Source organism: Candidatus Merdisoma sp. JLR.KK011, from assembly GCF_036941125.1.
Lineage (GTDB): Bacteria > Bacillota > Clostridia > Lachnospirales > Lachnospiraceae > Laedolimicola.
In genome coordinates this window covers 692,059-790,000 of record NZ_JAYWSZ010000003.1, presented here as the reverse complement: position 1 = coordinate 790,000, position 97,942 = coordinate 692,059, and the positions used below count along the sequence as shown (strand labels likewise).

92 protein-coding genes and 1 other annotated feature (2 of these 93 running past the window's edge) are annotated in these 97,942 nt (G+C 49.5%); of the genes, 18 read left to right on the top strand and 74 right to left on the bottom strand.

The features are described 5' to 3' along the window. From VV089_RS04650 to VV089_RS04615, 8 genes are all read right to left on the bottom strand, one after another. Positions 1-362 carry the beginning of a PTS system mannose/fructose/sorbose family transporter subunit IID gene (locus tag VV089_RS04650; protein ID WP_172540358.1) on the bottom strand. The gene continues 505 nt to the left of window position 1, outside the view, so only the first 362 of its 867 coding nucleotides appear in the window; the start codon lies at positions 360-362; its stop codon lies beyond the left edge, outside the window. Positions 363-364: 2 nt separating this feature from the next. Next, positions 365-1,147: a PTS sugar transporter subunit IIC gene (locus VV089_RS04645; protein ID WP_172540357.1), complete on the bottom strand. Its 783-nt coding sequence runs from the start codon at positions 1,145-1,147 to the stop codon at positions 365-367. A 188-nt stretch (positions 1,148-1,335) separates the two neighbouring features. Beyond that, positions 1,336-1,824, bottom strand: coding sequence for a PTS system mannose/fructose/N-acetylgalactosamine-transporter subunit IIB (locus VV089_RS04640; protein ID WP_172540353.1), 489 nt, complete (start codon positions 1,822-1,824; stop codon positions 1,336-1,338). Positions 1,825-1,899: 75 nt separating this feature from the next. Beyond that, positions 1,900-2,808 (bottom strand): N-acetylmuramic acid 6-phosphate etherase, encoded by a 909-nt coding sequence (gene murQ, locus VV089_RS04635; RefSeq protein WP_334335110.1) that lies wholly within the window; start codon positions 2,806-2,808, stop codon positions 1,900-1,902. Positions 2,809-2,813: 5 nt separating this feature from the next. Next, complete coding sequence (locus VV089_RS04630) at positions 2,814-3,494, bottom strand: PIG-L deacetylase family protein (RefSeq protein ID WP_172543710.1); 681 nt, start codon at positions 3,492-3,494, stop codon at positions 2,814-2,816. Positions 3,495-3,514: 20 nt separating this feature from the next. Beyond that, positions 3,515-4,453 (bottom strand): GNAT family N-acetyltransferase, encoded by a 939-nt coding sequence (locus VV089_RS04625; RefSeq protein WP_334335109.1) that lies wholly within the window; start codon positions 4,451-4,453, stop codon positions 3,515-3,517. A 391-nt stretch (positions 4,454-4,844) separates the two neighbouring features. Further along, positions 4,845-5,558 carry a GntR family transcriptional regulator gene (locus VV089_RS04620; protein ID WP_172542768.1) on the bottom strand — a complete coding sequence of 238 codons (714 nt, stop codon included), beginning with the start codon at positions 5,556-5,558 and terminating at the stop codon, positions 4,845-4,847. Positions 5,559-5,633: 75 nt separating this feature from the next. Next, positions 5,634-6,536, bottom strand: a complete 903-nt coding sequence (locus VV089_RS04615; protein WP_334335108.1) for a class B sortase — start codon at positions 6,534-6,536, stop codon at positions 5,634-5,636. 254 nt (positions 6,537-6,790) lie between these two features. Here VV089_RS04615 and VV089_RS04610 point away from each other — a divergent pair, with 254 nt between their 5' ends. The 5 genes from VV089_RS04610 to VV089_RS04590 all read left to right on the top strand — a co-directional run bounded on the left by VV089_RS04610 (position 6,791) and on the right by VV089_RS04590 (position 10,681). Beyond that, complete coding sequence (locus tag VV089_RS04610; RefSeq protein ID WP_172542766.1) at positions 6,791-7,153, top strand: helix-turn-helix domain-containing protein; 363 nt, start codon at positions 6,791-6,793, stop codon at positions 7,151-7,153. A gap of 84 nt (positions 7,154-7,237) precedes the next feature. Continuing rightward, positions 7,238-7,636, top strand: coding sequence for a bacteriohemerythrin (locus tag VV089_RS04605; RefSeq protein WP_172542772.1), 399 nt, complete (start codon positions 7,238-7,240; stop codon positions 7,634-7,636). A gap of 286 nt (positions 7,637-7,922) precedes the next feature. Beyond that, entirely contained in the window at positions 7,923-8,615 is a 693-nt protein-coding gene (locus tag VV089_RS04600) for an iron-sulfur cluster assembly scaffold protein (protein WP_172542765.1), read from the top strand. An 18-nt stretch (positions 8,616-8,633) separates the two neighbouring features. After that, positions 8,634-9,644, top strand: a complete 1,011-nt coding sequence (locus VV089_RS04595) for a GGGtGRT protein (RefSeq protein WP_172542764.1) — start codon at positions 8,634-8,636, stop codon at positions 9,642-9,644. Positions 9,645-9,997: 353 nt separating this feature from the next. Next, positions 9,998-10,681 (top strand): DUF3800 domain-containing protein, encoded by a 684-nt coding sequence (locus VV089_RS04590; protein WP_334335107.1) that lies wholly within the window; start codon positions 9,998-10,000, stop codon positions 10,679-10,681. Between the two features lie 178 nt (positions 10,682-10,859). On the opposite strand, the gene VV089_RS04585 is transcribed toward VV089_RS04590, so the two are convergent. The 5 genes from VV089_RS04585 to VV089_RS04565 form a co-directional block, all read right to left on the bottom strand. Next, on the bottom strand, positions 10,860-12,260 hold the full coding sequence (locus tag VV089_RS04585) for an NAD(P)/FAD-dependent oxidoreductase (RefSeq protein WP_334336207.1): 1,401 nt from the start codon (positions 12,258-12,260) through the stop codon (positions 10,860-10,862). A gap of 329 nt (positions 12,261-12,589) precedes the next feature. Beyond that, complete coding sequence (locus VV089_RS04580; RefSeq protein ID WP_172542762.1) at positions 12,590-13,339, bottom strand: TraX family protein; 750 nt, start codon at positions 13,337-13,339, stop codon at positions 12,590-12,592. After that, complete coding sequence (locus VV089_RS04575; RefSeq protein WP_334335106.1) at positions 13,336-14,001, bottom strand: acyltransferase; 666 nt, start codon at positions 13,999-14,001, stop codon at positions 13,336-13,338. The genes VV089_RS04580 and VV089_RS04575 overlap by 4 nt, the downstream gene beginning before the upstream one ends. 15 nt (positions 14,002-14,016) lie before the next feature. Next, positions 14,017-16,050: a DNA topoisomerase gene (locus VV089_RS04570; protein ID WP_334335105.1), complete on the bottom strand. Its 2,034-nt coding sequence runs from the start codon at positions 16,048-16,050 to the stop codon at positions 14,017-14,019. A gap of 4 nt (positions 16,051-16,054) precedes the next feature. Beyond that, positions 16,055-16,261: a hypothetical protein gene (locus VV089_RS04565; protein ID WP_334335104.1), complete on the bottom strand. Its 207-nt coding sequence runs from the start codon at positions 16,259-16,261 to the stop codon at positions 16,055-16,057. Positions 16,262-16,393: 132 nt separating this feature from the next. Between VV089_RS04565 and VV089_RS04560 the strand changes: the two genes are divergently transcribed. Further along, positions 16,394-18,121, top strand: a complete 1,728-nt coding sequence (locus VV089_RS04560; RefSeq protein WP_334335103.1) for an AAA family ATPase — start codon at positions 16,394-16,396, stop codon at positions 18,119-18,121. Here the strand turns inward: VV089_RS04560 and VV089_RS04555 are convergent. The 22 genes from VV089_RS04555 to VV089_RS04450 form a co-directional block, all read right to left on the bottom strand. Then, a complete protein-coding gene (locus tag VV089_RS04555; RefSeq protein ID WP_334335102.1) occupies positions 18,037-18,975 on the bottom strand; it encodes an RluA family pseudouridine synthase in 939 nt (312 codons plus the stop codon). The two genes, VV089_RS04560 and VV089_RS04555, sit on opposite strands and share 85 nt — an antisense overlap. 101 nt (positions 18,976-19,076) lie before the next feature. Beyond that, entirely contained in the window at positions 19,077-19,454 is a 378-nt protein-coding gene (locus VV089_RS04550; protein WP_334335101.1) for a hypothetical protein, read from the bottom strand. Between the two features lie 31 nt (positions 19,455-19,485). Beyond that, complete coding sequence (gene ftsZ, locus VV089_RS04545; protein WP_172542755.1) at positions 19,486-20,652, bottom strand: cell division protein FtsZ; 1,167 nt, start codon at positions 20,650-20,652, stop codon at positions 19,486-19,488. Positions 20,653-21,124: 472 nt separating this feature from the next. Then, positions 21,125-21,964 (bottom strand): cell division protein FtsQ/DivIB, encoded by an 840-nt coding sequence (locus VV089_RS04540; RefSeq protein ID WP_334335100.1) that lies wholly within the window; start codon positions 21,962-21,964, stop codon positions 21,125-21,127. Positions 21,965-22,077: 113 nt separating this feature from the next. Then, positions 22,078-23,328 carry a UDP-N-acetylglucosamine 1-carboxyvinyltransferase gene (gene murA / locus VV089_RS04535; RefSeq protein WP_334335099.1) on the bottom strand — a complete coding sequence of 417 codons (1,251 nt, stop codon included), beginning with the start codon at positions 23,326-23,328 and terminating at the stop codon, positions 22,078-22,080. A gap of 75 nt (positions 23,329-23,403) precedes the next feature. Then, entirely contained in the window at positions 23,404-24,516 is a 1,113-nt protein-coding gene (locus tag VV089_RS04530) for an FtsW/RodA/SpoVE family cell cycle protein (RefSeq protein WP_172542752.1), read from the bottom strand. A gap of 36 nt (positions 24,517-24,552) precedes the next feature. Then, entirely contained in the window at positions 24,553-25,905 is a 1,353-nt protein-coding gene (gene murD, locus VV089_RS04525) for a UDP-N-acetylmuramoyl-L-alanine--D-glutamate ligase (RefSeq protein ID WP_334335098.1), read from the bottom strand. A 342-nt stretch (positions 25,906-26,247) separates the two neighbouring features. Continuing rightward, on the bottom strand, positions 26,248-27,204 hold the full coding sequence (mraY, locus tag VV089_RS04520; RefSeq protein ID WP_172542750.1) for a phospho-N-acetylmuramoyl-pentapeptide-transferase: 957 nt from the start codon (positions 27,202-27,204) through the stop codon (positions 26,248-26,250). A gap of 89 nt (positions 27,205-27,293) precedes the next feature. Beyond that, complete coding sequence (locus VV089_RS04515; RefSeq protein ID WP_334335097.1) at positions 27,294-29,057, bottom strand: peptidoglycan D,D-transpeptidase FtsI family protein; 1,764 nt, start codon at positions 29,055-29,057, stop codon at positions 27,294-27,296. 111 nt (positions 29,058-29,168) lie between these two features. Next, a complete protein-coding gene (locus VV089_RS04510) occupies positions 29,169-31,406 on the bottom strand; it encodes a peptidoglycan D,D-transpeptidase FtsI family protein (RefSeq protein ID WP_334335096.1) in 2,238 nt (745 codons plus the stop codon). 61 nt (positions 31,407-31,467) lie between these two features. Next, entirely contained in the window at positions 31,468-32,007 is a 540-nt protein-coding gene (locus tag VV089_RS04505; RefSeq protein WP_172542747.1) for a cell division protein FtsL, read from the bottom strand. A 21-nt stretch (positions 32,008-32,028) separates the two neighbouring features. Then, the gene (gene rsmH / locus VV089_RS04500; protein ID WP_334335095.1) at positions 32,029-32,964 is read right to left on the bottom strand and encodes a 16S rRNA (cytosine(1402)-N(4))-methyltransferase RsmH; all 936 of its coding nucleotides are present in this window, start codon (positions 32,962-32,964) and stop codon (positions 32,029-32,031) included. A gap of 9 nt (positions 32,965-32,973) precedes the next feature. Continuing rightward, on the bottom strand, positions 32,974-33,411 hold the full coding sequence (gene mraZ / locus VV089_RS04495; RefSeq protein WP_172542745.1) for a division/cell wall cluster transcriptional repressor MraZ: 438 nt from the start codon (positions 33,409-33,411) through the stop codon (positions 32,974-32,976). A 269-nt stretch (positions 33,412-33,680) separates the two neighbouring features. Further along, the gene (locus tag VV089_RS04490) at positions 33,681-34,310 is read right to left on the bottom strand and encodes a DedA family protein (RefSeq protein ID WP_172542744.1); all 630 of its coding nucleotides are present in this window, start codon (positions 34,308-34,310) and stop codon (positions 33,681-33,683) included. 141 nt (positions 34,311-34,451) lie between these two features. Further along, complete coding sequence (ychF, locus tag VV089_RS04485) at positions 34,452-35,549, bottom strand: redox-regulated ATPase YchF (RefSeq protein WP_172542743.1); 1,098 nt, start codon at positions 35,547-35,549, stop codon at positions 34,452-34,454. 114 nt (positions 35,550-35,663) lie between these two features. Next, positions 35,664-37,496 (bottom strand): alpha-amylase family protein, encoded by a 1,833-nt coding sequence (locus VV089_RS04480; RefSeq protein WP_334335094.1) that lies wholly within the window; start codon positions 37,494-37,496, stop codon positions 35,664-35,666. Positions 37,497-37,584: 88 nt separating this feature from the next. Next, complete coding sequence (locus VV089_RS04475) at positions 37,585-38,694, bottom strand: ABC transporter ATP-binding protein (RefSeq protein WP_172542741.1); 1,110 nt, start codon at positions 38,692-38,694, stop codon at positions 37,585-37,587. A gap of 98 nt (positions 38,695-38,792) precedes the next feature. Then, the gene (locus VV089_RS04470; RefSeq protein WP_334335093.1) at positions 38,793-39,248 is read right to left on the bottom strand and encodes a DUF6106 family protein; all 456 of its coding nucleotides are present in this window, start codon (positions 39,246-39,248) and stop codon (positions 38,793-38,795) included. Between the two features lie 15 nt (positions 39,249-39,263). Further along, complete coding sequence (locus VV089_RS04465; protein ID WP_334335092.1) at positions 39,264-41,459, bottom strand: alpha-galactosidase; 2,196 nt, start codon at positions 41,457-41,459, stop codon at positions 39,264-39,266. A 42-nt stretch (positions 41,460-41,501) separates the two neighbouring features. Beyond that, positions 41,502-42,341, bottom strand: a complete 840-nt coding sequence (locus tag VV089_RS04460; protein ID WP_172542738.1) for a carbohydrate ABC transporter permease — start codon at positions 42,339-42,341, stop codon at positions 41,502-41,504. Positions 42,342-42,354: 13 nt separating this feature from the next. Further along, a complete protein-coding gene (locus tag VV089_RS04455) occupies positions 42,355-43,248 on the bottom strand; it encodes a carbohydrate ABC transporter permease (protein ID WP_334335091.1) in 894 nt (297 codons plus the stop codon). Between the two features lie 15 nt (positions 43,249-43,263). Then, positions 43,264-44,541, bottom strand: a complete 1,278-nt coding sequence (locus VV089_RS04450; RefSeq protein WP_442891536.1) for an ABC transporter substrate-binding protein — start codon at positions 44,539-44,541, stop codon at positions 43,264-43,266. 633 nt (positions 44,542-45,174) lie between these two features. Here VV089_RS04450 and VV089_RS04445 point away from each other — a divergent pair. Further along, complete coding sequence (locus VV089_RS04445) at positions 45,175-46,041, top strand: AraC family transcriptional regulator (RefSeq protein WP_334335089.1); 867 nt, start codon at positions 45,175-45,177, stop codon at positions 46,039-46,041. An 82-nt stretch (positions 46,042-46,123) separates the two neighbouring features. Here the strand turns inward: VV089_RS04445 and pgeF are convergent, their stop codons facing one another. The 7 genes from pgeF to rplS form a co-directional block, all read right to left on the bottom strand. Then, positions 46,124-46,972 carry a peptidoglycan editing factor PgeF gene (gene pgeF / locus VV089_RS04440; protein WP_334335088.1) on the bottom strand — a complete coding sequence of 283 codons (849 nt, stop codon included), beginning with the start codon at positions 46,970-46,972 and terminating at the stop codon, positions 46,124-46,126. Positions 46,973-47,021: 49 nt separating this feature from the next. Further along, on the bottom strand, positions 47,022-47,375 hold the full coding sequence (locus VV089_RS04435; RefSeq protein WP_172542735.1) for a YraN family protein: 354 nt from the start codon (positions 47,373-47,375) through the stop codon (positions 47,022-47,024). 38 nt (positions 47,376-47,413) lie between these two features. Next, entirely contained in the window at positions 47,414-48,103 is a 690-nt protein-coding gene (locus VV089_RS04430) for a ribonuclease HII (protein WP_334335087.1), read from the bottom strand. Between the two features lie 29 nt (positions 48,104-48,132). Then, on the bottom strand, positions 48,133-48,729 hold the full coding sequence (gene lepB, locus VV089_RS04425) for a signal peptidase I (protein WP_172542733.1): 597 nt from the start codon (positions 48,727-48,729) through the stop codon (positions 48,133-48,135). A gap of 32 nt (positions 48,730-48,761) precedes the next feature. Continuing rightward, positions 48,762-49,613: a ribosome biogenesis GTPase YlqF gene (ylqF, locus tag VV089_RS04420; protein WP_334335086.1), complete on the bottom strand. Its 852-nt coding sequence runs from the start codon at positions 49,611-49,613 to the stop codon at positions 48,762-48,764. A 129-nt stretch (positions 49,614-49,742) separates the two neighbouring features. After that, positions 49,743-50,315: a signal peptidase I gene (gene lepB, locus VV089_RS04415; RefSeq protein WP_334335085.1), complete on the bottom strand. Its 573-nt coding sequence runs from the start codon at positions 50,313-50,315 to the stop codon at positions 49,743-49,745. 179 nt (positions 50,316-50,494) lie between these two features. Then, positions 50,495-50,842 (bottom strand): 50S ribosomal protein L19, encoded by a 348-nt coding sequence (gene rplS, locus VV089_RS04410; protein WP_334335084.1) that lies wholly within the window; start codon positions 50,840-50,842, stop codon positions 50,495-50,497. Between the two features lie 371 nt (positions 50,843-51,213). Here rplS and VV089_RS04405 point away from each other — a divergent pair, with 371 nt between their 5' ends. Then, positions 51,214-51,417, top strand: a complete 204-nt coding sequence (locus VV089_RS04405) for a helix-turn-helix transcriptional regulator (RefSeq protein WP_172541285.1) — start codon at positions 51,214-51,216, stop codon at positions 51,415-51,417. Beyond that, a complete protein-coding gene (locus VV089_RS04400) occupies positions 51,414-51,836 on the top strand; it encodes a hypothetical protein (protein WP_172541284.1) in 423 nt (140 codons plus the stop codon). Before VV089_RS04405 ends, VV089_RS04400 begins: the two co-directional genes overlap by 4 nt. 8 nt (positions 51,837-51,844) lie before the next feature. Here the strand turns inward: VV089_RS04400 and VV089_RS04395 are convergent, their stop codons facing one another. From VV089_RS04395 to VV089_RS04355, 9 genes are all read right to left on the bottom strand, one after another. Further along, positions 51,845-52,033 (bottom strand): DUF6472 family protein, encoded by a 189-nt coding sequence (locus VV089_RS04395; RefSeq protein ID WP_334335083.1) that lies wholly within the window; start codon positions 52,031-52,033, stop codon positions 51,845-51,847. Next, positions 52,034-54,172: a DNA mismatch repair endonuclease MutL gene (gene mutL, locus VV089_RS04390; RefSeq protein ID WP_334335082.1), complete on the bottom strand. Its 2,139-nt coding sequence runs from the start codon at positions 54,170-54,172 to the stop codon at positions 52,034-52,036. 53 nt (positions 54,173-54,225) lie between these two features. Beyond that, the gene (gene mutS, locus VV089_RS04385; RefSeq protein ID WP_334335081.1) at positions 54,226-56,832 is read right to left on the bottom strand and encodes a DNA mismatch repair protein MutS; all 2,607 of its coding nucleotides are present in this window, start codon (positions 56,830-56,832) and stop codon (positions 54,226-54,228) included. A 46-nt stretch (positions 56,833-56,878) separates the two neighbouring features. Continuing rightward, positions 56,879-57,109 carry a PF20097 family protein gene (locus tag VV089_RS04380; protein ID WP_172541280.1) on the bottom strand — a complete coding sequence of 77 codons (231 nt, stop codon included), beginning with the start codon at positions 57,107-57,109 and terminating at the stop codon, positions 56,879-56,881. A gap of 41 nt (positions 57,110-57,150) precedes the next feature. Further along, on the bottom strand, positions 57,151-58,899 hold the full coding sequence (gene pyk, locus VV089_RS04375) for a pyruvate kinase (RefSeq protein WP_334335080.1): 1,749 nt from the start codon (positions 58,897-58,899) through the stop codon (positions 57,151-57,153). 64 nt (positions 58,900-58,963) lie between these two features. Then, positions 58,964-59,677, bottom strand: a complete 714-nt coding sequence (locus tag VV089_RS04370) for an RNA ligase family protein (RefSeq protein WP_172541278.1) — start codon at positions 59,675-59,677, stop codon at positions 58,964-58,966. Further along, positions 59,678-60,187: a hypothetical protein gene (locus tag VV089_RS04365; protein WP_172541277.1), complete on the bottom strand. Its 510-nt coding sequence runs from the start codon at positions 60,185-60,187 to the stop codon at positions 59,678-59,680. Positions 60,188-60,195: 8 nt separating this feature from the next. After that, positions 60,196-61,593, bottom strand: coding sequence for a DUF3696 domain-containing protein (locus VV089_RS04360; RefSeq protein ID WP_172541276.1), 1,398 nt, complete (start codon positions 61,591-61,593; stop codon positions 60,196-60,198). A 265-nt stretch (positions 61,594-61,858) separates the two neighbouring features. Further along, complete coding sequence (locus VV089_RS04355) at positions 61,859-62,758, bottom strand: PHP domain-containing protein (protein ID WP_334335079.1); 900 nt, start codon at positions 62,756-62,758, stop codon at positions 61,859-61,861. Between the two features lie 205 nt (positions 62,759-62,963). On the opposite strand from VV089_RS04355, the gene VV089_RS04350 reads away from it, so the two are divergent. Next, positions 62,964-63,149 (top strand): helix-turn-helix transcriptional regulator, encoded by a 186-nt coding sequence (locus VV089_RS04350; protein ID WP_334336205.1) that lies wholly within the window; start codon positions 62,964-62,966, stop codon positions 63,147-63,149. Positions 63,150-63,182: 33 nt separating this feature from the next. Beyond that, entirely contained in the window at positions 63,183-64,319 is a 1,137-nt protein-coding gene (locus VV089_RS04345; RefSeq protein WP_334335078.1) for a hypothetical protein, read from the top strand. 47 nt (positions 64,320-64,366) lie between these two features. Here VV089_RS04345 and VV089_RS04340 read toward each other — a convergent pair whose 3' ends face one another. After that, on the bottom strand, positions 64,367-65,635 hold the full coding sequence (locus tag VV089_RS04340) for a diaminopimelate decarboxylase (protein WP_334335077.1): 1,269 nt from the start codon (positions 65,633-65,635) through the stop codon (positions 64,367-64,369). A gap of 249 nt (positions 65,636-65,884) precedes the next feature. Between VV089_RS04340 and VV089_RS04335 the strand changes: the two genes are divergently transcribed. Together VV089_RS04335 and VV089_RS04330 are read left to right on the top strand one after the other, a co-directional pair. Beyond that, positions 65,885-66,730 (top strand): LysR family transcriptional regulator, encoded by an 846-nt coding sequence (locus tag VV089_RS04335; protein WP_334335076.1) that lies wholly within the window; start codon positions 65,885-65,887, stop codon positions 66,728-66,730. A 159-nt stretch (positions 66,731-66,889) separates the two neighbouring features. Continuing rightward, positions 66,890-67,756, top strand: a complete 867-nt coding sequence (locus VV089_RS04330; protein WP_172471401.1) for a VanW family protein — start codon at positions 66,890-66,892, stop codon at positions 67,754-67,756. A 118-nt stretch (positions 67,757-67,874) separates the two neighbouring features. Here VV089_RS04330 and VV089_RS04325 read toward each other — a convergent pair whose 3' ends face one another. After that, positions 67,875-70,856 carry a hybrid sensor histidine kinase/response regulator gene (locus VV089_RS04325; protein ID WP_334335075.1) on the bottom strand — a complete coding sequence of 994 codons (2,982 nt, stop codon included), beginning with the start codon at positions 70,854-70,856 and terminating at the stop codon, positions 67,875-67,877. 274 nt (positions 70,857-71,130) lie between these two features. On the opposite strand from VV089_RS04325, the gene VV089_RS04320 reads away from it, so the two are divergent. Together VV089_RS04320 and VV089_RS04315 are read left to right on the top strand one after the other, a co-directional pair. Then, positions 71,131-71,340: a DUF378 domain-containing protein gene (locus VV089_RS04320; protein ID WP_172541270.1), complete on the top strand. Its 210-nt coding sequence runs from the start codon at positions 71,131-71,133 to the stop codon at positions 71,338-71,340. A 253-nt stretch (positions 71,341-71,593) separates the two neighbouring features. After that, positions 71,594-73,573: a DUF2142 domain-containing protein gene (locus VV089_RS04315; protein WP_334335074.1), complete on the top strand. Its 1,980-nt coding sequence runs from the start codon at positions 71,594-71,596 to the stop codon at positions 73,571-73,573. 155 nt (positions 73,574-73,728) lie between these two features. Here the strand turns inward: VV089_RS04315 and VV089_RS04310 are convergent, their stop codons facing one another. From VV089_RS04310 to VV089_RS04230, 17 genes are all read right to left on the bottom strand, one after another. Then, complete coding sequence (locus tag VV089_RS04310) at positions 73,729-73,983, bottom strand: spore coat protein (protein WP_172541268.1); 255 nt, start codon at positions 73,981-73,983, stop codon at positions 73,729-73,731. Positions 73,984-73,995: 12 nt separating this feature from the next. Continuing rightward, positions 73,996-74,184 (bottom strand): hypothetical protein, encoded by a 189-nt coding sequence (locus VV089_RS04305; RefSeq protein ID WP_172541267.1) that lies wholly within the window; start codon positions 74,182-74,184, stop codon positions 73,996-73,998. A gap of 267 nt (positions 74,185-74,451) precedes the next feature. Beyond that, entirely contained in the window at positions 74,452-75,894 is a 1,443-nt protein-coding gene (glgA, locus tag VV089_RS04300; protein WP_172541266.1) for a glycogen synthase GlgA, read from the bottom strand. A gap of 112 nt (positions 75,895-76,006) precedes the next feature. Beyond that, positions 76,007-76,813: a sporulation transcription factor Spo0A gene (gene spo0A / locus VV089_RS04295; RefSeq protein WP_172541265.1), complete on the bottom strand. Its 807-nt coding sequence runs from the start codon at positions 76,811-76,813 to the stop codon at positions 76,007-76,009. 171 nt (positions 76,814-76,984) lie between these two features. Then, positions 76,985-78,205 (bottom strand): SpoIVB peptidase, encoded by a 1,221-nt coding sequence (gene spoIVB, locus VV089_RS04290; protein WP_334335073.1) that lies wholly within the window; start codon positions 78,203-78,205, stop codon positions 76,985-76,987. A 163-nt stretch (positions 78,206-78,368) separates the two neighbouring features. Continuing rightward, on the bottom strand, positions 78,369-80,057 hold the full coding sequence (gene recN / locus VV089_RS04285; RefSeq protein WP_334335072.1) for a DNA repair protein RecN: 1,689 nt from the start codon (positions 80,055-80,057) through the stop codon (positions 78,369-78,371). Between the two features lie 31 nt (positions 80,058-80,088). Further along, positions 80,089-80,541 carry an arginine repressor gene (locus tag VV089_RS04280; protein WP_334335071.1) on the bottom strand — a complete coding sequence of 151 codons (453 nt, stop codon included), beginning with the start codon at positions 80,539-80,541 and terminating at the stop codon, positions 80,089-80,091. Between the two features lie 33 nt (positions 80,542-80,574). Beyond that, entirely contained in the window at positions 80,575-81,456 is an 882-nt protein-coding gene (locus VV089_RS04275; protein ID WP_334335070.1) for an NAD(+)/NADH kinase, read from the bottom strand. A 43-nt stretch (positions 81,457-81,499) separates the two neighbouring features. Further along, entirely contained in the window at positions 81,500-82,312 is an 813-nt protein-coding gene (locus VV089_RS04270) for a TlyA family RNA methyltransferase (protein WP_334335069.1), read from the bottom strand. Positions 82,313-82,321: 9 nt separating this feature from the next. Then, positions 82,322-84,190, bottom strand: a complete 1,869-nt coding sequence (dxs, locus tag VV089_RS04265) for a 1-deoxy-D-xylulose-5-phosphate synthase (RefSeq protein WP_172541259.1) — start codon at positions 84,188-84,190, stop codon at positions 82,322-82,324. Between the two features lie 64 nt (positions 84,191-84,254). Continuing rightward, positions 84,255-85,139, bottom strand: coding sequence for a polyprenyl synthetase family protein (locus VV089_RS04260; protein WP_334335068.1), 885 nt, complete (start codon positions 85,137-85,139; stop codon positions 84,255-84,257). Then, positions 85,129-85,347: an exodeoxyribonuclease VII small subunit gene (xseB, locus tag VV089_RS04255; RefSeq protein WP_172541257.1), complete on the bottom strand. Its 219-nt coding sequence runs from the start codon at positions 85,345-85,347 to the stop codon at positions 85,129-85,131. The genes VV089_RS04260 and xseB overlap by 11 nt, the downstream gene beginning before the upstream one ends. Positions 85,348-85,357: 10 nt before the next feature. Next, a complete protein-coding gene (gene xseA, locus VV089_RS04250; protein ID WP_334335067.1) occupies positions 85,358-86,581 on the bottom strand; it encodes an exodeoxyribonuclease VII large subunit in 1,224 nt (407 codons plus the stop codon). Next, positions 86,578-86,982, bottom strand: coding sequence for a transcription antitermination factor NusB (gene nusB, locus VV089_RS04245; RefSeq protein ID WP_172541255.1), 405 nt, complete (start codon positions 86,980-86,982; stop codon positions 86,578-86,580). Before nusB ends, xseA begins: the two co-directional genes overlap by 4 nt. Positions 86,983-87,093: 111 nt before the next feature. Next, complete coding sequence (locus VV089_RS04240; RefSeq protein ID WP_172541254.1) at positions 87,094-87,480, bottom strand: Asp23/Gls24 family envelope stress response protein; 387 nt, start codon at positions 87,478-87,480, stop codon at positions 87,094-87,096. A 215-nt stretch (positions 87,481-87,695) separates the two neighbouring features. Continuing rightward, entirely contained in the window at positions 87,696-89,300 is a 1,605-nt protein-coding gene (pckA, locus tag VV089_RS04235; protein WP_172541253.1) for a phosphoenolpyruvate carboxykinase (ATP), read from the bottom strand. 133 nt (positions 89,301-89,433) lie between these two features. Beyond that, entirely contained in the window at positions 89,434-89,619 is a 186-nt protein-coding gene (locus VV089_RS04230) for a hypothetical protein (RefSeq protein ID WP_334335066.1), read from the bottom strand. 302 nt (positions 89,620-89,921) lie between these two features. On the opposite strand from VV089_RS04230, the gene VV089_RS25185 reads away from it, so the two are divergent. The 3 genes from VV089_RS25185 to VV089_RS04220 all read left to right on the top strand — a co-directional run bounded on the left by VV089_RS25185 (position 89,922) and on the right by VV089_RS04220 (position 92,671). Then, on the top strand, positions 89,922-90,014 hold the full coding sequence (locus tag VV089_RS25185; protein WP_172541252.1) for a LacI family DNA-binding transcriptional regulator: 93 nt from the start codon (positions 89,922-89,924) through the stop codon (positions 90,012-90,014). 213 nt (positions 90,015-90,227) lie between these two features. Continuing rightward, the gene (locus VV089_RS04225; protein WP_334335065.1) at positions 90,228-91,052 is read left to right on the top strand and encodes an HAD family hydrolase; all 825 of its coding nucleotides are present in this window, start codon (positions 90,228-90,230) and stop codon (positions 91,050-91,052) included. A 254-nt stretch (positions 91,053-91,306) separates the two neighbouring features. After that, complete coding sequence (locus tag VV089_RS04220) at positions 91,307-92,671, top strand: citrate/2-methylcitrate synthase (RefSeq protein ID WP_172541250.1); 1,365 nt, start codon at positions 91,307-91,309, stop codon at positions 92,669-92,671. A 132-nt stretch (positions 92,672-92,803) separates the two neighbouring features. On the opposite strand, the gene VV089_RS04215 is transcribed toward VV089_RS04220, so the two are convergent. The 4 genes from VV089_RS04215 to VV089_RS04200 form a co-directional block, all read right to left on the bottom strand. Next, on the bottom strand, positions 92,804-93,151 hold the full coding sequence (locus VV089_RS04215; RefSeq protein ID WP_172541249.1) for a hypothetical protein: 348 nt from the start codon (positions 93,149-93,151) through the stop codon (positions 92,804-92,806). 208 nt (positions 93,152-93,359) lie between these two features. Further along, positions 93,360-94,844 (bottom strand): threonine synthase, encoded by a 1,485-nt coding sequence (thrC, locus tag VV089_RS04210; RefSeq protein WP_334335064.1) that lies wholly within the window; start codon positions 94,842-94,844, stop codon positions 93,360-93,362. 356 nt (positions 94,845-95,200) lie between these two features. Further along, positions 95,201-96,859: a 2-isopropylmalate synthase gene (locus tag VV089_RS04205; protein ID WP_172541247.1), complete on the bottom strand. Its 1,659-nt coding sequence runs from the start codon at positions 96,857-96,859 to the stop codon at positions 95,201-95,203. Positions 96,860-97,067: 208 nt separating this feature from the next. After that, positions 97,068-97,344 (bottom strand) — a binding site (T-box leader). Positions 97,345-97,398: 54 nt separating this feature from the next. Continuing rightward, positions 97,399-97,942, bottom strand: partial view of an ATP-binding protein gene (locus tag VV089_RS04200; protein WP_172541246.1) — the end only. 716 nt of this gene lie beyond the right edge of the window; only the last 544 of its 1,260 coding nucleotides appear in the window; its start codon lies off the right edge, out of view; it ends in the stop codon at positions 97,399-97,401.

Below are 97,942 nucleotides of genomic sequence, written 5' to 3'. Positions count from 1 at the left end.
ATGGGAATGATGGTTGCCACCCACAGAGAATCGCCGATGGCCGAAGTAGGCCCAATCAACGCAGTCTTCACACTTCCGATAATCTCCGGCGTACACTCGCCATTTGCATTGGCCTCCTCCATGCCGCAGACAATGCCGTTGCAGATGGAGCCCACCTGGGCCTCTGTATTAAAGAGGGTCACATGGCGCTTCAGCGCCTCTGCTTTTTCTTCCTTCGTATCATAGAGCTCCTCTACCACCGGAGCCATGGACTGTCCAAAAGCCATGCCGAGCATGCTCTCCGCCTGCTGTGAGCAGCCGTTCCAAAAGAACCAGTTCCAAAAGGATTTCTTTAAGGTCTTTTCACTGATTTTCTTTGCCATTGTTATTCCCTCCCTGACAATTTATCTACAATCACAAAATAGAGGACTGCCGTTATCACAGCCACGACTGCCACTCCCATCATGCTCAGTCCAAAATAGGTTACCAGAATAAATCCAACCAGGAAAACAGCAAAGTGGTACTGCTTTTTCAGAAGGAAGGACAGGATAATTCCCATTCCCAATGCAGCCATCATGCCGCCGAACACTCCCAGGAGCGTAGTCACCCATCCAGGGATCATGCTTGCGAAGTCTCCCTGGCCGGAGGCCGCCGTCATGGAGCTTAGCACAATCACGGCCGGAATAAAGCGGCAGGCAAAGCCGATGAGCTGCCCAAACACTACATTTGGTATGTACATTTTCTTTGTCTCGCCGGCCTCCGCATACTTGTTGGCAATGCGGTTCAAAGGAAGATTGAGGGCATAGGATACGTTCCACATTACGCCGCCCACCAGGCCGCCGATCCCTGCAAACAGCACCGCCAGGCCGATAACCTCCGTAGTTCCCATGCCTTTGCCGAATACCAGCGCTCCGGCTGTGCCGATGTAGGTTGCATAGGATAGATCCCAGGCAACGGCGCCGCCGGGAGTCACATTTCCCATGTACATGATTTGCAAGGGCACGCCTACCAGCATGGCGGTTGGCACGTCGCCCATGATAAGGCCTACTACGAAGGAGGCCACCAGGGGTCTTCCCAATGTGTACCAGCCTATGGTATTGCCTACAATGGAGCCGATGGCTCCCAGATATACAAATAGCGCTATTAAAATGATTTGAACTGTATTCATGCTTTTCTCCTATTCTAAATCGCTGCGCGATAGCACTAAAGTGCAAAGTCCCTTCGGCCCACCTGTAATGAGAGGAACTTTTATTCGAAAGGACTCTCATAAAAGTTCCTCTCGTGCGCCTCCTCGACTTTGCCGTCCAGCAGATAATTTTTTTCGTTCTCAGCTGGACTATTTATAGTTCTGTAATATCAAATAGTCTCTTTGAATGCCTTCCAGGTCACCTTGGAGGCGTTGGGGAGCTGGTGGAACACAATATCCATTCCTCTTTCTGCCAGATTGTCCAGAAGCTTCACGTCTGCCTCGCTCAGATAAAAAATACCTGTGGCACCGCTTATCTTGTGAACTGTATCCGGCCGCTTTGCCATATTTCCCAGAATCAGCTGCTCACAGTCACTGATATTGTCCCCAAGCTCCCCAAGCTTCTCCGGCACTTTTACAATGACCAGACGGTTTTTATCGCTCTTTTCTTCCAGGAGTGCATTCGCCTCTGCTGTGGTGACAACATTTGTCACGTAATTCTTCGGCACTCCCATGGTAAGAATCGATTTCAGCACAGGATTCTGCGCGCTGGCATCGTCCACTGCTATGATTTCCTGGATTTTAAGCGTCGGGCACCAGGCCACGATGGTCTGACCGTGAATCAGCCTGTCATCCACCCGTACATATAACTTTCCCATTTCCAATCTCCTATTCCAGTTCCGTAATATCCTTCACAGTCCACTTGTTATGAAGGATATTACTGTTTCCAGTTCCTATTCTATAGATATACATTTCCGCACAAAGCCTTTGTTCTTCTTCAGCAGCTCCGCCGCCGTTTCCCGGTCTGTTCCGGTGAGAATCATTACAATGGCTTCCTTTGTGGAATATTCCGTTTCCTTAAGAACCTCCTCTGCTCTCTCGTAGCTGCAGCCTGTGCTCTGCATCACAATTCCCTTGGCGCGCTCCACCAGTTTCTGATTGGTTGCCTTCATATCCACCATCAGATTGCCGTACACCTTCCCGATGCCTACCATGGAGGCAGTAGAAATCATATTGCAGATAAGCTTCTGACAGGTTCCGGCCTTCAGCCTGGTGGAACCGGTGAGAATCTCCGGCCCTGCATTTACCTCAATGGCAATCTGGGCAAGCCCGGAAATGACGGCTCCCGGATTGCAGCTGATGCTGATGGTTCCGGCTCCCGCCAAAGCCCCGTACTTCAAAGCTCCTATGCAGTAGGGCGTTCTTCCTGAGGCCGCAATGGCACATACCACATCCTCTTTTTTAAGCCCGAGCTCCTTTAAGTCCTCCGCAGCCAGGCTTTCCGAATCCTCCGCCCCTTCTACGGCCTTGATGAAGGCTTTGCTTCCTCCTGCAATGACTGCCTGAACCTCGTCTGCCGTAGAAAAAGTCGGCGTGCACTCTACCGCGTCCATAATTCCGATTCTTCCGCTGGTTCCGGCTCCCGCATAGATGAGTCTGCCGCCTTCGTTCAACGCCTGCACCACCCGGGTAACAGCCTTTTCAATCTGGGGCAGCGCCTTTTCTACTGCCTTCACGGCCCTCATGTCCTCCTCATTCATAATGCGGATGATTTCCCCGGGCTTCAGAAGATCCAGATCCATAGTCTTAGGATTCCGGGTTTCCGTGTTCAGGTGGCTGATTTTTACCTTTTCTTCACTCATAATCCTTACCACAGCTCATTCTCGATGAGGCTGGCATACATATAATTCACCGTAAAGCCGTTGCTGCCGCACTCGATCTGACGCACCTTTCCATTGGTTGTATAATAAGGAATATATGGAAAATCATTGATTTCCCCATTAAACACCTGGTATTCCTTAAGTCCCAGAAACCACTGCTCCTTCTCCTTCTCACTCAAGACAAAATACGCCTGGGGCAAAAAGCCTACGAGATCCTCAAAGGTCTCCCCGTACAGAAGGCGGATGGGATTTCCCTTTCTCCGCAAAGCCTTCACGGCGGCAGTTACCGCATCATGGGTATTGATATGTCTGGGATGCATGGAACCTCTCCAATGGGTGATTACCAGCTCCACCTGCTCCTCCTCAAAATATTTCTCAAGCCTTGCCGCGAATTCCTCTGTGGACGGCATACTGCTGGAAACATAGCCCAGCCAGATGGTATCGCCCCCTAAGGCTTCTGCCGCCTTCCGGTTCTGATCCAGCAGGGATTGGAGGTATGCTGCCTTCGCCTCTTCTGTGGCATCCGGATCCTCCAGCCTTCCCTGGGTCACATGGATGAAGGTGCAGTGCGCCCCCTCCTTTGCATATTTCAGCATCAGCGGGCCTCCCATAAGCTCTGCGTCCAGGGAATGGGCCCCAATGCTGACAATACGTCTAAGTGCCGCCATAAATCAAACTCCCTCCTTTCCTACAACTCCTTTTTGTAGGATGTAAAGCTCCGGAACACATGGATTCCATGCCGCTCATAGTAGCGCCGTCCCGGTTCATCAGTAGAAACAAAATACATATGGTAAACTCCTCTTTTTGCCATCTCAAGCTGTGCAAAATCAAGAAGAATACTTCCAAGCCCCTCATTTCTCATAGCTTTATCAATGCCAATGGGGCCGAACCGCATAGGGTTGCCGTCAATCATCCGCATACAGAAGCCGCAGATATTTCCTTTAGGGCTTAACACCAGTAGAATCAAGTCCTCTGCTGTGCCGTTCTGCATGGCAATGAGCGCGTTGCGCTTCCAGCCTCCCCCAAACTGGTTCTTGTTAAATTCCAAAAGCTCCAGCGCATACTCATAAGTAAAATTAATAAAACGATAGCCCTTTTTCTCGGCAGCCTCCATCTTTTTCTCTGCCTCCGGGCTCATCTGGTATCCGTGGAGATCCTTACACATGGAGTAATCCTTTTTGCCGGAAACGTATCCCAGTTTTTTAAAAAATGCAGCGGCGTTTGGGTAATTCTCCTCGTCCACCCCTGGGAAAAAGTAGCTGGGACTGTAGGCGCTTAAGGTGATATTCTCTGCGCCGGCGCGCTTCATGTCCTCCTCCGCCCGATTTGCCAGGGCAGTGCCGATTCCCCTTCTTTGAAATTCCTCCGCTACAAACATCACTACAATCCATCCCCGCTCCGGCTCCAGGCCGCGTTCCATATAAGGAAACTTCCTGCGCATCCCCAGGCAGAAGCCCACGGGCTGTTCCTCCTCAAGAGCCACATAACAGAGGGACGGATCAAAGTTTTCGTCAAACAGCGCCTGCCTGCGGAATTTTTCCACGGTAATGGGATCTGCATGGAGCGTCCGGTTCCACAAAGCCGTGACTGCTTTTTCATATTTCTGTTCATAGGTTACGATTTTCATTTCTTCCTCCTATAAAAGTCGCTGCGCGACAGCACTAAAGGGTAAAGCTGCTTCGACACACCGGTAATGAGAGAAACTTTTATTCGAAAGGACACTCATAAAAGTTCCTCTCGTGCGTCTTTGCAGCTTTACTGTCCAGCAAAATTTATTTTTCAAAAACACTTGACATTTCTTAGCCGGACTATAAAAGTCGCTGCGCGACAGCACTAAAGGGTAAAGCTGCTTCGACACACCGTTTCTTAACTTAATATATTAACATACTGTATTTTATGTGTATATAATATATTAAGTTAGAGGAAATTGCAATAGAAAAGTAAAAAAAAGGCAAAACCACCAAATCGGCGGCTCTGCCTTTGTACACTTTGCCCTAAATTTTAAAACTCAGCATCCTTTAAATCTTGATTGTCACATTGACGGAATACCAATCCTTATGGAAGTAGGTCTCCGAATATTCCACCACCTTGTCCTCGTCGTTGTAGGCCGTCCGCTTGATGAAGAAGGCGGAATTGCCTTTCGGTATTCCCATAAGCTCCGAGATATGGGCATCCGTCACATCCCGGACGGAATAGTTCTCCACAGCCCATGTGGGCTTCCTGCCCATGGCATCCAGGGTTTTGTAGAAAGATTTCCGTTCATAAATCTCCTGGGCCTGCTTAAGGCTTAAAATGCGGCTGTCTATATAAGAAATATGGTATGCCACCGGCTCCTCATTTGCCATGCGGACGCGCTTTACCCGGATCACGGACTGCTCCGGCGGAATGTCAAGAGCTCCCGAAATCCGCTTATCGATGATCTCCTCTATGGCATCTACATAGAGATCAATGACATACTTCTGCTCTAACAGCTCCTCGCTGAAGCTTATGGAGGTCAAGGCCCGTATCATCTGCTTTTTGGCCACAAAGGTTCCCACGCCCTGGACCCCGTTTAAATACCCCTGGCTGATCAGATCGGAAAATGCCCTGCGCACGGTAATGGTAGACACGCCGTAACGCTGCTTGAGGACGGATTCGCTGTCAATCCGATCTCCCGGGCGCAGGCGTCCCTCCTTGATGGCTTCTATGATGTCTTCCTCGATCTTACGGTACTTCACATCTTTTGCGCACATATGAACCTCCGGATATTTTCTTTTATTAATATGCTAACATAGGTTCCGGATTTGTCAAGAAGATTTTCCTGTATTTTACTGCTCCTCTGCCGTTTCCTTCTCATATTCACCTGTCAGCACTGCCGTTACCAGAAACCGGTTATTGGGCCTTCCTCCGATGCAGGTGGACAAGGTCAGCAGCTTTTTTCCAAAAGTTACCTCCATGTCCTCCCTTATATTCCCGGGGGACGCTTTTAATTTTGCAAGGAAGCTTTCAAAGGATTCCTCATTTCCAAAATCATATAGTCCCGGAAGATAATCGTCCGAAAACTGCACTGCCGCAAAAATCCGGTACAACAGCGTCCGATCCGGCAGATGAATGTAGATATAGGGCTGTTCCTCAAAAAAGGCCGCATTTCCATAATCATGGAGGCTTCCGAACATGGTGTCATTTCTCATGTTATGGCCGTATAGGATGGTCTGGGGCGCCGAGAAGTCCCTGGGGTGTATGGGTTCGGAGTAGATGCTTCCCGGAAGGCCCGATCTATGATCTATGGTGTGGTTCAGATAATACTCATCTCTTGTGGGATGCTGCAGAACCGGGTAGTCCACCTTGGTTCCCGGTATGTAAATCCAGGCATAGACATCCCGGTTCTGCTTTTTCAGGGATGTAAAATCCACGGTATTTTCTATGCGCAGGGAGGGATCTACCTCCATCGACTGCTCTTCCTCTGCGGCAGCCGCTTCCTCCTCTGCCGCCCGGGCGGCTGCGTCTGCCTTCGCTTTCTGAACCTTGGCTGTCAGCGCCATCTGAGGCCCCGCCCCTCCCTGAAAGCTTCCGCCCTCTTCCCCTAGGAGAATCGCCAGCATTTCCTCCGCCTGGCCGCTTTTTACGCTGTAATAGGCCGCAGCAAACAGCAGAACCATAAGCAAGGTTCCCAAAAGAAGGAAAATCCGTTTCCTGGCCTGTTTTCTTTTCTGTCTGATTCTCTCGTTCATGGCAATTCCACAATTTTATCCGAAATATTGAACAGCTCTTATTTTTATTATATGCGCAGCAGGAAAACTTTTCAATAGAATCAATGGCAAAACAGCCCGGAAGCTTTGATTTATAATAGGAAAGCAACTCATAATTGCGCAATAGCTGGTGGATGTAAGCCGTGATATCTGGTAATATAAGTCCAGAGAAATAAAAAAACGCGGCGTTTGTATTCTTTAAAGTCTCAAAAATATAACAGCGAAGGAGGAATCGCATGTATATTGCAACTTTTCATATCATTACGGCACTTATTATCCAGCTTATTATCACCGGAGCAATCATTTATCTTTTCTTTCTGCTTGTGAAGGCGTTAAAAAAATATCTCAATTCCAAAGAAGTACGGGAAGAAAAAAGAGAGGTGCAGAAAACCCTGGGCGAAGCACTGAAGGAACATCGGCTTCGCTGTGGTATGACCCAGGAATTCGTTTCCGAAGCCCTTGGCGTCAGCAGACAGGCCGTCTCCAAATGGGAAAACGGAACATCGGATCCAAGCACCTCAAATTTACTGGCTCTCACAAGGCTTTATGGAGTCTCTGCAGAGGAATTGTTAAAAAATATTCAGCTAAAAGAAGAATAAAGAGATGGAATTTTTTGTACAGGCATGCTATAATGGGTAAACAAAAAAGCAGGAATTAAAGGAGGATTTCACGTGGTAAAGTATATGGAATTTACAGATGATCTGGTAACAGGAAACGATCTCATCGACGGGCAGCATAAGGAGCTCATCGGGAAGATCAACGATCTTCTGCGCACCTGCGAGACAGGGGACGGCAAGGTGAAGGCTTTAAACACACTGGATTATCTGGAAGAGTACACCAATTTTCATTTTTCCCAGGAGGAGGCTCTCCAGGAGGAGATCGGTTATCCGGGTCTTAAGGAGCATAAGGCAAAGCATGAGGAATTTGTACAGAGCATTAAGGAGCTGTACGAGATGCTTGAGGAACAGGAAGGCCCCACAGACGCCTTTGTGCAGCAGGTGAATAAAAATGTAGTGGACTGGTTTGTCAATCACATCCAGGGCTTTGACCGGGCAGTTGCGGAGTATAAGAAGCAGAATTAGTCCTGGACTTCTGCCGGGGATCCCAAAAGCCGGGAAAGGCTGCCGGAGCAGACGGCGGACTGTGAAAACAGCCGCCGGCCTCTCCGGCTTTTTTCTTTTTTGTCTTACGATACATCGCATTCTTACATTTTCCATGTTTTTTCACGCTTCCCTCTTCCTTTAAAATTCCAAAAAAACCACTAGACTATTTCCCGAAATTATGAGAAAATGTAATCAAATGCGACAAGCCCTAGAAACCCTATGGCGGCCGCTTAAGATTTTAACTTAACTTGAAAGGAGTTTTAAAATGATTTATTCACACGAAGTTGAGAAAATGTGTCCGGTAGCACAGGGCGTAAATCATGGCGCTGCTCCGATTCCGGAAGAAGCAAAGTGGGTACAGGCAAAAGAGATCAAAGACATTTCCGGCTTGACACATGGTGTTGGCTGGTGTGCACCCCAGCAGGGCGCCTGCAAGCTTACCCTGAATGTAAAAGAGGGCATCATCCAGGAAGCACTGGTAGAGACCCTGGGATGTTCCGGTATGACCCATTCCGCAGCCATGGCATCCGAGATTCTTCCCGGAAGAACCCTTCTGGAAGCGCTGAACACCGACCTTGTATGTGATGCAATCAATACGGCTATGAGAGAGCTGTTCCTGCAGATCGTATACGGAAGAACACAGTCCGCATTTTCCGAGGACGGCCTTCCCATCGGCGCAGGCCTTGAGGACCTTGGAAAGGGTCTCAGAAGCCAGGTAGGAACCATGTATGGAACTCTGAAAAAAGGACCTCGTTACCTGGAGATGGCCGAGGGCTATGTAACCGGAATCGCTCTGGATGCAGAGGATCAGATTATCGGCTATAAGTTTGTAAACCTTGGCAAGATGACTGACTTCATTAAGAAGGGCGACGATGCCAACACAGCCTGGGAAAAGGCACAGGGACAGTACGGTCGTGTGGATGATGCAGTGAAGATCATCGACCCGAGACAGGAATAAGCGAGGAGGTAGACGAAGATGGCATTATTTGAATCATATGAAAGACGTATTGATAAAATCAATGAGGTATTAGGCAGCTACGGCATCGCTTCCCTGGAAGAAGCTGAGAAGATCACCAAGGACGCAGGTCTTGACGTATACAATCAGATCAAGGGCATCCAGCCTATCTGCTTTGAGAACGCATGCTGGGCTTACACCGTAGGCGCCGCTATCGCAATCAAGAAGGGCTGCCGCAAGGCTGCAGACGCTGCCGCTGCTATCGGCGAGGGACTTCAGTCTTTTTGTATCCCCGGCTCCGTTGCAGACACGCGTAAAGTAGGTCTGGGCCATGGAAACCTGGGCAAGATGCTTCTGGAAGAGGAAACAGAGTGTTTCGCATTCCTGGCAGGCCATGAGTCCTTCGCAGCCGCAGAAGGCGCTATCGGTATCGCAGAGAAGGCTAACAAGGTTCGTCAGAAACCGCTGCGCGTTATCTTGAACGGCCTTGGCAAGGACGCCGCTCAGATTATCGCAAGAATCAACGGATTTACATATGTAGAGACTGAGTATGATCCCTACACCAATGAAGTGAAGGAAGTGTTCCGCAAGGCTTACTCTGAGGGACTCCGCGCTAAGGTTAACTGCTACGGCGCTAACAGCGTTCCCGAGGGCGTTGCTATCATGTGGAAGGAGAACGTGGACGTATCCATCACCGGCAACTCCACCAATCCGACCCGTTTCCAGCATCCCGTAGCCGGAACCTACAAGAAGGAAAGACTGGAGGCAGGAAAGAACTACTTCTCTGTTGCATCCGGCGGCGGTACAGGCCGTACCCTTCATCCGGACAACATGGCAGCAGGACCGGCTTCCTACGGTATGACGGATACACTGGGACGTATGCACTCTGACGCACAGTTTGCAGGTTCCTCTTCTGTACCGGCTCACGTAGAGATGATGGGTCTCATCGGCGCAGGCAACAACCCCATGGTTGGTATGACTGTGGCTGTGGCTGTTTCCATTGAGGAAGCGGCGAAAGCTGGGAAGTTTTAAGGAAATTATAGCGAAATAACAAAATATAATGTAAAGACAGAGAAAAGCATCTTAATTTTTATAAATTATGGTGCTTTTCTCTACAATACGGCTATCGTATAACTGCCAGTTGTAACTGACAATCTTTATAATGGAATTATAATAATGCATCTCTCATTAACTTTGACGCAGCCCTTAAAATTTTTCATTTTTAGTAAAATGTACTATTGACTAAAAAAGAAAAAATCCATATACTATAAGTGCAGGTAGAGATACGCTGTATACTCGTGTAACCGAATTTGCGTTTAAGTGTCATATTCTGGCACCGGTCACGGGGCCGCCGAGAGGCGGTTTTTTATTTTTAGGAGAATTGTATGGATTTGTTTATTTATTCTGATGAATCAGGCGTTTTTGATAAGGTACATAATGAAATATTTGTATATGGCGGATTGATATTTTTGAGCAAAGAAAAGAAAGATGATTATAATAGAAAATATCTTACTGCGGAAAAGACTATACGTTGTGGAAAATATTCGCTCAGTGAAGAATTAAAGGCCTGTAAAATAAGTAATAAAGAAAAAGGCAAATTGTACCGCTCCCTAAACCAGGCTATTCGCTTTGGAATTGTGATAAACCAAAAAAATGTCTTAGATAGAATTTTTATGAGTAAGAAGGATAAGCAGCGTTATCTTGATTATGCATATAAAGTTGGATTAAAAAAGGCTTTGCAGAGATTGATTAAAGAAGATAGAATTAATCCTGATGAAATTGAAACAGTACATATATATAATGATGAGCATAGTACAGCAACAAATGGACGTTATGAATTGAGAGAAGGATTGGAACAGGAATTTAAACTGGGAACTTATAATTTGAAGTATGATAAGTTTTTTCCGCCGGTTTTTGAAAACCTGAAAGGAATCGAGCTGTTGTTTTGCGATTCAAACAAAGTGACTCTTATAAGAGCGGCAGATATTGTGGCTAACCGCATATATTTTATGGCTCTTAATAGAAAGCTTGAAAATATGGAAGGTATATATTTATCTACGCTGCCGTAATGTTATTTGAATTGTTTGAAACTTGCACGAAACTTTAAGATAGCGTTTGATAGAATATAAAACGCCATGATTCTTTTGAATTATGGCGTTTTTACATATTATATTGACTTGTTTTCTTTAAATTTTTTGATAAATGTTTGATAGGCTTCACGACGGCTGTTCGTAGGGGGAGGGAGTGTTATTGGAGTTTGCGGCCCATTAGAACGCCCATCATGGAGGCCATCATCAGACCTCTCGTCCAGCCGCTGGAATCGCCCAGGCAGTAGAGTCCCTTGATGTTTGTGGTAAAGTCCGGCGTCATCTTGATGCGGTTGCTGTAGAACTTAAGCTCCGGCGAATAAAGAAGCGTTTCGTTGGCGGCAAAGCCCGGAACTACGTGATCGACAGACTGGATGAAATTGATAATGTTTATCATGGCACGGTAAGGCATGGCTGCGGTAATGTCGCCGGCTACTGCGTCCGGCAGCGTGGGCCTTACGTTGGACTGGCTCAGCTCCTTCTGCCAGGTACGCTTTCCTCCCAGAATGTCCCCGTAGCGCTGCACCAGGATCTTACCGTCCCCAAGCATGTTCGTAAGCTCGCCTACTTTTTTCGCATAGGCAATGGGCTGGTTGAAGGGGTGGGTGAAGTTGTGGGAGCACAGGATGGCCAGGTTGGTGTTATTGGATTTCAAATCCTTGTAGGAATGGCCGTTAACTACTGCCAGATCGTTGTCGTAGTTTTCCTGGCTCACAAAGCCTCCCGGGTTCTGGCAGAAGGTACGGACCTTGTTCTTAAAAGGCAGGGGATAGCCGATAAGCTTGGATTCATAGAGAATATTATTGACATCCTCCATAATCTCATTGCGCACCTCTACCCGGACGCCGATATCTACCGTTCCCGGCTCATGGGCAATTTTATGCTGTTCACAGACCTTTTCCAGCCAGTCGGCGCCTTTGCGTCCGGCCGCCACAACGACATGTTCTGCGTAAATGGTTTCTTCCTCTGCATGGGTTCCGGCCTTTTCGATGACCACGCCCTTGCAGGTCTCCTGCTCTACAATGATATCACGGCATTGGTGTCCGAAGATAATGTCTACCCCGTGGTTCAGCAGATACTGCTCAATCTCGTAATAAATCTCCTGGGCCTTTTCGGTTCCCAGATGGCGGATCGGGCAGTCTACCAGCTTCAGGCCGGCTTGGATGGCACGCTTACGCACATCTTTCACCCCACGCTCGTCACTGACTCCCTCCACTCTGGTATCCGCACCGAATTCCAGATAAATTTTATCCGTATAGTCAATCATTTCCTGGGCAAAATCCTCCCCGATAAGCCTCGGCAGATCGCCGCCCACCTCATAGCTTAAGGAAAGCTTCCCATCGGAAAAAGCGCCGGCACCCGAAAATCCGGTTGTAATATTACAGTAGGGCTTACAGCTTATGCACTCCTTCGTCTTTGACTTAGGACAGGTACGCTTCTCCACCGGCTTCCCCTTCTCCACAAGCACAATTTTCTTTTTGCTGCCCTGTTTGAGCATCTCAAGGGCCGTAAAAATCCCGGCAGGCCCCGCTCCGATAATACAAATATCCGTGTTCCTCATAATCCGCCTCCATTCCAGTTCTGCAAACTGCCGCTGTTTCTGGTTCACTTACCGTTCTTCCTTACGCTTCCCTAATCTTCTGCCGGGAAAACGAAACGGCATCCCAATATCACATAAAATAGTTACACTTCTCTAAATAGAATTGCTGCTCTTTTTCAAACAGACTGACTAATTTACTCAATGCTTTTACTTCTCTGTACTCTTTCAAGCCCTCCAGATACTCATTTCTATTTGCATCTTCAATCACAACCGGCGCAATACCATTCTTTAGGCACTCCCGGAAAAGAATTAACCTGCCTTTCTGCAAACCATCAAGCTATTGTCCGTCCTCACAAAATATTCACCAGCAAAAACCTTCCAACCACCCAAAGCGCCGCCAAATGCACCGGATAAAATCCATAAAAAAAGTATTTCAACTGCCGTCCCCTCTCCCCATTATAGAGGGCAATCAGCAAAAAGGAGACCACCACAGGCCACTCCAAAGCATTAAAAGCCACAAGTACAATCGTACAGACAGCCGCCCGGACCCAGGGCAATTCCCGCAAAAGAAACATGAGCACAATCACCAGAACCCCCACAGCCCCATAATCCGTATGCAAAAGCTGCGCAGCAAAAGCCGGAAGCAAAAGCCCGGCCGGGAGCCTCCAGAGCTGCAGCCTCCACCCTTTCAAAATCCACACCGCAAGAAGCCCTAAAACAAGGGTCAGATACACATTCTGGCTTCCTGCAAAAAAGGGCGTATTATGAAAAGCCAGATCAAAAGGCACCTCCGACAAAAGGGCAAACACTGTCATCCGAAGCATATACTTCCCCATATTCCGGGTATGCACCGCCCCCTCCACCAGAAGAAAGCAAAACAAAGGAAAAGCAATCCGCCCAATGAGCCGCAGCCGGATATCAAAATCATACCAGGCCATAATCTGTTCCCCGGTAAGCCGCCCGGCCAGAGGAGAAGAGCCGTAGGCATTCATCACAAACACCTCCAGAAGGCAGGCCCCCGCATGGTCAATCAGCATCGTCACAATGGCAATCCATTTCAGCGCGCTTCCGGTCAGCGGCAATCTCCTTCCGGTACTCATCTCTTCTGTGCTACCTCTCCCTGTTTTTTATAAATGGAATCCGAAGCCACCACGCCGCGCACAGAGGACAGGGGATAAATATTGCTATTCCTTCCAATCACTGTACCCGGATTCAGCACAGAGCCGCAGCCGACCTCTACCTCATCGCCAATCATAGCCCCAAACTTCTTAATCCCCGTCTCAATATCTCCCTCAGGCGTATGCACCTTCACCAGAAGCTTATCAGACTTCACATTCGAAGTGATAGAGCCGGCCCCCATATGGGCCTTGAATCCCAAAATAGAATCTCCAACATAGTTGTAATGAGGCACCTGCACCTTATTAAACAGAATCACATTCTTAAGCTCTGTGGAATTCCCCACCACAGCGCCCTCGCCTACCAGAGCATTTCCCCGGATAAAGGCACAGTGGCGCACCTCCGCATCTTTCCCGATGATCGCCGGCCCGGTAATGAACGCCGTGGGAGCTACCTTTGCAGAACGGGCAATCCAGATATTTTCCCCCTGCTTCTCATATTCTTCCTCGCTTAAGGAAGCGCCAAGCTCCATAATAAAAGCTCCAATCTCCGGCAATGCCTCCCAGGGATAAGTCACCCTGGACAGCAGCGGCGCTGCCAATGTCTCTGTTAATGTGTAGAGGTTTTTAACTTCTAATTCTTTCATAATCTTCCACTCCTTTTATTTTGATTTAATGCTTCCCGTCTCTTTTTTCTTAGGAGCCTTATAAAATCCCGAAGCCGCGTCAAAGCAAGGCTTAAGCGCCCTCCGGTAATCGGCGCCCAGAACAGCCTGTGTCTTATCCGTAATAAACTTTTCAAGCTTCTGCATATAAAATTCTTCCGTAATACTGCCCTCCGCCATCTGGGTCAGTCCCTTCTCCCAGCTTGCCGTCAGCTCCGGATTCAAAAGGCTGTAAATAGAAGCCCGGACCACATCGTAGATCATCTCTCCCAGCAGGGTCGGCGTTATGATCTGGGTCTTTGTATTTAAGGCTATGTACTTATTATTGACAAGCTTCTTCAGAATCTCTGCCCGGGTCGCGCTGGTTCCGATGCCGCTGCCCTTGATCTGGGCCCGAAGCTCCTCATCCTCAATCAGCTGCCCTGCATTTTCCATAGCAAGAATCATGGAACCGGAATTGTACCGCTTGGGAGGCGATGTTTCTCCCTCTTTGATAACGAAATCCCGAACCTCCACCGGATCGCCTTTTTTCAGGCTCTTCAAAAGCTCCAGAAATTCTGTATCGCAGCGGACGTCCTCGGCCTCTTCTCCCTTTTTCCTGCTGCTGTCTCCGGAATTGTTCGGCATCACCTTCAGATACCCCTCGGACAGCAGAATCTTAAAGCTGGAAAAAAACTTCTCTCCCCGGACCGCCGTCACAAGCTGCACCTTCTGATACTCCGCAGCCGGGTAAAAGATCGCCAGAAACCTCCGTGTTATCAGCTCATAAACCTGCTCCGACAGCTGGGACAGGCTCTTTAGCGCCCCGAATCCCTGGCCTGTGGGAACAATGGCGTAGTGATCCGTAATCTGCTTATCGTTCACATACCTCGTCTTCGCAAGGGTTTTCCAGGATGTCCCGGCAAGAACCTCGCCTGCAAAGGCGGACAGCTTCTGATAATTCCGAAGCCCTCCGATATTCCGCCCAATCTCCTTAGCCGCCGCCGTGGACAGCACGCGGGCATCTGTTCTTGGATAGGTCACAAGCTTTTTCTCATACAGCTCCTGAACCACCCGAAGGGTTTCATCGGGGCTGATCTTGAAGAGACGGGAGCACTCGTTCTGAAGCTCCGCCAGGTTGAACAGCAAGGGCGGATTCTTCTTCTCTTTTTTCCGCTCCAGGGAAAAGACTGTGGACTTTATGGGCTGTTCCTCTTTCAAAAAGCCTATCAGCGCTTCTGCATCCTCTTTTTTCTTAAATCCGTTTTCCTTATATAGCTTGGGAGACTGGAAATAAGGAGAGCCCTCCTGGGCGCGCCACTCTCCTCTGGCTTCACGGCCCTTCAGGGTGAATTCCTCCTCCACCCGGTAAAAGGGCGTCTTTACAAACTCCCGTATCTCCCTCTCACGCTTTACCACCATTCCCAGGACGCAGGTCATTACACGGCCCACAGAGATAACCGTCCGGTTTACCTTCAGATAATTGGAAATGGTATCACCGTATTTTAAGGTCAGCAGACGGGAAAAGTTAATTCCCATCAGATAATCCTCCTTGGCCCTAAGATAGGCGGCGCTGGAGAGATTGTCATACTCGGAGAGATCCTTTGCCTCCCGGATTCCACGCAGAATCTCTTCTTCGGTCTGTGAATCAATCCACACCCGGCGGCGCTTTTTCCCCTTTACCCCTGCCATCTGCTCCACCAGGCGGTAGATATACTCGCCTTCCCGTCCGGAGTCGGTGCAGACATAGATGGTCTCTACATCCGGCCGGTTTAACAGCCCCTTCACGGTCTCAAACTGCCTGCTCACGGAAGGGATGATCTCATATTTAAATTCATCCGGAAGAAACGGCAGGGTGGCAAGGCTCCACCGCTTGAACTTCGGATCGTAAACCTCTGGGTAGCTCATGGTTACCAGATGGCCCACGCACCAGGTTACTATGCTGTCCTCTCCCTCCAGGTAACCGTCCCGTCGGGAGGCGCTAAGCCCCAGCACCCTGGCAAATTCCTGGGCCACGCTGGGCTTTTCCGCAATATAGAGTGATTTTCCCATAATTTCACCAAGCCTCAAGCAAAAATGCCTGCATTTTCATTTGAGGCACAAACACAAAGGGGAAAGAAACATTTGCAGTCAAAGCTTTCTTTGTTTTCCTTTGCCCTTCCTCTTTTATATCTTTACTTTCAGTTACTGCGTCTTTTACAAAAGACTTTTTTATTCTAACACAGAGAGACTGTATCTGGCAACGATAAATCATTGTCTTCACAAATGCCTGGCCAAATTTTATTCCTACGGGATATTTAACTTGTGAAACAAAGCCCTCCATGCTAGAATAAAGGAAATCAGACGTTACCGTTCACACGCAATGTCAGTTCGGACAGCAGAATGGAGATTTTATATGAAAATAAGGCTGCCAATAGGCATCGAAAGTTTTGAAGAAGTACGTACCAATGATTGCTGCTATATTGATAAAACCGGCTTTATCCAGGAACTTCTGGAAGATACCTTTAAGGTAAATCTTATCACGCGCCCAAGGCGTTTCGGCAAAACCCTTACCATGAGCATGCTCGCAGATTTTTTTTCTATCCATAAAGACAGCAAAGAACTGTTTGAAGGCCTGGAAATCTCCCATAACACGGAACTGTGTAAGGAATGGAGAAATCAGTGGCCTGTACTGTTTCTAACCCTAAAGGATATTGACGGCGATACCTTTGAGGATGCTTACAATATGCTCCAGTTTTCCATTTCTTCCCTGTGTATTGAGCACAGTTATCTGGAAACCAGTGAGCAGGTAAGCCCCATTGAACGGAAAACATTTCTGCGCCTTATAAACCAGGAGGGAACCCAGACAGACGTTAAAACAGCTCTGGTTGTCTTAATCCGTATGATGGAAAAGCATTACAGGAAGCCTGTGATCCTTCTGATTGACGAATATGACGTCCCTCTTGCCAAGGCAAATGATCACGACTACTATCCCCAGATGCTGAATATCATGCGTACCTTTCTGGGAATGGCATGGAAAACAAATCCCTCTCTTAAGTTTGCTGTAATTACCGGCTGTCTGCGCATTGCAAAAGAAAGCATATTTACCGGGGCCAATAACTTTGTTTCCAACTCTGTCTCAACTCCACGGTACAGCCGCTATTTTGGTTTTACCGAACAGGAGGTCTCCCTTTTGTTAAAAACTGCCGGACTTTTGAGACAAGAGGAAAAATCAAACATTCTTGCTGATATCCGGCACTGGTATGACGGTTATCTGTTTGGCGCTCAGGAAGTATACTGCCCTTGGGATGTCCTCAACCATGTGAGTATTTTGATGACAGATCCCGGCGCCGTGCCTCAGAGCTATTGGAAGGATACCAGCCACAATCAGATTATCCGCAGATTTATAGATCGCAAAGATCTCTTTGTCCATGATAAATTTGAAATACTTCTATCCGGCGGAATCATACAAGAACATATCGCAGAAGATTTGACCTACGATTTTGACCATTCCTCTGAGGACAACCTGTGGAGTATTCTCTATTTGACCGGATATCTCACACAGGCCTCTCCTAAGCTCTTACCAGCCCGCTTTTCTCTGGAAGAAGGGAAAAAAGCTCTTCGCATCCCAAATGAGGAGATCCGGACTCTGTTTGCAGAAACCGTGGCAAAATGGTTTACAGATACTGTTACCATGCTGGATCGAACCGAATTTTTTTACGCCTGGTGGAATGGAGATGCAGCGAAGCTGACAAAGGAAATCACTGATATCCTTTTCGCAACCATCAGCTACTTTGATTATCGGGAGGACTACTATCACGCCTTTACTGCCGGTCTGTTTGTAGGCGCCGGCTATGAGGTAGCCTCCAATTCGGAGCAGGGAACGGGACGGGCGGATATCCTAATCAAAGACCGGAAGAACCGACGGGCTATCGTAATCGAAACCAAACGCTCCAGAACAGAAGCCTCCATGCAAAAAGACTGCCTGGACGCCTTGGAGCAGATCGAACGGCGGCAATACGCAAAAAGTCTTTTAAAAGGCTACACCACCATTCTTTGCTATGGAGCTGCATTTTTTGAAAAGCAGTCGCTGCTTATGGAAAGAAACAGCCTCATATCCTCCGGAAGGGGCGCTTCCACCTGAACCTCTTCCCCTGTAAAGGGCTGCAGAAAGTGAATTCTCCAGGCATGCAGGGCCGTCCGCTCCATCCCTTGGACTGCTCCCTTTCCATATAGGGGATCTCCAAGAAGCGGACAGCCGATGGATGCCATATGGACTCGGATTTGATGCGTTCGGCCTGTCTCCAGGCGCAGGCCGACTAAGGAATCTTTTTCGGGTCGTGGGACTTCGTCCAGTAAGGTATAGTATGTAACTGCCCGTTTTCCTTCCGTATCTACATACATGCGGTTTCTTTGCCCGGGAACCGGTCTCAGAGGTTTATCAATCTTTCCCTCCCCCGGCTCAGGCGTACCCTCCACAATCGCAAGATAGCTTTTAAAGAGCTGTCCTTGTTCCCTCTGGCGTTCCAGCCGGACTGCCGCTCCCCGATTCTTCACCGCCAGAACAGCCCCGGAGGTATCCTTATCCAGTCGGCCGAAGATCCGAATCACCGAATCCTCTCCCTTCCCACGCAGATAAGCGGCCAGTCTGTTTGCAAGGGTATCATCATCCGTTCCCCCTGTTGGATGCACTTTAAGGCCGGAAGGCTTATCTACGACCACCACATCCTGGTCCTCGTAAAGCACTGTAATCCCTCCCTCAAAAGCCTCCACCCCCTTCGAGACCTCATCCTCCGTTTCAAGAAGCGCCTCTACAAAATCTCCTGCTTTCAGAAGCCCATTTACCTTCCTGCGCTCTCCGTTGACGCAGATGCCTCCCTGGCGGAACTTTGCCCGGCTGATCTCGTTTTTTGTCAGATGCATGTTTTTCCTCAAAAAATGCCCCAGCCGGATTCCCTCATCCTCTTTTTCTACAATACCGCTTACTCTCTTCTCCAACTGCCCACTCCCGTTCCCTGCTTTCTTCCCACTTCTCCATCTGCAAAGAAAAAGAACCGAAACCCCTTCTCCCGGCTCCCGGTTCTTTCAAAATCCAACTTTCAGCCGCCCTTTAAAACGGCTTCCTTTGTATAAATCTCGTCTTCATCTCCCTGTACCTTTGCATGAAGCATATCAGCAAGCTCTATAACAGGAAGCATATACTTCTCGTCGCACGCCCGAAACCACGGACCGCTCTCCTCATCAAAATAGATGCAGATACGGCTGTCCATGTCCTCCTGATCCTCATAAACCAGATATGGGCCAACCTCTGCAGACAGCGTCTGTCCCTGAGGTCCCGTTGCGGTAACTATCCCGGTTCTGTCAATGGAAAACCCCTGCGGCAATGGCTTGACAAGTCTTTCTATCTCCTCCAATGTAATCGGATCCTCATCGTCAATCCAAAATTCCGCTCTGGTAATATGGATGTCATAGGACATAGAAGTTCCTCCTTGTACCCTGAAAGCGATCCTACTTATTCTTCTGCAAAAATTCCGGAATCTTAATCTCCGTCTCCGGAATCTTGCTCTCGGGACGCTTCGGCATGTTCAGTCCCGGCAGCGGCTTAAAGGACGGCGTCTCTGTGCGTCCGCCTGCCTGTCCCAGATTCGCCTCAAAGGTCTGCTTAGCGGCCATAGAGCTTGGAATCTTGCTGAAGCTGCTCTTGGGAAGCACTTTGGTGGGGCTCTTCTCATCCAGCCCTGTGGCAATTACGGTAATCGTCGCCTCATCGGTGTATGTATCGTCATACATTGCACCGAAAATAATATTGGCATTGTCGCCTGCCATATCCTGTACGTAGCTTGCCGCGTCGTTGGCATCCATCAGAGAAATATCTCCGGAAATATTGATAATCACATGGGAAGCGCCTACAATGGTAGTCTCCAGAAGAGGACTTGCCACGGCCTGCTTCACGGCATCTAAGGCCTTCTCGTCTCCCTTTCCGGAGCCGATGCCGATATGGGCGATGCCCTTGTCCGTCATAACTGTCTGCACATCTGCAAAATCCAGATTAATAAGAGCCGGAAGATTGATCAGATCGGTAATGCCCTGTACCGCCTGCTGCAGCACCTCATCCGCCTTCTTCAAGGCATCCGGCATACTTGTCCTGCGGTCTACAATCTCCAGAAGCTTATCATTGGGGATCACAATTAAGGTATCCACACTCTCCTTGAGCTTCTGGATCCCTGTCGTGGCATTGTTCATACGTGTCTTTGCTTCAAACTTAAAGGGCTTCGTCACAACGCCTACCGTCAGAATCCCCATATCCTTGGCAAGCTTTGCTACCACCGGAGCGCCGCCGGTACCGGTGCCGCCGCCCATACCGCAGGTGACAAATACCATATCCGCCCCCTGGATGGCTTCCTTAATCTCCTCGATGCTTTCCTCTGCCGCCTTCTCTCCAACCTCCGGCTTCGCTCCCGCGCCCAGGCCCTTGGTCAGCTTCTCGCCAATCTGAATGGCCCTCTCCGCTTTACAAAGCTGCAGCGCCTGCCGATCCGTGTTAATTCCGATAAACTCTACTCCGCCAATCTGCTCTTCTATCATTCGATTCACAGCATTATTCCCGGCGCCGCCAACACCAATCACAATAATTCTGGCCGCCGCTTCTGTGTCATTCATAGTAATCTCAAGCAAATCCTTGCCCTCCTTAAGCATAGCATACGATTCCAAAACAAATCTATCCAAATCAATTCTGTTCTTTTATCTTAGGAATACATACAATCTTCAAAAATCTCATACAATATATGATAACTTTTTTTACCAAATTAATCAACCCATATTTATAAGATTTCCAAAAAAATTATTTCCTATACAGCCATGCAGCCAAATATAAAATCAACCCGTGCAAGTTTACTTGCTAAGGGTTGATTTTATATTTGGCTATAGGGCGATTAGCCCTAAGCGAAATGGCGCCCGCGCCATTGAGCTGCATGGCGTCCGCTGCCGCAGACCTATATAAACCACCCGTGCAAGTTTACTTGCTAAGGGTTGGTTTTATATTTGGCTATAGGGCGATTAGCCCTAAGCGAAATGGCGCTCTGCGCCATTGAGCTGCATGGCGTCCGATGCCGCAGACCTATATAAACCACCCGTGCAGGTTTACTTGCTAAGGGTTACTCTCCTCCTCTTCTGTCTCCGCTCCATCCTCTGATCCATCCTCTTGCTCTTGCGTCTGCTCTTCTTCCTCTTCCTCCTGCTCCTCCCATTCATCCTGCTCAAAACTGATAAACTTGGAATCCTCCGTATAATTCTCCATCCGCAGCACCCCGGAACGCCCCTCCAGGTCAGGAAACAGCTCATGGAGCCTGCCGACCTTCTCATCCAGAGAACCGCTGTTTCCAAAAGCTGCACGCATCTCTTCAAAATACAGAGTCAGTGTCTGGTTATTCCCGAATTCAATCCGATCCGGAGACAATTCATACTTTTTCACCAGCTGGGTAATGTCCAGGATCCGCTGGAAGATAGAATCATCGGCCACATTCAGCTTCTGATACAGGGCAAGCGAATCAAATTTCAGCCCGGAAATGCAGGGAATGCCTTCCGTCACCTCAGAAGAGCTCTCCACGACAATCCCGTCCTTGTCAAAGTACAGATTCGCCCCCATATAATCAACATAGCCCACGATACTTTTCTCATACACACGAAGCCTCACCTTGCTGGGCGAGACAAGACTCACCTCAATTTTATCCACAAAAGGAATCTCCTCCGTATCCAGATACTGATATTTAAAATAGAGATACAGGGAATTGGAAGAATAACTGTCTGCCACCACCTTATCTATGATTTCCTGGGCAGAATAAAAGCTGTTGCCTGTGACCTCAATATCACGAATCTTGAAAACAGTCGCAGCCACAAGAAGAGCCGCGGCTAGAAGGATAGCCAGAGCCGCCCCTATCAGAAAACGTATGGAATGGTGTTTTGGTTGTGGTTCTTTAAACAATGCCATTGCTTGTCCTTTTTCTATCCATATCATAAGGAGCTGCCCCGCCAAACGTCCGCCCGGCCCGTTGTAAGCAAAAGCAAAACAGCTCCTCTGTTCTTAAGCTGCTTTTTATGGTACTAGGTGGATTGTACCACACTTCCCATAGATTGCAAATCCCTAATTATATTTTCATACCCTCGTGCAATATAATGATACTGGTAAATTCTGCTGGTTCCCCTGGCGGCGGCTGCTGCCAGGACAAGGGCGGCTCCGCCCCGAAGCTCTCTGGCCGTGAGATTCGTTCCCCGAAGCTCCTCTACGCCCTGAATCAAGGCCTTCTGCCCCTCCACCTGGATCTGGGCTCCCATACGGCGAAGCTCCTCCACAATCTTAAACCGGGCCTCAAATATGGTTTCCTCAATGACGCTGCATCCCTCCCCCAGGGATAAAGCGGCCAGAAGGGGCGACTGCAGATCCGTTGGAAATCCCGGATAGGGTCTGGTGATAATCCTTGAAATGCTCCTGGGACGCCCTTTGCTCTGGATACGCAGCATTCCCTCCCCGGCCTCCTGCCTGGCTCCCATCTGCCCAAGCACCTTTCGGACGCTCCCAAGCTGTTCCAGGGGCACATCCAGGAGCCGCACGTCACCCCCCACAGCAGCCGTCATCAACATATACGTTCCGGCCACAATCCGATCCGGCATAATGGTAAATTCCGTGTCATGGAACTCCCTTACCCCGTCTATCACAAGCTTATCCGTGCCCATTCCCCGGATTTTTGCACCCATGCTGTTTAAAAAGCGGCACAGCTCCCCGATCTCCGGCTCCATGGCCGCATTTTCCAGAACCGTGGTTCCCTCTGCCGAAGCTGCCAGCAGTATTACGTTCTCCGTGGCGCCCACGCTTGGAAAGGGAAGACGTAAAGTAAGCCCCACCGGCTTTTCACACACCGCCTTCAGGCCCGAGGGCTCCTCTGCGAACACTGCCCCGAGCTTTTCCAGGGCTCCAAGATGAATGTCAATGGGGCGTTCTCCAATCACACAGCCGCCCGGGTAAGACACAGAAGCCTGTTTCATCCTTCCCAACAGGCTTCCCAGAAGCATAATGGAGGATCGCATCTGCCTTCCATAGCATTCTGCCACCTGGCAGGCCGCAAGATCGGAAGCCTCAATCACAAGAGCCTCCCCCTCCCAGCTTACCCGGCAGCCAAAGCCTTTTAAAATTTCCAGCATATAGAGTACATCTATGATTTTCGGACAATTTCTCAGAACGGTAGTTCCACGATGCAGGATGACAGCAGACAGGATGGGCAGCGCGGCATTTTTTGAGCCTTGAATGCGGACCTCGCCATAGAGAGGATTTCCGCCCTCGATCTCCAGATATTCCACAAATCCTTCCCCCTAATTCCCGACTATATACTAAGGTATGCAAAAACCGCCGCTTTGTTCAAAGGAGAGAATTGTCTATTTCGTCACATGCCGCGACACATTCAAGGCAAGCCCCATTTCCGATAAAAGAAATAAGACCGAAGTGCCTCCGTAGCTGATAAAGGGCAGCGTAATGCCTGTATTGGGGATGGTGTTGGTCACCACTGCAATATTTAAAATCACCTGTATCAGAATGTGCCCCATGATTCCCACCGCAATCATGCAGCCGAAGAGATCCGTCACATGAACGGCTATCATCAGAAGCCGCCACCCCATGAGGAGAAAGAGCAGCATCAGAAGGGCCGCCCCCACAAGGCCGAACTCCTCGCAGATAATGGAGAAAATCATATCATTCTGGGCCTCGGGTACAAATCCCAGCTTCTGCATGCTCTGCCCGTAACCCACCCCGAACAGGCCGCCGGAGCCGATGGCGTAAAGGCCCTGGAGGGTCTGATAGCCCTTTTCGTAAGCCTCCGGATTCCTCCAGATGGCAAGGCGCTCCAGACGGTAGGACTCGACGCTTAGGAAAATAGCCAGAAAGCCCACGCCAAGGCCTCCCATAGCCACGAACTGCAGGTACTTGGGACTTGCCACAAAGACAAGAATGACTGCAATTCCCATAATGATAATGGCTGTACTCAGATTATTGGTCCCCACCAGGCCCACAATGGGAAGAATCAGCAGCATCACCAGGAACATCTGTTTTAAAGATTTCATTTTCCGCACCCGGCGGCTGATGACGGACGCCAGAAGGAGAATCACCGCCACTTTGGCAAACTCCGAGGGCTGGAAGGACAGAGGCCCCAGAGAAAGCCACCGCTTGGAACCGTTGTACTCATCTCCGAAAAAGAGCACTGCCGTGGACAGAAGGATGGAAACCAGATACCCAAGCCAGGCCAGGCGTTCCCATTTGTGATAGTCGATTTTGGAAACGCCATACATGGCCGCAAGCCCAAGGGAAGTGGCAAAAAACTGCTTTTTCAGGTAATAGGCGCTGTCTGCAAACTTGACGCGTCCGTTATAAGCGCTGGTGCTGTAAAGCACAACAAGTCCGAAAACCACCAGAATCAGCACACACAGCATCAGACCATAGTCAAAAGGCTCGCGCCCCTGCTTTTTTGCTTTTTTGGCGGTTTCCCGACCTGCCATATCCTCACCTCTATTTTTATATTTCAACGCTTATTCTTACAGCTTTCTCACAAGCTCTTTAAAAACCCTTCCTCTCTGCTCGTAATTTTCAAACATGCCCCAGCTGGCGCAGGCGGGAGACAAAAGAACCGCATCCCCCGGTTCAGCCTCTCTGGCACTCACCTGTACTGCTTCCTCCATGCTTTCTGCAAATACAATCTTATCAAAGCCATGCCGCTTCGCCGTATCCGCAATCTGCCGGGCCGTAGCTCCAAGAAGCACCAGAAGCTTCACTCTGCCCGGGAATGTCTCTACCCAGTCGTCGAATTCCACATGCTTGTCGTAGCCGCCGCCGATCACAATAGCCGGCCTTGTCATGGCCTCCACTGCCTTGATGGCAGCATCGGTGTTGGTTCCCTTGGAATCGTTGTAGTAGGCCACGCCATTCTTCTCTTCCACAAACTCAATCCGGTGTTCCACCGCTGTGAAGCTTAAGACTGCGCTGCGTATCTGGGGGAGGGGCACTCCCATGGCAGCGCCTATGGCAATGGCAGCCATAACATTTTCGTGATTGTGAGCTCCCAGAAGCTTAAGCTCCGTGGTATCACAAATCTTTTCTGCCTCCGGCCCGTTCCGGTATATGATGGATGTTCCGTCCAGATATACGCCTCGATCCAATATATGCTGCCGGCTGAAATAAAGAACTGCCGCTTTGACCTGCTCTCCGAACCGCCTGGTTTCCTCATCGTCGTAATTCAGCACGCAGGTATCGGCCATATCCTGGTTTTCCGCAATCCGCTCCTTGGTTTTTATATAGCAGTCCATGGTATGATGGCGGTTCAGATGATCCGGCGTAATATTGAGAATTGCGCTGACCTGGGGATGGAAGCTCTGGATGGTTTCCAGCTGGAAGCTGCTGATCTCCGCTGCTGTGGCGCTGCTCTCTGTCATTTTTAAGGCTTCCCTGGTATAGGCATTTCCAATATTTCCCACCACGAAAACTTCCTTATAATAGCTCTTTAGGATCTCTCCCACCAAAGCCGTGGTGGTTGTCTTTCCGTTGGTGCCTGTGACGGCTGCGAGCTTTCCCTTTGCAAAATGGTAAGCAAGCTCCACTTCTCCCCATATAATTGCTCCGTTTTTACGAAGTTCCTCCACTAGCGGAAGATCTATCGGAACTCCGGGGCTTAAGATCACCACTTCTGTCTCTTTTTTCTCTTTTTCCAGAAGTTCGCCTGTCAGAATCCGGATCCGGCTGTCCTTTGGCAGACGGCTCCGGATCTCCGCTTCCTCCAGGGCCGGATTGCTGTCATAGAGCACCGGATCTGCTCCTGCCTCCATAAGAAGCTCCGCCGCCGCTATTCCGCTGATGCCGCTTCCGATAATCAGTATTTTTTTATCTGTAATCATTCCAGATCTCCTATTCCAGTTCCGTAATATCCCTCACAGTACACAGGATTAAAATCAATTTCCAGCCGCAAAAACATGCGTCTGTAAATCGATTTGTGCACTCTGAGGGATATTACTGTTTTCCAGTTCCGTAATATCCCATCCAATGCACTTGTCTGAAATCAATTTCCAGCCGCAAAAACACGCGTCTGTAAATCGATTTGTGCATTGTATGGGATATTACTGTTTTCCAGTTCCGTAATATCCCTCATAGTTCACAGGATTGAAATCAATTTCCAGCCGCAAATCCATGCGTCTGCAAATTGATTTGTGCACTCTGAGGGATATTACTGTTTTCTACTTTTATAATGCCATAATCCCAATCAGGCAGAGTACCGCCGTCACAATGGAGAAGACGGCCACAACCCTCGTCTCGGACCATCCCCCCAGTTCAAAATGGTGATGGATGGGCGCCATACGGAAGATGCGCTTTCCGCCGGTCATTTTGAAGTAAGTTACCTGTATCATCACGGAAAGAATCTCGACCCAGTAAATAAGGGCCACGATCAGAATAAACATGGGCATCTTCAGCATGTAGGCCGTGGAAGCCACAAAGCCTCCCAAGGCCAGGGAGCCCGTATCCCCCATAAATACACTGGCCGGATAGACATTGAACAGCAGAAAGCCCATCAGGCTTCCCACCACTGCACAGGTAATGGGCGAGATGCCGCTCTGGGTCCCAAAGGCCACTACCGTAAAAAAGGTGGCAATCAGCACGGTAACGCTGGAGGCCAGGCCGTCCAGGCCGTCTGTAAAGTTGGCTCCGTTCACCGTTCCGATGATGGCCAGAAAAGCAACCGGAACTGCCAGCCAGCCAAGATGCAGGTAATGCTCCGGCCAGAAGGGAATGAGCATCGCCATATCTCCTTCTGTCAGCTGATAATAATAGTAGACAAACACGCCCGTCACCAGAATCTGTCCCAGCATCTTCTGCCCCGGCGTCAGCCCTTCCGAGCGGTGCAGTACGATTTTGATATAATCATCCAGAAACCCGATGATCCCAAATCCCACCGTCACAAAGAGAATGGGAATAATCTTCGGATAATCCTTCACATACAGTAAAGATGTGATCACAATTCCCGCCAGAATGATAAGGCCTCCCATCGTAGGCGTCCCGGTCTTCTTCAAATGGCTCTGGGGCCCCTCCTCCCGGACTGTCTGCCCGAACTTCAGCCTGCGCAGCAGAGGAATCACCACGGGCCCCAGGGCTGCACTGATAGCAAAGGAAATCAATACCGGCAATATCATTGTATAGTTCATATCGTTATACCTCACAAGCTTCTTTGGTCTCGGGCTGTGAATTGTCCCTCGTACAGCATTATAAGTCTTTCCAGGGAATTATTCAACCATTATCTATCTTCGCTGGGAATTTCTGTAATTATTTCTTCTTTCTCAATTCCAAGATAAGGCAGGATATTCGAGAATATGTCCTGTACCACCGGAGCCGCTATCGTTCCTCCATAGTAGATCCCCTGGGGATTGTGAATAATCGCCATGGCAAGAACCTGCGGATCATCTGCCGGAGCAAAGCCGATAAAGGAGGATATGTATTTGTTGGTGCCTCTGGGAAGGGTCTGGGAGGTGGCCGTCTTTCCGCCTATGCGGTAACCCTCAATATAGGCTTTCTTTCCGCCGCCCTCCGACACTACCTTCTCCAGCAGGAAGCGCATTGTCTCGGAGGTCTCTTCTGAGACTATCCCCTCTTTCTGGGCATAGGTAAGTTTCTTTAAAAGAGTTCCCTGCGCATCCCGGATTTCCACGCCAAAGTGAGGCGTTACCCGGGTTCCGCCGTTAATGAGGGAGCTGACGGTGGCCGCAAGCTGGATGGGCGTGATCTGAAAGGACTGCCCGAAGGAAATGGTAGCCAGCTCTACAGGGCCGATGTTTTCCTTCTTATGAAAAATGGTTCCAGCCTCCCCGGGAAGATCCACCCCGGTCTTGGAGAGCAGGCCGAACTGTTCAAAATATCCGCAGAAGTCGTCTACGCCTATGCGTTGGCCGATATCGATGAAAACCGGATTGCAGGAGTTTTCTATCCCCTGCACAAAGGTCTCCGCCCCGTGTCCCCCCACCTTATGGCAGCGGATTCTCCTATCCTCCACCATCCGGAACCCCGGGCAGCTGAAGGTATCCTCCAGGGAAACCACATCCTTTTCCAGGGCTGCGGCTGCTGTAATGGTTTTAAAGGTAGAACCCGGCTCATACGTGTCGTTGATGCTCTGATTTCTCCACATCTGGTTCAGCAGATCCTGCTTCTGCTGCTCTGTAAGGCCGCTGGTATCCACATCCACGTTCAGCGTAAAGGGATCGTTCAGATCGAATTCCGGCACATTGACACAGGCATAGATTTCCCCGTTCTGGGGATTCATAACCAGAATGGATACATATGTGGCCTGTTTCTGTTCCAGCGCTTTCAAGGCCGCCTGCTGGGCATAAAGCTGGATGTTATAGTCCAGGCTGATGTAAAGGTCGCTTCCGGCCACCGGTTCCACCCGTTCCTCCCCTGCGTCTGCAATCTCCACTCCCCGGGCGTCCGTCTGGGTTAATATGGTTCCGTTAATTCCCTGTAGATATTTGTCGTAGACCACCTCCAGGCCGATGATTCCCTGGTTGTCGCTTCCCGTAAAGCCAAGAACCTTAGAAGCCAGGCTTCCGTAAGGATAATAGCGTTTGAAATCCTCGTCAATTTTTACGCCTTCCAGCTGGTAAGCCCGGATCCGGTCGCCGATCTCTTTTTCCACATTGGTCTTAATCCGCTCGATGGAGCTGTATTTTTCCACCCGCTTGCGCACGGTTTCCTCCGGAAGCTCCAGCTCTTTACAGAGTACCTCAATGACTCTTTCCGGCTCCTTTATCTGGCTGTGAACCACTGAAATCGTACAGACAGTCCGGTTTGTAGCAAGGACTGTGCCGGAGGCGTCGATGATTTTTCCTCTGGCCGCCTTAATGCTCCGCTCGCGCTCGTGAAGATCGTCCGCCAGCTCCTGGTAGTATTCCGACTCAAATACCATCAGCTTTATCAGACGGCCCGTAAGCACGCAGACAGCCAGAAGGCAGCAGGTAAAAATAAGAATGATTTTCTTCCTATTATAAGTCTTACATTTTGAATACATAAAAAGACCCCATAACGGCTTTGTATCAGCCTATTATGAGATCTTTCTATTTATACCTTATTCGACGAAATCTACCTGTTCCGCAGAGGTATGCATTCATAGAGCCCTTCCCTATTCCTCCGGGTCCTCCTGTCCTTCCCCTTCCTCTGGCTCCTCAGGCTCTTCCGGCTCCTCCTTTGGAAAAAGCGGGCTCTCGATACCGCCGAGGATTCCGTCCTCCTCCCGGCTCTGAACCTCTTCCTCTGTGGGCATCTTCACCTGTTCCCCTGTATTGGGGTCTGTAAGATAGCCTTCCGGAAGGGTGTCTTCTTCGGGCTCTTCTCCCTCTTCTCCTGTTCCCCCGCCTTCCTGGCCGTCCTCCTGCTCTGCCTTGGCCGCATTTTCCGCCTCTACCTCTTCCCTCATGTCCTCCGGAATCTCTTCCGTGGCATAGATGTTCATATAAGGCATGGCTTCCTTCATAATGTTCTTGAAAATTTCCTGGGCATAGACACTGCTTGCCTGTGTGATGTGATCTACGGCATTCGGCTCGTCCACCACCACGTAGCAGACTACCTGGGGATTGTCCGCCGGCGCAAAGCCGATAAAGGACACCAGATACTTTCTGGCGGAACGGGGAATCTTCTCCGCCGTCCCTGTCTTGCCGCCCATGGTATAACCCGCCACACGGGCCTTCCGGCCGGTGGGATTGTTCCCGTTACCGTCCGCCGTTCCGTACATGGTATGGTAGAGATACTGCCGGATGAGGGCAGAGGTTTTCGCCGATACGGTCTGTTTCACCAGAACCGGATTGATATTCTCCACCGTGCCGCCGTTAGAATCCAGAATCTTCTTTACCACATGAGGCTTATAATAATAGCCGCCGTTAATGACGGAGGAAAAAGCAGCAGCCTCCTGGATCATAGTCATATTGTAGCCCTGGCCGAAAGAGCTGGTTGCAAGCTCTGTGGGGCCCATATTCTCCTTAGAAAATACAGTGGAAGCATTGTTTGTCTCCCCTGGCAGGTCGATGTTTGTTTTCAGGCCGATATTGAAGATCTGCTGGTATTTTAAAAAGGTATCATAGCCTTCCATAGCTCCTATCTGCATCAGTGCGTCGTTGCAGGAGAACATCAGGCTTCCTTCCAGGGAAATAATTCCATGGCCCGATTTTTTTGCACAGGTGATCGGCTTCTGCCCTTCCACGATTACCTGTCCGCCGTCACATAAGAATGTGGTTGAATCTGAAATGATTCCTGCTTCCAATGCTCCCGCCACGGTAAGGGGCTTCACTGTGGAGCCCGGCTCAAAGCCGTCGCTGATACAGTAATTTCTCCACATCTGATTCTGGAGAAACAGCTCCAGGTTTTCCTTATCCAGCTTTCCGTTTGTCTCAAGCTGGGTATATTCCCGTTCCAGCATGTATCCCTTATCCACAAGAATGTGGGGATTCCCTTCCATGGCATCGTAGACATCCTGGGGAATATAACCGTTTCCCACCAGATCATGGGGATCGTTCAAATTAAAATCCACGTCTCCGGCCATAGCCAGAACTTCGCCAGACTGGGGATCCATCATAATGACCCCGATATTCTTTGCCGCAGGCCCCTCTACATACTTATTCGTATAATCCTCAATAAACTTGTCTATGTACTTCTCCACAATTCCCTGAAGGGTCACGTCAATGGTGGATACCACGCTGTTGCCGTCTGTGGGGGCCTTCACGGACTTGGACTGCTCCAGATCTTCATTCAGATAATTATAGCTTCTGCCGTTGGTGCCGTTGAGAATATCGCTGTACTCCTCTTCAATGCCCGTCTGCCCCTGGTTTCCCGTAACCGTATAGCCAACTACATGGCAGGCCAGAGTATCATTTGGATAACGGCGGATGTAAGAATCCTCAAACCAGACACCTTTTATCTTTGCTCCTCGTTTTTCATCCTCCAAAATCTCCCGGAAGGCCGCCGTCTGCTCCTTTGTCAGCTGACGCAGCAAGGGCACGTAGCTGCTGTCCTTTTTTTCGCTTAAGGCCGTGCGCAGTTCTTCCTCGTTCAGCTCAAAGCATTCCAGCAAGGCCCGGATGGTAGGCTCCACGCAGTCCTTCTTCTCATCCTTATCCTGATTCTGCAGCAATACCTTAGGATCCAGGATCAGATTGTAAACCTTCTCACTGGTCGCCAGAATGGTGCCGTTCCGATCCAGAATGTCACCCCTTCTGTAGGGCAGAAGCGTACTGGCCGTGTCCTGCTGGGCCAGCACTTTTTTTGTGTATTTTTCTCCGTTTGTCTTATTGATGTAGGCCAGGCGGATGTTTACGCCAATTAAAGCAAGCACTATTATGGTAAATAATAGTGCCAGCTTTCCTTTCATGCGGTGCTCCATAAGAGCTTTTCTATCTTTTTTTCTTCTTTGCGCCGACTTTCTCAAATGCTCACCTGCTTCCGGATCTGAATATTCCTTTCAGCCCCTTGTCCTCTTCGGGAATATCTCCATACTGTCTTACATAGTCGCTTCCCTGGCTGTTATAAAGTATCACCTGGTCTGCCTTTGCATAGACCATTCCCAGCTCGTTGATTGCTATTTCCCGTACCTTTTCCAGATCCACGGAAGTGGTTACCCGGTTGTACTCGTCGTCATTTTCCGCCTTCAGCTCCGAAAGCCGGGCCTCCAGGGCCGCAATGTTCTTCATCCTGGCCGAGTTATCCGCCTGGAGCTTTAAGTAGCCTGCGCACACCCACAAGGCCACTATAGACGCAGCAGTCAGAAACAGGCTGTAACCGATGCTCAGATACCGCACCTTCTCGCGCCTGGCCCGGTGAATCCGGGGACGCTGTGCCTGTCTGTCTCTTCTTCTTTTTTTTGGTTCCTCCACAACCTGAAGCTTACGGACTGCTGTGCCATTCACATAAGTCTGTCTGTTTCTGTCGGAAGTTCTTCTTTTGTCCGTATGAATGCTTCTGATTTCTGCCATCTGCTTTTCTCAACTCTCACTTCAGATCCGCTCAAACACTCGCAGCTTTGAGCTCTTGGATCTTTTATTTTTTGTCAATTCCTCCTCACCTGGAACAATTGGTTTTTTAACAGCTAACCTGCCCTTCGGTTTGTTGCCACACACACACACAGGAAAATGAGAAGGGCAGGTGCAGGGATTTTCATTTGTCTTAAAAATGGTCTTGACCATCCGGTCCTCCAGGGAATGAAAGGTAATCACGCAGATTCTTCCTCCCGGCTTCAGAAGATCAATCATGTCATCCAGGGAATTCTTAAGAACCTCCAGTTCTCCGTTCAGTTCAATCCGGATAGCCTGGAACGTTTTCTTCGCCGGATGGCCGCCGTTCATGCGAACCTTTGCAGGAATGGCTCTTCTGATAATCTCCACAAGCTCCCCTGTGGTCTCGATTGGCTTTATCGCTCTGGCGGCCGCTATATGCTTTGCAATGTTCTTCGCAAACTTGTCCTCCCCGTAGCCCCGGATCACCCGGAAGAGCTCCTGCTCGGAGTACTCATTCACAATGTCCCTTGCCGTTTTGGCCTGCCGCCTGTCCATCCGCATATCCAGAGGTGCGTCCTCCCGATAGGTAAAGCCACGCTCTGCGGAATCCAGCTGGAAAGAGGAAACCCCCAGATCCAGAAGAATTCCGTCCACTCTGTCTATACCGAGCTTCTGTAATTCCAGACGCATATTGCAGTAATTGCTGCGGACAATGGTTACCCGGCTGCCGAATTCCAAAAGACGCTCTCCCGCCGCCTTTATGGCGTCTGCGTCCTGGTCGATTCCAATCAGCCTTCCTTTTGGAGAAAGACGCCTTAACACTTCATAGGCGTGTCCCCCTCCCCCCAGGGTTCCGTCCACATAGATTCCGTCAGGCCGGATATTCAGCTGTTCAACCGTCTCCTTAAGGAGGACCGATACATGTGAAAATTCCATTCAGACCTCCTAGATATCCAGCCCCAGCTCCGTAAGCTGGCCTGCAATCTCGTCCATATCGATTTCTTCGTAATTGTTATTCTGATTCCACTTCTCTTCGCTCCAGATCTCGATGCGGTTCAGAAGTCCTGCCAGAACCACGTCCTTTTCAATCCCCGCAAACTTGCGCAGCGTTGCCGGAAGAAGAATCCTCCCCTGCTTGTCAAACTCACAGGAGGTGGCGCCTGCGGTGAGAAATCTTACGAAGGAACGGGCGTTCTTGTTGGTCGTGGGGAGCTTGCGAAGCTTCTCCTCGTAGTCCTCCCACTCTTTCATGGGAAATACAAAGAGACAGCCGTCCAATCCCCTGGTTACAATGAATTCTTCTCCCAACTGCTCCCGAAATTTTGAAGGAATGATGAGCCTGCCCTTGGTGTCCACCGAATGGTTGTATTCGCCGCGGAACATAGCGCTCACCCCTCTTTCGTCTGGTTTTAGGTTGAATTCACCACTATTCTTTACCTAAAAACCACTTTCCACCACTTTCTACCACTTGTAGTACAAGTTTATCTTACTTCTTTTTAAAAATCAAGCCCTTTCGGGGGAATTTTAAAAGAAATTCCATGGAATTTTTTGGAAAAAAGAAGGGCCCCTATATCTTGTACAGGCATCAAAAACGATCCCCAGATATAGAAGCCATCTTTCATTTCTTTTAATTTAATCTCCCAGACTGCAGACTATATGCTTCTGCGCCTGCCGCCCTCCCGGCGCGTCCGGTAGAACCAGATGATTCCGCTGATGGTGCTGATGGAGATCACAATCAGCATAATATGGGAATATTCCCCCACCAGATAAGCAATCCGGCCCCAGGATTCCCCCAGAATGGCCCCAAGCGTTATCAGAGCGCTGTTCCAGAGCACGCTTCCCACAGTCGTATAGGCCAGAAATCTTCCCATAGGCATCCGGCTCATCCCGGCCGGAACAGAGATGAGACTGCGGACAATGGGAATAAAGCGGCAGAAAAATACGGTTTTTGTTCCCTTCTTACGAAACCAGTCGTCCGCCTTAGCTACATCCGCAGGCTTCAGACAGAGCGCCTTTCCCACGGGACCTGCCGTCAGCTTCATCAGCCGTTCCCGGTTGAGAAGCCACCCTGCCCCATAGAGCACCAGCGCCCCGGCCAGGGAGCCCAGGGTAGCGTAAAAGACCACTCCAAAGACAGAAAGCCGGGTATATGTAGTGAGAAATCCGCCAAAGGGCAGGATAATCTCTGAGGGAATCGGTGGGAAAATGTTTTCCGCCGCAATCAGCAGGAAAATTCCCGGGTAGCCGTACTGCTCCATAAGAGCCATAATCAGTTCTCGCAAATGCCACCTCCGCAAATGCTTTTTCTGCTTAAAGCCTATGCAGAAAAGAGGCGGAAAATGCTTTTCCACCTCTTTCTTCCATCACAATATGCGTCTGATTCTTTCGGTCCGATATTCCGTTCCGCCCAAGGTTCTGCCGCGCTACACATTAAAGCGGAAGAGAATAACATCCCCGTCCTTCACCACATACTCCTTGCCTTCCAGGCCCACCAGGCCCTTTTCCTTTGCCGCAGAATAAGAACCGCAGTCCAGCAGATCCTGGTAGTTCACCACCTCGGCCCGGATAAAGCCTCTCTCAAAGTCGGAATGGATCTTTCCAGCCGCCTGGGGCGCCTTGGTTCCCTTCTTTATCGTCCAGGCCCGCGTCTCTGTCTCTCCGGCTGTCAGATAGCTGATAAGCCCCAGAAGGCTGTAGCTTGCACGGATAAGCTTCTCCAGGCCGGACTCCTTAAGACCCAGATCCTCCAGGAACATGGCCTTTTCCTCTTCATCCAGCTCCGCAATCTCCTGTTCTATCTGGGCGCAGATGACAAAGACTTCGCTGCTGTATTCCTTGGCAAAGCTGCGAACCTGCTCCACGCAGGTGTTGGAAGCTCCATCGTCCGCCAGATCCTCCTCGGCTGTATTAGCCGCAAAGATCACAGGCTTGGCAGTCAGAAGATTGTAGCCTGCCATCCACTCCTGCTCGTCCTCGTCCTCGGTCTCAAAGCCGGCGGCCATCTTTCCTTCCTCCAGCCATGCCTTGATGCGCTCCAGAAGCTCCAGCTCCTTAGCCAGGGTCTTGTCGTTGCGGGCTCCCCGGACGGTCTTGGAGATTCTGCGCTCCAGGATCTCAATGTCGGAGAAGATAAGCTCCAGATTGATGGTTTCGATGTCACGTAAGGGGTTGATGCTTCCGTCCACATGGACTACATTGGTATCTTCAAAGCAGCGGACTACGTGGACGATGGCGTCCACCTCCCGGATATTCGCCAGGAACTGGTTGCCCAGGCCCTCGCCCTTTGAGGCTCCCTTCACCAGGCCGGCAATGTCTACAAACTCAATGACCGCCGGCGTAATCTTCGCCGAATCATAGAGAGCCGCCAGAAGGCCCAGCCGCTCATCCGGCACCGCCACCACGCCTACGTTGGGGTCGATGGTGCAGAAGGGATAGTTTGCAGATTCCGCGCCTGCCTTGGTCAGTGAATTAAAAAGTGTGCTTTTTCCCACGTTGGGGAGTCCCACGATTCCGAGCTTCATATTTGTCTATTCTCCTTTGGTATTATCTTTTTGACTTTTGAAATTTCAATGACTATTATAATTCATTTCACCTCGGGAGACAATAGGTGTTTTTTGCAGAAGCCTTTTCCTTCCTTATTCCCGCAAAAGCCACCGCATTCCATAAGCCGGAAGCTTCACTTCCCTGCCTTCCATCCGCTCGCCACAGATGAGATCTACATACATTCCTTCCTCATTGATCCAGGCGGTCCGCTCTTCGCCGGCAAAGTTAAACAGGGCTGTCAGTTTTTCCTCCCCGTAAGCACGGTTTACGCAGAGAATTGCCGCATCATACGTGTCTGCCGTCCATACGGCGGCCTGATTCAAAAAGACCGGATGTACGGCACGTAAATCCTCCATCTTCCGGATACAGTCAAAGATTTCCTTCTGATAGCTGCCCTCGGTCTTCCGAAGCTCTGCCTTCTCCCAGGAAAAGCTTCCTCTGTGAAGGTAGCGGGAATCTTCCGCTTTCCTGGGGTCATTGTGATACCCGTTATCATTGAGCTGTCCAATCTCATCTCCGCTGTAAATTACTGGGATGCCCGACTGCACCAGCATGTATCCGTGAAGCATCTCAATAAACCGTACCGACCGGGCCGCTGCCTCCTCATTTTCCTCCTCAAGGGCTCTCTCCAGTCCGCAGAGAGAAGCCGTCGTTCCGCAAAGGCGGGCGTCCCCGGAGGTGGGATCGTCATTATACAGCTCTCCTTTTGCATAGGAGCCCGGCCATTTTCCGGTGAAATAATCATTGAGATACTTTTTATGGGGTACCTCCTCCATATCCTTTACTGCTTTCAGCCAGTCGTAATCCAGTCCCCAGCCAATGTCGTCGTGGCAGCGGAGATAATTTAAGAAAACATACTCCTTAGGCAGCGCGTTCACAATGTCCATCTGCCGTTTGAGAAGAGCCACATCCCCTGTGGCAGCCGTATGCCAGGTGGTGGCCATGGTCGTTACATTGTAGAGCATATGGCACTCCGGCTTCTCCACCGTGCCAAAATAGGGAACTACCTTCACCGGCTCCATCACCACCTCCCCCAGAAGCAGAACCCCGGGGCAGACAATCTCGCAGATCATCCGCAGCATCCGGACAATGCTGTGAACCTGGGGCAGATTCCGGCAGGTGGTGCCAAGCTCTTTCCAGATATAGGGTACTGCGTCAATGCGGATAATGTCCACGCCCTGGTTGGTCAGATTCAGCAGGCAGTCGGTCATATCGTGGAATACCATGGGATTGCGGTAATTGAGATCCCACTGGTAAGGATAGAAGGTGGTCATCACAAACTTCTTTTCCTCCTCCAGCCAGGTAAAATTCCCAGGCGCCGTGGTGGGAAATACCTGGGGGCAGGTCTTTTCATACTGTCCGGGAATGTCAAAGGTGTCAAAAAAGAAATACCGATCCTGGAATTCCTTCTCTCCTGCCCGGGCGCGCTTTGCCCATTCATGCTCCTCTGAAGTATGGTTCATTACAAAATCCAGACAGACACTTAACCCTTTTTTGTGACAGGTTTCCGTAAGCGCCGCCAGATCCTTCATGGTTCCCAGATCCGGCCGTACCTTTCCAAAATCCGACACCGCATAACCGCCGTCGCTCCGCCCTTCCGGAGAATCCAGAAGCGGCATGAGATGCAGATAGTTCACACCGCACTCCCGGATATAGGGCAGACGCTCCTTTACGCCCTTTAGGTTTCCTGCAAAGGCCTCTGTATACATCATCATGCCCGCCATATCGTTGCGCTTGTACCAGTCGGGATCTTCCTCCCTGGTCCGGTCAAGCTTTTTCAAAGAAGCCCGGCGTTCTTCGTATCTGGCTTTCAGGCGGCTGCACAGGTAAGAAAACCCATCCTCCGGATAGAGCTCGCAGTACAGCCACTTTAGTTCCTCCAGATGCCTTGCCAGCCGCTCTTCAAATTCTACTACTTTACTCATACGATAGCTCCTATTCCTGTTTTTCAGTTCCGTTATGTCCAAAGGCAGACAGCCTGGGCTGCCTGCCTTTGAAGCTCATTTAAAATGGTTAATGAGCAATTGCCTTCTCAGTCTCTTTGTCAAATACATGAATCTTATCCGTGTCCAGAACAAAATCAACTACGTCGTTCTCCCGGGCCGTTGTGCCGGAGCTTACTCTTGCCGTCATCTGGGTTCCGCACATATCGAAGTACAGATAAACCTCGGCGCCCAGAAGCTCGTAAACATTCACGGTTCCCTTTACCACAGCCTGATTCCTGGCTCTTGTAGTTGCCGGATCGCTTACATCCTCGGGACGAATACCCATCACAACCTGTTTTCCCTTGTAGCCGCCGTCAATCAGCTTCTTGCCCTTTTCTGCCGTAAGGGGTATGCGGTAATCGCCGGCCTTTAAGAATACCTTATCTCCCTCCGTCTCGCAGACAGCGTCTATAAAGTTCATCTGGGGAGAACCGATAAAGCCTGCCACAAACAGGTTATCCGGCTCGTTGTATAAGGTCTGGGGGCTTGCAATCTGCTGAACCACGCCGTCCTTCATAACAACGATTCTCGTTCCCAGGGTCATAGCCTCTGTCTGGTCATGGGTTACGTAGATAATGGTAGCTCCCAGTCTCTGATGCAGCTTGGAAATCTCGGTACGCATCTGTACACGCAGCTTGGCGTCCAGGTTGGAAAGAGGCTCATCCATCAGGAATACCTTGGGGTTCCGCACAATGGCGCGGCCCATGGCAACACGCTGGCGCTGTCCGCCGGAGAGCGCTCTCGGCTTCCGATCCAGAAGCTTCTCCAGATCCAGGATTCTTGCCGCCTCCTGCACCTTTTTGTCAATCTCTTCCTTTGGCGTTTTCTTAATCTTAAGGCCGAATGCCATGTTGTCCTTAACCGTCATATGGGGATACAGAGCGTAGCTCTGGAATACCATCGCAATATCCCGATCCTTGGGCTCCACATCGTTCATAAGCTGTCCGTCAATCTTGAATTCGCCGTCAGAAATACTCTCCAGGCCTGCAACCATACGCAGTGTCGTAGACTTTCCGCATCCGGAGGGGCCTACGAAAATGATAAATTCCTTATCCTCGATCTCCAGGTTAAAATCCTTTACCGCCTCATATCCGTTGGGGTATCTCTTGTAAATATGCTTTAATGATAAGCTTGCCATTCCTCTTACCTCCCAGGTAATTTATTTTAATCATTTCACATGTTTCTCTAATCTGTCTGTAAAAGCTAGTTTTTTGGACGTTAATAGTCCGATTCCGCTTACTGAAGCTTCCGGTGCAGCCGCATTTCCTCCAGGAATTCCTCGTTGGGTTCTAAGTAAACCAGGTCATTTCCGGCTTTCAGGGTGTAAACCCTGGCATTCTCCCATCCAGAGGTAAAATCCCGAACCTTACAGCCTGTCACGCTTTTTCGTCCCTCAGCTACATATTCCATGTTCTTGCGCTCGCAGTGGTAAAGATCCTTGCGCTTTTCCTTGCGGATAATCTTGGAAACCTCAAAGTCTCCGTTCACGTACACATATTCAAACTCATACCGCCAGCTCCGAAGAAGCAGCACGCCGAATATCACGAAGGCCAGAACCGGAAGGAACAACAAGGGGAAAATAATCGTATCCACCACAAGCACCGCCATAGCTGCCATCAATACTGCCTTTAAGAGACGCTTTCCTTTTGGCATCACATAAGGAATACACCATTCCAGAACAACATCCTTCATTATAAGCGCCCCCTTTCACAAAGCCTTAATATGATACTGCACCGCCTCATACTGCATCAGCTTGCCTGGCACCGGAAGCCCGGCGCTCATAAGAGCCTGGCCGGATAAGCTTCCCTCCATGCCGTCCACTTGGTACTGCATCTGCGGATTTAAGCCCTTGGCCTTCACATACCGCTGGGCGTCGTTGGCCTCCTTCTCCGTCAGCACCAGAGAGATAAGTGCCTCGTCACGGTTCCGGGACACATGCTCCCAGGCCACATACTCCGAAAAGGTGTAAGGATTGGTAAGCCGGTAATAATCTCCGTAGACAATCAGCGGATAATTCCTTTTATAAGCCTCAACCTGCTGCCTGCAGATCCGCTTCTCTTCCTCGGTAAGCTTTGTGGAATCCAGCTCGTAGCCCAGAATTCCGTCCATGGCCGTGATCCCCCGTGTTTCCAGAGGCACGGTCCGCCCCGTCTGATGGTTGGGACATACCGACACATGAGATTCCATAGCGGAAACGGGATACACAAAGGTCGTTCCGTACTGAATCTTTAAGCGGCACACCGCATCCGTATTGTCGCTGCACCAGATCTGCGGCTGGTAGTAAAGCATTCCCGGGTCAAAACGTCCGCCGCCGCCGCTGCATCCACAGAAAAGAATTTCCGGATGGGTTAAAATAATACGGTTCATAATGTCATAGAGCCCCAGGATATAGCGGTGATAAATTTCACCCTGCTTTTCCTTCTCCACAATGGCAGACCAGGCATCCGTGATAAAGCGGTTCATATCCCATTTCACATACTCAATCCTGGCGCTGTCCAGTACGCTGTTGATGGATGTCACAATGTAATCCCTCACGTCCTCCCTGGACAAATCAAGCACAAGCTGGTATCTGCCTCTGGAAGGCTGACGTCTGGGCATCTGCAGGCACCAGTCCGGATGCTTCCGGTACAGCTCACTGTTCTCTGACACCATCTCCGGTTCAATCCACAAGCCGAAATTTAGTCCCATTTCATGGATATCCTCGGAAAGGCCTCCTAAACCTCTAGGCAGCTTGGCTGTGTTCACGTCCCAGTCTCCCAGGGCTGCATTGTCGTCATTGCGGTTGCCAAACCAGCCGTCGTCCAGGACAAAAAGCTCTACGCCCATGTCCACTGCCTCTTTTGCTATCTCAAGGAGCTTTGCCTCATCAAAGTCGAAGTAAGCCGCCTCCCAGCTGTTGATAAGAATCGGCCGCTCCTTCCTTACATAAGGGCTTTTGCACAAATTTTCACGGTACACCCTGTGATACAGGTGCGTCAGATGGGTCAGCCCCTTCCCCGAATAAGCCAGCACCACCTCCGGAGCCGTAAAACGCTCGCCGGGCTTTAGCTGATAAGAAAAATGCTTGGGATGAATGCCCATCACAATCCGGGTCTGGTCATACTGATCTTTTTCCACCTTGCACATAAAATTGCCGCTGTATACAAAGGAAAATCCATAGCAGCGTCCGTCATCCTCACTAGCTCCCCTCTCACAGAGAATCGCAAATGGATTGTGCTGGTGGCTGGATGCTCCCCGGAAGCTTCCCACATTCTGAATGCCGTATGCCAGGGGATTTCTGCTCCACTCCCGTTCCATAGTATGACGTCCGTCAAAATGAATGAAATCATAGTCAGAATCCATAAAATCCATGGTCATTGACATGATGCGGTTCAGATAAATGGTTTCCTCGCTCTCGTTGATCACCTTCACCGCCCGGGTAATAATATCTTTTTCTTCAAATACCGAGTAACAGAGCACAGCCGTCAGCTGCGTAGCCGGATCCGTAAGCCAGATTTCCAAGGTGTCCACCCGATCCTGATCTGCCGCCCACAGGGAGGGAAGGCCCTCCAGGGAATACTTGCCGGCATAAATCTCATGCTTAGCAGCCTTTCCCACAAAGGCATAGCTTCCGTCCCCGTTTTTTACTTCAATGCTGCTCAATCGATAATCGCAGCTTCCATCGCTCGAAAACTCCTGCGGTAGAAAATCCAGTGAGAATGTACGGTCATTTCCCGCCTCGTTGGGATTGGGAGAAAAGCCTCTGTCCTGGAGCTGAATCAGATAACTTAAATCCTCATCCTCCAGCCGCTCTCCATAATATAAATGCAAAAGATATCCATAATCGCTTACCTTCATCTGGTAAGTGCTGTTCTTTGTCTGCAACAGAAATGTTTTTTTGCTTTCTATATATCTGACTGACATCTATGTAGTCCTCCACCGTAAGTAAAATAATCTGCCCTGGACTTATTTTCCTCCCGTCATTGCAACGCCCTCGATAAACTGCTTCTGGAAGAACAGATACAGTACCACCATGGGAATCATGGCTAAAAGGGAGCCGGCCATCATAACCGGGAAGTTCGTATTAAACTGACCTCGTAAGGTAGCAAGACCAGAGGACAGGGTCATCATCTTCAAATCTGTGTTGGCAATCAGGGGCCACATCAGATCTCCGTAGGCAAACACAGCGGTAAATACCGCAAGAGCCGCCATAGAGGATGTTGTCAGGGGCACCATAACCTTCACAAAGGTCTGCCACTGATTGCAGCCGTCCAGATAAGCCGCCTCGGAAATCTCATCCGGGATTCCCATATAAGCCTGGCGCAGGAAGAACGTACCAAAGGCGCTCACCAATCCGGGGAATACCAGAGCAAAAATCGTATTGGTCAGTCCCATCTTTGCCAGCATCTGATACTGGGGCGTAATGAAAATCTGGGAAGGAAGCATCATCTGCACCAGAACCAGGGAGAAGAGGAAATTCTTTCCCTTAAAGTTCAGCTTTGCAAATGCATAGCCGGCCATGGAACTGAATGCCACCGCACAGACCACTCGCCAGAAAATCAGCAGAATGGTGTTCTTGTAAAGGGCTCCGAAGGGAAGGCTTGCCATAGCGTCCTTAAAGTTATCAATGATCCACTGTGCCGGGAAGAAATCCGGCGGAATCTGCATACTCTCGGCTACTGTCTTAAAGCTGGTCAGAAGCATCCAGATAAAGGGGAAGATCATAACGATGGACCCAATGATGAAAAACAAATATGTGCCTGCTGTCCGAAGCTTTTGATTTCTCTCTAATGAATTGGATTTCATACTTCTCCACCTCCTATACTTCGTAGTTCACCCATTTCTTCTGTCCCCAGAACTGGAAGGCCGTTACAATACCGATGAGAAGAACGGTCCAGATCACCACTGCGGAGCCGTAGCCCTTATTGCCGGCTACAAAGGACTCGCGGTAGAACAGGAACATCAGAGACTGGGCGCTTGTCAGTGCCGGGTTTGACTCCTCAACCATCATGTAAATCAAGTCGTATACCTTCAGGGAGGACATCAAACGCATAATCATAACTACGAACAGAGTAGGAGAAACCATAGGCAGCGTAATGTGGAAGAACTGCTGAATCTTGGTTGCTCCGTCAAGGCTTGCCGCCTCATAGTAGGACTTGGATATATTCTGCAGTCCCGACAGAAGAAGCACCGCATCGTAGCCGATGGCGCTCCAGATTGCCACGATAGCACAGGTCACCATAACCACGTTGGGATTGGTAATCCAGTTTACGTTGTTCCCCAGAAGGGTATTGATGATACCGTACTCGGTGTTGAACATCCACTTCCACACCATAGCAACCGCCGCCGGAGCTACAACCATGGGCAGGAAGAAGATGGCACGAAAAGCCGTTCTTCCCTTAATCTTCGTGTTCAGCATAACCGCAACCACCAGCGCCAGAAAAATGCCAAGAGGCACGGTCAGGAGGCAGAAATAAATGGTATTTAAATTCGCCCTCCAGAAATCCGCATTGGTGAACATGGTGATATAGTTGGTCAAACCGTTAAACTCATAAAAGCCAAAGGGCTTTGTCTTTGTAAAGCTCAATTTTAAGGTATCAATAAACGGGTAAAGATTCAGTACAATCAAGCCGATGATGGTAGGCGCTACCATGATATAGCCCCACATGCCTTCGGTCTTGGCGAACTTACCCGCCTTGCTGTTATTTGCCATGTATAAACCTCCCCTCTACTCTGCTTCTGCCGTATCAATGAAAGTCTGGATGTTATTCAGTCCGTCCTCCAGTGTAGATTTTCCGGAGTAAATCCGAAGAAGCTCATCCTGTACCTTCGGCTTCCATACGGAACGGGAAGCATTGTTCACGCTCTGTACGCCGTAGTCAAACATATCTACACATTTCTGTACGTCTAATTTATAGTCAAACTGGTCAAATACCTTTACCCAGGTATCCTCAAGACCGATGTAAGCCGGAATCGCCGCACCGGATTCACCCTGGACACGCTGTCCCTCCTCGGAACCGAAGAACTTAAGAACATCCTTTACAATCTCAAGGTTCTTTCCCTTGGCGCCGGTTGCATAGCACAGACCGTTGGAAATCGTGGCTTTTCCGTCGCCCTCTGCCGGATCCGGGCACATGGGCAGTACTGCCACATCCCATTTCCCCTGCATCTCCGGATAATTCTGCATCTCGGAGAGAAGGTTCCAGTTTCCTTCTAAGAACATCGAACCCTGCTCGGAGAAGAAGGCTGTTCCGGGAGAAGTCTCCGCAAAGTAGTTCTGATCCGGGCACCAGTTTTCCTGCTGAAGATTGATGTAGAACTCCATCGCTTCCCGGGTAGCCGGATTGTCAAAGCCGCCCTTTGTCTTATCCTCGGTCAGTATGTATCCGCCCTTTTGATATACGAAGTTCCAGTATCCAAGCTGATCGTCTCCGTAAGCCATGTAGCCGTACTTGCCGGTGGTGTCATAAATCTGCTGGGAAGCTGCTGTCAGGTCGTCCCAGGTCCAGGTTTCATCGGGATAAGACACGCCTGCGGCGTCAAACATTTCTTTGTTGTATACCAGACAGACCGTATCCTTGTCCTTTGGTATTCCGTAATATCTGCCGTCGCTTCCCTGGATATTTGCCAGAGAGATTTCTGAAAAATGATTCTTGTAATAGTCGGGATCTTCATCGTTATAAAGATCCGTCAGATCCGCAATCATGCCGTAGTCCGCATACTTTAAAATCTCGTTGGTATGCATCCAGAACACGTCCGGCATCTGATTACTGATAGCCGCTGCCTCCAGCTTGGTCCAGTACTCGCCCCAGCTCGTAACCTGAACTTCAATTACCACATCCGGGTTCTTTGCGGTATAAGCGTCGCAAACGGCCTGCATTCCATCCCTCTGATTGACGTCCCAGATCTGGAACGTCAGATGGGTTTTGCCGTCGGAGGCTTTCCCACACGCAGCTAATCCTAAAGCCAATACCACGACCAGAAGAGCTGCAAGTAATTTCTTCATGTTCTTCACAAGTTTCCCTCCTTAATATGGACATATTCCACCGGATTTTCAGCTTTTTCCATCAATTTTTGCCTGTATCCGGCTTAGAAATAGTGAATAAAACAATTCCACCCTGGCCAGGTGCTGGAACAAAATTGGGTATATTGGATAATTATACCCTAAATATCGTAAAAATTATAACATTTCCACAGAATCATGGTAAATAGCATAGATTTTATATTTATATACCAAAATGCTAGATCTGTACAAATAAAGTATAATGTGGTAAAATTTTGGCATATAGCCAGGGGCTGACGCAAAATAAGGCAGCGGCCGTTTCCGATATCAAACCTTCGGCTGTCCGCGCACAGGTTGTCTGTTCTGAATAGATTGTCTGATCTAAACAGGCTGTACCCCAAAACCGTAATACCTTCAAAAGTGTCCCGGGCAATGTCCGTTCAGAGCAGACAGCCTGTACAAGCTCCATCCGAACGCCATATAGAAATGGCAGCTGTCTTATTTTGCGTCAGCCCCTCAAAAAAATCTACATCAAATAAGAATATTGATTCACCATAAGCAATTTCATTAAGTTAGAAATGTTTCACAATTGATGCAATACCCTAGCAAAAGTACTTTTACTTAAAAGGAGGCACCATGAGTAATCACTTGTTTAACATCTTTCCCAACGAACGCTACATGGATCTTACGCTCTACCAGTACGGCTGGGAGCAGTGTGAACCGGCCCATTCCTACGGCCCCGCTTCACGGAATCACTATTTATTTCACTACATCATCAAAGGCAAAGGCGTCCTGCATCACACGGACGATCACGGCCAGACCCACATTTACAATCTAAAGCCTCACCAGGGTTTTCTCATCTGTCCGGAGCTGGTAAACACTTACATAGCAGACAAGGAAGACCCCTGGGAATACGCCTGGGTGGAATTTGACGGACTGCGGGTAAAAGAATTTCTGGAAACCGCCGGCCTGACAGAGCGCTCCCCCATCTATCGGAGCGCCAGCCAGGATCTGCGGGGCGGCATGAAAGAAGAGCTGCTCAACATTGTCCACGGCAAAGAGCACTCTTCTCTCTATCAGATTGGACATCTCTACCTCTTTCTCGACCTGCTGATCCAATCCTCCTTTAACCGGAAGGAATTTTCCGCCGGCAAGCTCAAGGACTTCTATATCCGGGAGGCCATCAGCTTTATCGAGCAGAACTACAGCCATCCCATTACAGTGGAGGATATTGCTATATTCTGCAATCTGAACCGAAGCTATCTGGGCAAGATTTTCCGGGACGAGCTCAACAAGACGCCCCAGCAGTTCCTCATTTATTACCGGATGAACCGGGCGGCAGAGCTTCTCAAATTTTCCGAGACAACGGTAGGAGAGATCGGAAAACTGGTAGGCTATCCCAATCAGCTTCATTTTTCCAGAGCCTTTAAAAATGTATTTGGAATTCCTCCAACCGAATGGCGGAGGGAGAATCAGGTTTATCAGCCCTTAAAAGAGGCTTGAAAACAAAATGGGGGCTGTCTGGAAATATGATACCAGAAACGTCTGATGTCATATTTCCAGACAGCCCCTCTCACTTTTTCCCTCATTCTTTCAGCATCAGAAACGCTCCCAGGTTCCCTCGTTTTCCCTTGGAAGCCCGATGGCTGAATAAAAGCTTTGCATTACAGCAGGTACAGAGATCCGTAGTGAGAATCCGCTCCGGAAGAAGTCCTGCCTCCCGGAAAATCAGTTCATTGGCACGCCAGAGATTGAGCTGGTATTTTCCATCCGGCTTCTCGTAAAAAATTTCCTTCCAATAAGTCTTCTCAAAGGCCTCCTGAAACTGCCCGATCACATCCTCGCTGACCTCATAACAGTCCTGGCAGATAGAAGGGCCGATGGCCGCTGTCAGATCCTCCGGCCGGGTTCCGTACTGCTCTTTCATAAGCTCCACAGTGCGTTTCCCAATCTTCCCCACAGTCCCCTTCCATCCGGAATGGGACAGCCCGACGGCTCTGTGAACCGGATCCACCAGAAACAGCGGCACACAGTCGGCGTAAAAGGCGGCAAGAACCAGCCCCGGCACATTGGTCACCAGTCCGTCCACATCTCTATAGTCTTTCTCCCTGACAAAACCCTTTCCCCGATCCGCCTCCGTGACCACGCGGACATTGCTGGTATGAGTCTGATCCGAGAATACCAGATTCCGGCAGTCAAATCCCATAGCCCTGCCAAGACGGGCAAAATTCTCCCTAACACGCCCTTCCTCGTCTCCCCTGGCAAAGCTTAGATTCATAGAAGAGAACATTCCCTCGCTCACACCGCCCATACGGGTGGAAAATCCGTGGATCACCGCCTCTGTTTCATCAAGACCCGGAAATACAAGAAAAGGAACGCCTTCACGTTCCACAACCTTCATTGCCGCCCCTTTGTTTTTTCGCACAAACTCCATTTGATTCTCCTGTCTTCGTTTTTGATTCTGCCATTCCCTATACCATTGGTCATTGATAAGGAAATGCATTGCTATATACCTGTATCTCGTCTCCCAAAATCGACACGACGTCAAAACGGAATCCCCTGTTTTCGGGAATACGCCGGGACATTCGGTAAAAATCCGCTGTCCGGCAGATTCTTCTCTGTTTGGCCGGCGTCACCGCCTCTGCCGGCATACCGTACCGGCTGCTTTTCCTGTATTTGACTTCCAGAAAAACCAGGCAGCCTGCCTCCTCTGCAATCAGATCAATCTCCCCGGCCTTACAACGGAAATTCCGCTCCAATATCTGATACCCCTGGCTTTCCAGATATTCTGCCGCTTTTTCCTCCTGCTGGGCTCCTACGCTCCGGCTGTTTTCCATTTTGTTTCCTTTCTTAGACAATGCCTTATCTGCGGCTTTTATGGACAGCTTTCGATTACGGAATTCTCAGGCACAAAATTTTTAATAAAGCTTCTCCGGTGGATCTTGCAGGGTCCAAGCTCCTTTAAGGCGGCAATATGTTTTGCAGCTCCGTACCCCTTATTGGAAGCAAATCCATACCCTGGATATATATTTTCATATTCCGCCATCATCCGATCCCTGGTTACCTTGGCAATGACGCTTGCCGCTGCAATGGATACACTTTTCGCGTCTCCTTTCACAATCGGAACCTGGGGAATCTCAACCTGGGGGATCGTCACGGCGTCATTCAAAAGCAGATCCGGGCGCACCTTCAAGCCGGCAACGGCTATCCGCATGGCCTCATAGGTCGCCTGCAGAATATTGATCTCGTCAATCCGCTCCGGCCCCACAACCCCGAGGCTTACGGCAAGGGCCTTTTCCATAATCTCATCATAGAGAAGCTCCCGCCTTTTTTCGGTAAGCTTCTTGGAATCATTCAGATAGAGTATCTCACAGTCCTTCGGAAGAATCACGGCTCCGGCCACCACAGGGCCGGCCAGGGGCCCTCTTCCTACCTCGTCAATGCCGCAGAGCATTCCTCTGTCCATGTACCGGTATTCATACTCCTTCATGGTCTCCAGACGTTCCCTCTCTGCCTTTAATCTTTCCTGCCGTTTCTGCTCTCTTAAAAGCTCTGCCTTTGTCATGCTTCTCTCCTGTACTGTAAGCCTGCCGTTTACTGATGCTTCAGAATCCCGGCCTTATTCAAAGGCCAGATCCGAATCCAGGCGCGCCCCACAATGTCCTCCCTGTGAATCACGCCGACGCTGGGCTCCCGGCTGTCTGAGCTGGCATTCCGATTATCCCCCAGGACAAAGTACTCGTCCTCCTTCAGGGTCACGGGCTCTGCCGCCGTGCCTGGATCCCGAATCACTTCACGGCCATAGGTTTCCCGCAAAACCTCCCCATTGATATAAATCTCGCCGTCAGCAATCTGCACCGTCTCCCCGGGCAGGCCGATGATCCGCTTAATATAGTAGGTATTTTCCTCATATTTATAAGGAAATACAATAATGTCATAACGGAGGGGCTTCTGAAAACGGTAGGTAATCTTATCCACGATGAGCTGATCCCCGTGATCCAGAGTGTTCTTCATGGATTCGCCGCTTACATGGGTCCGCTGGCCTACAAAGGTGATAATCAGAAAGGTAATGACCAGCACCACGCCTATGTAAAGAATCATTCCAACCAGTTCTCTCAGGGGACTTTTTTCCTGTTCCTGATCCCCTTCGCCAATAAAATCATCTTCTGTTGCTTTCCCTTTTCTCCCCATATCCAACCCTCACAATCAGCTTTAGAATTATTTTAGTTCTCTTTTTCTGGAATTTCAAGGGTAAATCTTCCCAGCCTTCCGCTGCGGAACTCTTCCAATACAATTCCTACAGCCTTCTGAAGATCCGGCTGTCCTCCCTTTAAGAGGCAGCCCCGGCTCTCTGCTATCCCCAAAAGCGCAGCAAAGGCGTCTTCTGTCTCATGGATGCCGTATCTCTGGGCAAGAACCCCCGGATACTCGGTGTGCAGAAACTGCAGAAGCTCCAGAGCCAGCTCTTCTGTATTAAGCACCTCATCCTTTACGGAACCAATCATGGCAAGGCGCACGCCGGCCCTGGGATCCTCAAATCTGGGCCACAGAATCCCCGGCGTATCCAGAAGCTCCACCTGTTTATTCAGCCTGACCCACTGGGCCCCTCTGGTAACGCCCGGCTTATTGCCTGTCTTGGTGCAGGCTTTTCCCGCAAAGCTGTTGATAAAAGTGGACTTGCCCACGTTGGGGATGCCTGCCACCATTGCCCGGATGGGCCTGTTCAGAATTCCACGCTTCCGGTCTCTCTCAATCTTCTCCTTGCAAGCCTCCTGAACTGCTCCATGAATGGATTTCAGCCCAGAACCGCTTCTGGAATTGACCAGAACCACCTGGCAGCCCTGTTCCTTGAAATGCCCGCTCCACAGAGCTGTCTTTCTTTCATCTGCCAGATCGCATTTATTCAATAATATGATCCGGGCCTTCTGACGGCCCATCTCGTCAATGTCGGGGTTGCGGCTGCTGAAGGGCACTCTTGCATCTACAAGCTCCAGGATCAGATCCACCAGCTTGATATTCTCCTGCATCATCCGCTTTGCCTTGGTCATATGACCTGGATACCATTGTACATTCATACTGTCTTCCTTATTTGAGTTCCGCAATATCCTGCACAGTACCCCCTATGAGAAGAATTTCCGGCCACAGGTACATGTGTCCGTAAATCCTTCTGGCACTGTGCAGGATACTGCTGATTCCAGTTCCCATTAAGGCAGCCATCCGAAACGCTCGCCCGGCGTTATGTTGAACCAGGCCATTCCCATAATGTCCTCGCGGCGCACATTGCCGATGTCTGCGCTTCTGCTGTCCTCGCTGTTGTTCCGGTTGTCTCCCAGAACAAAAAATTCATCCTCGCCAAGCTCCACCGGCCCGGCGGCCACGCCTGGGTCATGCATACCCTCTGTGAGAATCTCCTCCTTAAGCAGCTCTCCGTCAATAAAAACCCGGCCGCTTTCAATGGTCACCGTATCTCCCGGCACTCCCACAACGCGCTTGATGTGGTAGTGGGCATTCTCATTGCCGTTTGGCTTAAAAACAACCAGGTCTCCGTAATCCGGAGCCTTCACACGGTAAACCAGCCGGTTGACCAGAACCTGATCTCCGCTGTATATGGCCGGCTCCATAGACTGTCCTACATTGCTTAAGGCAGAGCCGAAAAAGCTGACCAGTATGCAGGCAAAACCAAAGGCCAGCACTGCCTCGCCTATCCAGATTACGGCTTCCCGAAGTACCGCCATATTAATCCGTTTTTTCCGCCGCCGGAAGTTCAAACCTGCCATGGATCTCTCCTTACACTGTCAGATACCTTACATTTTATTTTCTTTTTGCAGTCTCCTTTCTGCATCCGTGCATTCCTTTTGAAGGCAGGATGTAAAAAAACGCAAAAAGAATGAAAAGAGGGCCGCCGCAAAATATAAGTACTCCATTTTGCGTCGTCCCCCCTGCTTTCATCAATCCATTACTTTACCAATTCTTTTACCTTCGCGCGCTTGCCTACACGTCCTCTTAAGTAAGTCAGCTTCGCACGTCTTACTTTTCCGCGGCGTACTACTTCCACCTTCTCTACGTTGGGGGAATGTAAAGGCCATGTCTTCTCAACGCCTACGCCGTTGGAATTCTTTCTTACGGTAAAGGTCTCTCTGGCTCCGCCGCCCTGCTTTTTCAGAACGATTCCCTCAAAAACCTGGATTCTCTCACGGTTACCCTCTTTGATCTTACCGTACACCTTAACGGTATCGCCCACACGGAACTTGGGCGGCTCTGCCTTAAGCTGCGCAGCCTCGATATTCTTAATAATCTCGTTCATTCGTTGCTTCCTCCTTCTGAATTCCGGATGTTCTTACCATAATTCCCAAGTGCGTGAAGCCGCACCGGAGGCCGGCACGTATCTGCTTCCTGCCATATCTGGCTTCTCTTTTCCAATGTATTATAGCAGCGGACCATCTCTTTTTTATCACAACGCAGATTATTATATCATGTCATAATGGAAAATGCAAGAAATTTTTCTATAGCATTTCACGGCTTTTCTCAATGCTCGCAATGGAAAGTTAACTTGACATTTCAGGGAAAACATTGTATAGTGATAATGTAAAGTTAACTTTCCATCAAACCAAAAGCCAACAGCCGCCGCACATGTTTTGAGGAATATTACGGAACTGGAATAGGAGGAACCTTCCTTTGAAAAATCGTTTGGAAGAAATCCGAAAGGAACGCGGTGTCACCCAGGAGGAGCTGGCCGCCTCCCTGGAAGTATCCAGACAGACCATCGGCTCACTGGAAAACGGACGGTATAATCCTTCCATTCTATTGGCCTTCCGGATTGCCCGTTACTTTGGGATGTCAATTGAAGACATTTTTATCTATGAGGAGGATAAAATATGAACGAAAAGAAGAAAAAAACCTTACTCATTCTGGGCGTTACAGCCGGGCTCATCCTGCAATTCGCCGGAATCACTGCCGGCCCGGATAACCAGCGTATAATAAGCGGAAGCTGCATCGGGGCGGGAGCCTTGCTCTTTCCCCTATGCTTAGGCAAGCTTCAGCGCTTATCCCGTGAAAAGGAGTTTCCCTGGGCAGTCCGCCAGGAGGAGATCGAGTTTCACGACGAGCGCAATACCCAAATCCGCAGCCGGGCCAAGGCCAGAACAAGCGACATCAGCCGCTGGGTTGTTGCTGCCCTTGCCTGGATTAACTTTCTTGTACAGGGATACCTGTGGATGACTCTGGCTCTTATGGGAGTGTTTGTACTGGCGTATATCCTGGACTTCTGTTATATAGAAAAGTACCAGAACGAGATGTAGAAACAGCTCTACATCTGATGACGCACAATCCGGTATTCATCCCCGTATTGGAAATAGGGACAGCTTTGAAAGTCTCCCTGTATAAAAAGGCGCATTTCATCCTCGTCCAGATCCATCTCGCACACGTAATAGCCGTAATCATCATCGTACACATAGTTTCCGCAGCATTCGCAGTTGGTGGTTTTTATCTTTTTCATTTACACAATCCTTTTAAATTTCTTTTCTATTTCCTGCTTTGTCATGGAAATGATGGTGGGGCGTCCGTGGGGGCAGTTGTAGGGATTCTCAAGGTGCAGAAGCTCTTCAATCAGAGCCTTGGCTTCCGCCGCAGAGAGGCGCTGGCTGCCCTTTACCGCCCCTTTGCAGGACATGGAAGCAATCTTTTCCAAAACAAGCCTGGAATCCTTGCCTCCTATGCCGTCCAGGCCGTCAAGCAGCTCCAGAAACAGCTCCTTTTCCGCAATTCCAAAGAGATTCCCCGGCACTGCGCTGACTGCGTACTCTCTGCCTCCAAAAGGAGCTATCTCAAAGCCCATCTCTGTAAAATAGTCCAGATATTCCTCCAGCCTTCCCGCTTCCTGCATGGTTAAGGTTAAAATCAAGGGAGGACTGACCATCTGGGAGGTTACCTCTTTGTTTTCCAGACTTTTGACGGTGCGCTCGTAGAGAACCTTTTCGTGGGCCGCATGCTGATCAATCATGTAGAATTTATCTTCAAACTGCACCAGCCAGTAGGTTTCGAAGAGCTGGCCGATGATTTGTATTTCGGATTTGGTCTCGGGGTTCAGAAGCTTATGATCGAAAAGCTCCAATTGTTCCGGTTCCGCTTTTAAATCTGCTTCCTGTTTTTCATCCTTTTTATGCCTGGATGCCTGTAAGGAAGGCGGCTGCTCTGCATTGGCCGTCTCTTTTTCCGGCTGCTCTGCTGCGCCATAGATTCCCCTTTCCCTTACCACTTCGGTGCCTGCCAATGCTTCTAATTCCTCATTGGAATATAGTTTCTGTTCTGCCTCTGTCCGGGCAGTTTTCTGCTCCTCCTTTTCCTGGAACTCTTTCGTCACACGATGGCGCATCTGCGAAAGAAAATATTCCAGATTGCGTTCCTGCGGCGGCTTTGGCCTCTCTTCCGGCTGCTTCGGTCTCTCTTCTGGAAGCTTTGACCTGTCTTCCGGAAGCTTCGGTCTCTCTTCCGGAAGCTTTGACCTGTCTTCCGCCTGCTTCGGCCTCTCTTCCGGAAGCTTCGGCCTGTCTTCCGCCTGCTTTTTCGGCTGTTCTGCTTTGGCTTCCGGGACAGAAGCAGTTTTCTTCTCTTTGGCTTCCTCCGTCAGCCTTACCTGGGGGATTAATTCCTGCCGGGTCAGCCCCTCCCGGACCGTCTTTTGAATCAGGCGGTACAGCTCCTCCTGGTTGGAAAAGCGCAGCTCCATCTTGGTAGGGTGCACATTCACATCCAGAAGCTCCCCGTCCATAGCAATGTGAAGCACCGTGAAGGGATATTTATGCTGCATCATAAAAGTACGGTAAGCGTCCTCAATTCCCTTGGCAATCAGGGAGCTTTTAATATATCTCCCATTGATAAAATACGTCTCATACCCTCTATTTCCTCTGGAAATCACTGGTTTTCCGATATAACCCGTGATCCGTGCCGGGCCTGCAGCCTCGTCTATCTCCACTACATTTGCCGCCACATCCCTGCCGTAAATATGGTAAATCACATCCTTCAGATTGTGATTGCCGGAAGTATGAAGCTTTGTCTGTCCATTGTTGATAAACTGAAAGGAAATCTCCGGGTGGGACAATGCCATCCGCTCCATGAGATCGCTGATGTAACCGGCTTCCGTCATAGGGGTTTTGAGAAATTTTCTTCTCGCCGGGGTATTGTAAAAAAGACTGCGTACCAGAAAGGTGGTTCCCTCCGGCGCAGCCGTCTCCTCCAGCTTCTTTTCCACGCCGCCCTCAATGCAGTAACGGACGCCTGCGTCTGCATCCCGGGTCTTTGTAATCAGCTCCACCATAGCAATGGCTGCAATGCTGGAAAGAGCTTCCCCCCGAAAGCCCAGGGAAGAAACTTCAAACAAATCCTCCACCCGCGTTATTTTACTGGTAGCATGGCGCAGAAAGGCCGTAGGCACCTGCTCCTTTTCAATACCGCTTCCATTGTCCGTGACCCTTAAAAATGAGATTCCTCCGTCCCGGATCTCCACGGCCACAGCGGTAGCGCCTGCGTCGATGGCATTCTCCACAAGCTCCTTTACCACGGAGGAAGGCCGCTCAATGACTTCTCCTGCTGCGATTTTATCGATGGTCTGCTGATCCAGCACTGCTATTTTTCCCATATCTGTTTTTGCTCCCTGACGTATTCTTCTTTTGAAACTTCTATAAGAATCCCTTACCACCGATTCTTAATCTTATTCTGCAGCCGGTACATGATGTTGAGTGCGTCCAGCGGCGTTATATTGCTCAGATCCATCTCCCGGAGCTCTGTGATGATATCGTCGTCCTTCACGGTATCAAAGAGAGATATCTGCTCCATCTCCATCTCCATTTCTACGGGAACTGCCTTGGGCTTTAGGGAAATATCCGCCTGCGCCAGTTCCTCCGCCAGCTCCTTGGCCCGGGCAATCACCGGATCCGGCACGCCGGCCAGCTTCGCCACCTGGATGCCGTAGCTTTTGTCTGCTCCTCCCTTCACGATTTTCCGCAGGAACACAATATCATCGCCCTTTTCCTTTACGGCAATGCAGTAATTGTTCACCCCGGCCAGGGAGCCCTCAAGCTCCGTCAGCTCGTGATAGTGGGTGGCAAACAAGGTCTTTGCTCCCAGGATACGAGGATTGCTGATATACTCAATCACTGCCCAGGCAATGGCCAGCCCGTCAAAGGTACTGGTTCCCCGGCCAATCTCATCCAGGATCAAAAGGCTGCCGGCTGTGGCATTCCGCAGAATATTGGCGACCTCAGTCATTTCCACCATAAAGGTACTCTGGCCGGAGGCCAAATCATCCGAGGCTCCCACACGGGTAAAAATCCGATCTACAATGCCAATCTTCCCGCTTTGTGCCGGAATAAAGCTGCCAATCTGGGCCATCAGTACAATGAGGGCCGTCTGGCGCATATAAGTAGATTTTCCGGCCATATTGGGCCCTGTGATAACGGAAATCCGCCTGCTGCCGTTGTCCAGGTATGTATCGTTGGGAATGAACATATCATGCTCAATCATTTTCTCCACCACCGGATGGCGGCCGCCCTTGATGTCAATGATGCCCTTGTCATTCATCTTCGGGCGCACAAAGCCGTTGCGCTCCGCCACAAAAGCAAGGGAAGCGAACACATCTATCTGGGCCACGGCCTTTGCCGTCCTCTGAATCCGAAGAACCTGGGAGGCGATTGCTTCCCGAAGCTCCACAAAGAGGCTGTATTCCAGGGCGGTAAGCTTTTCCTCCGCTCCCAGGATGGTATCCTCCAGCTCCTTAAGCTCCGGCGTAATATAACGCTCCGCATTGGTCAAGGTCTGCTTGCGCATATAGTAATCGGGAACCATGTCTTTGTAGGAGTTGGTTACCTCCAGGTAATAACCGAATACCTTGTTGAATTTGATTTTCAGATTCTTGATGCCGGTCTTTTCCCGTTCATCGGCCTCCACCTTGGCCAGCCAGCTTTTGCCCTCTGTCTTGGCCTTCCGGTAGCGGTCCACATCCTCATTGCAGCCGTCCCGGATAATGTCGCCGTCCCGGACGGAAATGGGCGGATCCTCCCGGATCGTCCGGGCTATCAGCGCCTGAAGATCCGACAGCTCATCCAGTTCTTCCCAGAGAGTCCGAAGAAGCGGAGACTGAAAATCCTCCATCAGTGTTTTAATATGAGGCAGCATTTCCAGAGATGAGCAAAATGCCGTCAAATCTCTGGGATTTGCCGTCTGGTAGCTGATGCGGCCGATGAGGCGCTCCAGATCGTAGATGGGATTCAGATACTCCCGAAGCTCCTCCCTGGTAATCACATGGGCATTCAGCTCCGCAATGGCCTCATGGCGGCTCTCAATCTCTCCCCGGTCAATCAGAGGCTGTTCCACCATAGTACGCAGGGTTCTGGCTCCCATGGCCGTCTTGGTTTTGTCAAGAACCCACAGGAGGGAACCCCTCTTCTGCTTTTCCCTTAAGGTTTCCACCAGCTCCAGGTTTCTGCGGCTGGAGCTGTCGATAATCATGTATTTTCCGATGGTGTAGGGCTGCAGGCGCGTCATGTGGGACAGGGAATTCTTCTGGGTTTCGTAGAGATATTTGAGAAGGGTTCCAGCCGCAATGGTGCCGCAGCTTAAGTCCCTTAAGCCCAGCCCTGCAAGATCCGACACTCCAAAGTGATCCAGAAGCGTGCGCCTGCACAGCTCATCGTCAAAATACCAAGCCTCCAATGGGTACAAAGCGATGTTCAGGCGGAACTTAAGGTCGTCCAAGTCTGCGCCGCTCATGGTAAACGCCTCGTTGCACACAATTTCCGAAGGGGTGAATTTGTTGATCTCGTCTAAAAGCTTCCGCTCGGAATCCACCTCAGTGACAAAATAGTCCCCGGTGGTGATATCTGCTGTGGAGATACCATAGCGGTCGGAAAGGTAGACGATGCACATAAGGTAATTGTTTTTCGTCTCGTCCGCTGTATTCAGGTTGGTGCCTGGGGTTACGATCCGCACCACATCCCGGGCTACCAGGCCCTTGGCTGTCTTTGGATCCTCCACCTGCTCACAGATGGCTACCTTATAGCCCTTGGATACCAGACGGTTCAGATATCCCTCCACAGCATGATAAGGAACGCCGCACATAGGTGCGCGTTCCTCAAGGCCGCAGCTCTTTCCGGTGAGGGTCAGTTCCAACTCCTTCGACACGGTGAGCGCATCGTCAAAAAACATTTCGTAAAAATCGCCCAGGCGATAAAATAAGATACAGTCCTTGTACTGCTCCTTTGTCTTTAGGTACTGCTGCATCATGGGTGTCATTTCCGCCATGAATTTTCTCCTATTCCAGTTTTATTTCAGTTCCGTATCCTCGGCACTACTCTAAGTTGTTTTCATATGCCGAGGTATCTATGATGAGCCGTTTGCACTTGGGGCAGCAGTCGCTCTCTATATAGTTGCCAGATACCATTGGCAGTTTCACACGAAAGGCATACTGTTCATTCTTGCCCGGAAGTATGCTCACCTTATGCTTTTTGGTACTCCAAAGAGCTGTGCCGCACTGTAGATACCCCTTTATCATCTCTGCCTTGCAAAACGGGCACTCCATTGCTTACCCTCCATAATTCTCCTGAAATATCGATTATCTTTTTACCGGTTGCTTGACACGGCGCCTGTCTCTGCGTCCACGGAAACCACGGCTCCGCTTTTTAGGATATCTACCGCATTTTCCGCCCCCACAATCACCGGAATATCCAGCGTCAATCCCACAATAGCCCCGTGGGAATTGCCGCCCTCTTTTTCGGTTACAAGAGCCAGGGCCGTCTTAAGCTCCGGCATCATCTCATTGGTGGTCTCCGGCACCACGATAATATCTCCGGCATGGTAATTTTTCTTCAATTCTTCCGCATCTCTTGCCACACACAAGGGGCCGCATGCTTTTTTCCGGGTAATTCCCTGTCCGGTAACAAGAATCCGGCCTGCCACCTGCACCTTAATCAGATTGGTGGTTCCGGTAATGCCAAGAGGAACGCCTGCCGTCAATACGGTCAAGTCGCCTCTTGATACCAGTCCGGCATGCTCGGCAGCCTCCACCGCCCGGTTAAACAATGTCTCCGCATTGTCCTCACGCTCCAGAAGCAGAGGCTCCACGCCCCAGTAGAGGTTGAGCTGGCGGCACACATAATCATCCATACAACAGCCGATGATCGTGCAGCTTGGACGGTAACGGGAAATCATACCCACCGTTCTGCCTGATTTTGACACGGTAATAATGGCCGCCGCCTTCAGATCCGCCGCCGTGGTACAGGTGGCGTGTGACACGGCGTTGGTGATATCAGGCTTATCCATAATGCTCCGACGTTTGAAGCGGTAATCATAATCAATGTCTTCCTCGGTTCGAACGGCGATCCGATCCATCGTCTTAACCGCCTCCACCGGATACTGGCCGGAGGCCGTCTCGCCAGAAAGCATAATTGCCCCTGTCCCCTGGTAAATGGCGTTGGACACGTCGCTGGTCTCCGCCCGTGTAGGCCGCGGATTCTTCATCATAGAATCCAGCATCTGGGTGGCCGTAATCACCGGTTTTCCAATCTCCAGACTCTTTAAAATCAGCTTTTTCTGGATGACCGGCACCTCTTCCAAGGGAATTTCCACACCCATATCGCCTCTGGCAATCATAATTCCGTCAGATACGCGCAAAATCTCGTCAATGTTTTCCACGCCCTGGAGGTTTTCAATCTTGGCTATGATCTTGATGTGATCGCAGCTCTTCTCATCCAGGATTTTCCGAATTTCCAGAATATCCTCTCCGCTTCTGGTAAAGGAAGCCGCGATAAAGTCAAAGCCCTCCTCAATTCCGAATATAATATCGTCATAGTCTTTTTCACTGATAAAGGGCATATTCAGATTGACGCCGGGTACGTTGATTCCCTTTTTATTGGAAATGAAACCGCCGTTCATTACGGTACAGTAAATGTCTTTTTCCGTCACCTGATTGACTTCAAGCTCTATCAGGCCGTCGTCAATGAGAATCGCATCTCCTTCCTTCACGTCCTTTACCAGATCCCGGTAGGTAATGGACACAATGCCCTCATTTCCCAGAACCTCTTCGGTGGTCAGCACAAAGCTCTGCCCCTTTTTCAGCTCTATCTTTCCGCCCTCCACGTCACGGGTGCGGATCTCCGGCCCCTTGGTGTCTAAGAGCAGCGCAACGGGAAGCTTTAACTCCTCCCGTACCTTTTTTACCAGTTCAATTTTCCCTTTCTGCTCCTCGTATGTTCCGTGGGAAAAGTTCAGTCTTGCCACATTCATTCCGGCCAGCATCAGCTCCCGGATCATCTGCTCCGACTCGGAGGCCGGGCCTAAGGTACAGATAATTTTTGTCTTTCTTCTTCTCATATTCCTCCTTGACGCTCAATTGCGTCCTGCCTTTATCTCTTTTCTGGCTTTTTTCACCTGCTTATTATACTTCGTGAAAGGAAGCAGCGTCAAGGCTGGTTTTTGGGAAATTATGATAGCAGATTTTATTATGCCTTATTTGTTTTTTTGACCAATGTTCCTCTATTCTCTGCTGAAAATCCTCCCGTACAAGCTTTGCTCTGTATTTTAAGAACTCTCCTTCATCCTGCCTTAAATAAATACCCTCACAGTAACTGCTGCTATACTGTGATTTTCCAAAAAAACCTTTTAACTGTTCTATTTTAAATATGCCCTGCCCAAGCGCAGGCACAAAACAAATGCCTATCTGCTTCATAATCTGATTTCTGTTTTTAACAGACAAAAATCTATAACTCTTTTTATCAAAAACATCAAAACCAACAAACCAATCCGGTAAAGAATCATAATATATGGAGTGTGTAACATAGCACCATTCTCCGAAAAGTATATATCTGTCTGCCAGATATTCAAACATAGCTTCCTCATATTTTTCAACCCATTTTTCCAATATGGCCCATTGTCCCTCCAGTGGGGGATACAAAATGGATCCTCTGTTTTGAAATAGAAGCTTTCCATCCCCGCCAAATGAAATACCCAGGTTCGCACCATCTATTTTTTCTTCAACATACACTTCCTGGCTTAATAGCTGTTCCACTTTTTTTCCGGAAAGAATTTTATCTTTCCTCACTTTGTCTTTCTTTGATTCTATATAAGGAGTAGATGGAAATTTAAAAAACATTTAACGCCTCTTATTCCTAATCTTTTTATTATATTTACTATTCGCATAATTCATATCCAAAAATCTGATATGTATTCCATATTTTTTGAATTTCTCTGCAAATCCGAGCCATTTACCATCCGCAGCCTGTATAAGCGGCGGTTTTTCATTGTGGCTTAAAGCTAACGCTATAAATTTACGATCGGCATGATCAAATTCCTCCAACTCCTTATCTTTTGGAAATGCTGTATATTCACCGCCCGTTCTTTCTAATTTGACCATATCATTTATTACATCCATTTGATTTACATATGTGTACAACCATCTAAAAAATTGTTTACCTATATCAGTTTTTTTAACTCTTTTTCTATATTCGCCCAGTATCTCCCAATCCATATCCAGAACCAGCTTAGACGACGGATTATTTATTAGGTCATGAATAAATTCAATGCATGCGCCTGCCATCTCTAATTCCTCTGCCTTACATTCCGACAGAGGCTCAGAAGCCTTAACAGGTACATTGGTATCCATGATACATTTCATCCTTGTAACCTATCCCTTTCCTCCATTTTCCTTGCAATGGTGTGTTGTGCCTGCTGATAGATATCTTCTTCCATATCTCCAAAGAAATCTTCCGGCCAGTTTTCTATATTTCCATATTCATCTACACGAAGCTGCTCAAGTGTAGACGGATCCGTATTATTATTTGCAAAATACGCCTTAACCTGTTCTTTGGTAAGCTTTTTTTCTGCCATTCTTCTTTGCAGCCTCCTTAGCAAATGTTCTGAATGGGTCTCTAATATCACTTGAATATTTCTTTTTTCCCCGTTCTCGGACATCCCGATTGCATCAATTATGACATCTGCCAATCTTGCTTGTGCTGCAGGATGCAAATGGATTTCCGGCTGTTCTATAAATATAATGGAATTTTTAGGTGCGTAAAAAAGCTCAACAATAACCGGAAGTACCTGTGAAATGCCAAAACCCACATCCGGAATGTTTACATAGCTGTCAGAGCCTTGAACCTGAACTTTCACATCATATTCCTGGCGGCTCCCAATTTTTTCTATAATAAAATCTGATATGAGTCCCATACTTTTCAACTCTTTTGCAACAATATTTAAAAACGGCTTTTTCTGACAATATTTGAAATTCAGCATCCGCCCGTCATTTTTTGATGATAAAATAGCTGCAATTGCATTGCTGCCGTCATCTCCAACACTTTCCGGACTAACTCCGCTCCAGGTATAGATTCTTTGTGCCTTTCTTCTCATCGGGCCCAGATAATAAAGCTTAGAAAACAAATTTTCATGATGCAGATTTAAATCCTGTAAAAAGGCTGCATTTTGATAATATGCCGTAGCTGCATCTGGAAATCCATAAAATCTTACTGGTTCCGGCAATGGCCAGGAGCGTCCTCGTTTCTTTTTTAATTCATACCCCGTGCTTTCTAGTTCATATTCATGAACCCTTTCTTTTCCAGAATTTATCATTGCATAATCGGCGATGATTTTTTCATTATCAAATAAGCGATAGCAAATCCTGTCAGCCTGCAGCAGCTGTGTTTCTTTACTCTCCACATTGACTACACCTGCAAAACAGATTTTGTTGTATAAAATCTGTTTCTTCATCTCTTCATCAAGAGAAAATTTCCCTGGCAAATCCCATGTATAAGCAAACCGTATACTGCTTTCCAAATCATGTTTGTGGAAAATATCATACGGGGTTCCCAAGCTCACTGAGCTTTTTTCTCCATCCAGGTATAAAACTGTTTTTCGATCCGGCTGTTGTATCGTTTGTTTTAACATTACTAAAAATTGCCCTATGCTGGATTTACCGGAACTATTGCTGCCAAAAAAGACTGTAATCTGCGCCAATTCAATGGATTTGGTATCTTTCCAGCCTTTAAATCCTGCAATTCGTAATTCTTTTAACATTCCTACAGTTCTCCTCTCAAACACCAAGATGGCTTTTTAAAATACAATACTTGCCTTTTACCTATAAAAATCCAATAAAGTTCTCTCACCTTTGACCTTCCGGACATGCACTTCGTAAACAATGTAACACAATTTACGAAAAATGGCAAATTATCAACCCTCTAAGCATACAATCAATTTCCAGTCATATCATGCAAAAAAGCAGCAAATCTTTTTGATCTACTGCTTTTATAGCCTTTCTACCTGCACAAACCAATCCGCCTGCTTACCGGGCCTTCTCAAGGAGCCGCGCCAGCACCTGGTCCAATTCTTCCCTGGGTATGCCGCATCCATGCCCTCCCAGGGAAATGGACGGCTTCGTCTTTCCGTGGTAGTCGCTGCCGCAGGTGTAGAACAAGCCGCAGGCCTTTGCCTGCTCCATGCGTTCCTTACACTGCTCTGGGGTGTGGTAGCTGCTGAAAGCTTCCATCCCGTCGATTCCCAGGGATACGATTCCCTCAAGAAGCTGTTCCTTTCCCTTTAGATTGACACAAGGGTGGGCCAGAACTGCAAGGCCGTTGTTTTGGTGGATGATATCGACAATATCTTTCATATCCGGGAATTCAATGTGTGCATAGCAGGGTTTTCCCTGGGCGTAAAAATCCCAGTAAAAATTCACCAGGGCATTGACGGAGCGGCTGCCTCCCTCCCGGTAAGGAAGAAGCATGGGGTGATCCTGGTATTCCGGCTTTGCAAGAAGGATCTCAGCAAACATTTCCCCTGTCCAGGAATCCGGCCAGAGGCTTTTCCCGGACAGTCTGTTAAGCTCCTCTTCCTCCACCCAAAAGCCCAGCTCCCTGGTCTTGGCAAGCATAATTTCGGAGGCTTCCCGGACTTGGGAGCGGATGTTTTCCTCTACTTTGGCAAAATCCGGAGAGGCGTCGTCGATGCCGTATCCCAGCATATGAAAATCTGCGCCCTCGTATGTACAGTCAATCTCAATGCCGGTAATGTAACGGACTCCCCGTTTTCTTGCGGTCTCTTCGGCCTCTCTGTTCGCTTTGGCGCTGTTGTGATCCGTCACCGCCATCACCTCCACGCCGCAGGCTGCGCATTGCTCTGCCAGCTCCTGCGGCGTAAATTGTCCGTCATCGCTGTAGATGCTGTGCATATGTAAATCAATCATTAATAAGTCCTCCTATTAAAAGTCGCTGCGCGACAGCACGAAAGGGTAAAGCTGCTTCGACACACCAGTAATGAATTTAAGTACGCAAGTTCGCTCTGCTCCGGCCCAGTAACCATTTCCTGACCACTAACAGAATACCACCGTTTATTGCTTGATACAATATAATTTCCGACGTATAATATAATAAAATCGACCAAAGGGAGGTATACCCATACAGTATCCTTTGAAATACCGGGTGATGCAGGGAGCGGATCTGCTTTTACGGGAAGGCAGTACAAGCATTTCCCAGATTGCCCTTCTGTCCGGCTTTGACAGCCCCAGCCACTTTTCCAAGATGTTCCGGCGGTTTTATGACTGTTCGCCGAAGGAATACCGGAATGCCTGTCTGTAACCTGCTGTTTTACTGATTACGGAGTGTGTGAGAATGAAAAAATATACTTATCTTCTGCTGTGCTTTTTGCTGTTACTGGGTGCCTGCGGAAAAAAAGAAAGAGAACTGCCAGAGGAAACACCAAGATATGACACCGAGGAACCGGTTCTGGACGGGGATATGTCTGACGGGGAACAAGCCCCGGCAAAGCCTATGAGCCTGTCTGACATGCTGGAGGACATTACGGAGGCTTTTGACGACAGCGATCCCGCTGTCTGGTACCGCCACTATCATAACCGTTCCATTGTTTATGAAAACGGCTTCACTTACCGCATTTTTTCAGACGGCATCTACCGCCGGGCGGCAGGAAGCAGTCAGTGGGACGCCCTTTATCAAGGAGAAATGTCACGGGGCCATGCATTGGGAAAATACAAAGAATTCCTTTATTTTACCCTCAATCGCGAGGGCGCGGATCCAAAAGAGCACTTTGTGCCGCAGACGCTGTGGCAGTTAAATCTGGACACCCTGGAATCCAGGGAAATCGGAAATATGGTTGAGGATCTCCCTTATATCTTCAGCATCTATAACGGGAACCTCTACATCGGCTCTTCTTTGTTCGGCGCGCTTCGCTACGACGTTTATCCTCTGGACAGCCAGGGAATGCCTGGTGAAAAAATGGATGAGGCTTCCCCGGATTTTATCTGTGCAGAGCAAAACGCATTTTCTCTGGAAGAGGAGGTTCTCCCCATTCCCGACTGTGCTGCTATGCTGAACGGATACTTTATTACAAAAAAGATTCACACGGAGGCTGCCGCTCATTTTTATCTGACGAATTCCGCCACCAAAGAACAGCAGCTTTTATTTGACGCTTATGACATCTTGGCGGTTACTCCTACCGGCATTTACTATTACGGAGATGGAACTCAGATAGATACGTTTCATTACTATTCTTTCCTCCAGAAGGAAGCCCTCTCCTTTTTGAATGTAGAGATTTTCTACGACAGCTTCTATCTCCTTACCTACGATCGGGCATGGCTCTATTTTTACGACCACAGCCATATTATGCGTATGTCACGGAGTACGGGAGAAACCGAGATCTTTCTGCACACGGTTCCCGAGAATCTTAACAGCAGTTACTGTGCCGTTGATCCGGAATACTTTTACCTGGATGATGAAATGATCCCTCTGTGAACCAGAAGGCGTATCTGTATTAAGTGACCGCCCAGCATCAAAATCCCCTACACTAAGTCTTTTAAAATATCAAAACAGTCAAAGGTGGCAAAGTAATCCTTCGGTGTCTCCGCCCGGCGGATCAGCTGAACACTTCCATCCTCCCGAAGCAGCAGCTCCGCGGATTTCAGCTTCCCGTTGTAATTGTATCCCATGGCGAATCCATGTGCACCCGTGTCGTGAATCACCAGAAGATCCCCCTTGTCAATCTTCGGCAGTTCCCGGTCAACGGCAAATTTATCATTGTTTTCACAGAGAGAGCCTGTCACGTCATACACATGATCCAGAGGCTCTTTTTCCTTTCCCATCACGGTTATATGATGATAAGCCCCATACATAGCCGGGCGCATCAGATTCACCGCACAGGCGTCACAGCCGATATACTCCTTGTGGGTATGCTTCTCGTGAATCGCCTTCGTTACCAGGCAGCCGTAGGGCCCCATCATAAAGCGGCCAAGCTCCGTGTAAATAGCCACGTCTCCCATGCCTGCCGGAACCAGTACTTCCTCGTATACCTTCCGCACGCCCTCGCCGATGGCCCGGATATCATTTGCCTCCTGCTCGGGACGGTAGGGAATCCCCACGCCTCCGGACAGATTGATAAAGCGGATGTCTGCCCCGGTCTCCTTTTTAAGCTCCGCCGCCACCTCAAAGAGCACCTTGGCCAGCATGGGATAATACTCATTGGTCACTGTATTGCTTGCCAGAAATGCGTGGAGGCCGAAACGCTTTGCCCCTTTTTTCTGAAGCACCCGGTAAGCGTCAAAAAGCTGCTCCTTGGTCATGCCGTATTTGGAATCTCCGGGATTGTCCATAATGTCGTTGCTGATCTGGAACACGCCGCCGGGATTGTAACGGCAGCTGATGGTTTCCGGAATGTACCCAAGGGTCTGCTCCAGAAAGTCAATGTGGGTGTAATCGTCCAGATTGATGAGTGCTCCAAGCTTTGCCGCATAGGCAAATTCTTCCGCCGGCGTGTCATTGGAGGAAAACATAATATCCCCGCCCCTTACGCCGATGGCATCGGAAAGCATCAGCTCTGTCATGGAGGAACAGTCGCAGCCGCAGCCATAGTCCTTTAGGATCTCAATCAGATAGGGATTGGGGGTGGCCTTTACTGCAAAATATTCCTTATAGCCCGGATTCCAGGCAAATGCCTCCTTTAAGGCTTTCGCGTTTTCCCGGATGCCCTTCTCGTCATAAAGGTAAAAGGGAGTCGGGTAGGTCTTTGTTATCTCCTGTAACTGTTCCAGTGTCACAAAGGGTTCTTTTTTCATCGGTATGCTCCTTCTGTTCAAAATTTCTTATAGCAAGCCCTTGCTCTGCTTATTTTGTTACCGTTCACTCCGTGCCCGGTAACTTTATTTTTTTCTTATTTTTATCCTTGACTATTATAACCATAAAGCCTATGATTTGTATATCAAATAATTTTGATTATAATAATTCGATTTTCAAATGATTATTTTAAAATTCCGCAGCCCGCTCCGCAGCCCGCTGCTCACGGAAATACCAAGAAGGAGACGCCCATGGACACGCAGAATCTACGAACCTTTCTCACTCTTGCCAATGTGAAGAATTTTACCCAGACTGCCAATCTTCTCTACGTTGCCCAGTCCACAGTCACCAACCGGATTGCAGAGCTGGAAAAAGAAGTAGGAAGGAAGCTTTTTGTCCGGAATAAAAAAAAGCTCTCCCTGACACGGGAAGGCATTCTATTCCAGGATTATGCAAGACGCATTGTAGATCTGGAGGAAATGTCTATTCGTGAAATGAATTCCCAGGCATTTTCCCGTGCTTCCCTGCGCATCGGAACCACCAACACCATCTACGAGTGCCACCTTGCCCCGATACTGACCCGGATGCTGAAGGAAAATACAGACTATGCCATGAATGTGATCATCAGCCACTCCGTCAATCTTCTGCAGATGCTCCAGGACGGGCTTCTGGATCTGACCTTCACCTACGAGCCCCTGTCCCGGTCCGGCTTCTGCTGCCGCAGGTTCCGCACCGATGAGCTTTTGCTTGTCACCTCCGCTGAGCATGCTCACTACCGGAAGGGGATCCGCAAAGAGGAGCTTCCCAGTCTTAATTATCTCTTCTGCAACTTTGCACTCCAGGAGGTAGGCCAGTTTATCCGGGAGCTGTTTCCGCCCTTTTACCAGTTTCCCTTTGAGATTGACAACAGCACCAAGCTCATCTCCTATCTTCTGGATGGGATTGGCTGCAGCTTCCTGCCCTCCAGCCTGGTAAAGCCTTATCTGGAAGCGGGCTCCCTGACAGTCATACCCCTTTTGGACTTTGAGGCGCCCCGGATCAATGGGTATCAGTGCTGGCCGGAGGGAAAAGACGCAGCCTTTTATTTATATCCCTAAAGTTACTGTTCACGGAGCAAGCAGTAACTCTGTAAAAATTGTGCCATGTTACTAAGTCTGATTTCGCTTCCGTTCTCATCCGGATTGTGCTATAATTCAATTCAGAGAGAGATGCCTTGATACGATGACCTCAATCTTAAATCTAATTGGAGGAAAAAAATGAAACGGAAAACAAGCATTTTTATTTCAATGATTCTGTGTTTCTGCCTGCTGTGGGGAAGCGGAACACCTGTCAAAGCAGCGCCGGCTGCGCTTACCAGTCTGACCTTTGATGCGGATTATTACTACAATACGTATCCGGATCTGCAGGCCGCCCTGGGGTATGACTACAACAGCCTGTACCAGCATTACCTTACTTCCGGACTTGCGGAAGGCCGTTCCGGCAGCGCAGAATTCAACTGTCTGGTATATCGGAACAATTATCCGGATCTGCAGGCTGCCTTTGGGAATGATTACCGGGCCTACTGCGTCCACTATGAAACCTACGGAAAGGCTGAGGGCAGAAGCGCCTCAGGCGACGGCATGGCCCTTGCCCCCGCAGGCGCAAAAGACAATACGGCTGCTTCTGCGGAAGCGCCGGAAAACACACTTCTTGGCAGCTACGCCACCGCTTACAATCCGAACATCTCACGGGCAGTAAACATCGCACTTGCGGCATCCAGAATCAACGGCGTTGTCATTCAGCCTGGAGACAGCTTTTCCTTCAATCATACAATCCTGCCGAGAACTGCCGCTAACGGCTATGTGGAAGCCAACGTAATCGTGAACAAAAAGTACGTTCCTGGAACAGGAGGCGGCATCTGCCAGGTTTCCTCTACGCTGTACGCCGCTATGCTGACTGCAGGCCTTCCGGCTACCGAACGTCATCCCCATTCTCTCAACGTAGGTTATATTCCCGAGGGAATGGATGCAACCATCTCCGGCAATGCGCTGGATCTCCGGTTTACGAATATTTTTGACGATCCCATTCAGATCCAGGCATCCGCAGATCAAGGTACTTTAACTATATCGATCTATAAGCTATAGTCAAGCGTGGAAATTGTGAGACAATGCATCAAGGCAGCTATAAAATAAAGCTGTCAGGAAACCGACAGCTTCAAAAACGAGGAGATATGATTTTAATAAATCATATCTCCTCTGCTCTTTACTGAATCCATTTTTTCAACGCAGCTTCCAACTTCTCAATATCCACCGGCTTCGAAATATGCCCGTTCATTCCGGACTCCTCTGCTTTACGGATATCGTCCGCAAAAGCATCCGCTGTCATAGCAATAATTGGAATCTTCTTCAAGTCCTCCCTGTCGGAAGCCCGGATGGCCTTCGCCGCCTCATACCCGTTCATCACCGGCATCTGAATATCCATGAAGATCAAGTCAAAATATCCCGGCTCATGCTCCTGCACGCACTGCACCGCAAGCTCCCCATTAAGCGCCTGCTCCACCTGAATGCCGACCACATCCAAAAGCTCTGTGGCAACCTCAATATTCAACTCGTTATCCTCCACCAGAAGCACCCGTTTTCCGGAGAAATCCTCCTGCTGGAAGGCCTCAAGGGCCGTAATCTCCTTCTCCTCACTGCCAAAGCCAAGAACCTCTTTCAGCACCCTGGTCAGCCTGGACTTAAACAGCGGCTTTTCAATAAAGGCATCCACACCGGCTTCTAAAGCCTCCGCCTCAATATCCGACCAGTCATAGGCGGAGAGAATAATAATCGGAATCTCGTCCCCTACCACGCTGCGAATCTCTTTTGCCGTATCCACGCCGTCCTTTTTTGGCATATTCCAGTCGAGAATCACCACCGAGAAGTCTTTTCCTGCTTCCCTGGCCTCCACAATCCGCTTTACGGCTGAATCTCCGTCAAGGACATACTCCGCCTCCATCTGAAGGCTCCTTAAAATATCGCAGGCGCTCTCACAGGATGCCTTTTCATCGTCCACCACAAGCACCGGAAGGGAAACAAAAGAATCCAGATCCTCCTGGGTAATGTTGTCAAACTTCAGATAAACGGTTACGGTAAACTTAGAACCCTCGCCAAGGGTACTCTCAACCTTAATATCCCCGTTCATCATCCGGGCAATATTCACCGCAATGGCCATGCCAAGGCCCGTTCCCTCGATCTTGCCGGTACGGGAATCCGCCGCCCTGGAAAAAGGCTCAAAGATCTTATCAATGTACTCCTTCGCCATACCGATGCCTGTATCCTCAAAGGTGAATTCATAGCATCCGCTGCCTTCGATATGAGAAGGCTTTTCCTCAATGTGGATACTGATCCGGCCGCCCACAGGCGTAAACTTAATGGCGTTCCCCATAATATTCATAAAGATCTGCTGCAGACGCTGCTCGTCTCCCACCACATCCTCATGTTCAAGCTTTGCAATACTGGCGCCAAGCTCCAGGTTCTTGGCCTCCATCTGGGTATGAAACACCGTCATCAGACTTTCAATGGTATCCGACAGGTTAAAGGAGCTTTCCGTAAGGCTGACCTTTCCGCTCTCAATGCGGCTCATGTCCAGAACCTCGTTAATCAATCCCAGAAGATGCTTGCTGGAAAGGGTAATCTTGCCCAAAGCATCTATCACCCGTTCCTTTTCGTCAATGTGCATTCCGGCAACTGCCGTCATCCCCAGAATGGCATTCATAGGCGTACGGATATCGTGGCTCATCCTGGACAGGAAATCACTCTTTGCTTGATTGGCAGACTCTGCCCGTTCCGCTGCCAGCGCCAGCATTTCATTCTGCCGCTCTTCCTTGTGAATAATCTCGTCAATGCTGCGGACAGCCAGTGTAATGGCCGCAGGACCCTCCTCTCTCATCTCTGCCACAGTAATCGCCGCACAGCACCACTCAAAGTCTCCGTCGGGATCCCTCCGCCTATACCGGAACTCTACGTAATCCTCCGTCTCCAGCTGCTTTAATATATTAGACAGCTTCAGAAACTCTTCCAGCTGCTGAAGGTATTCCTCCCCGATAATCCCCGTCTCAAAACGGCTTGATACAAATTCCGTATTGTAATCGCCGCACTCGGAGGCCATGCTCCGATGGGGGTAGAGCATCTCATAGGTGCCTTTTTCCACATCAATATAGTAGATAGCCCGGTAAGCCCTTGCCGTGCCGTTCATGGCATTCTGGTAGATCCGGTTCCGATCCGCCATCTTATCCCGTTCCTCCATCAAAAGCTGGCTCCGCTTCTCATGTCTGTAATCATGGAATGCCTGGAAAATAACAAGCGCAAAGCCCAGAAAAACCAGTATAAGAATTATGTAGTTAAAAGTATCCACACCAGATAGAATCTCATCCTTTGGTATGGTTAAGATAGCAGTCCAGCCGTTGTCCATCTGATGGAAATAAACATTCCGGGTGACTCCCTCCAGAGCGATCACATTTTCCAAAACCTGGTTTTCCATCTCCCCGTCTGCAAGCTCCATAAATCCGTCCACCAGCTCCTGGAAATCCTCATATTCATAATCCAGAGGGGACTTATAATAAAGAAGCGTTCCCTCCCTGCCCAGAAGGTAATAGGCTGCGTCCTTGGGCAGCTTCATACTTTCATTGTTCCGTTCAAAACAAGAAAACATAATGTCAATAGCCAGAAAGCTTCCTGTAGAGGGAACGGCCTTGCACATCGTCACCACCGGCAGGCCTGTCACCTCGTCCGTGTAGGCGGAGGAGATATAGATGTCGCCGTCTGCTTCCATAGCGCCCTTGTAATAATCCCGTTCCTCCACATTGAAATCCTCCATGGCCTCGATCCGGGGATCATTGGATATCATCCTCGTACCGCCCATGGCTTTTCCGTAGATCTGGATATTCTCGTGCCCGTACAGATCTGTCAGCCCGTTCATAAAAGGATACAGCCCCTCCCGAAGCTCCTCCAAAGTGACATTGTCCTTCTCCCGCTCCTCCACGTATTTGACGCTGATAGTCAGAATAGACTCGCAGGTACTGATATTGCCTTCCTCTGCGGAGGAATAATTCTCCACCAGAGTTAATCCCATTTTGTTGGTATTCTCCATTAAAGAATTGCGCAGAATGTGAGTGCACAACACCACCAGACAGATAAACATGCCCAGCAGAATGATATTGTTGCGCATTTTTCTCAGTAATTGTTTCTTCTTGCTTCTACTCATCTCGATCGTTACCTTTCGGGAATTCATTCTACTTTATTACTAGGTATATTTTACATGGTGTAGAGCGGAAAAGCAATCCCCATTCAAACGCAATTAAATAAATTGTGTGAATTTACCGAAATTTTTAACGGCTTTCTTTTTTGAAATCAGCAGACTCCGGCCGGTCTTCTTTTCAAAAAATTGAGAGAATAACCCTCCGCACTTTCGGGAAAATTGATAACAGGCGCACGATCTGCCCAACAATCTGAGACAAGGATAATATGGAGGTGTTGTTGTGAATAAAACATTGGATATTCTGGCCCTCACCATCGGTATCGTCGGTGCTCTGAACTGGGGGTTGATTGGATTTTTCAACTTTAATCTCGTTCAGTTTATTTTCGGAGCCGGAGGACTGGCGCGGATTATTTATGCACTGGTAGGTATCTGTGCAGTGTACCTCTTGACCTTTTATGGAAAGACGGGTAAGGTTTCTTATGAGCAATAAGACAGTGGGCTAAAAAGGTACGGGGCTGACGGCTTATTTTGCGGCAGCCCCGTACACTTTAAGTTTTGTTTCAGGCTTTCATGCTGCCTGTTTTCTTTTCTAGATCCCTCATTCACCAGCAAAATTCCCCTTTCATTGACAACCATGTATATTTATGGCAGAATAAGTCAGTAAGCAGTCAAACCTATGCGAGACCCCCTATCGGACTTTTACGCCTGCAAACGTCCGCCATCATGGTAAGGAGCACTCAAAAATGACAGTTCAAATACAAGCATTCCATAAAAAATCCGTCTTAGCAAAGCTGAAAAAGCATCCCTGGACCGCAGCAGCTCTTGTATGCCTGCTGTTTCTTCTTTTTCCGCCTGTGGTATGTATGGAGCTTCGAATCAACTACAGCGATCCCGGCTATACAGAAGGAGAGACCTTCAAAGTCCTCACCTCCCCCCGGGAAGACACCATTCCGTTCAGCGGTCTTCAGGCAACCTATGCCCGGACAGGCCAGAGCCGCATTTATTTCCTGGACTATCTGTATCGGAAAGGAAGCTATGTGCGCCGGCTGGATCCGGCCGACACAGACAAGATTCCCCTGGTAAGCATCCGTTCTGTTGAGATCCGCTGCAACGGCATTTTGGGAGGAGTTTTGGAAGGACAGACCTTGTATGATGCCTTTACCCCCAACGAGCAGGTGGAAATGGCTCTCAGCCCGGAAGGAAATCTGGATCTTCTCATAAGCGGAAACGACTCTCAGCTCTTTCCCACCGATTCCTTCCGCCGGCTTTATGCTCACACAGCCCTCCGATATGCCAGAATCGGCATTTTGTACCTGTTCCTCTTTACGGCTGCCGTCCTTCTTCTCAGCCGGCTCTATGGAAGGCTCCGAAAAAGCCGGAAGGAGGAATGGCATCTGGATATCAGCGACGTTATTCTGTGGCTGGCTGCCGCAGGAGCTGTGTGCCTTCTGATAACGGCTGTATTTACGGGCGATCACAGAAAAAATCCGGATGAATGGGAAAGCCGGGATGCCATCCGCTACTACGTGGATCATAACCTTCCGCCGGATATCCGCAGCCCCGAGGCGCTTCCCACTGTGGGAACCTACGGAACCACCCGGCTCTCGGAGTTTAATCCTTACTACTTTTATGCCGGAAAGCTGGCCTCCGTCATTTCCTGCGTTCACAAGGAGCGCGTGTTCGGCCTGTGCCTGGGAATCGCCCTCTTCCTTTTCTGTCTGCTGAATGCCCGGAAGAACCGTTATCTGCTGGCGGCCTGCTTTCTGACGCCGCAGCTGTGGTATCTCTATGCATATGCCACCTCCGACGCCCTTGACTACCTGGTATCCGTCCTTGTGCTTTACCAGCTGGCCAATCCAAAAAGTATGCTGAACCGCCTGGTCGAGAGGGAGGTAAAGAAAACCGATATTTTCCGCATCCTGCTCCTAGGTACGATGTTTGCCCACGTATTGATGGCCAAAGCCAATTTTTACATGATTCTCATTTATGCCTTCCTGATGCTGCTGCCTCCCCTTCTGGAAGCAAAGGCGGACAGGCGGAGCGAACGGTTCAAGGCTTATCTGTGGATTCTGCTGGCGGCTCTTTGTATCTTCGGAATCCGCCTGAGCTTTGAATTTGTCCACTATGGCTTTCAGAGAAATGAGGTTATCCTGGAGGTGCAGAATGCACTGGGCGCTTATGAGCTGCGTCCCTCCACGCCGCCCCAGGAACAGGCGCCGGAATTCGCCATGTACAACAAGGGCGTTTCCTTCCTGGATTTCCTGACAAAATACAATTTCCACGGACAGCTCTTTAAATCTTCCGTGGGCGTGTACGGCGGCATGAATGTCTATGCCCACGGGTGGTATTATCCGGCTATGGCCCTCCTTTACCTCCTTCTGTATGCGGGGATTGGCGTATATGTGTGGCAAAAGGCTTCCCCTGAGTGGACGGAGGCCCTTGAAAAGGCTTCTCTCAAGGCCCAGCGCCGGAAGCGGATTGTCTGGGGACTTCTTCATGTCTCTGCCTTCGTGTCTTACCTGCTGGTGGTGTACAATGGTTTTTTTGTGGACTTTCAGCCCCAGGGACGGTATATGCTTCCGGTATTTGTTCTGGCGGCTCATGCCGCCTCCCTGGATGAGCGGATCACAAAAAGCCGGTGGTTTAACCTGCTTCTGGTGATCACAGCAGTCCTGTCCCTGTATTCCTTTGCAATGGGGATTCCGCAGCTGCGTGAGGTCTGAATAATTTAAAAAGATGCCGCAAGCCCTTTTTCTGCTTTTCCCTCTCTCATTTTGTCTTGTTTACAAAAAGAGAGAGGGAAATTGCGGCTAGGGCTTCCGGCATCCTTTTTCATGTCTCAGACTATTTTATGCTTCCCTCTTCTGAGCCTCTGGGCTTACATCACACTCTGGGTAAAGAGAGACTTCACATGCTGTACCTCTTCCTCGGTGGCTTTGGAAGCCGGTACATAGTACTGCTTGGCCCGGGCAATCTGATAGAGCTCCTCCTGGGACATCTCGCACTTGTTCCGCAGATCCTTTAAAGTCTGCTTAAGTCTGGGCTCCTCGGTCTGAGGAATCATTTCACCGAACATCTTTAACTCACCGTTGATACCAACCAGGGTATCTGCTACCATTGTCTTCTCATTCATTTTCGCACCCTCCTAACCTAAGAACTGCATCAGCTGCTGCTTATTTTCCTTGGCAGACTGGGCTGCCTTCTGGAAAAACTGCTTTACCTGCTGATCTGTGGCATTGTTGGCGTAATCGTTCATTTTACAGTGGGTGGTGTCGTAGCCTCCGATGAGATGGCGAAGGTTCTGTACATCCAGTTCAGATAATTCCGATCTCATAAAAAAATACCTCCTATTCCAGTTCCGTAATATCCTATCCAGTACACCCGTATGAAATCTATTTCCAGTCACAGATGCATGTGCCTGTAAATCGATTTGTGCATTGTAAGGAATATTACTGTTTCCAGTTCCCTGCCCAAAATGATTTTTGAACAGTTATTAACAGTATCCCGATCCAGAGGTGTTTTTATGCGGATTCTCCATAGACAAAGTTTGCCTGCCCTTAAGGGCAGGCAAATATCTTAATTTTAATCAAAATTTTCCAAATTAGCCGGCTAACCAGTTGTATAATTCTTCGTATTTTTTCGCAGAAGCGCCCCAGGAGAAGTCAACGGCCATGGCCCGGTCTACAATCTTGTTCCACTCACGCTTCTTGTCGTAGTAAACGCTCTCTGCATAACGGATGGTGTGAAGCATCTCATGGGCGTTGTAGTTGAGGAAGCTGAAGCCCGTTCCCGTGCTCTCATACTCGTTGTAGGGCTCTACCGTATCCTTCAGTCCGCCTGTCTCCCGGACAATGGGCACGGTGCCGTACCGAAGGCTCATCAGCTGGCTCAAGCCGCAGGGCTCAAACTGGGACGGCATAAGGAACGCATCGCAGGAACCGTATATCTTATGGGACATCGCCTCGGAATAGAAGATGTTGGCCGACACCTTCCCCTGATACTTCCAGGCAAAGTGACGGAACATATTCTCGTACCGCTCCTCGCCGGTTCCGAGTACGACCAGCTGAATCTCATCCTGACATAGCTCATCCATAACATAGGCAATCAGATCGAAGCCCTTCTGATCCGTCAGACGGGATACCACGCCCAGCATCATCTTCTTGGGATCTACTTCCAGCCCCAGCTCCGCCTGAAGAGCCGTCTTATTCTTTACCTTTTCCTTCCTAAAGTTCACGGCATTGTAATTCTTCGCCAGAAACTTGTCGGTCTCCGGATTGTACTCCTCGTAATCAATGCCGTTGACAATTCCGCGAAGGGAGTTGGCCCTTGCGTTCATAAGGCCGTCCAGATGCTCGCCGTAATAGGGCATCTTGATCTCCTCCGCATAAGTCTCGCTTACGGTGGTCACTGCGTCCGAATAAACAATACCGCCCTTCAAGTAGTTAGCGTCTCCATAAGCCTCCAGCTTATCCGGCGCGAAATAAGAGATGGACAGTCCGGTAATGTCGCGCACCGTCTTCATATCCCACACACCCTGGAACTTCAGATTATGGATAGTCATAATCGTCTTGATTCCCTGGAAAAACGGATTGTTCTGGAAGGAATCGTTCAGAAATACCGGAACAAGTCCCGTCTGCCAGTCATGGCAGTGGATAATATCCGGCCGGAAATCCAGTGAGGGAAGAGCCGAGATAGCTGCCTTTGAGAAAAATGCAAACTTCTCAATGTCCTCATAAATATTTCCGTAAGGCTTGGCACCTGCAAAATAGTACTCATTATCAACGAAATAGAACTTTACACCCTCATATTCCATCTCCAGAATTCCCACATACTGACTCCGCCATGCGAGATTCATGTAGAAATGTGTAACATATTTCATCTGATCCCGCCATTCCTGCTTGATACAGAGATATTTGGGAACCATCACCCGGATATCAAAATACTCTTTGTCAAAATACTTCGGCAGAGATCCCACTACGTCTGCCAGACCTCCTGTCTTAATGAAGGGTACCGCTTCAGAAGCAACAAATAATATCTTTTTCACCGTATTTCCTCCCTATTTTCCCATACACCCATGGGTATTTGTAATATTTTATATTCATTATACCTCAAACAGCGCATATTTGAAAGGGAAATTTTCGCAAAAGCTACAAAGTTTATGATACTTTCGCTTTGTACTCCAGCCGGATCCGGTCGGAAATCAGCGCAATAAATTCGGAATTGGTCGGCTTCCCCTTCCCGGTACTGACCGTATACCCGAACAGCTCGTCGATGGTATCCATCTTCCCCCTGCTCCAGGCCACCTCAATGGCATGGCGGATAGCCCGTTCCACCCGGCTGGGAGTGGTCTGATGGTTCTTGGCAATGGTGGGATAGAGCACCTTCGTAATGGAGCTCAGCATATCCATATCTTCCACAGACATCATAATGGCGTCTCTCAGATACTGGTAGCCCTTGATGTGGGCCGGAACGCCTATCTCGTGAATCATATTGGTCACATCCGTCTCCAGATCCCGTGCCTCGTAAGGAAGCCGCTTCCGCTCGGACTCTCCCGGAGTTCTCACGGGATTCAGAATTTTTTCTCCACGGTTCTGAATGCTTCTCAACCTTCCAAGAAGCATTTCGTTATTAAAAGGCTTCATCATATAATAACTGGCTCCCAGGGAAAAGGCATCCTCCGTCACATCCTCCTGCCCGATGGCGGAAAGAACAATAAAAGCCGGCTGTTTCTTCATCCCCTTATCCTCTTTCAGCTTTTCCAGCACTCCAAGCCCATCCATTCTGGGCATGATCAGATCCAGAAGCACCACGTCTGGCTGGCTTTTGCGTATCATTTCCACCGCATCCTCGCCGTTTCCCGCCGTACCTACAATCTCCATGCTGCTCTCACTGCGTATCATACTGTTCAGCAGCTCCACGATCCGTTCATTGTCATCCGCAATTGCAACCTGTAATTTCTCCATCTCAACCTCCCATATGTCTCTGTCCTTAAAACTGCCGGAAGCTTCTCCCGGCAATTTCCTTCTTACAGATGTTTGCTTAACATGCTTACATTATAGACAGCATGTACCTGGGTTGCAATTTCTTTCTCTCCCCATTTTAAGACATGGCAGGACAGCTTTCGACGGATTCCTCTAAAGATTTACATGTTCCAGCATATTCTCAATAAAAACTCCGAAACCTTTTGTGGAATCCTGTACAAATACGTGGGTTACTGCCCCCACCAGCTTCCCGTTCTGGATGATGGGGCTTCCGCTCATCCCCTGGACAATCCCCCCGGTAAGGTTAAGAAGCTCCGGATCCGTCACCTTCAAAATAATTCCTTTGTTCATATCCTCATCCTTCCGGTGCACCTCCAGAATCTCTACCCGGTAATCCTTGATTTCGCCGCTGACTGCGCTGCGCACAAAGGCCTCGCCCGTCTGGATCTCCTGCTTATATCCTACCTGAAGGCTCTCTCCTTCGACTTTTTCATAAATCCGATCCTCCCCGGTTCCAAAGATCCCCACAGGCGTATTTTCCGTAAGCGCTCCGCAGATAAGCTCTTCCCGGTAACGGATGAGGCCGGAAAGCTCTCCCGGGCTTCCTTTCTCCCCTTTTTTGATGTCAATGATATTGGTGTCATAGAGGGCGCCTTGGGAGATCTCCAGCAGCGTCCCTGTGTCTACGTCATTGACCCCATGACCCAATGCCCCGAAGCTGCCTCTCTCTGTCAGAAAGGTCAGGGTTCCGATTCCCTGGGTATTGTCCCGCACCCAGATTCCAAGCTTGTATTCCTCCTGGCCGGTCTGAACCGCCTCAACCTTCACCTGTATCTCTTCGCCGCCCCGGTCTAGATCCAGAATTACATCCTGGCTGCCCCCTGCATTGACTGCCTCAATCAGCTCCTCCTTATCGGAAACCGCCTGGCCGTTGACTGCCTGGATATAATCGCCCCGCTGGACAATCCGGTAGGCCGGCTCGTAATTCAGCCCGTCTACTCCCGTCACCTCCCCGGTGCCGATGATGAGAATTCCTTCTGTCTCCATATAGATCCCGATGGGAACTCCGCCGGGAATCACATAGGCAGGTTTTAACACCTCCACCTGGACTTCTTTTAAAGGAATTATTCCAAGAAGCTTATATGCAATGGTATAATTTCCCGTTCCGTAAGCATTGGCCGAAGCCTCCGCAAGTCCCGGCTTGATTTCCTGCGTAACAAAAAAACCGGGATATTCCGGACCTGATTCTCCCTCTGTCTGTGTATAAGAATCCGGTATCCCGTCACGGATCTCCCGGTATCCCAAAACTCCAAGGCCTGCCAGACTCACCAGTAAAAGACCGATGAGGCAGCGCCGGTACTGTCTCATATCCATAGCTCCACATCCTCTGTCGAAATCGTAAAAAGGATGTAGTGTTTACAATGGTAACACTGCATCCTTCTTTAGTATGTGAAATATGGATCTCGCTAGACTAGTATAATATTTCCAAAAATGCGGCAATTCGGCGTGCATTCAGACTGCTGCCCGAAATCCTGCTTTACCTGCCGCCGGACTTCTTTCCCTTTGCCAGCTCCTTCATTTCCTCCGCATTCTTCATCACGGCATCCGTGATCTTTGCGCCGCCCAAGATACGAGCCAGCTCTTCAATAGTTTCTTCTTCAAAAAGCTTCCTTATCTGCGTCCTGGTTTCTCCATGTTCTGCCATTTTTTCAATACGGTAATGGCTGTCTGCCATGGCTGCAATCTGAGCCAGATGCGTGATGCAGATAACCTGCCTGGTCTTTCCGATGAGCATCATCTTCTCGGAAACCTTCTGGGCCGTCCGGCCGCTGATTCCCACGTCAATCTCATCGAAAATCACGGCGTCAATATCGTCCTTGTCTGCCAGAACCGTCTTAATGGCCAGCATGATCCGGGACAGCTCTCCGCCGGAGGCAATCTTCATCAGAGGCCGCAGGGGCTCCCCGGGATTGACGGAAATCAGGAATTCCACATCATCCGTCCCCAGGGCCGTATAGCCCGGCAGGCTCTCAAACTGCATCTCAAACTGCACATCCAGAAAGTTCAGATCCACAAGATGCTGCCGAATCTCTTTGCACAGCTTTTCTGCACAGGCCTTTCGTATCCCGGATACCTGCCTGCAGAGCTTTGAAAGCTCCTCCTCCGTATCAGAAAGCTCCTTCTTAAGCTTCAAAAGATAGGCGTCATAATCCAGAAGCTTTTCCAGACGCTCCCTGGACGCTTCCTGCCAGGAAAGCACCTGCTCCAGGTTTTTTCCGTACTTTGCCTTTAGCTGGTTCAGAAGGTTCAGCCGTTCCTCGGTCTCAAAAAAGGTTTCCTCGGAAAACTCCAGGGAATCCAGATATTCTGCCATATCCCGGTTAAAATCATTCAAAAGACCGTCAATATCCGTCAGCTGTTCCAGAAGAGGAGACATTTCTTCATCAAAGGAAGCCACACTCTGCAGCTCCCGTAAGGCCCGGCCGATGGAGCCGCCCGCCGCCTGGGGATCTTCGTAGCCTGTCAGAGTGTAAGCCGTCCCTGCTGCCTCCAGAATCTTTCTTCCGTTGGTCATCCGGCGGTACTGCTGCTCCAGCTCCTCATCCTCCCCGGGAACCAGGACAGCCTTCTCGATCTCATCAATCTGAAATTCCAGAAGGGAAATCTCTCTTAAGCGGCTCTCCTCATCCAGCTGTGCTTCCTTCAGCGTTTCGTTCAGTTGTTTCCAGTTTTTATACGTTTCTCCCAGCTCTTCCCGGATGCTCCCCAGCTCTTCCTTGGAAAATTCATCCAAAATCTCCAGATGCTTCTTTTTCTGAAGAAGGGACTGATGCTCATGCTGTCCGTGAATATCAATTAAAACAGAGGCCGTCTCCTTTAACTGGCTTAAAGGCACCGTCTCTCCGTTGATTTTATTCATGCTTCGTTTATCGGAAATTTTTCTGGAAATAATTACCTGATCCTCTTCCAAAGTAACGCCAAGCTCCATAAGCCGCTGCCGCTGGCTCTCTCTGGACACCTGGAAGACAAGCTCTACCAGTCCGAATTCCGCTCCCTCCCTCAGCATCTCCCTGGAGGCCTTGTCCCCCAGCGCCAAGCCTACAGAGCCTATGACAATGGACTTGCCGGCTCCCGTCTCGCCGGTGAGAATATTCAGCCCCTCTGAAAAATCGATCTCTGCCTCCTCAATCAGAGCCAGATTCTTTACATGTAAATGAGTTAACATAAGTTCTCCTATATTATAGTTCTGCGACGCTCTACAATTCCTTCATCATCTTACGCAGCTTGTCCATGACCTGCAGCGTATCCTCCGCTGTGCGGATGGCACAGAACACCGTGTCATCTCCTGCGATACAGCCCACGATATCCTGCCAGTGAAGAGCATCGAGAGCCGCAGCCACAGCCATGGCCATGCCGGACACAGTCTTAATCACCAGGATGTTCTGGGCCACATCCATGGACACAAAACCGTCCCTCAGTATTCCTATGTACTTCTCCCCCATCTGCCGGCTGTGCTCCCGGACTGCCACATAACGCTGGCGGTCTCCCATGGTCATTTTTGTAAGCTTCAGTTCCCGGATGTCTCTGGATACCGTGGCCTGTGTCACTTGAAAACCAGCCTCGTTCAGCTTTTCCGCCAGCTCCTCCTGGGTCTCTATGTCATACCGGCCAATCAGTTCAATAATTTTTCCATGCCGATCCCGTTTCATGGTCTACCTATCCTCCTATTCCGCACATCTTGTTCAGTTTCCGCGCATCTTGTTCCGCAGCACCTCCAGAAAGCTGATTTTACTAATCTTCACGATATCTGCGGTTTTTTCCGACTTCTGAATCTCAACATAATCCCCGGTGGCAATGGGCACGGACACCTCTCCGTCAAAGGTGGCAAATGCCTCCTCCCGGTCCATCCTCCTTCCGGAACCAAGGCGGATGGCTACCCGGTCTTCTCCGGACAATACAATGCTTCTGGCCGTCAGTGTGTGGGGACAGATGGGCGTCACCACGATCATAGAGGCCATGGGGGATACAATGGGCCCTCCCGCCGAGAGGCTGTAGCCGGTGGATCCGGTGGGCGTGGATACAATGATGCCGTCCGCCGAATACCGGTTCAGAAATTCCCCATTTACATAAATCTCATAGTCAATCACCCGAAGGGCCCCGGCGCGGTTTACCACAATGTCGTTCAGGGCCAGATTGTGTACCGCTCCCTCCTGCTCCCGGCAGACGGCCCCTTTCAGCATCATCCGGGGTTCCAAAATGTACGCATCGGCCATAAGCCTGTCCATGGCATCAGGAATTCCGGACTTCTCGATGGCAGCCAGGTAGCCCAGATTGCCAAGGTTGATTCCCAGAAGGGGGATTCTCCGTTCTACCGTGTCCCTGGCTGCCTGAATCAGCGTTCCGTCCCCTCCGAGAACAAGAATGCACTCTGTCCCCTGGGGAATCCAGTCTGCATCCGTATACCCGGTCTGAGCCTTTCCCGCCCCGCTCTCACGCCTTTCCAGCTTCTGATACTCCCGTACCGTGCAGGAACATCCATGGGAAGTCAGGTATTCGTAAATGCATCTGGTGGTCTCCAGATTTTTGTCCTTTTCACTGTTGGTTATAATATAAAATTGATTCATTTTCTTTCCCTGTCTTATGCTATATCTTACCAGGCTGCTGGGTTTACGTCAAAAGGGCATGGGCCTCATCCACTACCTCCTTTGGCCGGATATGCTCCGGGCAGCCGGACAGGCAGGCTTCCTCTTTGTTCTTTCTCAGATGAAGCAGATACTCTATATTCCCCTCCGGCCCACGGACCGGAGAAAAATCCAGTCCCAGGATCTCATAGCCCACGGATCCGGCATAGGAAATCACCTGCCGGATGACCTCCAGATGGGTCTCCTTTTCCCTGACGACGCCCTTCTTTCCCACCTTCTCCCGGCCCGCTTCAAACTGAGGCTTAATAAGGGCCGCTATCTCTCCCTCCTCTGTCAAAAGCTCCCGTACCGGAAGAAGCACTTTCGTAAGGGAGATAAAGGCTACGTCAATGGACGCAAACTGCGGCGGCTCCCCAATCTGCTCCGGCAGAAGATAGCGGATATTGGTTTTCTCCATACACACTACCCGCTCATCCGTCCGCAGCTTCCAGGCTAACTGATTGGTTCCCACATCCACGGCATAGACCTTGGCCGCGCCGTTCTGCAGCATACAGTCGGTAAAGCCTCCTGTGGAGGAGCCCACATCCATGCAGATCTTCCCCTCCAAGGACAGCTGAAAGCTTTTTACCGCTTTTTCCAGCTTCAGGCCGCCCCTGCTCACATAGGGAAGCTTATGTCCCCGGACTTCGATTTCTGCCTTGTCCTCGAACATGGAACCGGCCTTGTCCTCCCGCTGTCCGTTTACAAAGACATTTCCCGCCATTATTACGGCCTTTGCCTTTTCCCGGGACTCGGAAAGTCCCCGGGATACCAGTAGTACATCCAGTCTTGTTTTCATCACGGCTCCTTACATCTGTCCCACATAGGCAGTAATTACACGCTTTGCAATGGTTTCCGCATCCAGCCCCACTTCTTTAAAAAGAAGGGAGACGTTTCCGTGCTCCACGTATTCGTCGGGAATGGCCGCAGACAGCACATGGACAGAAAGCCCCCGATCCGACACAAAACCAAGAACCTTTTCTCCGTATCCGCCGCTTCGTACATTTTCTTCCATGGTAACGAAGAGGCGGTGAGTCTTTGCCAGCAGCTCCAGACATTCCGTGTCAATGGGTTTAACAAAGCGGGCGTTGACCAGGGTACAGTTGTAACCGGTGTCCTTCAAAATCTTCCGCACCTCTTCTGCAATCTTCACCATGCTCCCCACTGCCAGAAGGGCAATATCCGCTTCCTCATAGAGAATCTCGCTCTTTCCATAGGTCACTGGGGAACGGAACTCCTGAAGGCCGTCGTAAGCCTCCCCCCTTGGATAGCGCAAGGCTATGGGGGATTCAAAATCAATGGCATATTTCAGCATATCGGAAAGCTCCCACTTGTTCTTCGGAGCCATAATCGTCATATTCGGAATGCTGGAAAGGTAGGACAGATCAAAAATGCCCTGGTGGGTCTCCCCGTCGCTTCCCACCAGCCCCGCCCGGTCGACAGCAAATACCACCGGGAGGTTCTGAATGCAGACGTCGTGAAGAATCTGATCGTAGGCTCTTTGCAGAAAGGAGGAGTACACGGCCACCACCGGCTTTAAGCCTCCCGCCGCCAGGCCTGCCGCAAAGGTTACGGCGTGCTGTTCCGCAATTCCCACGTCAAAAAACCGATCGGGAAACATATTTTTAAACCGCTTCAGGCCGGTTCCGTCCGGCATGGCTGCCGTGATGGCAGTCACCTTCTCATCCCGATCTCCCATTTTCCGCATAACCGTGGAGAAAATATCCGTATAGTTGGCCTTTGTGCGTTTGTGGCTGGGCAGGCCGGTAGCTATCTCAAAGGGCTCCGCCCCGTGGAACCGGGCCGGATGGCGCTCCGCCGGGGCATAGCCCTTGCCCTTCTGGGTTTTTACATGGATCAGCACGGCGTGGCGGATCCTTCTGGCATCGTTGAAGGTACGGATCATCTGCTCGATGTTGTGTCCGTCCACCGGCCCTAAGTAAGTGATGCCCATATTTTCAAAGAGCATCCCCGGAATCACAAGCTGTTTTAAGCCGTTCTTCGTCTTTTTCAGCTGGCGGACAAGGCCTTCGCCGTAAACGGGAATCCGCTCCAGGGTATTCTGCAGCCCCTCCTTAAAACCAGTGTAGGCTTCTGCTGTCCGCAGGCCGTTCAGATACTGGGACATCCCTCCCACATTCTCTGCAATGGACATCTGGTTGTCGTTAAGGACGATGATGAAATTGCTCTTTAGCTGGGAAGCATTGTTCAGGGCCTCATAGGCCATTCCCCCTGTGAGCGCCCCGTCGCCGATAACGGAAATCACAGATTCCTTTCCCCCTTGAAGCTCTCTCGCCTTTACCAGGCCGATGCCTGCGGAGATGGAGGTGGAGCTGTGCCCCGTATCAAAACAGTCGCAGTCGCTCTCCTTGCGTTTGGGGAAACCGCTCATGCCCCCGTACTTGCGCAGCTCGTCAAAGCCGGCCTTCCGCCCGGTGAGAAGCTTATGGGTGTAAGCCTGATGGCCTACATCCCATACCACCTTATCCTCCGGAAGATGAAAGGCAAGATGCATCGCCATTGTCAGCTCCACCACGCCTAGGTTGGAGGCAAGGTGTCCGCCGCTTACGCTGATTTTCTCAATGAGAAACTCCCGGATCTCCTCTGCAAGAAGGTTCCACTCGTATTTCTCCAGTTTTTTGATATCATTTACCTGGTTAATCTTCTCTAATGCCATTGTATTGTCCTATTCCTGTTCTACAGGCTCTGCTGTCTTCCAGCTTTGCAGCATACGGATACCGCTATTTTTCTCTGGTGATCAGCATGGTTATCAGTTCTTCCAAGAAGGGATTCTCACGCCCTAAGGAGGCCAGTGTGGCAAGAGCTCTCTTGGAAATCTCCTCCACGTCCTGCTTTGCCTGCTTTAGGCCTTCCAGGGTTACATAAGTCGTCTTTTCGTTCTTCTCATCGCTGTGAATGGGCTTTCCCAGAACCTCCAGGGTGCTGGTCACATCCAGGATATCGTCCTGAATCTGGAAAGCCAGTCCCACATCCTGGGCTGTCCTTCGGATCTTGTCAACCTCTTCCTTGGAAGCCCCGGCCAGCAGGGCGCCAATCATCATGGAGCTTTCAATCAGCGCACTTGTTTTCAGCCGGTATATAAAGTCCAGCTTCTCCTTGGAAACAGCTTGTCCCTCGGATTCCACATCCACCACCTGGCCGCCGATCATGCCATAGATGCCAGCCTTTTCTGCCAGAACCTGTATGGCACGTGCTGTTCTCTCATTCAGCTCCTGCGACAAGGCTCCTGCCGCCGTCTCAAAGGCATAGTTTAAAAGGGCGTCCCCTGCCAGAATTCCCAAAGCCTCCCCATAGACGGCGTGGGTGGTCTTTCTGCCCCGGCGGTATTCGTCATTGTCCATAGCCGGCAGATCGTCGTGTACCAGAGAATAGGTGTGAATCATCTCGATAGCCGCCATAAAGGGCTCAATCACCCGGCCGCTGCCCCCGAACATCCGATAGGTCTCCTGCATCAGCATGGGCCTAAGGCGCTTGCCCCCTGCCGTCACACTATAATTCATGGCCTCCAGAACGGTTTTTTGAAATCCTGTCTCCTCTGGCAGATATTTTTTCAGAATCTCCTCAATCTCTGCCGTTCTCTTTTGAAGCTCTTCCTTAAAACTCATCCAATGTTCCCTCCTCGTTCAGGATCAGCATCTTTTTTTCCACCTTATCCAGTTTTTCATTGCAGTATTTTAAAAGCTTTGTGCCTTCCGCATACACCTGAAAGGATTCCTCCAGGGCCGTATCCCGGTCGGAAAGCTTCTCCAGCATAAAGTCCAGCTCCGCAAATGCTTCCTCTAAGGTTTTTTCCTGATTTTCTGTCTGCTCCATCTCATACCTCTCATTCTGATTCTGTCCGTTCTACGGCCAGCCGCTCCTTCACCACCGCCGTATACAGACCGTCCGTCACATGAATCCGCAGAAGGTCTCCTGTGTCCGCCTGCCGGATGCTGGTAACTGCCTTTCCGTCGGTTCCCTCTATATAAGAATACCCCTGCTGCAGCTTGAGCAGCGGGGAAAGCCCGTGAAAGCGCTCGATATAGAGAGCAAGCTGGTTCTTCCGATCACCCAGCTTTTCTTTCATGGCCTGCTCCAGCTGATTGGAAAGCTCTGCCGCGCGCATACGCTTTTCAAAAAGCTGCTGTCTGGGGCTGACCTGAAGCAGGCGGTTCCTAAGCTCCCCAAGGCGGTTCCGATACTGCTCCAGGCGATAGCCAAAGCCCTGATCAAGCCGCTGCCGGTAAGTCCTCATCCGCTCCATAAGCTCCCGGATATCCGCCACAGCCAGCTCCGCAGCCGCCGAAGGCGTAGGCGCTCTCAAATCTGCCGCAAAATCCGCAATGGTGGTATCCGTCTCATGCCCCACGGCTGAGATCACCGGCGTCCGGCACTCAAAGATAGCCCTGGCCACCTTCTCCTCATTAAAAGCCCAGAGATCTTCCATAGAACCGCCGCCCCGGCCTACAATTATTGCATCCACCCCCAGTTCGTCCAGCGCCTCAATCCCCCGTACAAGGTTGTCTGCCGCTCCCTCCCCCTGTACCAGGGAGGGATAGAGAATCAGCTGCACGTATGGATTTCTCCGGGATGCGATGTTGCGGATATCCTGGATCGCCGCGCCGGTAGGTGCCGTGACAATTCCAAGCCTGCGGACATAAGCGGGAATGGGCTGCTTATATTCCTCCGCAAACATCCCCATCTCTTCCAGTTCCCGTTTCAGCCTCTCAAATTCCTCATAGAAACGGCCCATTCCATCCAGAAGAATCTCCTTTGCGTAAAGCTGATAGCTTCCTGTCCGCTCATACACATTGACGCTGCCCAGAACAATTACATGCTGCCCTTCCTTCATGGGAAAGGCCAGCCCCTTTCTCTGTCCTGCAAACATCACACAGGACAGGGCGCCGCTCTCATCCTTCAAGGAAAAATAAATATGACCGGAAGTATGGTATTTACAGTTGGATACTTCGCCTTTGACGTACATGCGGCTGAGCAGAAAATCCTGGGAAAACATATTTTTGATGTAGCTGTTTACCTGGGCAACGGTGTAGGCGTTGACGTTCTTCATTCCTTCTTTCCTATTTTCCCAAGAATTCCATTGATAAAGGCCGGCGAATCATCTCCTCCGAACTTTTTCGCCAGCTCCACCGCCTCGTTGATGGCTACGCCCACGGGAACGTCCTCGTCAAACTCCATCTCATAGACAGCCAGCCGCAGCACTGTCAGATCCACCTTGCCCATACGCGAAATCTTCCAGCTTTTTGCCGTCTCTTCAATTCGCTTGTCAATCTCGGGAAGCTTGTCCACAACGCGGGCATACTTTTCCTCCATATAAGACTGATCTGCTTCCTTCAGTTCTTCCATATCTGCGAAAAACAGCTGAATCTGCTCCGGCATCTCCTCCGGAGTGTTGAATTCGATTCGGAACAGCAGTTCAAATATATGCTCTCTCAGTTCTCTTCGTTTCATACTCTGTCCTTTCCCCCTGCCGCAAAAGACCAAAGGAAGGGGATGTACAAAACACCCCCTTATTCCCCCTTGTTTTATCCTCTGTATTGTGACGCTTTACCGGCCTGGCGGCTATCTTGCCTTCTCCATGTTCACGCTTGCGATGCGGATGTTGACCATGGCTACTTCCAGGCCGGTCATGTTCTCAATGGCTGCCTTTACTTTCTCCTGTACCTTCTCGGATACCTTCATAATACTGTAGCCGTATTCGATATTCAGCGCAAGATCCACGTCCACGCTTCTGTCTGTCACCAGAACCTTCACGCCCTTGGACAGGTTCTTCATTCCCAGCTTGCTGATGAGCTCGTTGGTGATGTTGCCGGCCATAGCTGCAACGCCTTCCACCTCTGTGGCTGCCAGGCCTGCGATAATGGCGACTACCTCGTCCGCAATCTGCACCTCCCCAAGCTTTCCGTCTGCATGTATCATGTGAATCCCTCTATTTTCCTCTCTTGCCATTGCTGTGACCTCCGTTCAATTCTTCTATGATTCTTACCCGCCATTCCTGGTATATAGGTAGTAATCTCCTGTTTCCTTTGATTCTAGCATACTTTGGTGAAAATGGGAACTCTTTTTTGCAGCTTCAAAGGCTTCATCCGGCAAAAAAAATATGGCTGCCGGGAAACTCGTTCCCGACAGCCTTTCTAACGCCTATCTTATAACCGAACCTCTGCTTATAACTGAGGACCTGCAGCAACCAGTGCCTTTCCTGCCTCGTTGCCCTCGTATTTTGCAAAGTTCTTTATGAATCTGCCTGCCAGATCCTTTGCCTTCTCTTCCCACTGGGAAGCTTCAGCGTAAGTATCCCGGGGATCCAGAATGTTGGTGTCTACGCCCGGAAGCTCTGTGGGAACCTCAAGGTTGAAGTACGGAATCTTCTTTGTGGGAGCCTTGCGAATATCTCCGCTTAGGATTGCGTCGATGATTCCACGGGTATCCTTGATGGTGATACGCTTGCCGGTTCCGTTCCATCCGGTATTTACCAGATATGCCTTTGCGCCGTTCGCTTCCATTCTCTTAACAAGCTCCTCGCCGTACTTGGTGGGATGAAGCTCCAGGAATGCCTGGCCGAAGCATGCGGAGAAGGTCGGTGTGGGCTCGGTAATTCCGCGCTCTGTTCCTGCAAGCTTTGCGGTAAAGCCGGACAGGAAGTAGTACTGTGTCTGCTCCGGAGTCAGGATAGATACCGGAGGAAGTACGCCGAATGCATCTGCGGACAGGAAGATAACTTCCTTTGCTGCCGGAGCTGCGGATACAGGACGTACAATATTCTTAATATGATTAATGGGATAAGACACACGTGTATTCTCGGTTACGCTCTTATCGTTGAAATCAATCTTGCCTTCTGCATCCAGCGTTACGTTCTCAAGAAGTGCGTTGCGCTTGATTGCATTGTAGATATCCGGCTCGGATTCCTTGTCCAGGTTGATAACCTTCGCATAGCAGCCGCCCTCGAAGTTGAACACGCCGTTGTCGTCCCAGCCGTGCTCGTCATCGCCGATGAGCAGACGCTTCGGGTCTGTGGAAAGGGTGGTCTTGCCGGTTCCGGAAAGGCCGAAGAAGATTGCGGTGTTCTCACCGTTCATATCTGTATTAGCAGAGCAGTGCATGGAAGCGATGCCCTTCAGCGGCAGATAGTAGTTCATCATGGAGAACATACCCTTCTTCATCTCTCCGCCGTACCAGGTGTTCAGGATAACCTGCTCGCGGCTTGTGATATTGAACATCGCTACGGTTTCGGAGTTAAGTCCCAGCTCCTTGTAGTTCTCTGCTTTTGCCTTGGAAGCGTTGTATACAACGAAGTCCGGCTCGAAGTCAGCCAGCTCTTCCTCTGTAGGAGCGATGAACATATTCTTTACGAAATGAGCCTGCCAGGCAACCTCCATAATGAAACGGATGGCCATACGGGTATCCTTGTTGGTTCCGCAGAATGCATCGATTACGAAAAGTCTCTTGTCGGAAAGCTCGCCAAGAGCAATCTTCTTTACTTCTGCCCATGCTTCCTCGGTTGCCGGATGATTGTCGTTCTTGTATTCTTCAGAGGTCCACCATACGGTATCCTTTGAATTGTCGTCCATAACAATGAACTTGTCTTTCGGTGAACGGCCTGTATAGATACCGGTCATTACGTTCACTGCGCCAAGCTCGCTGACCTGGCCCTTTTCAAAGCCTTCCAGTTCCGGCTTGGTCTCCTCTTCAAATAACATCTCATAAGAAGGGTTGTGAACAATTTCTGTAGTTCCCGTAATACCATACTTGCTCAAATTGATTTCTGCCATCTTAGTTTTAACCTCTCTTCTTCAATATTTGCCTGTGTATGCAAGCCTTTCCTGCAAAAAGGCACTGTAACGTTCACTATCATATTATACATAATAAAATAATAAAATCAATAAAAATTCTTCACAAATTTTATCAAAAATATTTTTGATTCATAGTGAAACTATAATTTCTTACGGTTTTTCCGTCCTCCCACTTTCCGGCAAAGACAAAGAGCTGATCTCCATAGACATCCTTTCCCCATTCGGTACAGGCAATCACATCACGAATCTTTCCACCATCCCCGCTTCCTGCCTTGGGCCACCCCGTGTTACTGGGCACGGAGTGAACAGTAACTCAGCAGTTACTGTTCACTCGCCACTGTTCCGCAAGGTGTTTCCGCACATTTTGTGCGGAAATCCCGAGTTTTTCAGCGCGAAATCGCATCTTTTTGCGATTTCTGTGCATCGCGAAGCGCGTTACTGGTCACGGAGTGAACAGTAACACTCAGCAATTCCATAATTGCATAATGCCTTCTACCAAGGTTGCTTCTTTCTTTTGTTTCTGATATACTTAATAGGGACTCTCTGAGTTCTCTTTTTTAAAACCAAGGAAGCAATTGCTTCCTGGACGATAATAAGAAAATGCTTTCCATCAAAGATATCGCAGCCATATCGGGTGTCAGCATTGCTGCCGTATCCCGGATATTAAATAACAAGGGACGGTACCCTCAGTGAATAAGGGGACATTCGCCCCTTGTTCACTAAGGGTATTCTCCGGAAACAGAAAAGAAAGTTCTGGTTATAGTCCAATCCTATGGTTACGTTCTAAACCAAGTTTGAGAAAAATTATTTCTGAAAGAACGAGAATCCAGCAGATAAATTAACGGTTTCATTGGCTGATACTGCATACGCTGAAAAAACAACACAATGAAAGGAATTGTTATAACTATGGAAAAAAAGCTTCTCTTTTTTGATATTGACGGAACCCTTGCCTGCCCCGGGCAAAACCCCAGCGAACGAACCGTAAGCGCCATCCGCAGAGCCCGTGCCAAGGGGCACAAGGTATTTCTCGGCACCGGACGTCCAAAAGCATCCGTCCCGGAAGCTGTCCGGGAAATCGGTTTTGACGGAGGCATCTACAGTGCCGGCGGACATGTAGAGGCCGGAAGCTCTGTTCTGTCCGACCAATCCATGACAGCGGAAATGGTTCGGACCATATGCACGGCAATGGAGACAGTGAATATGGAATTCTCACTGGAATGCGCTTCTAAAAATTACAGGCGAAGCCCGGAGCTGTCCGCCGCCGCTCTCTCGGATATGTCCGGAGGCAGTACAGAGCTTCAGCGTATCCTGGCATCTATGGATCGAAACACATTGAAAGATTACCAGGGGGAGCCTGTCTACAAGGTTACTTTCCTTGCCCGGTCCATAGAGCAGATTGAAACGCTTGCCCACAGTCTGGATGAGCGTTTCAAGGTAGTCCACTTCAGCAATCTGATGCAAAACTCTGCCTGGATCGCCGGGGAGGTGTCTGACAGGCTGGTACATAAAGGGCTGGCTCTTAAGGAGCTTTGCGCTTACTATGGAAAGTCTCCCGCACAGAGTATAGCCTTTGGGGACAGCATGAATGACGCGGAGATGCTTCTGGCTGCCGGAATCGGTGTGGCGATGGGAGACGCAGAGGATCGGGTGAAAGAGCTGGCGGATCAAGTCTGCGAAAGCTGTCAGGAGGACGGCATTGCCCGTACCCTGGAACGGATGGAATTGATTTGAAGAAAATATTAAATAACTATGAATTTTTCATTTTTTCTTCCCTTTTCCCCTAATTTTATGTTATGCTAGTTCAAATTTCATTTTTTTGTCTGGGGAAATCATACCTTTATGTACAAAAAATATGTACAACTCAAGGAAACACCCTTCGGGTATACCTCTATGTACAAAAAGCATGTACAAATCAAGGAAACACCCTTCGGGTATACCTCTATGTACAAAAAGCATGTACAAATCAAGGAAAGGAGACGATGTTTATGCAGAATAACACATATTCGGAAATTACTCCCGAAATTCTAAACCTTGCAAAAATGAGTGAGGAAATCAGTCAGATTAGCACGGAACTATATAAGAAGTATGAGGTGAAACGGGGACTTCGTGATATCAGCGGCAAGGGCGTTCTGGCCGGACTGACCGAGATTGGCGAGATTCGTTCCTATACCATTGTGGATGACGAGATGGTCCCTTGTGAGGGAAAGCTTTTCTACCGGGGAGTGGACATTGAAGACCTGGTTCACGGCTTTGTGTCAGAAAAGCGTTTTGGTTTTGAGGAAATTTCTTATCTTCTGCTCTTTGGCGAACTGCCAAGCCGGAAAGACCTTTCTTCTTTCTCCGAGCTTTTAAGCTCCTATCGCTCCCTGCCGACCCACTTTGTAAGAGATATCATTATGAAAGCCCCCAGTAAGGATATGATGAATACCCTTGCCCGAAGTGTGCTGACTCTCTACTCCTACGATGACCGGGCCGACGACACCTCCATCCCCAATGTGCTGCGTCAGTCCCTGCAGCTCATTGCATTGATGCCCATCATGGCTGTCTATGCTTATCAGGCCTACAGCCACTATCATGACGGAAAGAGTCTTTTTATTCATTCCCCGCAGCCGGAGCTTTCCACGGCGGAAAATATTCTCCATATTCTCCGGCCGGACAGCTCTTATTCGGAGCTTGAAGCGACTATTCTGGATATTGCTCTGGTGCTTCACATGGAGCATGGCGGCGGTAACAACTCTACCTTTACCACTCATGTGGTTTCCTCCTCAGGCACAGATACGTATTCTTCTGTGGCTGCCTCCTTAGGCTCCTTAAAAGGACCCAGGCATGGCGGCGCTAACATTAAGGTAGTCCGCATGTTTGAAGATATGAAACAGGTAATTAAGGACTGGAGCAGCGAGGAAGAGGTGCGTACTTACTTAAAGGCTCTCTTAAGCCGGGATGCTTTTGACCATGCAGGCCTTATCTATGGTATGGGACATGCGGTATATTCCCTCTCCGACCCTCGTGCCAATATTTTTAAATCCTTTGTGGAGAGTCTTTCCAAAGAAAAAAACCGGATGGATGAGTTCCGGCTTTACTCCATGGTGGAGCGCCTGGCTCCCCAGGTCATTGCCGAGGAACGCCAGATCTATAAGGGCGTCAGCGCCAACGTGGACTTCTACAGCGGTTTTGTGTACAGCATGCTGGATCTGCCCTTAGAGCTTTATACGCCGCTCTTTGCCATGGCCCGTATCGTGGGCTGGAGCGCTCACCGGATCGAGGAGCTGGCTAATAACGGGAAGATTATCCGTCCCGCTTATAAGAGTGTCGCAAAGAAGAAAAAATATGTAAACTTGAGTAAGCGGTAAACAATCTCAATCCGTGCTCCTGTAAGCAGGCTGAAAATGGGATAGAAAAAAGAGGCTGTAGGAAAATAGGATATCAGAACTGTCTGATGCCGTCTTTCCTAACCGCCTCTTCTTTTTTCTTATGAAGGGAACTCACCAAAACATCTGAACGCCCTTCTTCGTCTGAAATGCAAACCAAATCAAAATAACAAAAAACAATACCATCGCCGCCGTATAGAGAACGCCCGGCACCGGAGAGACATAGCTGTTCACCAGTCCCAGAATACCGTAGAGCAGCGCAGCCGCCCCGAAGATTAGAATTTTCGGGGCTACAAAAACCTTGTAGCCTTCGATATCCTTACATTTGCGGATGTCTACATCCTTGCTCATCAGAATCGATGTGGTAATCTCCCCCTTGGTTTTAAGCAGATAGTACGCATAGAGGGCGTAAAGGCCGGCTCCGGCAAAAAGCAAATCCATAATACTCCAAACATTATCCATAATCAATCTCCTATTAAAAGTCGCTGCGCAACAGCACTAAAGGGTAAAGCTGCTTCGGCACACCGGTAATGAGAGAAACTTTTATTCGAAAAGGCACTCATAAAAGTTTCTCTCGTGCGCCTTTGCAGCTTTACCGTCCAGCAGAAATTATTTTTCAAAAGCTCTTGACATTTCTTAGCTGGACTATTCCAGTTCCGTAATATCCCGTTTACCCCAGAAACTCCTTAACCGCCTGCTTCATCTCTTCTGCATTTACCACTGTATTGTGAAGCACCTTGGCGCTGCGGATCCCCTCCACTGCCTTCGGCACCGGCACGCCGGACAGCTCTGCAAGAGCGTCGGCCAGCTCAAAGTCATCCATTCCCTCTGCGTTCTTCCCCAAAGCCTCCATCACGCTTCTGGTGAATTTATAAGGGCTGGCCGTGGAAGCAATCACTGTCTTGGTATTATCCCCTGTCTCCTTCCGGTATTTTCCATAGACACAGGAAGCCACCGCCGTGTGAGTATCCATCACATAGCCCACCGCTTCGTACACACTGCGTATAGCCGCCGCTGCTTCCTCCTGGCTTCCGTAGCCTCCCCAGAAGTCCCCAAGCTTTTCTTCCATGGCAGAGGTAATCTCATAGCGGCCGCTCTCGGCGAGCTCCTTCATCAGTCTCCGATCCGTCTCGTCGTTTTGATCTGCAATCTGATAAATCAGCCGTTCCAGATTGCTGGAAATCAGAATATCCATGGAGGGAGAGCTGGTCAGCAGAAACTCCCGGTTCCGGTCATAACAGCCTGTCCGGAAGAAATCATACAGCACCTTATTGTCATTGGATGCGCAAATCAGCTTTCCGATGGGAAGCCCCATCTGCTTCGCATAGTAAGCCGCCAGAATATTTCCGAAATTCCCTGTGGGAACTGCCACATTGATCCGCTCGTTTTCCTCTATCTCACCGTCTGCAAAGAGCTTGGCATAAGCATACACATAATACACAATCTGCGGAACAAGACGCCCGATATTAATGGAATTGGCCGAGGAAAACCGAAAACCCTTCCCAGACAGCTCCTCCTTAAAAGCAGCATCTCCGAAAATTGCCTTTACGCCGCTCTGTGCATCGTCAAAATTGCCCCGGATACCCGCCACAAAGGTATTGTCCCCCTTCTGGGTCACCATCTGCTTCTCCTGAATGGGACTTACACCGTCCTTGGGGTAAAACACAATAATCCGCGTTCTTGGCACATCCGCAAAGCCTGCCAGAGCCGCCTTTCCCGTATCCCCGGAGGTGGCCGTGAGAATTACAATCTCCTCCTTCACCTGATTCTTCCTTGCAGAAACCGTCATCAGATGAGGCAGGATAGAAAGGGCCATATCCTTAAAGGCAATGGTGGCCCCATGAAACAACTCCAGATAATATGCTCCCTCCGCCTTTGTAAGAGGCGCAATCTCCGGCAGATCAAACTTGCCGTCATAAGCCTTGGCAATACAGTCCTTAAGCTCCTCTTCCGTAAAATCCGTAAGAAAACAGCTCATCACCGTATAAGCCGTCTCCTGGTAGCTCATGTCTGCCAGCTCCTTAAGGCTTACCGGAAGGGCCGGAACCGCCTCCGGCACAAACAAGCCGCCGTCCTCCGACAAGCCCTGCAGAATCGCCTGGGAAGCCGTCGCCCTTACCTTCGAATCTCTGGTACTCTTATAAAACAAATCCATCCTTTTATCCTCTTTTCTGCATACCCCGAAGCCTCTTTGAAAAAAGCTGCAGCCCGCCGTCGCCGGACGGAGCACAAGCATCTGCAGGAGAAATCCGGGGAATTCTTTTTATTCCAGTTCCGCAGTATGCCATACTGCTGTTACCTATTCTGTAGTGTAACATATTGAATTGTTTCCGTCTATCCTTTTTTCCTTTCCAAGAAAGCCCCGTAACATCCCCATAAAAAATGCGGCCTTCGTTTCCTCTCCAGCCGCATCTTTCCTATATTGCTTTTTCTTTTCAGGCAAATCCCGTATTATTTTGCTCTTAACGGTTCTCTTGACGCTGCCGTCTGCAGAGTGAACCTTTTAAGCTCCTACAACACCGAATTGTTAATAGCCGTCAGCAGAGCGTCAATGGATGCCCGGATAATATCGGGATCTACGGCAGCTCCCCAATAGAGCTTCCCGTCCGGCGTCTGAATTCCCACATAGGCAATGGCTCTGGAACTGGAGCTCTGCTCCAGAGCATGCTCCTGATAAGTAACCAGATTGTACTGAAGGCCGAAGCATTTCTTAAGCGCATTGCTCACTGCATTGAGACGTCCGTTTCCTTCCGCATAAGTCACTTCCTGCCTTCCCTCATGCTCCGTATGCACCTCGGCAGTAATACCGTTTACCTGCTTGAAATGCACCTCTGTGATATTGTAGGGATGCGTAAGACTCTCGAACTTCCGCTTGAACAGCTCGAAGATCTCCTCCGGCATCAGCTCCTTGTTCTTGTGATCGGATTCCTCCTTGGCCGCATATCCCATGGCCTCCCGCATCTTCGGCGGCAGATTCAGGCCAAAATTCTGCTCCAGGATATAACCCACGCCGCCCTTGCCGGACTGGCTGTTAATCCTTATGACATCCGCGTCGTAATTCCGTGTGATATCCCTGGGATCAATGGGCAGATAAGGCACCGTCCACTTCTGGCAGTTGTTGTCCTCCCGGTAATGCATGCCTTTGGCAATAGCATCCTGATGTGAACCGGAAAAGGCCGCAAATACAAGCGCTCCGGAGTAGGGGCTTCTCTCGTTGATCTTCATCCCTGTAAACTTCTCATAAGCCTCGCAGACCTCCGGCATATTGCTGAAATCAAGCTCCGGATCCACACCCTGGGAATACATATTCATCGCCAGCGTTACAACATCCACATTGCCGGTGCGCTCTCCGTTTCCAAAAAGAGTGCCCTCCACACGGTCGGCTCCCGCCAGAAGCCCCATCTCCGTATCGGCCACGCCGCAGCCGCGGTCATTGTGGGGATGAAGGGAAAGAACTACACTGTCACGGTATTTCATATTTTCGCTCATATATTCAATCTGGCTTGCATATACATGGGGCATGGAATGCTGCACCGTAACCGGAAGATTAATAATAGCCTTCTTATCCGGTGTGGGCTTCCACACGTCCAGAACTGCATTGCAGACCTCCAGTGCGTACTCCGGCTCCGTTCCCGTGAAGCTTTCAGGACTGTACTCAAAAAGATAATTGCCTCCCGTCTCATCCGTCAGCTTTTTAAGAAGCTCTGCTCCTTCCACGGCAATCTTAAGAATCTCCTCCTTTGACTTGTGGAACACCTGCTCCCGCTGTGCTACAGAAGTAGAATTGTACACATGAACCACAGCCTTCTTTGCTCCCTCAAGCGCTTCAAAGGTCTTGCGGATAATATGCTCCCTGGCCTGGGTCAGAACCTGAATCGTCACATCATCGGGAATCAGATCCTGCTCAATCAAGGTTCTGAGAAATGTATACTCCGTCTCGGAAGCCGCAGGGAATCCGACCTCAATCTCCTTAAAGCCTACCTTACAGAGAAGCTTGAAAAAGCCCACCTTCTGTTCCAATGTCATAGGCACCACCAGAGCCTGGTTGCCGTCTCTTAAGTCCACGCTGCACCATATGGGGGCTTTTTCCACATAATCCTTTTCCGCCCATTTCATGCATTTATAAGGGGGTAAGAAATACTGCCTTTGATACTTGTTGTGATTCATCATCTTTTTCTCTCTCCTTTTTTATTGATACCCGAAAGCTCTGTTTTCCGGCTTTCCATCGGGAAAGGCCTCACAGACAAAAGAGCGCCCGGGCATAAAATCTGATATAAAAAAATTCCTCTGGACGGCAGAAGCCTGACTGCATGTGATACCCTTTCCTACAATAAAGTACACAAAAAAGCCTTCCGTCTCCCCTACAGCATATACTGTATTCAGAGACGAAAGGCTGTAAGCTCTGCCTTACGCGGTACCACTCTGGTTTGTGATTATCACACACTCATCAGATACGGGTTCTAAGGGAAGCTCCCTAAACCTTATATCCTCCCCGCTGTAACGGTCGGGCTCCGTCTGCATCTACTCTCCCCGGAAACGGAGATTTGGAACAGCCGCTCAGAGGTCAGTTCCAATACCCTCATCCACTGCTTCACACCAGCCAGCAGCTCTCTGAACGCCGAGGGAACTGTACTACTCCTCATCCTTGCATTTCTCTATATCATTGTTCAAGGATAGCAAAAAACCTTGCTTCTGTCAAGTAAAATATATCAAATATACCAGACCGGTATCTGCAGTATATTTTCCCTAAGCGCTCCAACATCCGGACAATTGCATATGACCGCTCCCATTCCTCTCTTTTTTCCGGAGATTTCATCTAATACGGCGAATGCCGACGTCATAATAGCCTTTGCCTGTGTATTTTTCTTTATCTCAATTGGATATAAGATTCCATTTTCTTCAATAATTAAATCGATCTCCGCCTCTATTTCCAAAGTTTCCCCATCCTTTTTCACCCTCTTCTTGTCACGTCCGCGATAATAAGATACAAAATAGCGATAGTCCAGACCTTCGTTTGCATATGATTTCAAAATCTCGGACACAACAAAGGTTTCAAAAACAGGCCCGCTCATGGCTCCATAAGCAAGATTTTCAGAGGTCAGCCATCTCGTAAGATAGCAGACCAGTCCGGTATCCCGAAAATAAAGCTTCGGTGATTTAATTGCTCTTTTCAAAATGTTAGAGGTAAAAGGTTCTAACAAATAAACAATTCCGGATGCCTCTAAAATAGACATCCACTTTTTTACTGTCCCC

What these genes read in the sequence shown, in the direction of transcription:
- VV089_RS04645 (WP_172540357.1), bottom strand. Translation starts at nt 1,147, where the DNA reads ATGAATACAGTTCAAATCATTTTAATAGCGCTATTTGTATATCTGGGA.
- VV089_RS04640 (WP_172540353.1), bottom strand. Translation starts at nt 1,824, where the DNA reads ATGGGAAAGTTATATGTACGGGTGGATGACAGGCTGATTCACGGTCAG.
- murQ (WP_334335110.1), bottom strand. Translation starts at nt 2,808, where the DNA reads ATGAGTGAAGAAAAGGTAAAAATCAGCCACCTGAACACGGAAACCCGG.
- VV089_RS04630 (WP_172543710.1), bottom strand. Translation starts at nt 3,494, where the DNA reads ATGGCGGCACTTAGACGTATTGTCAGCATTGGGGCCCATTCCCTGGAC.
- VV089_RS04625 (WP_334335109.1), bottom strand. Translation starts at nt 4,453, where the DNA reads ATGAAAATCGTAACCTATGAACAGAAATATGAAAAAGCAGTCACGGCT.
- VV089_RS04620 (WP_172542768.1), bottom strand. Translation starts at nt 5,558, where the DNA reads ATGTGCGCAAAAGATGTGAAGTACCGTAAGATCGAGGAAGACATCATA.
- VV089_RS04615 (WP_334335108.1), bottom strand. Translation starts at nt 6,536, where the DNA reads ATGAACGAGAGAATCAGACAGAAAAGAAAACAGGCCAGGAAACGGATT.
- VV089_RS04610 (WP_172542766.1), top strand. Translation starts at nt 6,791, where the DNA reads ATGTATATTGCAACTTTTCATATCATTACGGCACTTATTATCCAGCTT.
- VV089_RS04605 (WP_172542772.1), top strand. Translation starts at nt 7,238, where the DNA reads ATGGAATTTACAGATGATCTGGTAACAGGAAACGATCTCATCGACGGG.
- VV089_RS04600 (WP_172542765.1), top strand. Translation starts at nt 7,923, where the DNA reads ATGATTTATTCACACGAAGTTGAGAAAATGTGTCCGGTAGCACAGGGC.
- VV089_RS04595 (WP_172542764.1), top strand. Translation starts at nt 8,634, where the DNA reads ATGGCATTATTTGAATCATATGAAAGACGTATTGATAAAATCAATGAG.
- VV089_RS04590 (WP_334335107.1), top strand. Translation starts at nt 9,998, where the DNA reads ATGGATTTGTTTATTTATTCTGATGAATCAGGCGTTTTTGATAAGGTA.
- VV089_RS04585 (WP_334336207.1), bottom strand. Translation starts at nt 12,260, where the DNA reads ATGAGGAACACGGATATTTGTATTATCGGAGCGGGGCCTGCCGGGATT.
- VV089_RS04580 (WP_172542762.1), bottom strand. Translation starts at nt 13,339, where the DNA reads ATGAGTACCGGAAGGAGATTGCCGCTGACCGGAAGCGCGCTGAAATGG.
- VV089_RS04575 (WP_334335106.1), bottom strand. Translation starts at nt 14,001, where the DNA reads ATGAAAGAATTAGAAGTTAAAAACCTCTACACATTAACAGAGACATTG.
- VV089_RS04570 (WP_334335105.1), bottom strand. Translation starts at nt 16,050, where the DNA reads ATGGGAAAATCACTCTATATTGCGGAAAAGCCCAGCGTGGCCCAGGAA.
- VV089_RS04560 (WP_334335103.1), top strand. Translation starts at nt 16,394, where the DNA reads ATGAAAATAAGGCTGCCAATAGGCATCGAAAGTTTTGAAGAAGTACGT.
- VV089_RS04550 (WP_334335101.1), bottom strand. Translation starts at nt 19,454, where the DNA reads ATGTCCTATGACATCCATATTACCAGAGCGGAATTTTGGATTGACGAT.
- VV089_RS04540 (WP_334335100.1), bottom strand. Translation starts at nt 21,964, where the DNA reads ATGGCATTGTTTAAAGAACCACAACCAAAACACCATTCCATACGTTTT.
- VV089_RS04530 (WP_172542752.1), bottom strand. Translation starts at nt 24,516, where the DNA reads ATGGCAGGTCGGGAAACCGCCAAAAAAGCAAAAAAGCAGGGGCGCGAG.
- murD (WP_334335098.1), bottom strand. Translation starts at nt 25,905, where the DNA reads ATGATTACAGATAAAAAAATACTGATTATCGGAAGCGGCATCAGCGGA.
- mraY (WP_172542750.1), bottom strand. Translation starts at nt 27,204, where the DNA reads ATGAACTATACAATGATATTGCCGGTATTGATTTCCTTTGCTATCAGT.
- VV089_RS04515 (WP_334335097.1), bottom strand. Translation starts at nt 29,057, where the DNA reads ATGTATTCAAAATGTAAGACTTATAATAGGAAGAAAATCATTCTTATT.
- VV089_RS04510 (WP_334335096.1), bottom strand. Translation starts at nt 31,406, where the DNA reads ATGAAAGGAAAGCTGGCACTATTATTTACCATAATAGTGCTTGCTTTA.
- VV089_RS04505 (WP_172542747.1), bottom strand. Translation starts at nt 32,007, where the DNA reads ATGGCAGAAATCAGAAGCATTCATACGGACAAAAGAAGAACTTCCGAC.
- rsmH (WP_334335095.1), bottom strand. Translation starts at nt 32,964, where the DNA reads ATGGAATTTTCACATGTATCGGTCCTCCTTAAGGAGACGGTTGAACAG.
- mraZ (WP_172542745.1), bottom strand. Translation starts at nt 33,411, where the DNA reads ATGTTCCGCGGCGAATACAACCATTCGGTGGACACCAAGGGCAGGCTC.
- ychF (WP_172542743.1), bottom strand. Translation starts at nt 35,549, where the DNA reads ATGAAGCTCGGAATCGTGGGACTCCCCAACGTGGGAAAAAGCACACTT.
- VV089_RS04480 (WP_334335094.1), bottom strand. Translation starts at nt 37,496, where the DNA reads ATGAGTAAAGTAGTAGAATTTGAAGAGCGGCTGGCAAGGCATCTGGAG.
- VV089_RS04475 (WP_172542741.1), bottom strand. Translation starts at nt 38,694, where the DNA reads ATGGCAAGCTTATCATTAAAGCATATTTACAAGAGATACCCCAACGGA.
- VV089_RS04470 (WP_334335093.1), bottom strand. Translation starts at nt 39,248, where the DNA reads ATGAAGGATGTTGTTCTGGAATGGTGTATTCCTTATGTGATGCCAAAA.
- VV089_RS04465 (WP_334335092.1), bottom strand. Translation starts at nt 41,459, where the DNA reads ATGTCAGTCAGATATATAGAAAGCAAAAAAACATTTCTGTTGCAGACA.
- VV089_RS04460 (WP_172542738.1), bottom strand. Translation starts at nt 42,341, where the DNA reads ATGAAATCCAATTCATTAGAGAGAAATCAAAAGCTTCGGACAGCAGGC.
- VV089_RS04455 (WP_334335091.1), bottom strand. Translation starts at nt 43,248, where the DNA reads ATGGCAAATAACAGCAAGGCGGGTAAGTTCGCCAAGACCGAAGGCATG.
- VV089_RS04450 (WP_442891536.1), bottom strand. Translation starts at nt 44,541, where the DNA reads ATGAAGAAATTACTTGCAGCTCTTCTGGTCGTGGTATTGGCTTTAGGA.
- VV089_RS04445 (WP_334335089.1), top strand. Translation starts at nt 45,175, where the DNA reads ATGAGTAATCACTTGTTTAACATCTTTCCCAACGAACGCTACATGGAT.
- pgeF (WP_334335088.1), bottom strand. Translation starts at nt 46,972, where the DNA reads ATGGAGTTTGTGCGAAAAAACAAAGGGGCGGCAATGAAGGTTGTGGAA.
- VV089_RS04435 (WP_172542735.1), bottom strand. Translation starts at nt 47,375, where the DNA reads ATGGAAAACAGCCGGAGCGTAGGAGCCCAGCAGGAGGAAAAAGCGGCA.
- VV089_RS04430 (WP_334335087.1), bottom strand. Translation starts at nt 48,103, where the DNA reads ATGACAAAGGCAGAGCTTTTAAGAGAGCAGAAACGGCAGGAAAGATTA.
- lepB (WP_172542733.1), bottom strand. Translation starts at nt 48,729, where the DNA reads ATGGGGAGAAAAGGGAAAGCAACAGAAGATGATTTTATTGGCGAAGGG.
- ylqF (WP_334335086.1), bottom strand. Translation starts at nt 49,613, where the DNA reads ATGAATGTACAATGGTATCCAGGTCATATGACCAAGGCAAAGCGGATG.
- lepB (WP_334335085.1), bottom strand. Translation starts at nt 50,315, where the DNA reads ATGGCAGGTTTGAACTTCCGGCGGCGGAAAAAACGGATTAATATGGCG.
- rplS (WP_334335084.1), bottom strand. Translation starts at nt 50,842, where the DNA reads ATGAACGAGATTATTAAGAATATCGAGGCTGCGCAGCTTAAGGCAGAG.
- VV089_RS04400 (WP_172541284.1), top strand. Translation starts at nt 51,414, where the DNA reads ATGAACGAAAAGAAGAAAAAAACCTTACTCATTCTGGGCGTTACAGCC.
- VV089_RS04395 (WP_334335083.1), bottom strand. Translation starts at nt 52,033, where the DNA reads ATGAAAAAGATAAAAACCACCAACTGCGAATGCTGCGGAAACTATGTG.
- mutL (WP_334335082.1), bottom strand. Translation starts at nt 54,172, where the DNA reads ATGGGAAAAATAGCAGTGCTGGATCAGCAGACCATCGATAAAATCGCA.
- mutS (WP_334335081.1), bottom strand. Translation starts at nt 56,832, where the DNA reads ATGGCGGAAATGACACCCATGATGCAGCAGTACCTAAAGACAAAGGAG.
- VV089_RS04380 (WP_172541280.1), bottom strand. Translation starts at nt 57,109, where the DNA reads ATGGAGTGCCCGTTTTGCAAGGCAGAGATGATAAAGGGGTATCTACAG.
- pyk (WP_334335080.1), bottom strand. Translation starts at nt 58,899, where the DNA reads ATGAGAAGAAGAAAGACAAAAATTATCTGTACCTTAGGCCCGGCCTCC.
- VV089_RS04370 (WP_172541278.1), bottom strand. Translation starts at nt 59,677, where the DNA reads ATGTTTTTTAAATTTCCATCTACTCCTTATATAGAATCAAAGAAAGAC.
- VV089_RS04365 (WP_172541277.1), bottom strand. Translation starts at nt 60,187, where the DNA reads ATGGATACCAATGTACCTGTTAAGGCTTCTGAGCCTCTGTCGGAATGT.
- VV089_RS04360 (WP_172541276.1), bottom strand. Translation starts at nt 61,593, where the DNA reads ATGTTAAAAGAATTACGAATTGCAGGATTTAAAGGCTGGAAAGATACC.
- VV089_RS04355 (WP_334335079.1), bottom strand. Translation starts at nt 62,758, where the DNA reads ATGATTGATTTACATATGCACAGCATCTACAGCGATGACGGACAATTT.
- VV089_RS04345 (WP_334335078.1), top strand. Translation starts at nt 63,183, where the DNA reads ATGAAAAAATATACTTATCTTCTGCTGTGCTTTTTGCTGTTACTGGGT.
- VV089_RS04340 (WP_334335077.1), bottom strand. Translation starts at nt 65,635, where the DNA reads ATGAAAAAAGAACCCTTTGTGACACTGGAACAGTTACAGGAGATAACA.
- VV089_RS04335 (WP_334335076.1), top strand. Translation starts at nt 65,885, where the DNA reads ATGGACACGCAGAATCTACGAACCTTTCTCACTCTTGCCAATGTGAAG.
- VV089_RS04330 (WP_172471401.1), top strand. Translation starts at nt 66,890, where the DNA reads ATGAAACGGAAAACAAGCATTTTTATTTCAATGATTCTGTGTTTCTGC.
- VV089_RS04325 (WP_334335075.1), bottom strand. Translation starts at nt 70,856, where the DNA reads ATGAGTAGAAGCAAGAAGAAACAATTACTGAGAAAAATGCGCAACAAT.
- VV089_RS04315 (WP_334335074.1), top strand. Translation starts at nt 71,594, where the DNA reads ATGACAGTTCAAATACAAGCATTCCATAAAAAATCCGTCTTAGCAAAG.
- VV089_RS04310 (WP_172541268.1), bottom strand. Translation starts at nt 73,983, where the DNA reads ATGAATGAGAAGACAATGGTAGCAGATACCCTGGTTGGTATCAACGGT.
- VV089_RS04305 (WP_172541267.1), bottom strand. Translation starts at nt 74,184, where the DNA reads ATGAGATCGGAATTATCTGAACTGGATGTACAGAACCTTCGCCATCTC.
- spo0A (WP_172541265.1), bottom strand. Translation starts at nt 76,813, where the DNA reads ATGGAGAAATTACAGGTTGCAATTGCGGATGACAATGAACGGATCGTG.
- spoIVB (WP_334335073.1), bottom strand. Translation starts at nt 78,205, where the DNA reads ATGGATATGAGACAGTACCGGCGCTGCCTCATCGGTCTTTTACTGGTG.
- recN (WP_334335072.1), bottom strand. Translation starts at nt 80,057, where the DNA reads ATGTTAACTCATTTACATGTAAAGAATCTGGCTCTGATTGAGGAGGCA.
- VV089_RS04280 (WP_334335071.1), bottom strand. Translation starts at nt 80,541, where the DNA reads ATGAAACGGGATCGGCATGGAAAAATTATTGAACTGATTGGCCGGTAT.
- VV089_RS04275 (WP_334335070.1), bottom strand. Translation starts at nt 81,456, where the DNA reads ATGAATCAATTTTATATTATAACCAACAGTGAAAAGGACAAAAATCTG.
- VV089_RS04270 (WP_334335069.1), bottom strand. Translation starts at nt 82,312, where the DNA reads ATGAAAACAAGACTGGATGTACTACTGGTATCCCGGGGACTTTCCGAG.
- dxs (WP_172541259.1), bottom strand. Translation starts at nt 84,190, where the DNA reads ATGGCATTAGAGAAGATTAACCAGGTAAATGATATCAAAAAACTGGAG.
- VV089_RS04260 (WP_334335068.1), bottom strand. Translation starts at nt 85,139, where the DNA reads ATGAGTTTTAAGGAAGAGCTTCAAAAGAGAACGGCAGAGATTGAGGAG.
- xseB (WP_172541257.1), bottom strand. Translation starts at nt 85,347, where the DNA reads ATGGAGCAGACAGAAAATCAGGAAAAAACCTTAGAGGAAGCATTTGCG.
- xseA (WP_334335067.1), bottom strand. Translation starts at nt 86,581, where the DNA reads ATGAAGAACGTCAACGCCTACACCGTTGCCCAGGTAAACAGCTACATC.
- nusB (WP_172541255.1), bottom strand. Translation starts at nt 86,982, where the DNA reads ATGAAACGAAGAGAACTGAGAGAGCATATATTTGAACTGCTGTTCCGA.
- VV089_RS04240 (WP_172541254.1), bottom strand. Translation starts at nt 87,480, where the DNA reads ATGGCAAGAGAGGAAAATAGAGGGATTCACATGATACATGCAGACGGA.
- pckA (WP_172541253.1), bottom strand. Translation starts at nt 89,300, where the DNA reads ATGGCAGAAATCAATTTGAGCAAGTATGGTATTACGGGAACTACAGAA.
- VV089_RS25185 (WP_172541252.1), top strand. Translation starts at nt 89,922, where the DNA reads ATGCTTTCCATCAAAGATATCGCAGCCATATCGGGTGTCAGCATTGCT.
- VV089_RS04225 (WP_334335065.1), top strand. Translation starts at nt 90,228, where the DNA reads ATGGAAAAAAAGCTTCTCTTTTTTGATATTGACGGAACCCTTGCCTGC.
- VV089_RS04220 (WP_172541250.1), top strand. Translation starts at nt 91,307, where the DNA reads ATGCAGAATAACACATATTCGGAAATTACTCCCGAAATTCTAAACCTT.
- VV089_RS04215 (WP_172541249.1), bottom strand. Translation starts at nt 93,151, where the DNA reads ATGGATAATGTTTGGAGTATTATGGATTTGCTTTTTGCCGGAGCCGGC.
- thrC (WP_334335064.1), bottom strand. Translation starts at nt 94,844, where the DNA reads ATGGATTTGTTTTATAAGAGTACCAGAGATTCGAAGGTAAGGGCGACG.
- VV089_RS04205 (WP_172541247.1), bottom strand. Translation starts at nt 96,859, where the DNA reads ATGATGAATCACAACAAGTATCAAAGGCAGTATTTCTTACCCCCTTAT.